Genomic DNA, 110632 nt, shown 5'->3' with positions numbered 1-110632 from the left:
ATTCCCGGATGAGTGGCCCAGCCATACTCCTGGCGGTCTTCCTGGTCGTGCTGGCGGGTGTGCTCGTCGCCGTGGAAGCCGCCATCTCCACCTTCTCCAAGGCGCGCGCCGACGAGCTGACCGAGGCCGGCGTCGGCGGCGCCAAGCGGCTCGTGAGGATCCTCGAGGACCCCGCGCCGTACCTGAACTCCGTCCTGCTGCTGCGCATCGTCGCCGAGACCACCGGCATCGTGCTGGTCGCGGCGATCGTGGCCGACGAGGTCGCCGGCTACTGGCAGAACGTGCTGATCGCGGCCGGTGTCATGTCGGTCGTGTCGTTCGTCGTGATCGGCGTCGGTCCGCGCACCCTCGGCCGTCAGCACTCCGAGAGCATCGCCGTCGCGTCCGCCGCGCCCGTCATCTGGCTGACCGTGCTGCTCGGCCCCGTGCCGCGCCTCCTGATCTTCCTGGGCAACGCCCTGACCCCCGGCCGCGGCTTCGCCGAGGGACCCTTCGCCTCCGAGGTCGAGGTCCGCGAGCTGGTCGACCTCGCCGCCGCCAGCTCGGTCATCGAGTCCGACGAGTCGAAGATGATCCAGTCGGTGTTCGAGCTCGGCGACACGATCGTGCGCGAGGTGATGGTGCCGCGCCCCGACCTGGTCTACATCGAGCGGCACAAGACCCTGCGCCAGGCGATGTCGCTGGGCCTGCGCAGCGGCTACTCCCGCATCCCGGTCATCGGCGAGAACCTGGACGACGTCATCGGCATGGCGTACCTGAAGGACATCACCAAGCGTGTCTTCGACAACCACGCGGCCGAGACCACCGAGAAGGTCGAGTCGATCTGCCGCCCCTGCGTCTACGTGCCCGACACGAAGCACGCCGACGACCTGCTGCGCGAGATGCAGGCGCAGGGCACGCACGTGGCGATCGTCATCGACGAGTTCGGCGGCACCGCCGGCATGGTGACGATCGAGGACATCCTCGAGGAGATCGTCGGCGAGATCACCGACGAGTACGACGACGAGCCCGACGAGCGCGAGCAGCTGTCCGACGGCGCCTGGCGGGTCAGCGCACGCTTCGACGTCGACGACCTCGAGGAGCTCTTCGGCATCCCCGTGGAGGACGAGGACGTCGACTCCGTGGGCGGCCTCATGGCCAAGCACCTGGGCACGGTGCCCATCCCGGGCTCGGTCGTCGAGGTCGACGGCCTGCGCCTCGAGGCCCAGGCCCCGCAGGGCCGCCGCAACCGCATCGGCCGCGTCGTCGTCTCGCGGGTCGAGCCGCTGGACGTCACGGCCGACGCCTGAGCCCGGCCGGTACATTCGTCGCATGGACCTGACCCCCGAGGACGCCAAGCTCGTGACGCTCGCCCGGACCTCTCGTGCCCGTCTCGGCGTGGCGCAGGGAGCTGCCGTGCGCGACCTCGACGGGCGCACGTACACGTCGGCCACGGTCCACCTCGACACGCTGCGCGTCTCGGCCCTCGACCTCGCCGTCGCGATGGCGGTCTCGTCCGGGGCCAAGGGCCTCGAGGCGGCCGCGCTGGTGACCGAGGGTGACGTCCCGGTCGGCCTCGACTCGGTGATCGAGTTCGGCGGCGCGGGCGTCACCGTGGTGGTCGCCGACCCGGCCGGTGCCGTCGACACGGTGCTGTCCACATGAGCACCCCCGAGGGATTCCGCTCGGGCTTCGCCTGCTTCGTCGGCCGCCCCAACGCCGGCAAGTCCACGCTGACCAACGCCCTCGTGGGCGGCAAGGTGGCCATCACCTCCTCGCGCCCCCAGACCACCCGCCACGTCATCCGCGGTCTCGTCCACCGCGACGACGCCCAGCTCGTCCTCGTGGACACGCCCGGCCTGCACAAGCCGCGCACGCTGCTGGGCCAGCGCCTGAACGACCTGGTCCGCACCACGTGGGCGGAGGTCGACACCGTCGGCATGTGCCTGCCGGCGAACGAGAAGATCGGCCCGGGCGACCGGTACCTCATCAAGGAGATCGCCGCGCTGCGCCGCAAGCCGGTCTTCGCGATCGCGACCAAGACCGACCTCGTGACCCCGGCCCGCCTGGCGGAGCACCTCATGGACATCGCCGCCGCCGGCGAGGAGGCCGGGCTGACATGGCGCGAGGTCGTGCCCGTCTCGGCCGTGGCGGGTGAGCAGGTCGACCTGCTGGCCTCGCTGCTGATCGACACCCTGCCGGCCGGACCGCCGCTGTACCCCGAGGGTCAGCTCACCGACGAGCCCGAGGAGACGCTGATCGCGGAGATCATCCGCGAGGCCGCGCTCGAGGGCGTGCACGACGAGCTGCCGCACTCGCTCGCCGTGGTGGTCGAGGAGGTCGTGCCCCGCGAGGACCGGCCCGCCGAGAAGCCGCTGCTCGACGTGCGCGCCAACGTCTACGTGGAGCGCGACAGCCAGAAGGGCATCATCATCGGCAAGAAGGGCTCGCGGCTCAAGCAGATCGGCATCGACTCGCGCGGCCAGATCGAGCGCCTGCTGGGCACGCCGGTGCACCTGGACCTGCACGTGAAGGTCGCCAAGGACTGGCAGCGCGACCCGCGCCAGCTGCGCAAGCTCGGCTTCTAGGCCACGCGGTAGCGCTCGACGTGCTCCATCGCCCGGTCGAGGTGCCGGTCGTCGAGGTGTCCGTGGGACTTCATGTTGTGGTGCCGTCGGCACAGGCAGCGCAGGTTGTCCGCCGACGTGGTGCCGCCGCGGTCGTACGCGAGCTCGTGGTCGAGGTCGGTGCTGCGCGCCGGGGTCCGGCAGCCGGCCACCCGGCAGGTGCCGTCGCGCCACCGCAACGCCTCCCTCAGTGACTGCGGTGGCCGGTACGCCAGGACCGTCGTGTCCACCACCCGTCCGACCGGATCGAGGACGAGACGCCGGAACTCCGTGTGCTCGGACTGGGCGAGCTCGCGGGCCCACTCGCTGCTCACCGGCTCGCCGTCCAGCGTGAGGCCAGGTCCGTCGGTGAGCCCGATGAGGTCGGTGGCGGCGATGCTGATCGCGATCTCGGCGTGGATCTCGGTCTCGGTGCCGGTGCAGGAGGTGAGCCAGTGCGCGAGCAGGTCGGCCTGCTTCTGGTCGCGCGTGCGACGGTCGCGCTCGCCCGTCTCACCGTCGATGGCCGGGAGAGCCCGCGCGGCGCGCGTCAGACGGTCGGCGACCGCCACGGCGACTCCGGTGGGCAGGAGCGCGTTCAGCCATGACGTGCCGTCGTCGAGATGGACGACGTTGACGCGGCGCTCCTCGGTGGCGCGAGCGGCCTCGGTCTCCACCTGCTCGGGCTCGAGCCGCGCACGGAGGCGCCGGAGCCACGACCGCAGCTCGCCGACCGTGTGGGACTCTGCGTACTCGACGGCCGCGTGGTCGACCGCCGCGACGGCCTCGGGCGTGCGGAGCTTCTCGACGAGGGCGGCGATCGTGCCGGCCTTCGCAGCATCGATGCGTCCGACGCGGAACGTGGTCCAGACGCGCGGCGTGCGATCGCGGAGGGTGCGCGCCTCGTGGAGGATGCCCCACGTGCGCTGCTCCGAGATGGCAAGCTGCTGCGCCATGTCGAGCACCACTGCGCTGCGGCCGTGCTGCTTGGACACCGGTGCCTGATCGGCGGCGTCCACCAGCTTCGTCGCCCGCTCGAAGTGGTTCAGGACGAGATTCCACGTGGCGTACTCGGCTCGTGCCTGCTCGCGACGAACGTCAGCGAACGCCTCGTCGTCGGTCCGGGCCCTGAACATGACGAAAGCGTAGTACGTGCGTTCGAACTACGGCTGAATCAGACTGATATTCCCGCATGGCGAGACGCGGTCCTCCAGAGGCGTCACGCCACGCGGAAGGTCGCGCGGTAGGCGGTCGGCGAGACCCCGACGGCGCGCTGGAAGTGGCGCCGAAGCGTGGCGGCCGAGCCCGACGCCACGGACTTCCTCGCTGCACTGGCCGCGGGAGCCGCCGACTTCGCCGTCACCGAGGAGCGTGTGTCTGCAGCGTCCCACTGAGCCGGTCGAGCAGCGGGGAGTCCAGCTTCCAGCGCTGCCAGTAGAGCGCCACCAGGGTCACCGAGCGGCCGAGCCGGACCAGCCGGGCGTCGTCGAGGGCGGCTCGGGCCTGTGTCTCGGGCAGCAGGCCCCAGCCGAGCCCGGCCTCGACGGCCGCGCGGAAGTCGTCGGACGAGGGGACCTCGTGGACGACGGCCGGATCGGTGTCGGTGTGCCGGCGCAGCTGCTCGTGCTGGAGGCGGTCCTTGGCGTTGAACACCACCATCGGCATGGCCGACCAGTCGGGACGTCCGCCGGGTCCGAGCAGTCGCGGATGAGCGACCGGGAGGTAGCGCATCGCGCCGAGCGGGGTGACCGAGCAGCCCTGGACCGGGGACGGGTCGCTGGTCACCGCGGCCACCACCTCGCCGCGACGCAGCAGGTCGTGACTGTGGCCCTCGTCCTCCACGCGCAGGCGCAGCGCGACGCCCTCCCACGTGGCCACCTCCGAAAGCACGGGCCGGAACCACGTGGCCAGCGAGTCGGCGTTCACGGCCAGGGCGAGGTCGGTGGGGCCCTCGTCCCACGCCTCGGCGAAGACCAGCTCGAGCTGGCGGCCGAGGCGGACGAGGTCCGCTCCGGCGTCGGTGGGCACGCAGGGCGTGCCGCGGCCCACCAGCACTCGTCCGACCGAGCTCTCGAGGGCACGGATCCGCTGGCTGATCGCGCTCGGCGTCACGTGGAGCCGCGCGGCGGCGGCCTCGAACGAGCCGGTGTCGGCGATCGCGACCAAGGCGGCGAGCTGGGCGGGGGAGAGGTCCATCGAGCCAGTTAAGCATTCCTTCACGTCATGCAGAAACATTCGTTGGACTTCATCTGGCGCGGAACCTACGGTCGAAGGGTGGTGAACCCCTTCCTGACCGGCATGGTGACCGGTCTGTCCCTCATCGTCGTGATCGGCGCGCAGAACGCCTTCGTCCTCCGGCAGGGGATCCGGCGCGCCCACGTGGCGGTCGTGGTCGCGATCTGCGCGGTCTCCGACCTCGTGCTGATCCTGGCGGGAGTCGCCGGCATCGGCGAGATCGTCGACCGCGCCGGCTGGGTGATCGACGTCGTCACGTGGCTCGGCGTCGCCTTCCTGGTCTGGTACGGGATCGGATCGATCCGCCGCGCGTTCCGGCCCGAACAGCTCGAGGCCACCGGACGGGCGGCCGGCACGGTCCGCACCATCGCGCTGCAGGCGCTGGCGCTCACGTGGCTCAACCCACACGTCTACCTCGACACCGTGGTGCTGCTCGGCTCGATAGCGCAGACGCACGGTCCGGTGGGTCGCTGGTGGTTCGGGGCGGGGGCCTCGGTGGGCAGCGTCGCGTGGTTCTCCGCGCTGGGCTTCGGGGCCACGCGCCTGGCGCCGTTGCTGGCCCGGCCGCGCGCGTGGCAGGTGCTCGACCTGCTGATCGGCCTGGTCATGTTCGTCATCGCCGCCTCCCTGGTCTGGTGACCCGGGCCCATCTCTTGCACGATGGGGGAGTGGACCCCGTCGAGGCGCTGCGCGAGACCGCGTTCTGGTTGGAGCGTGAGCGCGCGTCCAGCTACCGGGTCGAGGCGTTCAGGAAGGCCGCCGCCGCGCTGGCCGACCTGACCGCCGAGGACGTCGCTGAGCGCGCCGGCGCCGGCGCGCTCGCCCGGATGAAGGGGCTCGGCCCGCGCACCATCACGGTCGTGGAGCAGTCTCTCGCAGGCGAGGTCCCCGCGTACCTGGCCGACCTCCGCGAGCGCAACACCGAGCCGCTCGCCGAGGGCGGTGCCGAACTGCGGGCGCTGCTGCGCGGCGACCTGCACAGCCACACCGACTGGTCCGACGGTGGCAGCCCGATCGACGAGATGGCCCGCGCCGCCGCCTGGCGTGGCCGGGAGTACCAGGCGATCACCGACCACTCACCGCGCCTCACGGTCGCGAACGGGCTGAGTCGCGAGCGGCTGGAGGTGCAGCTCGAGGTCATCGCCGACGTGAACGTGAGCGACCCCGGCGTGACCCTGCTGACCGGCATCGAGGTCGACATCCTGGACGACGGCGGGCTCGACCAGGACGACGACCTCCTCGGACGGCTCGACGTGGTGGTCGCGAGCGTGCACTCGAAGCTGCGGATGGACTCCGCCGCGATGACGCGTCGGATGGTGGCCGCCGTATCGAACCCGCACACCGACGTCCTGGGGCACTGCACCGGCCGTCTCGTCGAGGGCTCCCGCGGCACGCGCAAGCAGTCGCAGTTCGACGCCGAGCAGGTCTTCCGCGCGTGCGCCGACCACGGCGTCGCCGTCGAAATCAACTCGCGCACCGAGCGGCAGGACCCGCCCGACGAGCTCATCGACCTGGCGAACGAGCTCGGCTGCCTGTTCTCGATCGACACCGACGCGCACGCGCCGGGTCAGCTGGACTTCCTCGACCATGGCGCCGAGCGCGCGGCGGCGCGCGGACTCGACCCCGACCGGATCGTCACGACCTGGCCGCTGGAGCGGCTGCGCGACTGGCTGAGCCGCTGAGACCGGTGGTTTCGACATGCGGCTCGTTCCTCGCCTGCTACTCAACCACCGGTCACATGAGCAGCGCCGCGAGCGTGCCGCCGAGCTCGGTGGCCGCCTCCAGGTGCGGCTCGACGTCGCCGGTGAACACCAGCGGCGGCGCGGCGAGCGACCACTGCAGGCCCGTGGTGATCGACTCCATGGCGCGCTCGGCGCCGATCGTGTCGTAGCCGCCGCGGATCCAGTACGAGAACGGCCGCTTCGCGGTGGGCTCGCGCACGTCGTTGTAGACGGTGTCGAAGAAGTGCTTGAGCGCGCCCGAGATGTAGCCCAGGTTCGCCGAGGTCCCGAGGACGTAGCCGTCCGCGGAGAGCACGTCCTCGACCGTCGCCTCCAAGGCCTGGCGGACCACGACCTCGACGCCCTCGATCGCGTCGTCGCGCGCGCCGGCAAGCACGGCGTCGCCGAGCTCGGCCAGTCGAGGGGTGGGGCAGTGCTGGACGACGAGCAGGCGGGGCATGGCGTCACGGTATCGCCGGGTCGTTCCGTTCGCGTGTCCGATATTGCTCGGTATGCCTAGGATCGGGCCATGGACTTCGCCGCGGCTGCTCAGTCCGTGCTCGACAACGTCGCCAAGGTGATCGACGGCAAGGAGCACGCGATCGAGACCGCCCTCGTGGTGATGCTCGCGGAGGGTCACCTGCTGATCGAGGACGTCCCCGGCGTCGGCAAGACCGCGCTCGCCCGGGCGCTGGCGCGATCGGTCGACGGGTCGGTGCGCCGCATCCAGTTCACGCCCGACCTGCTGCCGTCCGACGTCACCGGCGTCTCGGTGTTCAACCAGGCCAGGTCGGAGTTCGAGTTCAAGCCCGGAGCGGTGTTCGCGAACATCGTGCTCGGCGACGAGATCAACCGCGCCTCGCCGAAGACCCAGTCCGCGCTGCTCGAGGCGATGGAGGAGCGGCAGGTCTCGGTCGACGGCACCACGTACCCGCTGCCCGCACCGTTCATGGTCGTGGCCACTCAGAACCCCTTCGAGATGGAGGGGACGTACATCCTCCCGGAGGCGCAGCGCGACCGGTTCATGGCGCGCATCTCGCTGGGCTACCCCGACGTCGAGGCCGAGCTGGCGATGCTGCGCGACCGTGACGTCAGGGACCCCGCCGCGCTGCTCGAGCCGGTGATCCTCGTCGACGACCTCCAGCAGATGGTCACCCACGCACGAAGCATCCACGTGGCCGAGTCCGTCGAGCGCTACGTCGTCGCCCTCGCCCGCGCCACGCGCGAGTCCGGCGACCTGCGGCTCGGTGCGAGCCCGCGCGCCACGCTCCAGCTCGTCCGTGCGGCCAAGGCCCTCGCGGCGGTCCGCGACCGCGAGTTCGTCCTGCCCGACGACGTCGTCGAGCTCGCCCCGGTGGTGCTCAGCCACCGCCTCGTCCCCCTCCGCGGCGGTGGGAGCTCGGACGAGATCGTGGCCGACGTCCTGCGCCGGGTCCCGGTCTGACCATGTGGCTCACCGGACGCTCCGTCGCGTTGATCGCGGCCGCGGTGGTGAGCCTCCTGCTGGCCGCCATCGCCGGCATCCCCGCCCTCCTGTACGTCACGGGTCTGTGTGCCGGACTCGTGGCCGTGGCGGTCGTCCTGGCGCTCCTGGCCCGTCCCCGTCTCGACCTCACGCGCACCGTGGTGCCGGCGATCGTCGAGCCCGACGAGGTCGTGGAGGTCGAGATCCGGGTCGGCGTGCGCTCCGGGGTCCCGGTCGTGGCGGGTCACTGGCGCGACCGTCTCCCGAGCACCGTGCTGGGCGAGGCCACGGGCACGGTCCCGGTCACCGACGGCCCGTACGCCACGGTCGGGTACGAGGTGCGGGGCCGCCGTCGGGGCAGCCACGAGCTCGGTCCCTTCTCGGTCATCGTGGGCGACGCGTTCGGCCTCGTGCAGCGCTCGCTGAGCACCAGCGACCGCGACCGCTTCATCGTCCTGCCCCGCCGCAGCCCGCTCGACGTCCGCGTGGGCCCGGCAGGAGCCACCGACGGCGCCACCCGGCTGCACCCCACCTCCGGACTGGGCCAGGACGACGTGATCGCGCGCCCCTACCTGCCCGGCGACGCGCTGAAGCGCTGGCACTGGAAGGCGACCGCGCACCACGGCGAGCCGATGGTCCGGCAGGAGGAGTCCGAGCTGCGCCCCAGCGTGCTCGTCGTGCTCGACGCCGACCCGCGGGTCCACGACCAGGCGGGCTTCGAGTGGAGCATCTCGGCGGCCGCCTCGGTCGTCGCGCACTACGGCACGCGCGGCTTCGACGTCGACCTCGCGACCGGCGCACAGTCCGTGTCGCTGGAATCGGGGCACGGCCTGCAGGACGCCCTCGTGGTGCTGGCGCTGGCCGAGACCGACTCGACGCCGCTGGTCATCCCCGCGCGCGAGCGGACCACGTTCGTGATGACCGGATCGCTCGACACCACGTCCGCCGCCCGGCTCCTCGACGCCGTCCCGTCGCGCGACACGATCGCCTTCGTCGCCCGCGGGACCACCGAGGGTGGACGCGACGTCCTCGCGGCCGCTGGGTGGCACGTCGTCGCGCGGGACGCCGGCGACGGGCTCGAGCAGGCCTGGCTGGCCGCCACCGGGGTGGCGTCGTCATGAGGCGCGAGCGCATGGAGGAGCTGACCGACACGCTCGTCGTGCTGGCCGCCACGGTGATCCTGCTCGGTGGCTTCGCGCCGCTCTTCGAGGGTGTTCGGTGGGTCGTCGTCGTGCTGTCGCTGCTCGTGCCCGTCGCGGCCGTGACGGCGACGGTCCGGATGTGGGCGCCGACCTGGGCGACCCCCGCCGGCGCACTTGCGGCGGTGGTCGGGCTCGTCTGGACGTTCGCGCCCGGCACCACGATCCTCGGCCTGCCGACCCCGTCGTCGCTCGCCGAGCTGTTCGACCTCCTGGGCGAGGCCCGCACCGTGATCGTGGAGGAGGTCGCGCCCATCGTGCCGCCCGATCCGGTGGTCCTGCTCGTGGCGGTGTCCTACCTGGTGATCTTCGTGCTGGCCGACGCGGTGGCGCGGCAGGTGTGGAGGGTGCCGCTGCTCGGTCTGCTCTGGGCGACGATGCTCGTGGTGCCCAGCGTCATCGCGATGGAGATGCCGCCGTGGTGGATCTTCGCGGGCACCGCGATCGCGTGGCTGTGGCTGTGGTGGTCGGAGTCCCCACACGTGGGCGCGATCCCCAGCGGCGCCGCCGCGCTCACGGGCGCCGGGGCGCTGGCCGTGGCGCTCGCGGTCCCGGTGATGGGCCCGGACATCGAGCCCACGTCGAGCGACTTCGGGGTGGCCGAGAGCCAGGTGTTCGGCACCGGCATCAACCCGATGATCGAGCTGGGCCGCAACCTGCGCCAGCAGCAGCCGCGCCGGGTCCTGTCGTACTCGACCGAGGGCACGACTGGGGAGTACCTGAAGGTGGCCACGTTGCGGCAGTTCAACGGCCGCACCTGGAGCCCGAGTCCCGTGCAGAGCGACCTCGACGTGGAAGGCGTCGACGACCTCGACGAGGAGATCGAGACGCAGGAGAAGACGACGAGCATCCGTATCGAGAGCCTGCGGTCGAGCTTCCTGCCCGTGCCGTACCCGGCCACGCGGATCCGTGGGCTCGAGGGCGACTGGCAGTGGCTCCGCGACGGCAGCACGGTGCGCGGCCAGAACCGCACGACCACCGAGGACCAGACCTACACCGTTACCAGCCTGGAACGGCTCCCGACCGCCGACCAGATCCGTGAGGCGGGCTACGCGGGCCGCTCCCTCGACTCCTACCGCTCGCTGCCGCAGGAGGTGCCCGAGATCGTCACGCGGCTCGCGCGCCAGAAGGCGGGCGGCGCCGACAACGACTACGACCGGATGGTCGAGCTGCAGGACTGGCTCCGCACCGAGTTCTCGTACTCCGTCAGAGCCCCGGTGGAGGACGGCTACGACGGCAACGGTCTCGACGTCATGGGGGAGTTCCTGCGGCAGCAGACGGGCTACTGCGTGCACTTCGCCTCGACCCTCGCGGTGATGGGGCGCGTGCTCGACGTGCCCACGCGCGTCGCGGTCGGCTACGCACCCGGTGACAGCCTGCTCGGCCGCACCGTGGACGGCGCCACGTTCGGCGTCGACTCCGACGACCTGCACGCCTGGACCGAGGTGTACTTCCGCGACATCGGCTGGATCGCGTTCGACGCCACTCCCGGCATCGGCGAGCCGACCGAGTTCGCCGAGGAGATCGACTCGTCGGGTGGCTCGGGCGAGGACTCCGAGGTGCCCGAGCAGCAGTCGCGCGAGGACCGCGAGCTGAACGCCCAGGACGACGAGACCGCGGCGCAGGCGCAGACGAGCAGCGGCACGCCGTGGCGGCCCGCCCTGCTCGCCATCGCCACGGTCGCGGTGCTCGGCGCGGTGCCCGGCGTGGTGCGCCAGCTCCGTCGCCGGCGTCGCTGGAGTGCCGGTCAGGCGTCGAGCGAGCCGCTGTGGAGCGAGGTGTCCGACACCGCGCGCGACCTCGGCATCGGACTTGATCCCTCCGAGACTCCCCGCGTCTTCGCCGGGCGGCTCGAGACCTACGGCGTCGGCGGCACCGACCTCGTCGACCTGGTGGACCAGGTGGAGCGCGACCGCTACGCCGTGAGCGCGCCCGGGGCCTCGCGTGTGGACGAGGCGCAGCGGGTGGTCGACTCGCTCCGGGCCGCGAGCAGCCGGCGCGCCCGGTGGTGGGCCCGGCTCGCCCCGCGCTCGCTGCTCAGGTGAGGATCAGCCCCAGATCGAGGTGTCCGGCCCCTTCGGGACGATCTGCGTGGGGTTGATGTCGGTCTGCACCACGTAGTAGTGCTGCTTGATCTGCTCGAAGTCGGTGTTGCCGCCGAACGCGGGGTGCGCGTAGAGGTCGCGCGCGTACCGCCACAGGTTCGGCATCTCCGTCAGCTGGTTCCGGTTGCACTTGAAGTGACCGTGGTAGACCGTGTCGAACCGCGCCAGCGTCGTGAACAGGCGCACGTCGGCCTCGGTGATCGACTCGCCCATGAGGTAGCGGCGGTCCTTCAGGCGGTCCTCGAGCCAGTCCATCGTCGCCCACAACCGGTCGTAGGCCGCCTCGTACGCCTCCTGCGAGCCGGCGAAGCCGCAACGGTAGACGCCGTTGTTCACCTCGGTGAACACCCGCTGCATGACGTCCTCCATCTCGTCGCGCACGTCGGCGGGCCACAGGTCGGGCGCGTCGGGGGAGTGGTGGTCGCGCCACTCGAAGAACAGGTCGTGCGTGATCCAGGGGAAGTCGTTCGTCACGACCTGGCCCGAGGCGATCTCGACGATCGCGGGCACCGTGATGCCGCGCGGGTAGCCGGGGTAGCGGGCGAAGTACGCCTGCTGGAGACGCTCGATGCCCAGGACCGGGTCGACGCCCCCGGGGTCGAGGTCGAAGGTCCAGCTCCGGGAGTCGTGGGTGGGCCCGGGCAGCCCGGCACTGAGGACGTCCTGCAGGCCGAGCAGGTCGCGCACGATCAGCGCGCGCGTCGCCCACGGGCACGCCTTGGCCGCGACCAGGCGGTAGCGGCCCGGCTCGACGGGCCACGTGGGCGAGTCCTCCACCGGCGGCTTCCCGGTGCCGGCGCGGTCGTCCAGCGGCGCTCCGCCGGTGCGCGTGATGCGGTCGGGGATGTAGTTCATGTCGCGGTCGAAGGCAGCTCCGGCCTTGACGTACGAACCGGTCGTGGCGTGCGCGTCGTCGGGCATGCTCCGACCCTAGCCACCGAGCACGAGAATCGCCCCCGCCAGCCGGTGATACGCTGGTCCCATCATGCGGATCGCGAACCTCCTCCTTCGCCGCCGCGTCGAGGTCCTCTGAAGGTCGGACCCCTCGGCGCGGAGTCAGTCATGACCGGCCGCTGAATCGCTCTCCGAGCCATCCGAGGAAGACCTCCACATGAACAGCAACCCCGTCTCGCCCCAGCAGCCGTCGCCGATGCCGTTCGGCCGCTACCAGCCCTTCGCCCCGATCGACCTGCCCGACCGCAGGTGGCCGAGCCAGCAGGTCACGCAGGCCCCGCGCTGGCTCTCCACCGACCTGCGCGACGGCAACCAGGCGCTGATCGACCCGATGACCCCCGCCCGCAAGCGCCGCATGTTCGACCTGCTCGTGCGCATGGGCTACAAGGAGATCGAGGTCGGCTTCCCGTCGGCCAGCCAGACCGACTTCGACTTCGTCCGCTCCCTGATCGAGGGCGACGCGGTGCCCGAGGACGTCACGATCTCGGTGCTGACCCAGGCCCGCGAGGACCTGATCGAGCGCACCGTCGAGTCGCTGGTCGGCGCGCCGCGCGCGAATGTCCACCTGTACAACGCCGTGGCGCCGCTGTTCCGCCGCGTGGTCTTCAACGTCGACCGCGACGAGTGCCGCGCGATCGCCACCCGCGGCACCGAGATGGTGATGAAGTACGCCGAGCAGCTGCTGGGCGACACCGCGTTCGGCTACCAGTACAGCCCCGAGATCTTCACCGGCGCCGAGCTGGAGTTCAGCCTCGAGGTCTCCGAGGCGGTCATGGACGTGTGGCAGCCCGAGGGCGACCGCGAGATCATCCTGAACCTGCCCGCGACGGTCGAGATGGCCACGCCGAACACGTACGCGGACCAGATCGAGTGGTTCAGCCGCCACATCAGCCGCCGCGACGCCGTGGCGATCTCGCTGCACCCGCACAACGACCGCGGCACCGCCGTCGCCGCCACCGAGCTGGCGATGATGGCCGGCGCCGACCGCGTCGAGGGCTGCCTGTTCGGTCACGGCGAGCGCACGGGCAACGTCGACCTGGTGACGCTGGGCATGAACCTGTTCAGCCAGGGCATCGATCCGCAGATCGACTTCTCCGACATCGACGAGGTGCGCCGCACCGTCGAGTACTGCACCAACCTGCCGGTCCACCCGCGCCACCCCTACGCGGGCGACCTGGTCTACACGGCCTTCAGCGGCTCCCACCAGGACGCCATCAAGAAGGGCCTGGAGGACCTCGACCGCATCGCGGCCGAGCGGGGCGTGCCGGTGTCCGAGCTGCCGTGGGAGGCGCCCTACCTGCCGATCGACCCGCACGACGTCGGCCGCACGTACGAGGCCGTCATTCGCGTCAACAGCCAGTCCGGCAAGGGCGGCGTCGCGTACATCATGAAGACCGAGCACCAGCTCGACCTGCCGCGCCGCCTGCAGATCGAGTTCAGCCGGGCCATCCAGTCGATGAGCGAGGGCGAGGCCGGCGAGATTCAGCCCGACCAGATCTGGGGCGCGTTCACGCGCGAGTACCTGGAGCGCGACGAGCCGTACGCGCTGAACAAGTTCAGCTCGGTCACCACCGAGGACGGCCGCGACGAGCAGGTCGTCGACCTCGTCGTCCGCGGCGAGGAGCGCTCGTTCAAGGGTGAGGGCAACGGTCCGGTCGCGGCGTTCGTCGACGGCATGCGTCAGGCCGGTGCCGACATCCGCGTCCTCGACTACAGCGAGCACGCGCTCAGCTCCGGTGGCGACGCCCAGGCCGCGGCCTACGTCGAGTGCGAGATCGCCGGCGAGGTCGTGTGGGGCGTCGGCATCCACGAGAACATCGTCACCGCGTCGCTGCGGGCCGTGGTCTGCGCCGCCAACCGCGCCGAGGCCACCACCATCCCCTCGCACTGAGGCTCGACCGCCGGACGACTGGGGCCGTTGGTATACCGTTTTGGTATGCCAACGGCCCCCGCTCCGTACCGCCCGCTGCGTGACGACGTCCGCGACCGGATCCGCGACCGCATCGTCGACGGGGCCTACGCCCCGGGCAGTCGCCTCGTCGAGCGCACGATCGCCGCGGACCTCGGGGTGTCGCGGATTCCGGTCCGCGAGGCGCTCCAGGCGCTCGTCCTCGAGGGCTTCGCGGTCGACCGTGACACCCGCGGCATCGCCGTGCGCACCTACGACGCCCGCGAGATCGCCGAGCTCGCCGGGGTCGGTGCCGCCCTGGAGCGGGTCCTGGTCGGGCACGTCGTCGAGGGCGTCACCGCCGAGGGCCTGGCACCGCTGAGGGCCGTTCTCGACGAGGCGCGGATCGCGATCGACCGCGGCGACGTCGAGGCCGCCGTGGCGGCGAACAGCCGCTTCCACGACGTCCTGGCCTCGCTCGGCGAGGGAACGATGGCCCACGAGGTGCTCGCGATCGTGTCGCAGCGGCGACGCTGGCTGTTGGCGCAGCACTCCGATCCGGCGCCCATCCACGCCGAGCACGTCGAGCTGTTCGAGGCGATCGCCGGCGGTGACCGTGTCCGCGCCCAGCAGATCACCGAGGACCACGTACGGACCACGATCGAGAACGCCCTGCGGGCGGAAGGCTCCCCGTCGTGAGGGCGCGACGGGTGCCGCTGGTGGTGGCCTCCGCGTCCGTGGCGCTCCTGCTCGTCGGCTGCGAGTCGACCGACCGGTCGCAGCCCGAGCGGTCCGCAGCCGCCAGCACCGCGCCGAGCACCGCGGCGCCGAGCACCACCCCGCCCAGCACCACCCCGACCCCGACGGAGGAGAACCCCTTCATGGACCTCGACCAGGCCGAGCTCGACGCCCGGCTCATCGCCGCGGCGTGGGACAACGACGTGGCGACCGCCCGACGCCTCGTCGCCGCCGGAGCCGACGTCAACGCCAAGGACGACACCGTCCAGAGCGCGTACCTCATCGCGACGAGCGAGGGCCACCGCGCGCTGCTCGACCTGACGTTGCGTCACGGTGCCGATGTGAAGAGCCTCGACTCGTTCGAGGGCACCGGACTGATCCGCGCGAGCGAGCGGGGGCACGCGGGCATCGTCGGGCGCCTGATCCGTGAGGGCGTCGACCCCGATCACGTCAACAATCTCGGCTGGGTGGGACTCCACGAGGCGCTCGTCTTCGCCAAGTCCGAGCGCACCGGAGCGTACGCGGACACCGTGCGGGTCCTCGTCGCTGGCGGTGCTGACGTGCGGATCGCGTCGCGGAGGGACGGCCTGACGCCGGTCCAGCTCGCCGAGCGGGGCGGCCTGGAGTCGCAGGCGCGGCTCCTGCGGGCGGCGGCGCGGGCCCAGGAGGTCGGCCGCGAGGTCGCCGACCGTCGCCTCCTCGCGGCGGCTCGGGAGGGTGACGCGAACGCGGCCGCGCTCGCACTGCGCGCCGGCGCCGACCTCGAGGCGCGCAACGAGCTGAGGCAGACGCCGCTGCTGCTGGCGGCCACCCACGACCACGTGGACGTCGCCCGGCTGCTGGTGGCGCTGGGCGCCGACCCCGACGCCCTCGACCACCAGCACGACACGCCGTGGCTGGTGACGGGCGTGACGGGCAGCGTCGCGATGCTCGAGGCACTTCTGCCGGCCCGGCCCGACCTGACGATCAAGAACCGGTACGGAGGCCTGTCGCCGATCCCCGCGGGCGAGCGCGGCCATGCCGACTACATCCGCCGTGTCGTGAAGACGGACGTCGACCTGGATCACGTGAACGACCTCGGCTGGACCGCGCTCCTCGAGGCCGTGATCCTCGGCGACGGCTCGAAGCCCTACTTCGACATCGTCACGACGCTCGTCGAGGCGGGGGTCGACGTCGGCATCGAGGACAGGAACGGGCGCACCGCGCTGGACCACGCGAGGGCTCAGGGGTACACCGGCATCGTCCGCGCGCTCGAGAAGGCCTGACCCGTCACCCGACTTTTGTGACACCTTTCGGCTCGGGCCGTCGCCCCGGGCCGAACGGCGTCACAAAGTGGCGGAAGGCGTCACGAAAGTTGGCTGAGATAGCCGGTCAGGCCGACTGCAGGGCCTCGGTGACGGCCTTGAGCAGCGGCCGGTTGCGCTCGCCCGAGCGCACGGCCGCGCGGATCTCCCGCCCGAGCCGCACCCCGGCCGGGATCGCGGTGTGCAGGCCCGGCCGGTCGACGTCGATCGCCAGCTGGGGCAGCAGCGTGACCCCCTGCCCTGCCGCGACGGCGCGCGAGAGCAGCTGGAGGTCGTCGGTCTCCCAGCGCACCTGCGGCTCGAAACCGGCCTGGCGGCAGGCGTAGCGCACCGACTGACCGCACGCAGCCTCCGGTGGCGGCATCACCCACGGTGCGTCAGCGAGGTCCGAGAGGGTGGTGCCCTCCGGGAACGGCTCACGCCCGATCAGCACGAGCGGCTCGCGGTGCACGGTGGTCGCCGAGACCCGGGGCGGGATGGGCATCGGCGCGTGCTCGTAGACGTCGACCAGGGCGAGGTCCATGCGTCCCTCGTGCAGGGCGGCGAGGCTCGAGTGCGGCTCGGCCACCGTGACGATCGCGTCGATGTCGGGGTGCAGGCGCCGCAGGTGCGCGAGCGCCGGCAGCACGAGCGCCTGGGCCGCCGAGGCGATGGTCCCGATCCGGACCCGCCCGACGAGGTGGTCGTCGAACCCGTCGATGTCGCGACGGGTCGCCTCGAGCAGCCGGACGAGGCCGCGTCCGCGCTCGGCCAGGACCTCGCCCGCGGCGGTCAGTGCGACGCCGCGGGGGAGCCGCTCCAGCAGCGGGACGCCGCACTCGCGCTCCAGCGTGGTGATCTGCTGCGAGACCGCGGAGGCGGTGATGCCGTTGGCGCGCGCGGCACCGGCGATCGATCCGTGGTGGGCCACGTCCACGAGCAGGCGCAGCCGGTTCGGATCGGGCAGGTCGCGCATGGTCGACTCCTGGGAATGCTTTAGAAGAACTTACGCTGGACAGTCTGCCGCATCAGGCAGACGATGGGGTGGTGAGGATCGAGAGCGTCGCCGTGTTCGGACTCGGCAAGGTCGGAGAGCTCGTCGCGCACCTGCTGGGTCGCGCCGAGTTCAAAGTGGTGGGATTCGACTCGCGCGAGCGCGAGGTGCCGAACCTGCAGACCCGGGTGATGGACGTCGCGGACGCGAGTGCGCTGCGCGAGGCCCTGCGCGAGGTGGACGCCGTCGTGTCGTGCCTGCCGTACCACCTGAACATCGCCGTGGCCGAGGCCGCGCACGACACCGGCGTGCACTACTTCGACCTCACCGAGGACGTGCCCACCACGAACCGCGTCATCGAGCTGTCCAAGGACCGCCCCGACAGCGCCTTCGTGCCGCAGTGCGGCCTGGCGCCCGGCCTGATCGGCATCGTCGGCGCCAGCCTGGCCGCCTCGTTCGACTCGATCCGCAGCATCGAGCTGAAGGTCGGCGCGCTGCCGCAGAACCCCACGGGCCTGCTCGGCTACGCGTTCAACTGGTCGGCCGAGGGCGTCGTCAACGAGTACCTCAACGACTGCGAGGTGCTGCGCTCGGGCGAGCGCCGCTTCGTGCCCGCGATGACCGAGAAGGAGCGCGTGGTGATCGGGGGCATCGAGCTGGAGGCCGCGCTGACCTCCGGCGGTCTCGGCACGATGTGCCAGAGCTACGAGGGTCGCGTGCAGCGCCTCGACTACAAGACGATGCGCTACCCGGGGCACTTCCGTCAGATGCACTTCCTCTTCGAGGAGCTGAACCTGCGCGACGAGCGCGAGCTGGTCGGCCGGATCCTCGTCGACGCGAAGCCGCCCGTGAACGACGACGTCGTCTACCTGCACGCCGCGGTCGAGGGCATCCACACCGGGCAGCCGTTCCGCCGCAACCACGTGCGCGCCTACCGGCCGCTCGACATCGACGGCCAGACGTGGCGCGCCATCAGCTGGACGACCGCCGCCAGTGCGGTCGCCGTCGTCGAGCTCGTCGCCGCCGGCAAGCTCCCGTCCAAGGGCTTCGTCCGCCAGGAGGACATCTCCCTGGACGACCTGCTCGCCACCCGATCCGGCAGCCTCTTCGACACCCACGGAAAGATCGACGCATGACCATCGCAGCACACGTCACGAGCATCTTCGAGCGGATCGGGGCGCCCGTCGGCTTCGACGCCGAGGGCGACATCGTCTGCCGCACGCCGATCGACGGCTCCGAGCTGGGCCGCCTCCAGGCCGACACCGCCGCCTCGGTGGGCGAGAAGGTGGGCCTGGCCCACGCCGCGTTCGAGCAGTGGCGCACCGTGCCGGCTCCCGCCCGCGGCGCCTTCGTGCGCGAGCTGGGCAACCTGCTGCGCGAGCACAAGGACGACCTCGGCGCGCTCGTCACCATCGAGGCCGGGAAGATCCTGTCCGAGGGCCAGGGCGAGGTCCAGGAGATGATCGACATCTGCGACCTGGCCGTGGGCCTGTCGCGCCAGCTGCACGGCCTGACGATCGCCAGCGAGCGACCGGGCCACCGGATGATGGAGCAGTGGCACCCGCTGGGCGTCGTCGGCGTCATCAGCGCCTTCAACTTCCCGGTCGCGGTCTGGTCGTGGAACGCGGCGCTCGCCTTCGTGTGCGGCGACAGCGTCGTGTGGAAGCCGTCGGAGAAGACCGTGCTGACGGCCCTGGCCTGCCGCGCGATCGCGGACGAGGCCGCGCGTCGCGCCGGCGCCCCGGAGGGCCTGCTCCAGGTCGTCGTGGGTGCCCGCGAGGTGGGTGAGGCCCTCGTCGACGACCCGCGCGTGCCGCTCGTCTCGGCCACCGGCTCCACCCGGATGGGCAAGCAGGTCGCGCCCCGCGTGGCCGCCCGCCTCGGTCGCACCCTGCTCGAGCTCGGCGGCAACAACGCCGCGATCATCGCGCCCACCGCCGACCTCGACCTCGCGGTGCGCGGCATCGTGTTCTCCGCCGTCGGCACCGCCGGCCAGCGCTGCACCTCGCTGCGTCGCGTGATCGTGCACGAGTCGGTCAAGGACGAGCTGCTCCAGCGGCTCGTCGCGGCCTACGAGACCCTGCCGATCGGCTCGCCCCTGGACTCCGGCACGCTCGTCGGCCCGCTGGTCGACGGCTCCGCCGCGACCGGGTTCGAGAAGGCGCTCGACCAGGTCCGCTCCGACGGCGGCACCGTGCTCACCGGCGGCACGCGGGCCGAGGGCCTCGAGGGCGGCCACTACGTGCACCCCGCGATCGTCGACATGCCCGAGCAGACCGAGATCGTGCGCACCGAGACGTTCGCGCCGCTGCTGTACGTGCTGACCTACCGCGACCTCGACGAGGCCATCGCGCTGCACAACGCCGTCGACCAGGGCCTCTCGAGCGCGATCTTCACGATGGACGTCCGGGAGGCGGAGCTCTTCGTCTCGGCGACGGGCTCGGACTGCGGCATCGCGAACGTCAACATCGGCACCTCGGGCGCCGAGATCGGCGGTGCGTTCGGTGGCGAGAAGGACACCGGCGGCGGCCGCGAGTCCGGCTCGGACGCGTGGCGGAACTACATGCGCCGCACGACGAACACGATCAACTACTCCACCGAGCTGCCGCTGGCACAGGGCGTCGACTTCGGCTGAGTCCTCAGACCAGGTCGGTGCGGTAGGCGAACAGGGACGGTCCGCCGCCGGTGTGCATGAACACCGTGCGGCGGCGCAGCTCCGGATCGCTCGGGAGCGCCGCGTAGGCCTTGGCCGTGTACACGAGGTCCAGGGCGATCCCGGTGGTCGTGGCGAGGCGGCGGATCTGCCGCAGTCCGGCCTCCGACGGAATGCCGTAGCCGTCGCCGAACTGCGAGTCGTCGAGCACCCAGCGGTCGTCGTCGGGCACGGGCACGCCGAGCTCGTCGCACGTCTGCGTCAGCAGGTCGCGCAGCGCGGCCTCGGTCTGCTCGCGCGAGTGGTAGACGCACACGCCGCGCACCACGGTGTCCACCTCGGCCGCGGCCAGGCCGATCACCAGGCCCGCCATCGTGCCGCACGTGGAGGCGGCGACCACGACCTCGTGCGGGTCGAACTCCAGCTGGCCGTAGAGCTCGAGCGCGGAGTCCACGTGGCCGAGCGTGCCGATGCGGTCGGATCCGCCCGGCAGCACCACGGCGAGGTCGTCACCGTGCTCGGCCATCAGCTCGAGTGCCAGGGCGCTCGCGGCCTCGTCGTCGGGCACCACGTGGCGCGTGGCTCCGTACAGCTCGGTGAGGAAGGCGTTGCCCGACGCCGTGTAGTCGTCGTCGGTGCGCGGCACCGCCTGCACGGCGACGGCCTCGAGCCTCAGACCCAGCCGGGCGCACGCCGCGGCGGTGGCGCGCACGTGGTTCGACTGCAGGGCGCCGAACGTGACCACCCGACTCTGGCCGCGCGCGATCGCCGCGCCCAGCAGGAACTCGAGCTTGCGCACCTTGTTGCCACCGAAGCCGAAGCCGCTGAGGTCCTCCCGCTTCATCCACAGCCCGTCGACGTCGTGCAGGGGAGTGGGCCACACGCCGAGGTGGGCGCGCGGGCGATCGCTCAGGTCCATGGATCCGAGCGTGCCACACCGGCGACCGACCGCGACTGGGGCAGAATGGAGCGGTGGGCACCTATCGCGACTCCGGTGTCGTCCTGCGCACCCAGAAGCTGGGCGAGGCCGACCGCATCGTCACGATGCTCACCCGCGGTCGCGGTGTCGTGAGGGCCGTGGGTCGCGGGGTGCGCAAGACCTCCAGCCGCTTCGGTGGCCGCCTCGAGCCCTTCATGCACGTCGACGTGCAGTTCGCCGAGGGCCGCTCGCTCGACGTCATCGCCCAGGTCGTCACGATCGACCCGTTCGCCTCGCACCTCGGTGCCGACTACGCCGCCTACACCGCGGGCACGGCGATGCTGGAGACCGCCGAGCGCCTCGTCGCCGACACCGCCGAGCCCTCCGTGCCGCAGTACCACCTGCTCGTCGGGGCACTTCGCGCGTTGACCGAGCACCGCCAGCCGCCCGACGTCCTGCTCGACTCGTTCCAGCTGCGGTCGCTCGCGATCGCGGGCTACGCGCCGTCGTTCGACGGCTGCGCGCGCTGCGGCCTGGAGGGTCCGCACCGGCACTTCCACGCCGGCTCCGGCGGGATGCTGTGCGACGCGTGCCGCGTGCCCGGCTCGTCGGTGCCGTCGGCCACCACGGTCGCGCTGCTGGCCGCCCTGCTGGTGGGCGACTGGACGGCGGTCGGGCTGGCCGACGACCGCTCGCGCCGCGAGGCCGGCGGCATGGTCGCCAACTACCTGTCCTGGCACCTCGAGCGCGGACTGCGCTCCCTGGCTCACGTGGACCGCTGATGCCCCGAAACCCCACCCCGCACCCCTCGGGTGCCACCGCCCCGCGCCTCGCCCCCGGCCAGGTGCCGCAGCACGTCGCCATCGTGATGGACGGCAACGGCCGCTGGGCGCAGGAGCGCGGGCTGCCGCGCACCGAGGGCCACAAGGCCGGCGAGGCCGCGCTGTTCGACGTGGTCGAGGGCGCCATCGAGGTCGGCGTGAAGGCCGTCAGCGCCTACGCGTTCAGCACCGAGAACTGGAAGCGGTCGCCCGAGGAGGTCAAGTTCCTCATGGGCTTCAACCGCGACGTGATCCGCCGACGCCGCGACGAGATGCACGAGCTGGGCGTCCGCGTGCGCTGGGCCGGGCGTCGCCCCCGGCTGTGGCGCAGCGTCATCCGTGAGCTCGAGGATGCCGAGGAGCTGACGAAGCACAACACCGTCTGCACCCTGACGATGTGCGTCAACTACGGCGGTCGAGCGGAGATCGCCGACGCCGCGGCCGCGCTCGCCCGCGACGTGAAGGCGGGGCGCCTCAATCCGGAGAAGATCACCGAGGCCACCTTCGCGCGCTACCTCGACGAGCCGTGGATGCCCGACGTCGACCTGTTCTGGCGCACCTCCGGCGAGCAGCGGACGAGCAACTTCCTGCCGTGGCAGGCGGCCTACGCCGAGCTCGTCTTCAGCGACATCGCCTGGCCCGACGTCGACCGCCGGGCCCTGTGGGCCGCGGTCGAGGAGTACGCCACGCGCCAGCGCCGCTACGGCTCCGCCTGAGCTCAGGCGGTGGCGGGGCCGTCGAGCGACCAGGGGGTCGTGCCGGCCAACACGTCGGAGATGAATCCCTGGAACCGCGGGCACTGCGTGATGTCGTGCGAGCGGCACCGCAGGGCGTGCTCGGTCATCTCGCGCGACCGCTCCATCTCGCGCATGCGCCGGTCGAGGTCGGCGATGTGCGACTCGAGCACCTCGTGCCGTGACGGGGCCTCCTCGTCGAGCAGCACCGCGATCTGCTCGAGCGACATCCCGGCCGCCTTGCTGCGCAGGATGACGGCGATGCGTACGAGGTCGTCGTCGCCGTAGCGACGGCGGTCGGCGCTGTCGCGGGCCGGCCGCAGCAGGCCCACGTCCTCCCAGTGCCGCAGCACGTGGGTCTCGATCCCGAACCGCGCGGCGACGTCCCCGATCGACTGACTTGACTTCATGTTGACCTGAAGTCGCACGCTCGTCTCGTTATTCCATTTCGAGAGAGGAACACCATGTACGACGCACTCGTGATCGGCGGCGGCCCGGCGGGCCTGCAGGCCGCACTGTCCCTCGGCCGCATGCACCGCACGGTCGCCCTGGTCGACTCGGGCCGCTACCGCAACGGCACGGTCGAGCACGCCCACAACTTCCTGACCCACGACGGTCGCGCGCCCGAGGAGATCCGTCGCCTCGCCCGCGAGGACCTCGCCGAGTACGACACGGTCGAGCTGCGCGAGACGACCGTCCACAGCGTGCGCGAGGAGGGCGACGGCTTCGTCGCCGAGACCGACGGCGGCCCGATCGAGGCACGCACGGTCGTCCTCGCGACCGGCCTGAGGGACGACCTGGCCGACATTCCCGGCCTGGAGGAGACGTGGGGCAAGGAGGTCGCGGCCTGCCCCTTCTGCCATGGTCACGAGCTCGCCGGGCGGGTCATCGGCCTGGTCGGGGACGGCCCTCACGTCCCGATGATGACCCAGATGCTCAGCCCGATCGGCTCGGAGGTGGTGCACTTCGGTGACGGAGAGGTGACCAAGGTCGAGCGCACCGGCGACGGCGTCCTCGTCCACCGCGCCGCCGCGGACCCGGTCGCCGTGGCCGGACTGTTCCTGCACCCGAGCTTCGCCCAGTCGGCGCCGTTCGCGGAGCAGCTCGGCCTCGAGATGCTGCCGTCGGGCTGCGTGCGGATCGACGTGCTCGGCCAGACCAGCCGTCCGCGCGTGTTCGCGGCAGGGGACCTGGCGCACGTCGAGCAGCTGCCCATGCCGATGGCCTCGGTGCTGCTCGCCGCGGCCGCCGGGCTGGTGGCCGGGTCGAGCGTCGTGCGGTTCCTCGCAGCCGAGGCGGTCGAGTCCGCCGGACCGAGCGAGGCACCGTAGTCTGGAGCCCATGCGCGTGGCCCGATTCGCCGGCGACGACGACCCCCGTTACGGGGTCGTCGGTGCCGATGGCGACACCCCCATCATCGCTCCCCTCAAGGGAGACCCCCTCTACGCTCCGCTGGAGCTGACCGGCGAGAAGCTGGCGCTCGAGGACGTCCGCCTGCTGGCGCCGGTCATCCCGCGCAGCAAGGTGGTGTGCGTCGGCAAGAACTACGTCGCGCACGCCGCCGAGATGGGCGGTGACGTGCCCGAGGAGCCGCTGATCTTCCTCAAGCCGAACACCTCGGTGATCGGCCCCGGCGAGCCGATCTTCTACCCGAAGCAGTCGCAGAACGTGCACTTCGAGGGCGAGCTCGCGATCGTGATCGGGCGGATCTGCCGCAACCTGACGGCGGAGGACGCCCCGAAGGTGATCTACGGCTACACCGTTGCGAACGACGTCACGGCGCGCGACCTGCAGGCCAAGGACGGCCAGTGGGCCCGCGCGAAGGGCTTCGACACGTTCTGCCCGCTCGGGCCGTGGATCGAGACCGACTTCGACCCGTCCGACGTCCGTGTGCGCACGACGCTCAACGGCGAGACCAAGCAGGACGGCCGCACGTCGGACATGGTCTTCGACGTGACGACGATCCTGCAGTACGTGACCAGCTTCATGACCCTCCTGCCAGGCGACGTCGTCCTCACCGGCACGCCCGACGGCGTCGGCCCCATGCAGGCCGGCGACCACGTGGCCGTGACGATCGACGGCCTGGGCACCCTGACGAACCCGGTGGTGGCAGATGACTGAGACCCGTTGGACGACCGCGACCGGCAGCGACGTGGTCGCCCGGTTCTGCCCGTCCCCGACCGGCAACCCGCACGTGGGGATGGCACGCACCGCGCTGTTCAGCTGGGCCTTCGCCCGCCACCATGGCGGTCGCTTCGTGTTCCGCATCGAGGACACCGACGCCAGCCGTGACTCGCAGGAGTCCTACGACCTGCTGCTCGACGTCATGCGGTGGCTGGGCCTGGACTGGGACGAGGGCGTCGAGGTCGGCGGCCCGAACGGCCCCTACCGCCAGAGCCAGCGCATGGACGTCTACGCCGACGTCGCGCAGCGCCTGATGGACGCGGGCTTCGCGTACAGGGCCTACGACACCGCCGAGGAGCTGGAGGAGCGCCGCAACGCGGCGCGCGCCGCCGGCCGCCCGAGCGGCTACGACGGCCTGCACCGCGACCTCACGCCCGAGCAGCAGGCGGCCTACGAGGCCGAGGGCCGCCAGGCGGTCATCCGCTTCAAGATGCCCGAGCGCGACTGGACCTTCGACGACCTCGTGCGCGGGGAGATCACCTTCGGCGCCGAGAACGTGCAGGACTTCGTCATCGTCCGCGCGAACGGCCAGCCGCTGTACACGCTGACGAACCCCGTCGACGACGCGCTCATGGGGATCACCCACGTGCTGCGCGGCGAGGACATCCTGTCGTCCACCCCGCGCCAGATGGCGCTGTACGAGGCGTTCGCGGAGATCGGCGTGGGCTCAGGCTTCACCCCGCGTTTCGGCCACCTGCCGTACGTCATGGGCTCGGGCAACAAGAAGCTCTCGAAGCGCGATCCCGAGTCGAACCTGCTCGGCTACCGCGACCAGGGCTTCCTGCCCGAGGGACTGCTGAACTACCTCGCGCTGCTGGGCTGGTCGATCGCCGAGGACCGCGACATCTTCTCCCTCGAGGAGATGGTGGCCGCGTTCGAGGTGGAGCGGGTCAACCCGAACCCCGCTCGCTTCGACCTGAAGAAGTGCGAGGCGATCAACGGCGACCACGTGCGCCTGCTGTCGCCCGAGGAGTTCGTGCGGCGGCTGCTGCCGTACCTGCCCGAAGGTGTCGACGCCGACCTCGTCGCGCAGGCGGCGCCGCTCGTGCAGGAGCGCAGCAACCTGCTGACCGAGGCCGCCGAGATGCTCGCGTTCCTGTTCGCCGGCGAGGAGTTCGCCGTCGACCCCGACGACGCCGCCAAGCAGCTCAACGAGGACGGGCTCGAGGTCGCCAAGGCGGCCCGCGAGGCGCTCGCCGGGCTGGGGGAGTGGACCACCGAGTCCATCGAGGCTGCCCTGCGCCAGGCCCTGGTCGAGGAGCGCGGGCTCAAGCCGCGTCTCGCGTTCGGCCCCGTGCGCGTCGCCGTGACCGGCCGGCGCATCTCCCCGCCGCTGTTCGAGTCCATGGAACTGCTGGGACGCGAGGCTTCTCTGGCCCGTCTGGACGCGGTGCTCTGAGGACTCGGCCTCCCCGGTTTGGGCAGTCGGGGAGGTGTCCGGTAAAGTCATCTCTTGGTTCGGAGCGCTGCCGCGAGGCAGGGATCCGATACCCCCATGGGGTATGGTGTAATTGGCAACACAGCGGTTTCTGGTACCGCCATTCTAGGTTCGAGTCCTAGTACCCCAGCGAGGACGCACTGGAGTCGATCTGGTAGCGTTTCTCATCGCTGGCCCCGTTGTGTAGCGGCCTAGCACGTCGCCCTCTCAAGGCGGTAGCGCGGGTTCGAATCCCGTCGGGGCTACCAGCAAGAACGGCCCGTGATTCCAGGGTTTACCTGGAAGCACGGGCCGTTTCTCATTCCCGCGCCGAAGTGCTGGGGCCACACTGGGGCCACATCGTTCGATACGTTTCCCATGCTGGCCCGCGTTCTCTGGGCCCGACAGACAACTGAGGGGCGTGCTGTGGGTTTTCTCCGAAGGCTGGGGGGCCGGATCCGAATGACCTGCGGAGCGTTCATCTACGGGGTCGTAGTGAGTGCCATGATCCGCGATCTCTTGCAGGCTCTTGGATTCTGCCTCGCCGCTGTCAGCTGGGCCATCTACGTGCCCCTTGGGTCGTGCATGCGACTTCTCGGCCGGAGCGGTCACGTCTACTCAGTTGCCGCGTTCGTCTCGTTCTCGAACATGTTCATAGAGGCATTGCTGTCGCATACACTCTTACGTTCTTGGCTCAAGGGAAACGTTGAACCTTGGCCATGGCAACCCAGCGCGCGTCGGTGACGGCTTCGGGTACGCGGTCTGAGATCGGTTCGCGGTACTCGAAGAGTCACCTTGGGAGTTGTTCAACCCATCGGGCCAAAGACCAGGGCACCGAAGATGACGAACGGGGCGACGATGAGAGTCAGACCTGTGAGTCCGAGCGTCACCCGCTGCGTGACAAGTGCGATCACGCGCGTCGCCTCCGGCTCCCTCGGGCAGGTTCGCTCTTGGCGCCTTCGGCCGACCCAGCTAGACAGCACGAGGGCGACAGGCGTTCCGGTTGCCAACAAAACGAAACCCCAGTCGACGTTCGTCGCAGTGGCGTCCGTGACACCTGTGCTCCACAGCCAAGCCAGCGCCGCGAGAAGAGCCAACTGGGAAATAGCAACGACCACGGTCACGATGGGACTTGCGGTCGTCAAACTCAATCGGTTGTTTCGAAAACCGCTCATGGGCTGAAAGTCTGCCGTGCAGGATGAAGCCGTCTAAGCACTTGACGGCAGATGTTCCCGTGTCGCGGGTGCTCAGCGGCGATCTTCGCTGCCAGGGGAGTTTGGTTCAGAGACACCGAGCTGAGCGGCGCTGGCGAGGCGATACCTGTTCGCCTCCCGTGCGGCGTCCATGGCGTCGCTGATCTCGTCGAGCCGGTCTTCGAAGAGGTGGCCGTAGGTGTCCATGGTCATCGTGGCGGAGGCGTGGCCGAGCATCTGCTGGACAACCTTGACATCGGCGCCGGCGGCGATGGCCAGGGAAGCCGCGGTGTGGCGTAGCTCGTGAGGGTGGAGTCCGGGCACGCCAATCTCTTCTGCGGCGGTCGCCAGGGCGGTGCTGAACGTGGAGACGCGAAGGACTTCGCCACCGCGCACGCCGGTGAACACCAGTTGGTCCGACGTCTTGCCACGGACGTGAGTCTCGAGGTCGGCGAGCAGGAATCGCGGGATGGGCACTTCGCGCCGCTGGTGGGTCTTCGGCGTGCCCCAGACGAGTCCTTGACCGGCAACAGGAGTGACCGACTCGACAATCACGGCACGCCGGCGCGCAGTCTGGAGCCGTCCGACCCGCAGCGCGGCCATCTCTCCCCATCGCAGCCCGGTGTAGGCGAGGAACAGCACGATGAGCCTGTAGGTGTCCCTCTGGCGGTCGGCCAGCGGGACGTGCTTCGACACGTCGGCGGGGTGGGCGATCGCCTCGGCGAGCGCATCGACCTGGGCGTGGGTGAGGTAGCGGTGCTCGTGCTTGATCGGACGGGGCAGGTTGACGCCCTTGGCGACATTGCGAACCAAGCGCCCGTCCTTGACGGCCATGTCGAGCACGAGCGACAGGACGCGGTGCATCTTGCGCACTGATGAGGGCGAGTGGGTCTTGGACACCGCGGTGATCCACGCCTGGACGTCGGAGTGGGTGACCTTGCCGAGGGGGACGTGTCCCCAGACAGGGTCGAGGTGTTTGCGGACGATGCCCTCGTAGCGGGCGTAGGTGGTGGGTTTGACGTGTGCTTGACCGTCGAGCCACTGGTGCGCCCACTCGCGGACGGTCGCCTTCGACAGCGCCGGGTCGATGAACGCGCCGGTGAGCTTGGCCGCCTCGACGGTCGTCAGGAACCGCTCGGCGTCGATCTTGCGGGCGAAGACCTTGCTGCGCTGCACACCGGCGGGAGTGCGGTAGCGGGCGCGGTAGCTGGTCTCGCCATTGCGGATCCGCTTCTCGATGGTGGCCATGTGATCCTCCTGCCCTGACGGTGAGGTGACGTCGGTGAGGGATTCAAGGCAAGCGCGGGTGGTTGTGGATATCTCGGGCGCCGGCCTGAGCCTGTTGATGAAGCCAGGACATGACTTCGCTCTTCCAGTAGCGGACGCACCGGCCCACGCGGAACCCAGTGGGGCCTTGGCCGAGGTGGCGCCAGTAGCGCAGCGTCGCGACGGGTACCCGCACCACGGCGGCGACCTCGTCGATGCTCCACAGTTCGTCCCCGTCGTGGAGGTCGATCTCGTTGATGGTCATGGTTCTTCTCCTTCGATTCGGACCGCGGTCTCGTATGGCCAACACGGGCTGGAGAGAGTTATCGGTGCTCTGCTGCGACCAACCTCTCCCACCCGCGTTCCGTCATCCATGAGTCAGCCGTACACCCGAAATCGCGGACACCCCCTGCGAACACCCCCGAACACCCGGTCCGGGAGAGGGGCGTCCGCACGGCGTTCGCGCAGGTCAGAGGCCGTTCGCAAAAATGTTGAAGAAATCTGCCGAGCTCGCCACGCGAACACCCCCGAACACCCCCTGTTCGGGAACATCTTCGCCAGGCCCTCGTTTCGGCGTTCGTGTCGCCGTTCTGATCTGGCGATACCGCGATCGACGGAATGGCCAGAAGTTGGGCTACTATCGAGTCATGCGAACCGTACCGCTCAGTGAGGCCAAGGACCGGCTTTCCGCCTTGGTTGACGAGGCCGACAGCACCCACGAGATCATCCGGATCACCAAGCATGGGCGCGAGGCGGCCGTGCTGATGTCCGCCGACGACTTGGAGTCGTTGCACGAGACGATCCACGCGCTGTCGACGCCTGGACTGGTCGAGGACCTGAAGCAGGCTCAGCGGGACTATGAGGCCGGTCAGACCGTCGCCGGGGAGGACGTGCGCGACCGGTTCGCTCGATGACCGATGAGCCGTGGCGGGTCGAGTTCTCGGCTGCCGCGGTGCGGACTCTGGATCGACTTCCGCACAAGATCGCCGTCGCCGTGGTGGAGTTCTGCACCGGAACCCTGCCCCAAGACCCGTACCGGATGACGAAGCCGCTGCGCTACGAGCTCGAAGGCTGGTCGGTCGCCCGGCGCGGTGACTACCGCGTGACCTTGAGGATTCTCGACGACGACCACTGCCTGCTGATCGGCCGCATCGAGCACCGGTCGACCATCTACCGAGGCCCCTGACCGCCTGGGGCGTTGAGCCTCGGCGCTAGTCAGAGCCCAAGGTCGGGACCGGGCGGCCCTCCCATCCCTGCGTACCGCCGCTGCTCGAGTGTTCGCCGGACTTCACGATCGCGTGTCTGGCGGTCGTGAGGGCGTGGGTGGTCGTACTTCGCGGCCTCGGCCGCCGCCTGCTTCGCCGCGTGGGCGGGACCGAGGTCGGCCTGCTCGCGTCCGAACATCTCGACCCACTGCTGCCGGGCCTGCGCGGGATCATCGGCGATGAGGTGGGAGACGTTGATGTGCCGGCCGCGAGTCATCGCCACGTAGGCGGCCATCGCTTTCGTGGAGTCCCCGACCGAGAAGTGAGCTGACGGGACGGTCGTCCCTTGCGCGCCATGGACGGTGGTGGCGTGGGCGAGTTCGACGAACTCGCGCACGTAGGACGCGGGCAGAGTCCGGGTGCCGGCGTCGCTGACAATTCGTAGACTCCCGTCACCACCAAGCGCGGTGACGGTCCACGCGTCGCGATTCGCCACCTTGAGGTCACGGTCGTTGCGCCTGGTCGCGATCCGGCTGCCGACGAACACCATCTCACCGTGGGCGCCGACGGTGAGAAAGCGGTTGTCGCCGCCGATTCGATGGTTCGACACCAGCGCCCGGGTGATCTCCCAGTTCAACGCGGTCACGCTCTGGCGGTCGTCGGCCATGACCAGCGCCCCGCCTGCGGCCGCGTCGACCAACGCCTTGGTCCGGGACTCCTCGTCGCTGTGCAGGCGGATCTGGCCCCGTGCGCAGAGTCGGTCGAACACCGCCTCTGGATCGGATCCCGCACGCATCGCCAAGGACAGTTGGGCGTACGTCGGATCAGAGAACCGGTGGACCGTGTCCAACGTCAGCCGAGCGGTCGGATGGGCGTGGTCGATGGCCAGGTCGAGAACCCCGCCTCGACCGACCGCGGGCAACTGGTGTCGGTCACCCACGAACGCAATCCGCGCCCCTGCCTCGTCGGCCACCGCGAGCAGTGCGCGTGCGGTGTCCTGGTCGAGCATGCCGGCCTCGTCGACCAGCAACAGGTCCCCAGGCCGCAGCGCCGCGTCGGCGCGTGGGGTGGCCGCGGTACGGGTCCACTGGCCGTCCTCGTCCCACCGGTGGCCGTGCTGATGGACCAGCCACGCGACCGAGAACGCGGCCGCGCCGGTCTCCCTCGAGGCGACCTGAGCGGCCTTCAACGTCGGCGTCACCACCACCATCCGGTGGCCGCGGGATTCGACGAGCTGCCTCGCGGCTGCCAGCGTCTTGGTCTTCCCTGACCCGGCCGCGCCCTCGACCACCACCAACCGGTGGCTCCCGGCCAGACCTCGGACGGTGCGGGCTTGGGCTGGGTCGAGCCACTCGCCACCGCTGAAGTCAGTCGGTAAGCCGACCTTCAATGCGCGAGTGGCGAGGCCTGAGGTGATGGCGGCCTCGACGCGGAGCACCTCGGCCGAGGTGAGCGCGCGGACATGCTCGGGAGTGCCGGCCTCGTCGATCAGCGTCACGCACGCCGTCACCACTCGGGCGGTCAGGTCCTCGGCCAGCTCACGGCGAACCAGCCCCGGGGTGACGACCTGCTCGCGTGCGAGGAGTTGCTCGACTTCGCCGCGCACATCGGCGGCGTTCCAGCCGGACCGCTTCGCACCCAGCCGCGACAGCACCGTCTCGATGACGCCATCCCGGTCGAGCTCGCCCGGACGCCTCAGGGCGAGTGGCGCCTCGGTCCGAGGCCGATAGCCAAGCCGGCACAATTCGCTGGCCCACTCATCGACCAGCACCGCCCCGTCGGTTGCGGTCGACTTGTCCGGCCGGGCCTGGGCCCACGCACGTGCGTCCCATGACCTGATCAATCGCCGTCCCGGCTCTTCGCCGGGGTGGGCGGCACGCCAGTCGGACTCGTAGCGGGCGATGTTCTGCCCGATCTGCCGTGCCCGTGCGGAGAAGGCCCCAGCGAACGGACGCAGTTCGACCACCTCACCAGCGTCGTCCAAGGTGAAGCCGTGCTGAGCAAGTGCAGTCCGGAAACCGGGATCGCACATGACCGTCGCGTGGCCGATTCCGTTGATCGCGTCGATCGAGTCGCGCACCCCGACCGTGTGCAGGCCACGCCACTTTTCCTCGGCGAACACTCGCGCGTTGATCTGCAAGTGGAGGTGACGGTGCGGGTCGCCCGCTCGAGAGGTGTAGTGCCGGACCATCGCCGCTTCGATCCGCTCGACCGGCACCTGCACCTGACGTCCCCGCGGGCCGACGCGGGTCGTGGCGTGCTCGGCCAGCCAGCCGATGATCTCGCCCGCCGCCCGACCCAACGCTGCGTCATACGCCTCTGCGACCTCGGGCGACAGTGCCGCCGCCAACGACCATGTCTTCGGACCATTTACAGCCACCTCGACGAACCGCACGGCGTTGGCGTCGTTGCGCAACCTGCCGCGCGGTTCGCCCGTGTCCGGGTTTTGGCCGGCCACCCACGCTTCGTAGGCGTCACCATTGAGGTCACCAGCCCGAATGATGCCGCCCGGCGTGGCCACGTAGCGCTCGGCCAGCCCAGTTCCCTCCGCGAGGTAATAGTCGTCCGCGCGCGAGTGGTCCGCCTCGACGTATCGGCGCGCTGCGGCTGCCGCGCCCCGATACATCTTCACGCCACCACGCACAGTCCATCACCGCCAACCATTCGCCCTTGGAACGCACTCCGGGCCGCCCCAAAAGGGGCGACCCGTGTACGTCCTTCGTAGCATGCGTGCCGCACGAAATGGAACGCTTGAAAGTGACCAGTTTCGTCTGGAAACGGCGGGAAAACCGCGTGCGTCAAACAGTCGACGACGGTCAACGGCAGCCAGCATGAAGCGCAGGGTCGCTACTCCGTGTACGTCGGTGTGTCGAACGAGCGCCGTCGACGACCGAAGTGTGCCCGGTGCGAGCGCAGTTCGCGTGGGTCGTCCCTGGGCAAACTCGTCCCGTTGGACGTCAACGAGACCATCCCGAGGTGCTGCCGGCTCCCGACATCCGCCGCGCCAAGCGCGGCACGCTCTAAGTCCCGGACCCGACGACAATAGACCGAAGCCAGGGCTTTGCGTTCTTGGTTCTATGTCGCTCGGTCCGGTGACCGGCGATCGATGCAAATCTGGACCGCTCTTTTTCGATCTCGCACTCACAGCGGTGTCACGGGTGGCAAACTGCGGTGACCCCGACGTCGAGTCGGGGATTGATTCGAGGGAGCTGCTCGTGCTGGTTCGTCGTCTTGTGGTCTGGTTGACCACGATCGGAGTTTTCGCTGGGCTTGCCGCCGCGGTGTCGACGTCGGCTCAAGCCGAGGAGACGACAGGTGCATTGGCCGGCGGCACGTTCGTCCCGGTGACGCCTACGCGGTTGTATGAGTGGGGCGGAATTGCGGCAAAGAAAGCAACGCCCGCGGCTCCGAAGACTGTCCAGGTAACCGGCGTCGCCGGGATCCCGACAACAGGGGTTTCTGCGGTGGTGTTGGACATCTCCGCGGTGTCGACGACGGGGATCACGAACGTGTACCTGCGTCGAACTGCTAACGAGTCGACTGGTTCGGTGTTGGCGGTTGGTGATGACGCGGGTGTTGGGACGAACACGGCGATCGTGCAGCCTTCGGCGGCTGGGACGGTCACGGTCGCGACGCGCGATCAGCCGGTCGGGTTCAATTTGGATGTGCAGGGCTACTTCACGACGGAGAACGCTGAGGGACAGGCGGGTGGCTTCGTACCGATCACTCCGACGCGGCTGGTGGGGACGCACACTGGCACCGGTCTGCCGCAGGCGAAGCTGAATTCGGGGGTCACGCACACGGCTCAGATTGCCGGGCTGGCTGATATTCCGGCTGATGCGACGGCGGTGTTCGCGAACGTGCGGGTGGTCAACACCAGTGTTGATGGTGCGGCGTGGATCCAGGCGGCGGGGTCGACGATGTCGGGCGGGGTGACCACGGTGAGCTACGAGGCGGGGGAATCCAACGACACCGGCATGACCATCAAGCTCGGCACTGGCGAGACGAACGCAGGCAAGATTGGGATCAAGCTCCGTGACGGGGTTGGGGACGTGATCATCGATGTGCAGGGCTACTTCACCGGTGCTGGTGAGTCCGGGGGCGGGTTCACTCCGGTCGTGCAGACTCACATCTACGACTCGCGGCCGTCCTATGGCGGGGATGGGATCATCGAGCCCGGCGAGGAACGGGAGGTCCAGATCGCGGGCCTCGGGGGAGTCCCCGAAGACGGTACCGCCGGCTCGGTCGCCTTGACCGTGACCGCGTTGGATTGGACCGCTCAGGGATCACTGTCGGTCTACAACGCCGACCTCGAGAACTCCAACGGCACGTCGAACGTTTCTTGGTACGGCACCTTTACCGGAGAGCCGGAGTACTCCACCAGCATCGTCGAACTCTCTATCGATGGCACCGTGATGCTGAGAAACAACACCACCGGCAACGTCCACGTCATCCTCACTGCCCAAGGCTGGTTCTTGGCTCCAGACCTCTACGAGCCGACCGACTCAGATGACGAGATCGAGCCGTCGGCAGCTGTCCCTCTCGTTGTTCCGCCCTCGGACTCGCAAGAAGACTACGTGATAACGACGACGGACGAGCTTGGCAACGAGGTCACCTTCGAGCCCCAGTTGGAGGATGACTTCACAGGCTTTGCTACGCCACAGTCTGTGGGAGGTGGATTCTGGGATGCGGTTTGCGGATCTGACTCGAGCACAGCGAATAAGTACAAGATTGTCCGAAAATACAAGCGATCCAACGCTCACTCGCGTATGCAAGGGAAGTACGCGAAGATGTACTGCGGTAAACGGACCTCGACTCCGGATGAAAGCAAATTTGGGATCCGGCACATTCGAGATAAGCACAAGTACGAGTTCGACCAATGGGCGGAGATGGAGCTCGATGGCCGCAATTGGGGTAACTGGATGCACTGGGCCATTGGATGGACGCTAAAGGCTCCGGACGTCCGGACAGTGCAAAGTAGTAAGCGGTACTGCTATCAGCATCGATTCTCCTTCAAGGCTCCGAACGGTACCGTCACTAAGCAGGATATCGTCGTCATTCTTGGACAGACCGGGGTCAGGATCATGACATCTTTCCCGCCAAAGGATCGTGACTATTGTGTCGGGCGCGGTGAGGAGTTCTGAGTAAGGGAGCATCGATGGACCGCAGGCCTACTATCCGATTCTTTTGGGATTTCAGCGTTCGTGTACCGCTGTGGATGGACGACGGCCTGGTCGGTCAAGAACCTGCGTGGCTACGCAACCATCTGGGACTGAGTGACGAGCTCATAGCCGATCTCTCTGATTGGGGTTCAGTCATGTGCGACGCCGATGAAAACGAGGATAATGACCTCCCGCCTGACATGGAGGCTCGAGCAGATCGGCTCGTGTCTCGGCTGCGGTCAGAGATCGGTGACCGATATCTGATTGTCCGCCTCGAGGATTAGCGAACCGTCCGCCACCGGCGATGTTGATCCCGTCCGGTTCGGCATTGTCGACTGACGCATTCGTTGCACCTGGGAGGCGTGTGTCACGCGTGTGCGCGCGAGTTTCCGGACGTGGACTGAGTCTTGGTGACGAGAATGCTGGCGCTAGGAGCTCGATCCGGGGCGTCTAGTTCGGAGTCCTCGCTCCTTCAGCAATGCGCGCACAGCCCAATCAGAGATGCCGAAATCGGCGGCCACGGTCTTCATGCCCATGCCGGACAGGTAGGGATGGACGATGAGGTCGAGCGTGACGGGATCGAATCGGTGGACGAGGCGCTGCGATCGGCGTCTCGGTCGCAGCGCCTCGACTCGGGTCTGCTTGCTGGCTTCGACGGCGCTGAGCCCACGTCGCGGTGAGGTGAGCCTGTTTCGAGTAAGTTCTCAGTACGCGCACCAGAACGAGAAAGCCCCTGACCTGCAGAAGTCCGCAGAGCAGGGGCTTTGTCGTGTCCGGGCGCGCTGTCAGTCCGGCCGTCCACCGCCTCCAATCTGTGCCGTTCGGGACTGCCCAGAGTCTGGTTGATATCTGACTTGTGAGGATTTCGATCCTTGCTGGAAGGATGTTCACGTGCCGAAAGCGTTTCCCATCGAGTTCCGCAATGACGTGGTCGCGGTCGCCCCCAAGGGTGAGGCGTCAATCGCTCAAGTCGCGAAGGACTTCGGTGTCTCCGAGTCGTGTCTTCAACGCTGGCTGAAGCTGGCCGATATCGAGGACGGCAAACGTCCTGGTGTCACTGCCTCTGAGGGCGTCGAGCTGCGCGAGGCCCGCAAACGGATCCGTCTGCTCGAGCAGGAGAACGAGGTCCTGCGCCGTGCGGCTGCATATCTGTCTCAGGCCAATCCGCCGGGAAAATAGTCTTCCCACTCGTTCGCGAGATGGCCGCGAACGGTGCCCCGATCAGGGTGCCGGTCGCGGTGGCGTGTGGGGTCCTCAAACTGTCTCGGCAGGGCTATTACCAGTGGCTCGCTGAGCCGTTCTGTCAGCGGGACTGGGACGACGCGCACCTGATCAACGCCGCGTTCGACGCCCATGCCGAGGATCCGGGGTTCGGGTATCGCTTCATCGCCGACGAGCTCGCCGACCAGGGCTTCATCGCGTGTGAGAACCGTGTGTGGCGGTTGTGCTCGATCCAGGGGATTTTCTCGAACCATTCCAAGAAGCGTGGCCCGAACCGCAAAGCAGGACCGCCGGTTCATGACGATCTGCTCGCAACGATCGACCATCACGGCCGGCCGAGGCGGGACTTCTCCGCGAGCAGGCCGAACGAGAAGTGGCTGACCGACATCACCGAGCACCACACGGGCGAGTGCAAGCTCTACTTGTGTGGGATCAAGGGCTGCTACTCCGGTCGGATCGTCGGCTACTCGATCGACTCTCGGATGAAGGCGTCGGTGGCGGTCTCAGCGCTGCGCAACGCGATCACTCTGCGAGACCCGTCCGGCACGATCGTTCACTCCGACAGAGGCAGCCAGGGCGGATTCAATCGGTCGTCGCAACACCTCGTCGTGGAGGTGTTCGAGCATGGCGACAGCGGACTGGAGCAAAAAGACCAGCGACGCGCCAGAGGAGCTTCGCCGGCAGTGGCGTGCGGACCGGGCGCTGCGGCCAGCGATGCGCTCGCCCGGGCGTCCTGACCCATCCCGAGCGGTGCAACGGCAATTCTGGCGGCTGATCGCCACGGGCATCACGTCGGCAGAAGCGGCACTGGCGGTCGGTGTGTCAGTGCCGGTCGGGACCCGCTGGTTTCGCCACGCTGGCGGCATGCCGCCCATTTCGCTGGCCGAGCCCACCGGCCGCTATCTGAGCTTCGAGGAACGTGAGGAGATCGCCATCCTGCACGCCCAGGACAAGGGCGTTCGCGAGATCGCCCGCGCGATCGGGCGTGATCCCGGAACGGTCTCACGCGAGCTGCGGCGCAACGCTGCGACTCGTGGGGGGAAGCAGGAGTACCGGGCCACCGTGGCGCAGTGGAAGGCACAGCAGGCGGCCAAGCGCCCCAAGACCGCGAAGCTGCTCGAGAACCCGCAACTGCGGGAGTATGTCCAAGATCGGCTCGCCGGCAACGTTCGCCGGCCCGACGGCACGATCGTCACTGGCCCCACACCGGCCCCCTGGAAGGGGCTGAACAAGCCGCACCGTGCCGACCGGCGTTGGTCGCTGGCCTGGAGCCCGGAGCAAATCGCACAGCGGTTGAAGGTCGACTTCCCCGATGATGAGTCCATGCGCATCAGCCACGAGGCGATCTACCAGTCGCTGTTCATTGAGGGCCGTGGTGCGCTCAAGCGCGAGCTGGTCACGTGTCTGCGCACCGGACGTGCGCTACGTCAGCCGAGGGCCCGATCGCAGAACAAGCCCGGTGGGCATGTCACGGCCGATGTGGTTCTCAGCGAACGCCCCGCTGAAGCCGAAGACCGCGCCGTCCCAGGTCACTGGGAGGGTGACCTGATCATCGGCACTGGCCGGTCGGCGATCGGGACGATCGTTGAGCGCAGCAGCCGCTCAACGGTCCTGGTCCACCTGCCACGCATGGAGGGCTGGGGCGAGAAGCCCTACGTGAAGAACGGTCCATCGCTCGGCGGCTACGGGGCCGTAGCGATGAACGCGGCGCTGAGTGCGTCGATCACCAAGCTGCCCGAGCAGCTGCGCAAGACCCTGACCTGGGATCGCGGCAAGGAGCTCTCGGGTCACGCGCAGTTCGCGTTGGAGACCGGCACGAAGGTGTTCTTCGCCGACCCCCACTCGCCGTGGCAGCGGCCGAGCAACGAGAACACCAACGGCCTGCTGCGCCAATACTTCCCCAAAGGCACGGACCTGTCGCGTTGGTCCGCCGAGGACCTCGAGGCCGTCGCTCACGCGCTCAACAACCGGCCCCGCAAGATCCTTGGGTGGAAGACACCTGCCGAGGTGTTCGATGAGCAACTACGCTCGCTTCAACAACCCGGTGTTGCATCGACTGGTTGAACCCAAGCAGTTCAGGTCGAAGAAGTTCGTCCGCGTCCTGAGGTCCCACGATCTGGTCGGGTCGATGGGCCGAGTCGGGGCCTGCGGCGACAACGCCGCGATGGAGAGGTTCTTTTCGCTGCTGCAGAAGAACGTGCTGAACACTCAGCGGTGGCAGACCCGCGAAGAGCTGCGCCTCGCGATGGTGACCTGGATCGAGACCAAATACCACCGCAAGCGACGTCAACGCCGGCTGGGCAAGCTCACACCGATCGAGTTTGAGACCATCTACCTGGCCGCTGACGCGGCCTGAAAACTGTCAACCATTGGTGTCAACCGAAGGCCGGACAGTCCCGATCTCAGTCCGTCTCTCGCTGATGCGCCGGTGGTGGTCGGTATGGTTCTCCGTTGGAGAGGCACACCAGTGATATCGACTTTCTTAGAGTTCTTGGGCGAATGGGTGCTCGGGAAACTCACGCGGCACCCCGACGCAAAGGCGGCCCGATCGGCGTACAAGCGCGCCTTGGGCCAGCCTCAGGAGTTTCGAATTGCTTCGTTCCGCGCCGCGCTGGCGGCTGAGGGCGTCACGCTGGACCGCGACATCGAAGGCCAGTTGCACCACTCGCTTTCCGCGAGTGTTCCGACCCGTCGTGCCTGCGCGTTGTTCGAGTAAGGGGTACTCATGACATCTGGGTTCGTCTTGATTGGGGTGGGGTTGGTCATTTTGGCCGTGGGAAGGCTTCGAGATGCGAGACCCGGGTTTAGAAACGTCGGTATCGCCGCACTCGCTGCGGGCGCCGTCGTGCTCGTTCTCGAGTTGGCTGCCGGCTAGATCCCTGCTGACCATTTCGTGACGAGGCGCGTGTCCGCGGATCGCTAAGCGGCGATGTTGCACTTCTGATCGCGACGGGCGCGGCTTTGACCCTAAGGAGGACCAGATGCCGCCGGTGAATCGCGATGAGGCCGTCATCGCCAAGGCGCTTGATGACGGTTGGATCTGTGTGTTCACGGACTTTGAGCCCGCGCAGGGCTACCTGGAGGCGACCGATGTGGTCGACGGGTTGTGGGGCACGTTCTATCGGTTGGACGGGGAGATGATTCGCCCTGAGGTGAATGAGTACGGATGGATCGTGCGCCTCATGCCGACGGGTAGCTACGACTTGGCTGGCTTGAAGGCGGAGCTTGGCCACCTACGCTGCCGACCAGGGCTTCGATTCAGATGGCTCTGATCCTTCGGCGTTCGTCAATGAGTACTGGCAAGGCGAGTGGGCAGCGCGCTGGCCCCGATGGCCGAAGTGGCTCGACAGATGAATGCACGGGACCGGGCCGGCACGCTTGTGAGTGGCACAGACCTCGGGTCCGGCGGAAGGGGGGGCAGACCGAGTTGTACCCGCGCCGGTGAGGCATCCCAAGCGGGTGTGACGACGATCTAGGAGGGTCATGATGTTTGGGTTCGGTCGAAGCCGCCAACCACGAGAGTTCGTTGTGCCACCCGACCTTGCAGTGTTCGATGGTGGGCTCGCCGTCCTTTCGCGCGACGGCGAGTTCGCCGGCCACGTTGCGAGCGAGGTCTGGTCCTTCGTCACGCCATTCGCGCCCAGGACCAAGCAACCATGGGTGTGGTTCGTGATCGTGTGGCAATCTGGCGAGAAGGAGACAAAAATCGAGGAGTATCCGCCGTGGACGTATGTGGCGGAGATGCTGGATGGCTTCATCGAGCTCGATGGCGATCGGTATGGCATCGACTGGGTAGCCGCGGAGCTCGTCCCCTCTGAGAGGGAGCGGATTGGCATTCGCCCGGAGGACTTCTGAGCATGCGATCCGAAGCAGCACAGTGCAACGCGCTGGGGCCACACTGGGGCCACACGGGGCCACGAAATCACTCGATTCCGTCAATGACCTCCGATCTTCGAAAGTGCCTCTGACCTGCGCAAACGTCACTTTTCAACGTCGTTCCTACACTCCTTGAACGAACTCTCAAGGCGGTAGCGCGGGTTCGAATCCCGTCGGGGCTACCAGCGAAAAGGCCCCCGATCCTCGGATCGGGGGCCTTTTTCATGTCCGGCCAGGAGCCCGGTGCCACACACTCAAGCCCGGATACGGATGCTCACGTCTCGATATCCGCATCCTGCTGCGCTGAGCATGCGGGTGCTGGAAGGTTTGCGCTACCGGATCTCAGCTGTGAGGGAGGCCCTGCGATGAACCATGCGATTCGCTTGCGTCGGAGTCCGGTTGTTGGCACGTTCATCGCCACGCTTGGCATGACATTCCTCCTGTCCGCGTGCTCAGCGGAGACCAACGGCGTGGTGGCTGTCTCTCGGATCGGTTCGGGCATGGAGCTGCTGATCGTGCCCTGTGAAGGTGGGCGAGCCGAGCGAGTCACCTTGCACGACGTGTCAGAGATCGACAGCGGGAAGGTCGACACCCTCGGGCGACTGGTTCGGACTCACGCGCCTGACGGAGTGGTCGAGCTCAGCCCGTCGAACCCCGGCGCGGAGTGGTCCGGGTCCTGGGTCGACAAGATCTCGGAGCTCCAGCCAGGCGTTCCCTACGACGTCGGGGCCTATGGCGACCAGCTCAACACCGAGGACACCACCTTCACCCGTGCCGATCTCGAAGGACTGGCCGAGGGGACGTGGCTGTACCCCGATCCCGAAACGCTGGGCCTGCTGACCGCATCCACCGCGCAGGAAGTGGCCGACGAAGCGTGCGAGTACTACGAGAGCCTCTGAACATGGGCGGAGGCTCCCACCTCGTCACGCTGGTCAGGCAGTCCCGTCTCAGGCCTTCTCGCTCTCCGAGTCGGACTCGGCCTCCTTCGCCGCGGCCTTGATGTCGCGGGCCGCCACGTCGTCGACCGCGGACTCGACGATGGCGTCGGCCAGCGCGAGCGCCTTGCGGATCTCGACGGCGCCGGGGTCCGAGACGAGGGCCACGATGCCTGAATGTCCCGGCTCGATGGCGGCCTCCAGCTCGTCGGACAGCTCGCTGCGGTTGCGGAGCTGACGGGCCTTGCCCACCGCCGCGCCCATGGCGCCCACGGCGGCAGCACTGCCGAGGATCGACGGCGGGAAGACCAGGCCCAGGGCCACGCCGCCGACGAGTCCCCACGTGAGGCCGCGGCGCGTGCTGTGGTCGGTGGCCTTCTGGATCTCGAGCTTTCCGTCGGCCTCCCGCTTCACGACGATGACTCCCTCGAGCTCCACGGAACGACCGTCCTCGGCGGCCTTGAGCGACTCGTAGGCCTGCCAGGCGGTGCTGGTGTCGGCGAAGTCCGCGATGAAGAGCGTGTACGCGCCATCGGTGACGGCCGCGGCGACGACCTCGGTCTCGCTCGTGGTCTCGGCGTCGGCGTTCTGGTTCTCTGACATGGGTTCTCCTCGGGTGGATGGAGCGCGGAGTCACGACGCTAGTCCACGACCCGGGTCGGATTCCTCACCCACAAAGGCCGTTGTCGACGGTCGAGGAGCCCGCTACGTTGACCGCGGAAGCCAGGAGGCCCGCCATGCCACGAGTCGCGAGACGACGAGACGCCCACTTGCTCCGAGCGCCCGCGGCACTCGCGGCGGCCGCGCTGATGCTCGCCCTGGCGGGCTGTGGCGAGGGGGAGGCCGACGATCCGGTGAAGGCCGCAGAGGCTCACGTCCAGGCCAAGGAGAAGGCCCTCGACGACGCCAAGGCCGACTTCGAGGAGAAGTCGGAGGAGTTCTGCGGGGCGAGCGAGGACTACGTCACCTCGCTCGACCGCTACGGCGACGTGCTCACCGAGACCACCACCACCGTCGGCGACGTCCGGGACGCCGGCGTGGAGCTCGAGAAGCCGCGCGACGAGGCGATGGAGGCGGCGGAGACGGCCGTCGAGGCCCAGCTGGCCGTCGCGGATGCGAGGCAGGAGCTGGCCGAGGCCGAGGTGGCCCTGGCGCTCGCGAAGGACCCGTCCGCCGAGACCACGGCCCCGGCGCCGAGCAGCCCCGAGCCGTTGGCGCCCGCGGCGACGGTCGACCGCGTCGAGCAGGCCGAGAAGCAGTTCGCCACCGCGCAGGAGGGCATCACCGACGCGACCCCGCTGTCGCAGGCCTCGCAGCAGTTCAACGCCGCCGCCGTGGCTCTCGAGATGTCGTGGCTGCGGCTCTTCGCCGATGCCGGCTGCCTCGGCGACGAGCAGGCGGTGCAGGCCGAGTCCGCGGTCCGCGAGTACGCCGTGGCGTTGCAGCAGTCGTTGTCCGACGCGGGCTACTTCGACGGCGAGGTCGACGGCGTCTACGGTCCGTCGACGGTCGACGCCGTCAAGGCCCTGCAGCAGGCCAGCGAGCTACCGGTCACCGGAGTCGTCGACAAGGCGACGGCCGCTGCGCTCCAGGCCGACCTCGCCGCGCAGGGCGGGGCGAGCGCCCAGGAGGACACCGCGTCCACGGCCGCGCTCCAGCAGACCCTCAGGCTCGCCGGCTTCTGGGACGGGCCGGTCGACGGTGAGTGGACACCCGAGCTGACCGACGCCCTCGAGGACTTCCAGGACGAGCTGGGCGTCGAGTCGACCGGCACCGTCGACGCGGCCACGGTCGCGGCGCTGGAGAAGGCGATCGCCGAGGCGCAGGAGGAAGACGAGGAGTCGCCGAGCCGCACTTCCGTCACCGCGAGTCCGTCGGCCAGTCCTCCGTCCGACTAGCGCTCGGGCGACCGGGCCTTCAGGGAGTGAGGGCGGCGCCGAGCGACGCGAGGGTCTCGTCGACGACCCGGTAGAAGGCCCAGCGGCCACGCTGCTCGCGCGTCACGAGGCCGGCGTCGACGAGCTGCTTCATGTGGTGCGACACCGTGGGCTGGGAGAGACCGACCGGCTCCGTCAGGTCGCAGATGCACGCCTCGCGGTCCGCTCCGGCCGCGATGATCGACAGCAGCCGGACGCGGGTGGGGTCGCCGAGCGCCTTGAACATCCGCGCCAGCCGCTGGGCCTCCTCGACATCGAGCACGCCGCCCGTGACGGGGGAGCAGCAGGCAGTCTCGTCGGCCAGGGGAAGCGTCGTGCGGGTGGTCATGGACTCATTCTGCCAGACGTATTGACAAACGTCGATACATCGATGAATCTCGATACATCGACATCCGCCTATATGATCGTGGATGCACTGAGCCAGAGGAGCCGTCATGACCACCACGCAGAAGTCCCCGCAGGACGTCCAGGAGGAGGTGCGCGCCCGGTACGCCAAGGCCACTCTGAAGGTCGAGGGAGACGCCTGTGGTGGCTCGTCGTGCTGCGGCGGAGCCGCGGACGTCGACGAGTCCTTCGGCGCGGTGCTCTACGACAGCGACCAGCAGCAGGAGCTGCCGGCGGAGGCGGTCGCGGCCAGCCTCGGCTGCGGCAACCCCACGGCCGTCGCCGCCCTCGCGGAGGGGGAGCGCGTGCTCGACCTGGGCTCCGGTGGCGGCATCGACGTGCTGCTCTCGGCCCGCCGCGTGGGGGAGTCCGGATTCGCCTACGGCGTGGACATGACCGACGAGATGCTCGACCTGGCCCGCGAGAACGCCACCAAGGCCGGCGCGACCAACGTGGAGTTCCTCAAGGGCACCATCGAGGACGTGCCGCTGCCCGACGCGTCGGTCGACGTGGTGATCTCGAACTGTGTCATCAACCTGTCGGTCGACAAGCCGAAGGTGATCGCCGAGATGTACCGCGTGCTGGTGCCCGGCGGCCGGATCGGGATCTCCGACGTCGTCGCCGAGGACCACCTCGACGCCGCCGCGCGGGCCGATCGCGGCTCGTACGTCGGCTGCATCGCGGGCGCGCTGTCGCGCTCGGAGTACCTCGAGGGGCTCGCCGCGGCCGGATTCGTCGACGCCGAGGTGGAGTTCACCCACGAGGCCGTGCCCGGCATGCACGGCGCCATCGTCCGCGCCACGAAGCCGACCGCATGACGGTGGACGCACCCGTCGGGCAGCGGCTCTCGACGCTCGATCGCTTCCTGCCGGTGTGGATCGGCCTGGCGATGCTCGCGGGGCTGGTCCTCGGCCGGGCCGTCCCCGGCGTGGCGACCGCGCTCGACGCGGTGACGGTCGGCTCGGTCTCGCTGCCGATCGCCGTGGGCCTGCTGGTGATGATGTACCCCGTGCTGGCCAAGGTCCGGTACGACGAGGTCGGCGCGGTCGCCCGCGACACCCGCACGATGGTGCTGTCGCTGGTCCTCAACTGGCTGATCGGGCCGGCGCTGATGTTCGCGCTCGCGTGGCTCCTGCTGCCCGACCTGCCGGAGTACCGCACCGGACTGATCATCGTGGGGCTCGCCCGCTGCATCGCGATGGTGATCATCTGGAACGACCTCGCATGCGGCGACCGGGAGGCGGCGGCGGTCCTCGTGGCGGTCAACTCGGTGTTCCAGGTGTTCGCCTTCGCGCTGCTGGGCTGGTTCTACCTCGACCTGCTTCCGGGCTGGCTGGGCCTGTCCTCCACGGGCCTGGACGTCTCGCCGTGGCAGATCGCCGGGAGTGTGCTGGTGTTCCTGGGCATCCCGCTGGCGGCCGGGTACCTGACCCGCGTCGTGGGCGAGCGCCGCCGCGGGCGCGAGTGGTACGAGGAGCGCTTCCTGCCGAGGCTGGGGCCGTGGGCGCTGTACGGCCTGCTGTTCACGATCGTCCTGCTGTTCGCGCTCCAGGGCGACCAGATCACCCGGCAGCCGCTCGACGTCGCCCGGATCGCGGTCCCGCTCGTGCTGTACTTCGCGATCATGTGGGCGGGCTCGCTGTGGCTCGCGCGCCTCGCGGGGCTGGGCTACGCCCGCTCGACCACGATTGCGTTCACGGCCGCCGGCAACAACTTCGAGCTCGCCATCGCCGTGGCCATCGCGGTCTACGGCGCCACGAGCGGCCAGGCGCTGGCCGGCGTGGTCGGTCCGCTGATCGAGGTTCCCGTCCTCGTCGGACTCGTCTACGTCAGCCTCTGGGCGCGCCGCTTCTTTCCCGACACCCGAGCAGGAGTCACCCCATGAACGCACCCCATCAGCCCCAGGTCGTCTTCGCCTGCGTCCGCAACGGCGGCCGCTCGGTGGCGGCGCGCCTGCTGACCGAGCACTACGCGCGAGGGCGCGTCATCGCCCTGTCGGCGGGCACGCAGCCGGGCGAGCACGTGCACCCCGAGGTCGCCGCCGCGCTTGAGCAGCTCGGCCTCGACACCTCGCGCGAGCACCCCAAGCACCTGACGCGGGACATGATCGCCGCGAGCGATCTGGCGATCACGCTCGGCTGCGGCGAGGAGTGCCCGTACGTCCCCGGGGTCACGTACCGCGACTGGCCGGTCGAGGACCCGGGCGGCCAGAACGAGGCGACCGTGCTCCGGATCATCGCCGACCTCGACACGCGGGTCCGCGACCTCCTCGGCGAGATCGCGCCGGATCTCGAGTTGGCTCCGTCGGTCACAAGCGCGCGCTGACGCGTCCGCCTAGACGCTGAGGGTGTCGGGGTCGCGCGCCGGACGCATGCACACCGTCGTGCTCGCTGCCACGAGGCTCGAGACGGTGACGGCGAGCCACGCCCCGCTGAAGTCGTCGACCAGCACGCTCGCGCCCGTGATCGCGACCAGGATCGAGACGCCCAGGGCAGAGCCGACCTGACGTGCGGTGTTGATGATCCCCGTCCCCGCGGCGAATTCCGAGGACTCCAAGCGGCTCGTCCCGGCCGCGAGGAAGCCGACCTGTCCGGAGCCTGCGCCAAGCCCGGAGACGACCATGCCCGCGAAGAAGACTGGAAGGGAGGTCGTCTGCGAGTCGAGGAGGAAGAGCCACAGGAGGCCGGACAGCGCGAGCAGCAGGCCGCCCACGGCGGCCAACAGCCGCGGGGACATGTCCGTGCGGCCCATCGCCACGGCGGTGACCCCCGCCGTGAGTGGCCCGAGCGAGAAGATCAGGCCGGCGGTCAGGGGATCCAGGGCCCAGACGCGGGTCAGCATGAGGCTGCCCCCGAGCAGCAGGATCGCGAAGCCGACGAAGTAGGTCGCGATGCCGAACGTCGCCCAGGCGAACGTCGAATCCTTGAACACGCTGAGGTCCAGGGCCGGCACGGGCTGCGTCAGGCACCGGCGCGTGAACCAGGCCAGCGCGATGGCGGAGACCGCGAACAACGCCAGGAGACCGGGGTCGGTCAGGCCGCGGTCCCTGACGTACGACAGGCCCGCGACCAGTGTGCCGACACTCAGGGCGAGGAGCGCCGAGCCCGCCAGGTCGGGCACCCGCGTCTCCTTCCTCGGGGTCTCCGTCAGGGTGACGGACGTGGCCAGCGCGACGAGGATGACCGGAATGCTGATGAGGAAGATCCACCGCCAGTCCACCTGCGTCAGCGCGCCACCCAGGATGGGACCTCCCGCGGCGGCCACCGACCCCACGGCGGTCCACACCCCCAGCATCGCCGTGTGACGCGAGACGGGGGACGAGGCCAGCAGCAGGGCCAGTCCCGTCGGGACGAAGAGGGCTGCCCCCATGCCCTGCAGCCCGCGTGCCGCGATGAGCACGAACACGTCGCCCGAGAGCGCGGCGCCGAGGGCCCCGACGGCGAAGACGGTGAGCCCCAGCCGGAAGAGCTTCCGCCGCCCGTACTTGTCGGCCAAGCGGCCGGCCGGAACGAGGAGTGCGGCGAAGACCACCGCATACGCATTGATCACCCACGACATCGTCTGGGGAGCCGCTTCCGGGAAGTCCGAGCTGATGGCCTCGAAGGCGAGGTTGATGACGAACAGGTCCATCGCGATGAGCACGGCCGCGCAGCTGACGGCGACGGCGGGCAGGAAGGTGCCGCCGGAGCGGGGGCTGGCGCGCAGGGAGTCGGTCACGGTGGCAGCCTAGAAGGGTGACTTGCTTGAAGCAAGTGAGTAGCATCGTCGGCGAAGGAAGGTGAGGGCTCGTGGCGCTGCGCTCGGACTGGTCAGGCAAGGCGTGCCCGATGGCACGGGGGATCCACGTCCTCGGCGACCCCTGGGTTCTGCTCGTCCTGCGCGAGCTGTTCGCGGGGGCCACCCGCTTCGACGAGCTGCGCGACCGCACCGGGGCCGCCGACAACGTGCTCACCAAGCGCCTCGCCGACATGGTCGAGGCCGGTCTCATCGTGCGCGAGGCCTACCGTGAGGGTCCGAGGCCGAGGTACGACTACCGACTCACCGAGGCCGGCGCGGACGCACTGCCGGTGCTCCACGCCTATGCCCTCTGGGCCGAGAAGCACGATCCGCCTGCCGAGGCGTCGGGCCGCCTGCGCGTCATCTGCCGCAGCTGCGGGCAGGAGAGCACGCAGGGCGAGTCGTGCAGCTCCTGCGGCGCAGCGCTCACCACTGACAACGCGGCCTGGGTCAGGCCGGGCTCCACCAGCGCGACGCCGCGGCCGCTCTCCGGGCCCGTCGGGTCATGACCGTTTCCCGGTGCCTGCCGGGACTCACCCCTGCCGGACGAGTCCGCGGGCTCGTCGTGGTGCGAGAGTTCCACGGACGACAGATGGAGGAGTGCAGATGAGCGACTACCGAGCCCCCAAGCCCACCGAGCGGGAGGCCGCGATCTCGTCCGGCGTGATCGGCTTCGCGGGCGCGATGCTGGCGACGGTCGGCGTGTTCCAGGTCCTGGCCGCGATCTCGGCCCTGGCGAAGGACGACCTGTTCGTGGCCGGGCAGGAGTACGTCTACCAGCTGAGCGTCACGGGGTGGGGCTGGATCCACCTCGTCATCGGCGGCCTCGCGATCGCCGTCGGCGTGTGTCTCCTGCTGGGCAAGCCGTGGGCCGTCCTGACCGGCGCGGGGCTCGCGGCGATCGGCGCGATCGTGTCCTTCGCGTGGATGCCCTACTACCCGTGGTGGTCGGTCGTCATCATCGTCTTCAACGTCGTCGTCCTGTGGGCCACGGTGACGCAGATGAACGCGCGCGACCGCCGCTGACGCTCGCGGGTCAGGCGACCCCCGACGCACGGATCTTGTACCGGTTCAGCCCGGATATGGGCTGAACCGGTACAAGATCGGTGCCGCGTGGACCTCAGGCGCGCGCGCTGACCCGGCGGGAGCCGTGGTGCACGAGGAGGTCGAACAGGTCCTGGGCCGCCTTCGTCGGCCGCACGCCCCGTCGCCTCAGGATCGCCATCCGGATCACGGTGCCCTCGTCGTCGATGGGCCGGAACTCGATGGCGCCACGCGTCTCGAGCGGGTCGTCGAGCAGCGTGAAGTCGGGCATGAGCGAGACGCCGATGCCGGACGAGACCATCTGCTTGCAGACATCGGCGCTGTCGGCGGTGTGCCACTTCAGGGGCGGTGAGTCGCCGAAGACGCGGTGTGCGACGCGGTGCATGAGGTACCCGGCCCGCGCGCCCACGAAGACCTCCTGTCGCAGGTCGTCGACGGTGACCGTCGGCCGCTCCGCGAGCGGGTGGTCGCCCGGCAGCACCGCCATCGGCCGGCCGTGGAAGAGCTCGGTGGCGACGAGGTCGGGGTGCACGTCGTCGCCGGGGAGCAGCGTGACCAGCCCGATGTCGAGCGACCCGTCGCGCAGGCCGTCGCGGACCTCGCCGTGGCGCAGCTGGCGCAGGTCGACGGAGGTGTGCTCGTCCTCGAGCTCGCGGCTGCGCATCGCGGGCAGCACGATCGACGTGACGCCGAAGTAGACGCTGCCGACCCGGGTCGGGCGGTGGAACTGCGACTCGCCCCGCGCGGCAGCGCGCAGGCGGTCGGCGGCGTCGAGGACCTCGAGGATGCGGGGGAGGAGCTCCTGGCCGGTGCCGTTGATCCGCGTGCCCGAGCGGTGCCGGTCGACCAGGGTGACGCCCAGCTCGCGCTCGAGCTTCGTGACCGCCTCGCTGAGCGCCGGGAGCGAGACGTGCAGGTGCTCCCCGGCGCGCCGCAACGAGCCCTGCTCGCTGACCGCCCTGACGTATTCGAGCTGCTCCAGTCGCATGCTCACCTCCCCGTTGACCGGTGAGGCTACGTGAACGGCAGCGCCTGTCGGGTGATCTCCCGCGTCGTGAGACGAGGCGGTCGGCGGTGCCCGGATTCGTAGCGTCGTCGTCACGCAACAGCGCCCCTCACGAGAAGAAGGCACCCGCATGAATCACGTCCGAACCCCACGCTTCACCCGCACCCTGGTCGTCACCGTGGCCGCTTCACTCGCCGCGATGGGCCTCGGCGCCTGTGGCAGCGCCGGCGCGGACTCGGGGCAGGAGGAGACCACGATCCGGTACCAGAGCTACGCCGGAGCCGTGGACGCCTTCCTGCTCGCGGACGCCCTCGGCGAGTTCGAGGGACTCACGCTCAAAAGGGTCGGTGACATCACCGGCGGCCCGCAGGCCCTCCAGGCACTCGTGTCCGACCAGACCGACGTGGGCGGCTCCGCCTTCTACGGCGCGATCGCCCAGCTCGTCGCCACGGGGGCGCCCATCAAGGCCGTCATCCCGTTCTACGGATCGAACGAGGCGACGAACTCGGCCGTCTCCGTCCTGGAGAAGTCGGACATTCGGACCGCCCGTGACCTCGTCGGCAGGAAGATCGCCGTCAACACGCTCGGCGCGAACCAGGAGGCGGTGCTCGACACCTGGTTCGAGCAGGAGGGCCTCAGCCAGGCCGAGCAGGACAAGATCACGCTCGTCCCGCTGCCGCCGCTCAACACGCCCGAGGCGCTCGGCAGCGGCAAGGTCGACGCGGCCGTCCTGAGCTTCACCGCCAAGAAGCAGACCGAGGCGCAGTACCCCCTCCGCACGCTCGTGCGCGACATCGACGTCGTCGGCGAGCCGTACGCGGGCGGCGGCATCACCCTGCGCGAGGAGTTCATCGAGAAGAACCCGAAGACCTCGCGCCAGATCGTCGAGGGCGTCGCCGCGGCGATCGAGTTCCTCGAGACCCACGACAAGCAGGAGGTCTTCGACGTCTACTTCCCGTACCTGGAGGAGGAGGGCTACGGCGACTACATCGAGCCGATCAGGGCCAACTTCCCCGGCACGCTCGGCATCGACGCCAAGCCCGTCATCACGGACGAGGACATCCAGCGCTGGGTCGACTGGCTCGACAGCCGTGGCGACATCGACGCCGAGGACATCGACGTCAAGGACGTCTACACCAACGAGCTCAACCCGAACGCCTGAGGAGGCAGCCATGAGTTCACGCATCGAACTGAGGAACGTCGGCCAGACCTTCTGGGTCCGTGGCGACGAGGACAAGAAGCTGCGCGAGTTCGTCGCGCTCGACGGGCTCGACCTGGACATCCGAGCGGGGGAGTTCCTGACCCTCGTCGGGCCGTCGGGCTGCGGCAAGTCCACCGTGCTCGACCTGATCTCGGGGCTCTCCGCGCCGACCTCGGGCTCCATCACGGTCGACGGGACCCCCATCACGGGCCCCGGCCTGGACCGCAGCGTCGTCTTCCAGCAGTACACCCTGCTGCCGTGGCGCAGTGCCCAGGCGAACATCGAGTTCGCGCTCGAGGCCAAGGGCGGACTGTCGAAGGCGCAGCGTGCCGCGACCGCTCGCGAGTACCTCGACCTCGTCGGACTGAGCGAGTTCGCGGGCCGCTACCCGCACGAGCTGTCCGGCGGGATGAAGCAGCGGGTGGCCATCGCGCGCAGCCTGTCCTACCAGCCGCAGGTGCTGCTGATGGACGAGCCGTTCGGCGCGCTCGACGCCCAGACCCGCGAGCGGCTCCAGGAGGAGCTGGTCCGGATCTGGCAGCACACGGGCACCACGGTCGTGTTCATCACGCACGACATCGAGGAGGCGGTCTTCCTCGGCCAGCGGGTCGCCGTCATGAGCGGGCGCCCGGGGCGGATCAAGGAGATCGTCACGGTCGACCTCGACCGGTCGCTCGCCCAGGACGAGGACGTCCGGGCGACGCCCGAGTTCGCCGCGCACCGGCACCACATCTGGTCGCTCCTGCGCGAGCGGTCCACCGCGAAGGAGCTCGCCCATGTCTGACCTGCTCACCGAGAAGACGCAGGCCCGGCCGAACCCGCGTCAGGAGGAGGCCGCCCGCGCGAAGGGCGCATCGCTGCGCCGTACGCGCACGGTCGCCGTCACGCGCGGCGCCGCCGGACTCGTGGCGCTCGCCCTGGTCTGGGAGTTCGCTCCGCGATGGGGCCTGGTGGATCCGTACTCGATCCCGCCGCTGCACGTCGTGCTGCAGGAGTGGTGGTCGATGGTCCTCGACGGCGAGCTGTGGAGGCACGTCTCGGCCAGCCTCAAGCGGTCCGTCGTCGGGTTCTCGCTGGCGATCGTCCTGGCCATTCCGCTGGGTGCGGCCATCGCCTGGTACCGGCCGGTCCGCGAGTTCTTCACCCCGTCCCTGGAGCTGTTCCGCAACACCGCGGCGCTGGCGATCCTGCCCGTGTTCATCCTCCTGCTGGGCCTGGGGGAGACGTCGAAGATCGCGATCGTGCTCTACGCGTGCTTCTTCCCGATCCTGCTGTCAACGATCGCGGGGGTGGCCAGCGTGGACGCCCAGCTGCTGCGCTCGGCACGCGTGCTCGGCCTCTCGCCGGTCGCGACGTTCCGCAAGGTGGCGTTCCCCGCCGCCGTGCCCACGATCTTCACCGGCATCCGGATCTCGGGTGCCGCGGCGATCCTGGTCCTCATCGCCGCCGAGATGATCGGCGCGAACGCGGGCCTGGGCTTCCTCATCAACTACGCGCAGTACAACTTCCTGATCCCGAAGATGTACGCCGCCATCCTCACCACCTCCCTCCTCGGCGTGGCCGTCAACTACGGACTCGTCGCCCTCGAGCGCCGCTTCTCCCAGTGGCGCGCCGCCTGACCTTCGAAAGAGAGACACCATGACCCGCCAGCTCAGCCTCAACGCCTTCCTCCACGACACCGGCCACCACGAGGCCTCGTGGCGCCACCCCGACTCGGCCATCGACCGGATCCACGACATCGACTTCGACACCCGCAACGCCCAGATCGCCGAGGAGGCGAAGCTCGACGCGATCTTCTTCGCCGACGCCCCGGGCCTGTGGGGCGCCACGCCCTTCCGCCCGGCAGGGCACCTCGAGCCGATCACGCGGCTCGCCGCCATCGCCGCGCGGACGGAGCGGATCGGCCTGATCGCCACCGCGTCGACCACCTTCTACGACCCGTACAACCTGGCCCGGTTGTTCTCCTCGCTCGACACGATCTCGAAGGGCCGTGCCGGCTGGAACATCGTCACCACCCAGTCCGAGGCGGTGGCGCGGAACTTCAGCCTGTCGGAGCTGCCCAGCGCCTCCGAGCGCTACGTCCGCGCCCAGGAGTTCATCGACGTCGTCACCAAGCTCTGGGACAGCTGGGAGGACGACGCGATCCTCGCCGACCGTGAGTCGGGCCGGTTCTTCGACCGGGAGAAGGTCCACGCGATCCACCACGTGGGCAACCACTTCCAGATCGAGGGACCCCTGTCGCAGCCGCGCTCGCCGCAGGGTCGCCCGGTCTACGTCCAGGCCGGCTCGTCGAACGACGGACGCGCCTTCGCGGGCCGCAACGCCGAGGCGATCTTCACGGCCCACCAGACCATCGAGGACGCGCAGGCCTTCTACGCCGACATCAAGTCGCGCGCCGTCGCGTTCGGCCGCTCGCCCGAGGACGTCAAGATCCTGCCCGGCATCAGCCCGTTCGTCGCCGACACGCGCGCCGAGGCCGAGGAGCTCCACCGGTACGTCAACTCGCTGACCGTCCCGGCCTACGGCATCGCGCAGCTCGAGGGGCTGGCCGGCGTCTCGCTGGCCCACCTCGAGCTCGACGAGCCCGTTCCGGTGGAGGTCTTCGGGCAGGCCGGGGACGTGCTCGACAACAACCGCAGTCGCCTCCAGGTGATCGCCAACATCGTCGAGCGCGACCGTCCGACGCTGCGCGGGCTGCTGCACCGGCTCGCGGGGGCTCGGGGCCACAACGTCGTCGCCGGCACCCCGACCGAGGTCGCGGACATCATCACCGAGTGGTTCCAGAACGGTGCCGCGGACGGCTTCAACGTGATGCCGCCGCTGTACCCGCAGCTGCTCCAGGAGTTCACGCAGAAGGTCGTCCCGATCCTGCAGGACCGCGGCCTCTTCCGCACCGAGTACACCGGCTCCACCCTGCGCGACCACTTCGGTCTCGCCCGCCCGGAGTCGCTGTACGGTGCTGACGCGAACGAGGAGGCCCACGTTGTCTGAACTCGAAGGAGTGTCGTCCGTCAGCACCGCGGTCGTGGTCGGCAACCCGAAGCCGGCGTCGCGCACCCTGGCCGCCGCGACCTACGTGGCCCGCGAGCTGTCCGGGGCCGACCCGGACCTCGTGGTCGACCTGGCCACGCTCGGCCCAGCCGTCCTCGACTGGAGTTCGACCGAGGTCGCCGAGCTGGTCGGCCAGGTCGGTCGGGCCGACCTCGTCGTCGTGGCGTCGCCGACCTACAAGGGCACCTACACCGGGCTGCTCAAGGTGTTCCTCGACCGGTTCGCCGGTGGCACCGGACTGCGTGGGCTGGCCGTGCCGTTGCTGCTCGGCGCCGGGCCGGCCCACGCGCTGGCGCCCGAGCTCACGCTGCGGCCCGTCCTGACCGAGCTGGGGGCCACGGTCCCCGGGCGGGGCCTGTTCGTGCTCGACTCGCAGTACGGCGACGCGGCCGCCTACGACCCGTGGCTGGACGCGACGCGGCCTTGGGTGCGCTCGGTGCTGCAGGCGGCGGCATGACCGCGTTCTTCCCCACGAACCAGGACCTCGATCCGGGACGGCTGCGCTCGGCCTTCGGGAACTTCCCGACGGGCGTGGTGGTGGTGGCGGCCGAGGTCGACGGTGCCCCCGTCGGCCTGGCCGCCAGCAGCTTCACCAGCGTCAGCCTCGATCCGCCGCTCGTGTCGATCAACCTGGCCGCGACGTCGAAGACGTGGCCCGACCTGAGTCGCGCGGACCGGTTGGGGGTGACGGTGCTCGCGAGCCACCACGGACCGCTGTGCCGCCAGCTCGCCGGGCCGGTGGAGCACCGCTTCGAGGGGATCGACTACAGCGTCAGTCCAGAGGGAGCGATCTTCATCGACGACGGGATGGCCACGTTCGACACCACGATCCATCGCGAGGTGCCGGCCGGCGACCACATCCTGGTGCTGCTGGAGCTGCACGCCGTGGATCACCGCGTCGACGGTGGGCCGCTGCTCTTCCACCGCAGCGTGTTCGGCCAGCTGGCCGTGGCCGAGTAACGGTCAGACCGCCACGGGTTGCTCGTCCTCGGGGCGCAGCGCGACCACGGCGCACAGGATGAGCGCGGCTCCGACCAGGCCTGCGGCGCCGAGTCGCTCGTCGAGCAGCACCGCGGCCAGGGCGGCGGCGGAGATCGGCTCCACGAGGGTGGCCACGGTCGCCGCCGAGCCCGACGTCGTGCGGAGCCCGGCGTAGAGGAGTCCGTACGACAGGGCCATCGTGGCGATGCCCAGGTAGAGCAGCAGCGCCATCGACGTGGGGGAGGTGCCCGCGACGGGCTCGCCCGAGGCGGCCGCGACCACGAGGAACGGTGCCAGCAGGACGGCGCCCGCCCCCGTCGCGCAGGTGGTGAGCGCGACCGGCTCGAGCCGTGGGGCGAGCACGTGGCCCAGGACGGTGGTCGCGGCGTACGTGGCGCCCGCCGCCACCGCCAGGACCAGGCCCAGCGCCGGGCGGTCGGCAGGCGCGGGGGTGCCGTGCCCGGCGGTGACGCTGATCAGGACGAGCCCGGTGAGCGCGGCTGCGAGGACCGCGACGTCGCGGAGGGTGGGCCGGGTCCCGGCGCGCAGGTGCTCCCACGTGGCGGCCAGGACGGGCGCGAGTCCGAGCGAGACCACGGTGGCGACGCTCACCCCGACCATCAGGACCGAGACGAAGTACAGCCCCTGGTAGATCGCCGTGCCGCAGCCGATGACGATCGCGGTCACCGGGTGCGAGCGCATCGTGTCGCGGACCGCGAGGGCGCGGCCCGTCAGCAGGACGAACGCGACGAGAGCCACCGCGGCGATGAGCATCCGCCAGGCGCTGACGGTCATGGCGCCGACGCCGTCGCGCTCGTGCAGCACCGTCACGACCAGGCCGCCGGTGCCCCACAGCACGCCCGCCGCGCACACCTGCAGCAGCCCGACGCGCGCGTTCACCCGCTCAGGTTAGGGGCAGCGGCGTGATGGTCTCGATACACCCTCTCGTTCCTCGAGGGCACTCGACCACCGGGCTGGCACACCCGGTGATCGAGTGGCGGGCGCCCCCGGTGATCGAGTAGCACGCGAGCGCAGCGAGCGGCGTATCGAGATCAGGCAGCGCGAGACGCCTAGGCCCGGTCGCGCTCCGCACCGATCGTGGTGTCGGGACCGTGGCCCGTGTGCACCACCGTCTCCGGCGGCAGCGTGAACAGCCGCTCGGCGATCGAGGAGCGGATCACGTCGGCGTCGCTGTAGGAGCGGCCGGTCGCGCCGGGTCCGCCGTTGAACAGGGTGTCGCCGGTGAAGACGCAGCCCAGCTCCTGGGAGACCAGGCACGTCGCGCCCGGCGCGTGCCCGGGCGTGTGGATCGCCGTGAGCGTGGTGCCGCCCACGGTGAGCTCGGTGCCGTCGACGAGGTCGCGGTCCCACGACTCACCGGGGTGCGTCAGCTCCCACAGCGGTCGGTCCTCGGGGTTCAGCCAGATCGGCGCGCCGGTGCGCTCGCGCAGCTCCGGCGCGATGCGGCAGTGGTCGTCGTGCGCGTGCGTCAGCACGATCGCGAGGACCTTCCGCCGCCCGATGAGGTGCAGGATCGCCTCGACGTCGTGCGGGGCGTCGATCACGAGGCACTCGGTGTCGTCGCCGACGATCCACACGTTGTTGTCGACGTCGTGGGTCTCGCCGTCGAGGCTGAACGTGCCGGAGACGACTCCGTAGTCGATGCGCGCGGCCATCAGAGGACCACCACCGAGCGCAGCACGTCGCCCTGGTGCATCTTCTCGAACGCCGCCTCCACGTCCTCGATGCCGATCTCCTCGGTGACGAACGCGTCGAGGTCGAGGCGACCCTGGCGGTAGAGGTCGATCAGCATGGGGAAGTCGCGGCTGGGCAGGCAGTCGCCGTACCAGCTCGACTTGAGCGCGCCGCCGCGTCCGAAGACGTCGATGAGGGGCAGCTCGGGCACCTTCATGTCCGGCGTCGGGACGCCGACGAGGACCACGGTGCCCGCGAGGTCGCGGGCGTAGAACGCCTGCTTCCACGTCTCGGGGCGTCCCACGGCCTCGATCACCACGTCGGCGCCCTCGGCGCCCTCGGAGGTCTCGGCGCAGATGCGCTTGATCTCCTCGACCGGATCGGTCTGCGACGAGTCGACCGTGTGGGTCGCGCCCATCTTCCGCGCCGCCTCGAGCTTCGCGGGATCGATGTCGACGGCGATGATCGGGCTGGCTCCGGCCAGTGCGGCACCCGCCACCGCGGCGACGCCCACGCCGCCGCAGCCGATGACGGCGGCGGACCGGCCGCGCGTCAGGGCTCCGGTGTTGATCGCCGCACCGATGCCGGCCATCACGCCGCAGCCCAGCAGGCCGGCCGCCGCGGGACGTGCGTCGGGATCGACCTTGGTGCACTGCCCCGCCGCGACGAGCGTCTTCTCGATGAACGCGCCGATGCCCAGGGCGGGGGAGAGTTCGGTGCCGTCCTCGAGCGTCATCTTCTGCTTGGCGTTGTGGGTGGCGAAGCAGTACTGCAGGTCGCCGCGCTTGCAGGCGCGACACTCGCCGCACACGGCGCGCCAGTTGAGGACGACGAAGTCGCCCGGCGCGACCTCGGTGACGCCGTCGCCGACGGCCTCGACGATGCCCGCCGCCTCGTGGCCGAGCAGGAACGGGAACTCGTCGTTGATGCCGCCCTGGCGGTAGTGCAGGTCGGTGTGGCAGACGCCGCAGGCCTGGATCGTCACCACCGCCTCGCCCGGGCCGGGATCGGGAACGTTGATGGTGACCAGTTCGACCGGTGCGTCCTTCGCTCGAGCGATGACGCCCTTGACCTGCTGCACGGCTGTCTCCTTGCTTCGGGGGTTCTCCTGCGAGCCTGCCAGAGTGCTCACGGGGGCGCGAGAGGTCGGTCTGCCTGCGTGGGCCATAAGCCTCGTCGTCAACCTGAAATGACGGTGGAAAACCGAAGAAGATCGAACGGATGTGCGGTACGATTCAGGCATGTCTTCGGGGGATGACGGCGTCAGCGCGGCCATGGGCCACTGCGGGTCCGTCCTGCGGTCGGTGACCTCGTCGGTCCACGACGAGGCACGAGCGCTGGCGGCACTGCGCGACGCGGCCGAGGCCGCCCTGGCCGAGCGGCTCGAGGAGATCGAGCGGACGAAGGCGTACGTCGCGGAGGACGCGTCCAGCGCGGCCACTTGGGCACGGCGCGAGCTGCGCCAGGACGCGCGGCGCACACGCCAGCTGATCCGCGCGGCCGCCACCATGCGTGAGCTGCCGCTCGTCGGTGAGTCGGCTCGTGCGGGTCGCATCTCGGCCGACCACGTGGCGCGCTTCTCGTTCGCCCTCGCCCACGTCGACGAGGTGGAGGTCCGCCGGATCGAGGCCCATCTCGTGGCCGTGTCCGAGGTGCATCCGCCGTCCCGGGTGAAGTCGCTCGTCGACCGGCTCCGGTCGATCGTCCACGCCGAGGAGCTCGACGACGCCTGGATCGCCGGTGCCGACAAGGCACACCTCAGCCTCAATGCGCTCCCCGACGGGTGGCACGTCACCGGCTTCCTGCCGATCGACGTCGGCGCGAAGCTGAAGGCGGTCCTCGACGGCGTCTCGACCCCGCGCGAGGGAGGCGACCGCCGGTCGGCGTCCGAGCGTCGCATCGACGGGCTCGACCACCTGCTCACCCGGGTCCTCGCCGAGGGTCTGCCCACCGACGGCACGGTCCGGCCGCAGATCCACGTGCTCGTCGATGCAGGCAGCCTGCAGCGGGCGCTCGCGCCCGGGACGCGCGGCGCCTTCGAGCCCGACCAGCCGGCGGTCCTGGAGGGCTTCGGCCACATCGGCGCCAACCTGCTGGCCCACCTGACGTGCGGTGCCGACCTCATTCCGGTCCTCGTCGATCGGATCGGGCCGAACCGGTCGGTCCTCGACGTCGGTCGTCGCCACCGCGACGCCACGCCGAAGCAGCGTCACGCGGTCTGGATCCAGCAGGACGGGCGCTGTGCCACCGAGCACTGCCGGAACACCGTCGACCACGTGCACCACCGACAGCGATGGTCGGACGGAGGCCCCACTGACCTCGCGAACCTCGTCGGACTCTGCTCCGCGTGCCACCGCCACGAACATCGCCACGACGTCGCCCTCGCCCGAGCCGGGTGAGAGGGCTGACGGTCGTGTCCGATTTCCGCGAGAACTGGTCAGGTGCGTAGGTCAGGATGGAGTCATGGACCCGAACGACTGCTACCGCGCCGTGAGTGCGCGCGACGCGCGGTTCGACGGCGTCTTCTACACGGCGGTGCGCACCACGGGGATCTACTGCCGGCCCTCGTGCCCGGCGATGACCCCGCGTCAGGCGAACGTCACCTTCTACCCCTCGGCCGCGGCGGCGGAGCGGTCCGGCTACCGCGCCTGCCGCCGCTGCCGGCCCGACAGCACGCCCGGCTCGCCCGAGTGGAACGCCCGGGCCGACGTGGTCGCCCGCGCCGTACGCCTGATCGGCGACGGGGTGGTCGAGCGTGAGGGAGTGAGTGGACTCGCCGGCCGGCTCGGCTACAGCGAGCGGCAGGTGAACCGGCTCGTCACCACCGAGCTCGGTGCCGGGCCCCAGGCGATCGCGCGCAGCAACCGGGCACGCACGGCACGCATCCTGCTCGAGACCACCACGATGCGGGCGGCCGACGTCGCCTTCGCGGCGGGCTACGGGTCGGTGCGCCAGTTCAACGACTCCATCCGCGAGTCGTTCGACCTCACCCCGCGCGAGGTGAGGTCGCGCTCGCGCCGGGCCGCGCACCCCGGAGCCGGACGGCTCCGGCTCGAGCTCGCCCTGCGGCCGCCGTTCCACGCCGACGCGCTGCTCGACTGGTTCACCCCGCGGGCGATCGAGGGCGTCGAAGCCGTCGACGGTCGCACCTACGCGCGCGTGCTGAACCTGCCCCACGGCGTCGGCGCGGTCGAGCTGACGCTCGGCGACGACAGCGTCTCGGCCGAGCTCGAGCTCACCGACCTGCGCGACCTGGCGCCGGCGGTGCAGCGGTGCCGCCGGCTGCTCGACCTCGACGCCGACCCCGTCGCGATCGACGAGGCCCTCGCGGCCGATCCGCTGCTCGCCGGCCTCGTCCGCGAGGCGCCCGGCATGCGCCTGCCCGGCCAGGTCGACGGCTTCGAGATGGTGATGCGCGCGATCGTGGGTCAGCAGGTGTCCGTGGCTGGAGCCCGCACGATCCTGGGCCGGGTCGCGCGGTCGCGCGGCACTGAGGTCGACCTCGAGCTCGCGCGACGCCACGGCCTCACCCACGCGTTCGCCACGGCCGAGTCGGTGGCCGAGGCCGCTCCCGAGGAGTTCGCGATGCCGCGCGGCCGGGCCGGCGCCATCCTCGCCGTCGCGCACGCCGTGGCCTCCGGCGAGCTCGACCTGCACCCGGGCGCCGACCGCGAGGCCGCCCGAGCCCGCCTGCTCGCGATCCGGGGCATCGGTCCCTGGACCGCCGACTACGTCAGGATGCGGGCCCTCGGGGACCCCGACGTCCTGCTCGAGACCGACCTCGTGCTGCGCCGCGTCCTCGCGCGCGAGGGTCTGGAACGGACGCGAACCGAACGGTGGCGACCCTGGCGGTCGTACGCCTCACTGCATCTTTGGAGAGTGGCATGAAGACACGCTGGATGGACACGCCCATCGGGGGCCTGCGACTGCACGTCGACGCCGGGTTGCTCACGGCGATCGACTTCGGGGCCGAGGTCCGGGGGGAGCGCGTCGAGGACCCGCTGCTCGACGAGGTCGAGCGCCAGCTGGGCGAGTACTTCGCCGGCGAGCGCCACGAGTTCGACCTGCCCGTGGCCGCCGACGGCACGGAGTTCCAGAAAAAGGTGTGGGCGTACCTGCGCACCATCCCCTACGGCGAGACGGTCACGTACGGGCAGATCGCGACCGACCTCGGATACGAGCTCGGCATCTCCCGTGCCGTGGGCGCGGCCAACGGCGCCAACCCGATCCCCATCGTGGTCCCGTGCCACCGCGTCATCGGGTCGAACGGGAAGCTCACGGGCTACGCCGGCGGTCTCGACCGCAAGACGACCCTGCTCGAGCTGGAGCGCCCCGGGCTGTTCTGAGGCGTCAGCGGCGCAGGTTCTGCGAGAGCCGCTCGGCGGCGGCCACGACGGCCGGCGCGTGCATGCGGCCGGGCTGGCGGGTGAGCCGCTCGAGGGGCCCCGACACGGACACGGCGGCGACGACCTTGCCGCTGGGGGAGCGGACCGGGGCCGAGACCGAGCCCACGCCCGGCTCGCGCTCGCCGACGCTCTGGGCCCAGCCGCGCTTGCGCACGGCCGACAGCTCGGCGGCGGAGAAGGTGGCCTTCATCAGGCCCTTGTTCATCCGCTCGGGGTCCTCCCATGCGAGCAGCACCTGGGCGGCGGAGCCTCCGGACATCGTCAGCTGGCTGCCCACGGGGATCGAGTCGCGCAGGCCTGTGGGCCGATCCGCGGCCGAGACGCACACGCGGTGGTCGCCCTGGCGGCGGAAGAGCTGGGCGGACTCGCCCGTGATGTCGCGCAGGCGGGCCAGCACGGGGCCGGCGGCCGCGAGCAGGCGGTCCTCGCCCGCAGCGGCGGCCAGCTCGGACAGGCGCGGGCCTAGGATGAAGCGACCCTGCATGTCGCGCGCGACGAGGCGGTGGTGCTCCAGGGCGACCGCGAGGCGGTGGGCCGTGGGCCGCGCCAGGCCGGTGGCGGTCACCAGGCCGGCCAGCGTCGCCGGCCCCGGCTCCAGCGCCGCCAGCACGAGGGCCGCTTTGTCGAGAACGCCGACTCCGCTAGAGTTGTCCATGTCTTGATACTGCCGTATCGCATTGTGAGACGCAACCCCCGAAGTTGGAGAGAATCATGGGCAAGACGCTCGCCGAGAAGATCTGGGACGACCACGTCGTTCGTTCCGCGCCGGGTGAACCGGACCTGCTGTTCATCGACCTGCACCTCCTCCACGAGGTCACCAGTCCGCAGGCGTTCGACGGACTGCGCCTCTCCGGCCGCCAGGTGCGTCGTGCTGACCTCACCCTCGCCACCGAGGACCACAACATCCCGACCACGGATCTCGACAAGCCGATCGCCGACCCGGTGTCGCGCACGCAGGTCGAGACGCTGCGTCGCAACGCCAAGGAGTTCGGCGTCCGGCTGCACCCCATGGGCGACATCGAGCAGGGCATCGTCCACGTCGTCGGCCCGCAGCTGGGCCTGACCCAGCCGGGCATGACGATCGTGTGCGGCGACTCGCACACCTCCACGCACGGCGCCTTCGGCTCGATCGCCTTCGGCATCGGCACCAGCGAGGTCGAGCACGTCCTGGCCACCCAGTCGCTGTCGCAGGCCAAGCCCAAGATGATGGCCGTCGACGTCGTCGGCGAGCTGCCCCCGGGCTCCACCGCCAAGGACCTGATCCTCGCGCTCATCACGCAGGAGTCCACCGGCGGCGGCCAGGGCTACATCGTGGAGTACCGGGGCGAGGCGATCCGCGCGCTCTCGATGGAGGAGCGCATGACGATCTGCAACATGAGTATCGAGTGGGGCGCGAAGGCCGGCCTCATCGCTCCGGACCAGACCACGTTCGACTACATCGAGGGTCGCCCCCACGCCCCGCAGGGTGCCGACTGGGACGCCGCCGTCGCGTACTGGACCAGCCTGGTCACCGACGACGACGCGCACTTCGACAAGGTCGTCACGATCGACGCCTCGAAGGTCACCCCGTGGGTCACGTGGGGCACCAACCCCGGCCAGGGCGTGGCGCTGTCCGGCCTGGTCCCGACCCCGTCCGACTTCGAGGATGCCGACGAGCGCGAGGCCGCCGAGAACGCCCTGCGCTACATGGGCCTCGAGGCCGGCACGCCGATGCGCGACATCACCGTGGACACGGTCTTCGTCGGCTCCTGCACCAACGGCCGCATCAGCGACCTGCGTCGTGCCGCCGAGCTGATCAAGGGCAGGAAGGTTGCCGACGGCACCCGCATGCTCGTCGTCCCCGGCTCGGTGCGCGTGCGCCTGCAGGCCGAGGAGGAGGGCCTCGACGTCGTCTTCAAGGAGGCCGGCGCCGAGTGGCGCGGCGCAGGCTGCTCGATGTGCCTGGGCATGAACCCCGACCAGCTCACGCCGGGCGAGCGCAGCGCCTCCACCTCCAACCGCAACTTCGAGGGCCGTCAGGGCAAGGGTGGCCGCACGCACCTGGTCTCGCCCGACGTCGCCGTCGCCACCGCAGTCACCGGCCACCTGGCCTCGCCCGCCGAGCTCTGAGGACGATCACCATGGACAAGTTCATCTCCCACACCGGAGTCGGCGCGCCGCTGCGCCGCAGCAACGTCGACACCGACCAGATCATCCCCGCGGTCTACCTCAAGCGCGTCACCCGCACGGGCTTCGAGGACGGCCTGTTCGCCGCGTGGCGCAGCGACCCGGAGTTCGTCCTGAACCAGCCGGCGTACGAGAACGCCACCGTGCTCGTGGCCGGCCCGGACTTCGGCACCGGCTCGTCGCGTGAGCACGCCGTCTGGGCGCTGCAGAACTACGGCTTCAAGGTCATCATCAGCCCGCGCTTCGGCGACATCTTCCGGGGCAACTCGGGCAAGGCGGGGCTGCTCGCGGCCCAGGTCGACGAGAAGGTCGTCGCCGCCCTGTGGGCGTACCTCGAGGCCAACCCGGGCGCCGAGATCTCGGTCGACCTGGAGTCCCGCACGGTCTCGGCCGGCGAGGGCGTCGACCGCATCGAGGACTCGTTCACGATCGACGACTACACCCGCTGGCGCCTGCTCGAGGGCCTCGACGACATCGGCATCACGCTGGGTCACGCCGATGACATCTCGGCCTACGAGTCCCGCCGCCCGAGCTTCAAGCCCGCGACCCTCTGACGCCTGCCCGGCGCGGCCTCCCTGGCGTACTAGGGTCATCCCATGTCCCGCACCCGCCCGTTGCCCACCGTGCTCCGGGTCGTCGTGTGGGTGCTTCGCCCGCTGTTCATGGTGGTCACGAAGCGCGACTGGCGCGGTGACGAGCACCTGCCCACCTCGGGCGGGTTCGTGCTGGCACCCAACCACCTGTCGTACCTCGACCCGTTCCTCTTCGGGCACTGGCTCGTAGACCACGACATCCCGCCGCGCTTCCTGGTCAAGGACCCGCTGTTCGCCGTGCCGGTGATCGGCCGGCTGCTGCGCAAGGCCGAGCAGATCCCGGTCTACCGGGGCACCGGCGCGGCCGCCGACTCGCTGCGCGCTGCGATCGACGCGGTGGAGTCCGGCTCGATCATCGCCATCTACCCCGAGGGCACGATGACTCGCGATCCCGCCGCGTGGCCGATGTCGGGTCGCGACGGTGCCGTCCGCACCGCGCACGCCGCCGGTGTGCCGTTGGTACCCGTGGCGCAATGGGGCCCGCAGGACATCATGTGGCCCTACCGCCGCGAGTTCCGGCCCTTCCCGCGCAAGACGATCCACGTGCGGGTGGGTGCCCCGATCGACCTCTCCGACCTGGGCGAGAGTCCCACGCAGGACCAGATCCACGCGGCCACCGAGCGCCTCATGGACGCGATCACCGCGCTGCAGGCGCAGATCCGCGGCGAGTCGCCCACGACTCCGCGGATCGACGTGCGCACGCTCAAGAAGCCCAAGACCCGATACGAGGAGAGCTGATGGTCACTGCAGCAGTCATGGGAGCCGGGTCCTGGGGCACCGCCTTCTCGATCGTGCTGGCCGACGCCGGCCACGACGTCCACCTGTGGGGTCGTCGCGACGAGACGTGCGCCAACATCAACGAACGCCACGAGAACACCGAGTACCTCCCGGGCCAGGAGCTGCCGGGAACGATCCGCGCCACCACCGACCCTGCCGAGGCGCTGGCCGACGCGGCCATCGTGGTGCTGGCCGTGCCGTCCCAGACGCTGCGCGCGAACCTCGAGTCGTGGGGCCACCTGATCGAGCCGTCGGCCGTGATGGTGAGCCTCATGAAGGGCGTGGAGCTGGGCTCGCACATGCGGATGAGCGAGGTCATCGCCGAGGCCACCGGTGCGGGGCCCGAGCGGATCGCCGTCATCACCGGCCCGAACCTCGCCAAGGAGATCGCGCGCCGCGAGCCGGCCGCTGCGGTGGTCGCGTGCGAGGACGAGTCCGTCGCGCTCCAGCTGCAGAAGTACCTGCACACGCCGGCGTTCCGCCCCTACACGAACACCGACCTCGTGGGCTGCGAGCTCGGCGGCACGGTCAAGAACATCATCGGCCTCGCGGTCGGCGTCTGCGACGGGCTGGGCTTCGGCGACAACACCAAGGCGTCCGTCATCACGCGCGGGCTGGCCGAGACCGCTCGCCTCGGCATGGCGATGGGTGCCGACCCGATGACCTTCATGGGCCTGGCCGGCCTCGGTGACCTCGTGGCCACGTGCTCGTCGCCGCTGTCGCGCAACCGCACCTTCGGCGAGAAGCTCGGCCGCGGCATGACCGTGGAGGAGATCACGTCGCAGACGCGCCAGGTCGCCGAGGGCGTGAAGTCCTGCGTCTCCGTGGCCGAGCTGTCGGCGATGCACGGGGTCGAGATGCCGATCGTCGAGCACGTCCGCGCGCTCGTCGACGGCAACATGACGCCCACCGAGCTCGTCAACGCCCTCATCAGCCGCTCGGCCAAGCCCGAGACCCGCTGACCCTCCGCCCGGGCTCAGCCCAGGGCGGCCTCGATGTCGGACCAGAGGTCCTCGACGGCCTCGATGCCGACGCTCAGGCGGATGAGCCCGGCGGGGATGGTCTCGGGCTCGGCCGGGAAGCGGCGGCGCCGCTCCCACGTGGACTCCACGCCGCCCAGGCTCGTGGCGTGGCTGATGATCCGGCTGGACTCCGTGGCGCGCTGGGCGTGCTCGGCGTCGTCGACGACGAAGCACACCATCGAGCCGAAGCCGGGGTAGCGGACCTCCGCCACCGCCGGGTGCGCCTTCAGCCGGTCGGCGATCAGGGCGGCACTCGACTCCGCGCGATCCAGTCGCACGGCCAGCGTGCGGATGCCGCGCGCCGCCAGGAAGCACTCGAGGGCTCCCGGGATCGCGCCGTGCAGCGAGCGGTGCGTGAGCAGCCGCTCGAACAGGGCGTCGTCGCGCGTGGCCAGGACGCCCAGCACGAGGTCGCTGTGACCGCCGAGCAGCTTGGAGGCGGAGTGGCACACGATGTCGGCGCCGTACGAGAGCGGCTGGTCGCGCAGGGGAGTGCGGAAGGTGTTGTCGACCGCGACGAGGGCGCCGGCCTCCTTCGCGGCGGCCACCAGGGTGGGGAGGTCGCCCACCTCCATCGCGGGGTTGGTCGGCGACTCCAGCCACACGAGGTCGGCCCCGGCGAAGGCCTCGATGCTGCCCTCGGTGTCGGACGGGTCGATGAGGCGCACCTCGTAGGGCCCGCTCTCGACGAGGCTCGTGGTGCCGTTGTAGCCGTGCCGCGGCAGCACCACCACGGCACCGGGCTCGAGGAGCCCGAGCGTGGCGGCGGACGTCGCGATGCCCGAGGCGAAGGCCAGGGCCCGTCCGCCCTCGAGCTCGCCGAGCACCGCCTCGAACGCCTCGTAGGCCGGATTGCCGTGCCGGCCGTACTCGGACGAGCCGCCGGGCACGAAGGCGCTCGCGAGGGTGATGGGGGCGTTGAGCGGCGCGCCGGGCTGCTTGGCCGGGCGACCTGCGATGACGGTCACGGTGTCGGGCTGCATGGTTCCAGTGTCACAGGCGGGTAGAGTCGAGCCGGTGCGCACCACGATCGCCGTCGTCTTCGGAGGCCAGTCCAGCGAGCACGGCGTCTCGTGCCTGACCGCGCGCGAGGTCCTCGCCGTGATCGACCGCGACCGCTATGACGTCGTTCCCGTCGGGATCACCCCCGACGGCCGCTGGGTCGAGGAGACCGCGGTCTGGGACGACCTCGAGCCGGGTGCCCTTCCCTCCGTCCGCGACGGATTCCCGCCGTTCTCCTGGGACCGCGTCCGCGAGGTCGACGTCGTGTTCCCCCTCCTGCACGGCCCGTGGGGCGAGGACGGCACGATCCAGGGCCTCTTCGAGCTGGCCGGCGTCCGCTACGTCGGCGCCGGCGTCATGGCCAGCGCCGTGGGCATGGACAAGCCGTTCACCAAGACCGTCTTCTCGGCCGCCGGACTCCCGCAGCTGCCCTACGTGACGATCCAGCCGTGGGAGTGGGACGCCAAGCGCGACCGCGCCGAGGCGCGCATCCACGCGCTGGGGCTGCCGGTCTTCGTCAAGCCCGCGCGGGCCGGCTCCAGCTCGGGCGTGACGCCCGTGCACGACTGGGCCCAGCTCGAGGACGCCGTCCTGGCCGCGCGGAAGTTCGACCCGAAGGTCATCGTCGAGGCCGCCGCGCACGACAAGCGCGAGGTGGAGTGCGCCGTCATCCAGGACGAGCGCGGCATGCCCCTCGCCAGCGAGGTCGGCGAGATCGTCGTGGCCGCCGACACCGATCACGAGTACTACGACTTCGAGGCCAAGTACCTCGACGGCACCAGCACGAACGTCGTCCCGGCCGACCTCCCCGAGACGGTGCGCCAGCGCATCCGCGAGTACGCGCTGCAGGCGTTCGACGCCATCGGCTGCGAGGGCCTGGCCCGCGTGGACTTCTTCCTGACCAGCAGCGTCGGCGGCGGCCTCGTGATCAACGAGATCAACACGATGCCGGGCTTCACGCCCTTCTCGATGTTCCCCAAGCTCTGGCAGGCCTCGGGTGTGGACTACCCCGAGCTGGTGGAACGCCTCATCCAGCTGGCCCTCCAGCGCCCCCTCGGGCTGCGCTGAGCCCTGCCCCTCCCGGGGCCACAGCGGCGGTCAGGCCTTCGGGACCTGGACCCAGCGGTAGCCCGTGGGGGTGACGAGGAGTCCACGGCCGGGCGGGACCGAGGCGCCGACCGAGCGGGGCAGGCGGGCGTTGAGGACGTCGCCGTCGTTCGAGGCTCGCGGCGACAGGATCAGGCCGGTGCGGCCGCGCTTGAGGTCGGACGGCAGGCCGCGGTAGACCGAACCGAGCTCGTCGATGCCACCGGCGATGATCATGGCGTTGGCGGTGTCGCGCATCGCGCCGTAGGTCTCGCCGAGCAGCTGGCCCACCGGCGAGTCGGCGCCCAGGACCTCGAAGTCGTCGACGACGATCAGGTGCTGGGTGCGCAGGCGCGAGATCCCCTCGCGGATCTCCTCGATCGGCTCGGAGCCCGTGAACAGCTGCAGGCGTCGGTCGTCGAGGTCGCGCAGCGGTGAGCGGCGGGGCGCGATGACGAGGACGTCCCGACGGTGCGCGAGGTGCTGGCTGATCGGCACGACGAGGGTCGAGCTGCGCCCCGAGCGCGGGGGACCGGCCACCAGGAAGCCCGGGCCGGTGGACAGCGGGTCGAAGCCCTCGAGGGCGAGGGTGTCGCCACCGACGCCCACGGGGATGAAGCTCGGGCTCAGCGCGGCCTCGGACGGCTCCATCGTCAGCGCCTCGTCGAGGCCGATGGCCACGGGCAGCTCGTCGATGCGGTGCGGACGCAGGCCGCGCGGGAGGTCGCCGTAGCGCTCGGCGACGGCGCGTCCGAGCTCGTGGATCGCCCGCACCTGGGCGGTGCCCTCGCCGGAGGCGTCGATCATCGCGAACTGGACCTCCTGCGGCCGCTCGCCGGCCCGGAAGCCGCGGCCCGGCGGGATGTGGGAGGGCACCTGCTTGGTCGGCAGGCCCACGACGGAGTAGTCCGACGGGTCGCTCATCGACAGCACGATCCGGTCGTCGACGAGCAGCGAGTAGCGCCCGAGGATGCCCGAGCGGTCGGCGCCGATGACGACCCGGATGCCCGCGCCGACGCCCTCCTGGAGCAGGCCCACGAGCCGCTCCAGCAGCACGCCGCCGTCGACGGACTCGAAGGCCGTGGTGAAGCCCTCGAGGCGGTCGAGCAGGACGACGAGGTAGGGCATCCGCTCGGCGCCGTCGACCGCGGCACGCTGCTCGGCGATGTCGGCGAATCCCTGCTCGGCCAGCACCTGCTGGCGCCGGGTCAGCTCACGCCCGAGGTGGTCGAACAGCCGGAAGATGCGGTCGGTCTGGGTGCGGGTGACGACGGCGCCCACGTGAGGCAGCGAGACCAGGGGGAGCAGCGCGTTGTTGCCGGCGTCGATGCCGAAGACGTGCACGTCGGTGGGAGCGGTCTGGCGGGCGATCGCCGCGGCGATGGCACGCAGCGACCACGAGCGACCCGAGCGGGACTGGCCCGCGATCACGAGGTGCCCCGCGCGCTGGAGGTCCCAGCTCGCGACCTCCTGCTGCTGCAGGTGGGGCAGGTCGCCGCGCCCGAACACGATCGGCGGGATGTCGGGGAGGGCGCCGATGTCGGGGGCGGGCTCGACCGGGAGGTCGTCGAGGGTCAGCGTCTCGGGCAGCGGCGGCAGCCACGGCTTGCGCATCGGCTCGAGGCCGATCAGGTCGTTCGCCTCGCGCACCGCGCCCACGAGGGTCGCGAGGTCGGTGGGGATCGACACGTCCTCCTCGTCGGAGCCGGCCGCCTTCGGGGGCGCCACCAGCTCCTCGACGCCGAACCCGCGGGTGCGCAGCTCGGCACGCTCGGTGCCGACCGGCCGGCCTCCGACGCGCGAGCTCTGGAACGGCGTCAGGGACGAGTGCCCCAGTCGCGCGTACGCCCGGCCGGGGAAGGACTTGGGGATCTCCGCGGCGACCTTAGACTCGATCACGTCGTCCGAGTCGTTCGCGTCGGTGACGCGCAGGGCGATGCGCAGGTTGGTGTTCGACTTGATCTCGGCGTTGACCACGCCGGCGGGGCGCTGGGTGGCCAGGATCAGGTGCACGCCGAGCGAGCGGCCGCGTCGGGCGACGTCGACCAGGCCGGTGACGAAGTCGGGCAGCTCGGCCACGAGGGCCGCGAACTCGTCGATGATGATGAGCAGCCGTGGCATCGGCTCGTCGCCGGGCTGGCGCGCCGCGAGGTAGTCCTCGATGTCCTTCGCGGCCGCGTCGGCCAGCTGGTGCTCGCGATGCCGCAGCTCGGCACCGAGCGACTCGAGCGCCCGGGTGGTCAGGTGGCCGTCGAGGTCGGTGACCATGCCGACGGTGTGGGGCAGGTGCTGGCAGTCCATGAACGCCGCGCCGCCCTTGTAGTCGATCAGGACGAAGTTGAACTCGTCGGGACGGTTGCCCACGGCCAGCGACGCGATGATGGTCTGCAGCAGCTCGGACTTGCCCGAGCCGGTGGTGCCGGCGATGAGGCCGTGCGGGCCGTCGGCGCGCACGTCGATCCGGAACGGTCCGTCGAGCCCCTCGCCGATCACGGCCTTGGTGGTGCGGCCGCCGCCGGACCAGACGCGGACGAGGTCCTTGCCGGAGGGAGCGTCCAGGCCGAGGACGTCGAGCAGCCGGCTGGCGGCCGGCAGGCTCGAGCTGAGGTCCTCGGTGCTGACGTCGCGGATGGGCGCGAGCGCGCGACCGAGCCGCTCGAGCCAGACGCCGTCCACCACGTCGCGGCGGACGCCGTCGATGTGACGCTCGGCCGTGGTCTCGAGGTCGAGCAGGTCGCCGTGCAGCTCCACCACGGCGCGGCACTCCTCGGGCAGCTCACGCGGGGTGCGGTCGAGGCAGATGAAGTAGACGTGGACGAACGCTCCCGACTTCAGCAGCGACGTCATGCCGGGAGCCATGCGCAGCTCGCGCGCTCCGTCGAGGACGACCACCACCGAGGGCAGGGCCTCGCGCTCGTCGGTGTCGAGCTCCTTGCGCCGGTCAACCAGCCCCGTGAGCTCGGAGATCATCGACGCCCGGTCCTCCTCGTCGAGGGCCAGGCGTGCGGCCCGCGGGTGGTCCTCGCTGGTGCGGGCGTGCGGGAGCCACTTCGTCCACTCCCAGGCCGTCGCGTTCGTGCGGTCGGTGAAGATCCAGACCGAGGCGTCGGTGGGGGAGTGCAGGGCGGCGACCTGGGCGATGAGCCACGAGGTCGTCGAGAGGCACTGGTCGGACGGGCCGCACACGCCCAGCACCGCGGTGGGCGCCAGCGGCACGATGACGGGGACGTCCGGCGCGGTCCAGCGCAGCGGTCCCTCGTGCTGCTCGCGGGTGGAGTCCTTCACGACGACGTCGGACGGCAGGTCGCTCGTGCCGAGCCGCAGCTCCAGGAAGTCGGGGTCCCAGCGACGGCGCTCCCACAGGCGCGCCCGCGGGCCGGTGGCGAACAGCAGCACCGAGGCCGGGTCGGGGTAGATGGAGCGACGCTGCCCGCGCTCGTCGGCCAGCGAGGTGACGGCGGCCTTCTCCACGTCGGCACGCCGGCGGTGGAACTCCGCGAGCTGCTCCTGGTAGCGCGCCTTCTGCTGGCGGCGCGTGCCGGACGCGTTCAGCAGCATCATGAGCGGCATCAGGATCATGAACATCAGCGAGTAGATGGAGCCGGTGCGCCAGTACATGAAGCCACTCATCAGCAGCGGCGACAGCATCATCACCATCGGGATGGGCGCCTTCTCGGGCTTCTTCGGCTCGGTGGGCAGCGAGAACTCGCGCGTGCGCGCCGGCGGGTGCAGCCGCGGCGGGCGGTTGTAGTCCAGCTCCGGGCCGGTGGCCGACGGGGAGAGGGAGGCATCCGGCGCGCTGACCGAGCCAAGCTCGAAGAGCACGTCGGCGACGCCGAGGACGGCGCCCTCCTTCCAGACGACCGACGCCGTGACCGGCTCGCGGTCGAGGCGGACGAGCGGCAGGGGAGCGGTGGGGTCGACCTGGCGGCCCTGCTCCAGGGCGCTCAGGCCGGGCTTGCGCCGACGGAAGCGACGCTGCTGGCGGGTGGCCACGCTGGCCTGCAGCACGATCGGCTCGGTGGGCGGCTCGCGGCGCTCGGGGATGGCCACCGTGAGGTCGCGGGCGGACTCGTCGGCCGTGACCACGACGCGACCCTGCGCGTCGACCTCGAGCCGGGCCGCCACGTCGGGGGCGTCCTGGACCCGGATCGCGCAGTGGCTGGCCGAGCCGATCGTCCACGTGCCGATGCCGAGGCGGTGGACCCGCCCGGCGCCCCGGCCGGAGCTGACGCGAACCTCCACCAGGCCCTGCGGCTCGCGCTCGCGATGGCGGCTGGGTCCGCCGAGGCCGACGATCACCCCGTGGCGGATCCCGGCGGTGGCCAGGGTGGCGTCGGGATCGAGGCGGCGCGACCCGAGGAAGACCCCCGGTCCGCTGCGCTCGACGCCCCGACGGCTGTCGAGGTCGATGACGTCGGCGACGTCGGCGTGGGGGCGGCGCATCCCGAAGAGCTGCTGCAGCACGGACTCGAGGTCACCGACCGTGCTGGCGGCCGAATAGGCCACGATGGCATCGCGGACCTCCCCCGACGATGCCGCCTCGGCCGTGACGAGCAAGCGCATGGGGCTCAGCGTAGAGGGTCCCGCGCCACGGGCCGGGCGGAGCGCGCGAAGCGCCCGCGCGTGCCGTGCGTCACCTGGCAGGACGAGATGGTCACGTGGGGCTAGACTGTGGTGGTTCCTGCGGGGGGCTGCGCGAGGGAGCACGTCTCGGCCCATCCCAGGACGCACCTACGTCTGCAAGGGGGAGCCGTTCCATGGCGATGCGCACCAGTACCGATTCGGTCGGAGATGCGGTCCAGGACCGTCAGCGTGCCCGCACCGCGCGCGGTGTCGGAGGACGGGCCGCGCCCGCGGGCTCGCGCCCCACGCCTCCGCGTCGCCGTCGCCCCGCCGTCGCCCTCCTCGGCGTCCTGCTGATCCTCGGCGGTGCCGCGCTCGCCGGCCTGCTGGCGCTGCGGATGGACTCGCGCGAGCCGGTCCTCGTGGTGAAGTCCGACATCCCGGCCGGCACCGAGCTCACCCGCGACATGCTCGGCGAGACCAATGTCGCCACCGAGTCGGACCTCATCGTCCCGGCCGGCGCCGAGTCGACCGTGCTCGGCACCTACACCCGCGTGCCGCTCAACGAGGGCCAGCTCCTCGACACGTCGATGCTCGTGCGCACCAACCCGCTCAGCGGTGGTCAGCGCGCCGAGGTCGGCGTGCCCCTGGTCGAGGGCCGCGTGCCCGACGACCTCGACTCCGGCGACCTCGTCCGCGTCGTCCGCATCGGTGAGGGCGATCGTCCGAGCCAGCCCCTCGCACTCGCCCTCGTGATCCGGCCCCCGGTCTCCTCCAGTGGTGGCGGCGTCCTCGGCGGCGGCAGCGACTCGGAGGGCTCCGCGGCCACGCTGCTCGTCCCGCTCGAGGTCGCCGACGCGATCGTCGACGCGGCCGGCAACAACCGCATCGGCATGTCCCTGGTCGACCGCGGGGTGGCGGTGACCGACACCGATCGGCTCCGCAGCCTGGCGGGTGCCACGCGATGAGCGAGCGCCAGCGAGTGAACGATTCCACGCTTCACATCGCGTCATCGGCCTACCGTGCCCTTTCCGTGGCGGTGGCGCGATGACCGTCATCAGCTTCATCTCGGCGAAGGGGTCGCCGGGCGTCAGCACGGCGGTCATGGGGCTGGCCGCGCGCTGGCCCAACCCCGTCGTGGTCGCCGACCTCGACCCGGTCGGCGGCGACGTCGCCATCCGCGAGCGCGACGTCGACGACAACGCGCTCGACGAGCAGCGCGGCCTGGTCTCGCTCGGCGCCGCGGTGCGTGCGGGCGACGAGGTCGACCTGGTCGACCACCTCCAGGAGACCAAGCACGGCATCGAGGTGCTCGTGGGCGCCTCCGGACCCCGCCAGGCCCAGAGCCTCGGCCCGGCCTGGCCCCACCTGCAGCGCACGCTGCGAGCGCACCGGGGCGGCGACGTCCTGGCCGACGCAGGTCGCTTCATCGCGGGTTCGCCGGCTGGCCCCGTCGTGGAGGGCTCCGACGCCGTGGTGTTCGTCGTCCGCTCCGAGATCGCCGCCGTCGCTCACCTGCGCGACCGCCTCGCCACCGTGCGCGAGCCGTGGGCGCTGGGCCGTCCCGGCTCCACCCCGGTCGGCGTCGCCGTGGTCGGTGACCCCCGCGACAAGCGCGCGGTCGACGACATCGGCCGCCTGCTGGCCGCCTCCGAGCTCGACGTCACGATGCTCGGCACGATCGCCTTCGACCCCAAGGTCGTCGCGCGGGGCGCCGCCTCGCCGTCGCGCGCCGTGCTGCGCTCCCTGTTCTCGCGGTCCCTCGTCGACCTGGTGCCCCGGGTCCGAGCGCTGGCCACCCCGTCCGCCGTCGCGCAGGAGATCTGATGGACCAGCAGCTGTTGCGCACCCTGCGCGAGGAAGTCGCCGACGCGCTCGCCCGCCAGCGTCGTGAGGACGCGGCCGCCGGCCTGCCCCAGATGTCGTCCGAGGACGAGCGCCAGTTCGCGCGCGCCATCATCGCGCGCGTCCTGGAGTCCTACGCCCGTCAGGAGATCGCCGCCGGTCGCGCGCCGCTCTCGGGTGCCGAGGAGGCCGAGCTGGCCGACGGCATCCACGCCGCGCTGTACGGCGTCGGTCGGCTCCAGCCGCTGCTGGACGATCCCGAGGTCGAGAACATCGACATCAACGGGTACGACAACGTCTTCGTCGGGTACGCCAACGGCGAGGAGCGACGCATGCCTCCCGTCGCCGAGAGCGACGACGAGCTCGTCGAGCTCGTGCAGGTCCTCGGTGCCTACTCCGGCCTGACCAGCCGTCCGTTCGACACGGCCAACCCGCAGCTCGACCTGCGCCTGCCCGACGGCAGCCGCCTGTCGGCGGTCATGGGCGTCACGCCGCGACCGTCGCTGTCGATCCGTCGCGCGCGACTGGCCCGGGTGTCGCTGGACATGCTCGTCGAGAGCGGCACGATGACGCCCGAGCTCGCGTCGTTCCTGTCCGCCGCGATCGCCGCGCGCAAGAACATCATGATCGCGGGCGCGACGAACGCCGGAAAGACCACGCTGCTGCGGGCGCTCGCCAACGAGATCCAGCCGCAGGAGCGCCTCATCACCGTCGAGCGCGCGCTCGAGCTCGGCCTGGGGGAGTTCCCCGACCTGCACCCGAACGTCGTCGCGTTCGAGGAGCGGCTGCCGAACTCCGAGGGCCAGGGCGCGATCCACATGTCCGAGCTGGTGCGCCGCTCGCTGCGCATGAACCCCAGCCGCGTCATCGTCGGCGAGGTCCTGGGCGACGAGATCGTCACGATGCTCAACGCGATGAGCCAGGGCAACGACGGGTCGCTGTCTACGATCCACGCGAACTCCTCGCTCGAGGTGTTCAACCGCATCTGCACCTACGCGATCCAGTCCGCGGAGCGCCTGCCCGCCGACGCCACGATGATGCTGATCGCCGGCGCGATCGACTTCGTCATCTTCGTCGAGCGCCGCAACGAGTTCCAGAGCGGTGGCGGCCTGCGCCGTGTCATCACGTCGGTGCGTGAGGTCAACGGCGTCGACGGTCGCGTGCTCTCCAGCGAGGTCTTCGCCGAGGGTCCCGACGGCGTGGCCCACGCGGCCGCGGCGGTCAGCTGCATCGAGGATCTGCAGATGCACGGCTACCGGCCCAACGCCTACGAGGGTCAGGCGTTCTGATGATCTCCCTCGCGCTGATGGTGACGCTCCTCGGCGCCGTGATCGGCGCCGGGATCCTGCTCGTCGTGGTCGGCATGTCCGAGTACGACGAGCCGGCGCCCCGTCGCCCCGGCGTCTCCCTGCGCGACCGCGTGCAGGGCAGCGCCCGCCGTGCGCTGCTCGGCGGTGCCGCCGGCCTCGTCATCCTGCTGCTCACCGGGTGGCCTGTCCTGGCCATCTCGGTCGGCGCCCTGGTGTGGTTCGCGCCGATGCTCTTCGGTGGCCTGGCCAGTGAGAAGCGCGCGATGGCCAAGCTCGAGGGCCTCGCGGCCTGGACCGAGTCCCTGCGCGACACGATCGCCGGTGCGGTCGGCCTCGAGCAGGCCATCCCCGCCACCGCCTACGCGGCGTCGCCCGCGATCAAGCCCGCCCTGATCCGGCTCACCGACCGGCTGCGCGTGCGCACGTCGCTCTCGACGGCGCTGCAGGGCTTCGCCGACGACATCGACGACCCCAGCGCCGACCTCATCGTGGCCACCCTGATCCTCAACGCGCGGTTGCGCGGCCCGGGCCTGCGCGAGGTCCTGACCTCGCTGGCGAAGTCGGCCCGCGCCGACCTCGACATGCGTCGCCGCATCGCGGCCAGCCGCTCCAGCACGCGACGCAGCGTCCAGATCGTCATGGGCATCACGGTCGCGTTCGTGCTGTTCCTGTCGATCTTCAACCGCAGCTACGTCGAGCCGTACTCCACGCCGATCGGCCAGATCGTGCTGCTCGTCGTGATCGGCCTGTTCGCCGCCGGCTTCATCTGGATGCGCCGCCTGTCGGAGTTCGAGACGCCCGAGCGCTTCCTGCTGTCGAAGGAGGCGTCGTGATCCTCATCCTCATCGCCGGGGCCCTCGCCGGTGCCGGTGTCTGGCTGCTCTTCAGCCGCTCGCCCTCCTTCAGCGCCACCGCCGCGTCCGAGCTGGCACGGCTCGACGTCCAGCGCCGGCGCGGCGGCGTGCGCCCCTCGCAGGCCTCGCTCGACGAGGACGAGTCGCGCACCCTGCGATTCGGCACGGCCGCCACGGCCTTCCTGAACGATCGCGGCATCGAGCTGCCGGCGAGCATCCGGTCCGACCTGGCCGTCGTCGACCGCTCGGTCGAGAGCCACCTGGGCTCGACCCTCGTGGCGGCGATCGTCGGCGCCTTCGCGCCCGCCCTCATGCTGTCGCCGTTCATGGTGGCCGGCTGGGTGAGCCCCGTGCTGCCGTTGTGGCTGGCGATCCTGGGCGCGCTCGGCGGCGCCGTGCTCGCCCAGCTGCAGCTGCACTCCGAGGCCACCGACCGTCGTCGCGACTTCCGCCATGTCGTCAGCGCGTTCCTCGACCTCGTGTCGATGAACCTCGCCGGTGGCCGCGGCGTTCCCGAGGCACTCTCGGCCGCCGCGGGCGTCAGCCAGGGCTGGGGCATGGTCCGCCTGCGCGAGACCATCGAGAACGCCCGGCTCCAGGGCATCACGCCGTGGGCCGCGCTCGGTCGCCTCGGCGACGACATGAAGGTCGAGGAGCTCCGCGACCTCGCCGCCGCCCTCGCCCTCGTCGCGGAGGACGGCGCCAAGGTGCGCGACTCGCTCACCGCCCGCGCCTCGTCCATGCGCCAGCGCGAGCTGGCCGACTCCGAGGGTCGCGCCCAGGAGCGCTCCCAGTCCATGCTGGTCGCACAGCTGCTGCTGGCCGCCGGCTTCCTCGTCTTCCTGATCTACCCGGCGCTGTCTGGCATCGCCGGGCTCTGAAACCACCGCACCGAAGGAGAAGCACATGTTGAACCCCGCACTCGGTTACCTCGTCACGATGCTCGGTGGCCGCCTGGACAAGGCGCGTCGCGAAGAGGGCGCGTCCGCCGTCGAATGGGTCGTCATCGCCGCCGTGCTCGTCACGGTCTGCGGCATCATCGGCGTCATCCTCACCCAGGCGCTCCAGGGCGAGGCCAACGAAATCGGCAACAACATCCAGAACCCCTGATCTGATGCGTTCTCGGGCACGGGACGAGCGGGGGGCCAGCGCGATCGAGCTGGTCCTCTACACGCCCCTGCTCATGATCGCGATGATCATCACGATCCAGTTCGCGCTGACCTACCTGGCGAAGCAGTCGGCGAGCGCGTCGGCCCGCGAGGCCTCCCGCGTCGCCCGCGTCACCGGCGACGCCGACCAGGGTCGCGCGAAGGGGATCTCCTCGGCCCAGACCCTGGGGCGCGGTGTCCTGCGCGGTCCGCAGGTCACGGTGGTCCGGGACGGCGACTTCATGCGCGCCACCGTCTCGGGCCGGGCCAACCAGCTGCTGCCCTTCATCGGCTCGCCGCGCGTGGAGGAAGTCGCGCGGGGCCGGATCGAGGAGTTCGAGGAGGACGTGCCGTGATCGGCCGGCTACGAGAGCGCGAGCGCGGCTCGATGTCCGTCGAGGTCGTGCTGATGGTGCCGATCCTCGTGATGTTCCTCATGCTGGTGCTGGCCGGCGGCCGCTACGTGGCCGTCCGCGCCGACATCGAGTCGGCGGCGCGCGACGCCGCCCGGGCCGCTTCGTTCGAGCGCAGCCAGTCCGAGGCGTTCTCGGCGGCCTACGCCGCGGCCAACGCCAGCGACGTGGACGACCGGTTCTCCGAGTGCGTGGTGTCCGACATCACCGGCTCGTTCGAGGCCGGCGGCGTCGTCGAGGTGTCGGTGCGGTGCCGTGTCTCGAACAACGGACTGGGATTCATCGGGCTGAACGGCAGCGATGACTTCGAGGCCAGCAGCAGCGCCCCCATCGACCGCTACCGGAGGTTCGGATGAGCAGGAGAGAGCAGGGCGGAGCCACCATCTTCGTGCTGAGCATGTCGCTCGTGCTGATGCTGTGCGCCGGTCTGGTGGTCGACGGCGGCATGGGCATCAACGCCCGGATGCGCGTCGCGGACGACGCCGAGCAGGCGGCCCGTGCCGGCGCCAACGCGGTGAACGTCGACCAGCTGCGCGGCGGTGGATCGCTCGCGGTCGACCCGGGCCTCGCCCGGCTGTACGCGCAGGACTTCCTCAGCGCGCGCGGCTACCCCGCCGCCCAGTTCTCCATCACGGTCAACGCCAACACGGTCGCGATCGAGGTGCGGGACACGAGCGAGACCACGTTCCTGAAGCTCATCGGCATCAACGAATACCCGGTCACGGCGCGAGCCACCGCGACGGCCGCCACCTCATGACCTCGACGAGGAGCCACCCATGACTGAACCCACGACCACACCGGACGCGAGCCGGTTCGAGTCGCTCGCGCCCGCCCCGGTGGAGGAGTCCTCCTCCGCTGCCGCGCGGGCCGGCTCGGCGCTCGCCCTCGTGGCGCTGCTCGTCGGCCTCCCCGTCGCGCTGCTGCTGCTCGGCGGCGCGCCGCCGATCCCCACCGAGCTGCCGAGCCTGCGCGACCTCGCCCGCCAGCTGAGTCCCGAGGACCTCGTGTCGGTGCTCGTCGGCATCGTGTGGCTGATCTGGCTCGTCTTCGTCATCTGTGTCGTGCTCGAGGTCATCGCCACCCGCCGCGGTGGACTGGCCCGCACGGTGCCGTTCGCCGGGCCGCTGCAGCACCTCGCGCGTGCCCTCATCGGCGGCCTGCTGGTGACCGGCCTGGTGGCCGGCCCGGCGGCGAACGCCTCGGGCCCGTCCGAGTCCGACATCGCGCCCCAGACCGGCGCGGTGGCCACCGCCGTCGTGGAGGCCGTGACGCCGGCGCCGGAGGAGAAGCCCACCGTCGCCGACAAGATCGAGAACCGCCTCGAGGGCGAGCTCGTCTACACCGTGAAGGCGCCCAAGGACGGCTACCACGACAACCTCTGGGACATCGCCGAGCGCCACCTGGGCGATGGCTTCCGCTACAAGGAGATCTACGAGCTCAACAAGGACAAGGTCCAGCTCGACGGCCGCAAGCTCGAGCTCGCCCGCCTGATCCAGCCCGGCTGGCAGCTGGCCATGCCCGGCGACGCCGTCGGCGTCGACCGCATGCCGGTCGAGCAGGCTCCCGTCACCCCGGCCCCTGCGGGCTCGCAGGGCGGCGGTGGCAGCAGCAGTGCCTCCGGTGCCGGGGGAGTGGAGTCCGACTCCACCGCCCAGGCTCCCGAGTCCACCGCGTGGTGGATGGGCGCCGGCCTGCTGGCCAGCGGCCTGCTCGCCGCGCTCGCCGTGGCGCGTCGTCGCCGGCCCGGTGGCGAGCCCGACGAGGCCGCGCGCGAGACCGAGGCCGACCTGCGCCTGGCCGCCGACCACGAGCGCGCCGCGTCGCTGCAGACCGCGCTGCGCCACCTCACCCACGCCTGCGCGCACGCGGGCGTCGACGTCCCGTCGGCCTACGCCGCGGTCGTCGGACACGACGAGGTCGTGCTGCACCTCGCGCCCGCCGTTCCCGAGGCGGTCGAGGGTTGGGAGGCGCTCGAGGACGGTGCCGTCTGGCGCCTCGCCGAGGACCTCGCCACGCTCGAGGCCCCCGAGGACGTCGAGCCCGCCTACCCGTCGCTGGTCAGCCTGGGCGTCGACACCGAGGGCCGCGACGTCCTCGTCGACCTCGCGTCGTCCGGCGGCCTCATCACGGTGGGCGGCGACCTGCACGTCAGCGCCGAGGTCATCACGTCCCTGGTCCTGCAGGCCGCGGTCAGCCCGTGGTCGCGCTCGGTCCGGGTCCTGGCCACGGGCCTGCCTGCCGCCGTCGCCTCGGTCGCCGAGCGGGTCACGCTCGTCCCCGACGTCGAGACCGCGGCGTCCGAGCTCGAGGCCTCCCGCGCCGACGACGTCCTCACCGGACGCCGTCGCGAGGACGCGCTCACCCTGCTGGCCGTCGGCACCTCCTCGCCGGGCTTCGCGCTGGAGCGCCTCGCCGGCGTCGCGGGTGCGAACCCCGGCACGGCCGCGATCGCGGTCGGCGACCACGACGCCGCGCGCTGGCGCCTGCACGTCGACGAGCACGGCACGCTGCACGTCCCGCAGCTCGGCCTGGCCGTCACCGCCAACCGCATCGGCTCGCACCACGCCGAGTCCGTGGCCGCGCTGTTCGCGTCGGCCGGCCTCACCACGCGCCCGGGTGACGACAGCGACCGCGTCGCGATCAGCCTGCCGCGCCGCGACGCCGACGACGCGGCGTGGCTCACCGCCACCAGCCGGGTCGGCATCCTCGGCTCCGTGATCGTCGACGGCCCGGGCGAGCAGGCCGAGCGTCGCGCCACCGTGCTCACCGAGATCATCGCCTTCCTGGCGCTGCACCCCGAGGGCGTCCACCCGACCGTGCTGGCCGGCGCCGTGTGGCCGCTCGGCGTCACGCCCGAGGTGCGCGACGCCAACATCGAGCGCGCTCGCGTGTGGCTCGGCTCCGACCGCGAGGGGCACCACCGCGTGCGCGAGAGCCTTGACGGCCGCCTGTCCCTGGGCCCCGACGTCGTGTGCGACTGGGACGCGTTCCGCCACCTGGTGATCGCGAGCCGCCGGGCCGAGTTCCCGCGCGACGAGATCGACCTGCTGCGCCGGGCGCTCAAGCTCGTGCGTGGTCCGGCCTTCGAGGACGCCCCGCGCGGACGCTACGCCTGGTCGGCCACGCTCGGCCTGTCGCGCACCGTCGGCGAGCTCGTGATCGACGCGGCGCTGCGCCTGGCGACCCTGCTGCAGGACGGCCGCGACCCGGCCGGCTCGGCGGCTGCGGCCGGCGCGATCCTGCGGATCTACCCGACGCACGAGGAGGCCTGGCGGATCATCCTGCGCGCCCGTCACGAGACCGGCGGCACCGCCGGCGTCGCCGCCGCGGTCGAGCAGCTCCTGGTCGCGCTCGACGGGGAGCCGATGGATCACACGACCGCCACGCTCGTCGACGAGCTGCTGCCCCAGGGCGGGTCGCAGGTCTCCTGACGCCGAAGCTCGGTGATCGAGTAGCTCGTGAGCGCAGCGAGCGGCGTATCGAGATCAGTCGCGTGACGGCGTGGTCTCGATACGGCCGGCTCGTTCCTCGCCGTGCCACTCGGACCACCGGCCGGTGATCGAGTAGCTCGCGAGCGCAGCGAGCGGCGTATCGAGATCACGCAGGCCCCGACCCCGACGGCCCGGGGCGGCTCTCGTGCGGCCCCATTACGCTGGAGACGATGACCCCGACCCCCGATCGCGTCTACCTCGACCACGCGGCCACCACCACGATGTGGCCCGAGGCCGTTGAGGTGATGCACGACGAGCTGCAGCGCACCGGCAACCCGTCGAGCCTGCACGAGGCCGGCCGCCGTGCCCGCCGCGTCGTGGAGGAGTCGCGCGAGTCGATCGCCGAGCGCCTGGGCGCCCGCCCCAGCGAGGTCGTGTTCTGCTCGGGCGGCACCGAGGCCAACAACCTCGCGATCAAGGGGCTCTACTGGTCGCGCCGCTCGGCCGATCCGCGCCGCGACCGCGTCGTCTTCAGCTCGATCGAGCACCACGCCCTGCTCGACCCGGTCACGTGGCTCGCCGCGCACGAGGGCGCCCGCATCGACGTCACGCCCGTCGACCGCCAGGGCCGCGTGCGCATCGACGCGCTGCGCGAGTCCATCGAGTCGAGTCCCGAGGACGTCACGGCGATCACCACCATGTGGGCCAACAACGAGATGGGCACGATCCAGCCCGTCGCCGAGGTCGTCGAGATCGCGCGCCAGTACGGCATCCCGGTGCACTCCGACGCCGTCCAGGCCGCGGGCTACCTGCCGCTCGACTTCGCCGCCACCGACCTCGACGCGATGACCGTCACCGCGCACAAGCTCGGCGGCCCCGTCGGCGTCGGCGCGCTGGTGATCCGGCGCGAGGTTGAGGCGACGCCGCTGCTGCACGGCGGTGGCCAGGAGCGCGACCTGCGCTCGGGCACGGTGGGCGTGGCGCTCATCGCCGGCTTCGCCACCGCGCTCGAGCTCACGGTGCAGCGCCAGGCCGAGAACGCGACCCGCATCGAGGCACTGCGCACGCGGCTGGTCGAGGGCATCGCCCGCGTCGTCCCCGAGGCCGTCGTCAACGGCGACCCGCTGCCCGGGCCCGCCCACCGGCTGCCGAACATCGCCCACGTGACGTTCCCCGGCTGCGAGGGCGACGCCCTCCTGATGCTGCTCGACGCGCAGGGCATCGAGGTCTCCACCGGCTCGGCGTGCCAGGCCGGCGTGCCGCAGCCCAGCCACGTGCTGCTCGCCATGGGCTTCGACGACGCCGCCGCCCGCGGCTCGCTGCGCTTCAGCCTGGGGCACACGTCCACCGAGGCCGACGTCGATCGCCTGATCGAGGTGCTGCCGGCCGTGCACGAGCGGGCCCGCACCGCCGGACTCGTCCGGAGCCGCACCCGATGAGGCTCATCGCCGCGATGTCCGGCGGCGTCGACTCGGCCGTGGCGGCCGCACGCGCCGTCGACGCGGGCCACGACGTCACGGGCGTGCATCTCGCACTCAGCCGCAACCCGAAGTCCTACCGCACCGGTGCCCGCGGCTGCTGCTCGATCGAGGACGCCGGCGACGCCCGCCGGGCCGCCGACGCGATCGGGATCCCGTTCTTCGTGTGGGACATGAGCGACGAGTTCGCCGACGAGGTCGTGGACGACTTCATCGCCGAGTACACCGCCGGCCGCACGCCCAACCCGTGCCTGCGCTGCAACGAGAAGATCAAGTTCGCCGCCGTGCTCGAGCGCGCCGTCGCGCTGGGCTTCGACGGCGTGGTCACCGGCCACTACGCGCGCCTCGTGACGTCCGAGGGCACCGCCGGCGAGGTCGTGGAGCTGCACCGCGCGGTCGACCACGGCAAGGACCAGTCCTACGTGCTCGGCGTCCTCACGCAGGACCAGCTCGCCCGCTCGGTCTTCCCGCTCGGCGACGACCCGAAGTCCCTCGTGCGCGAGGAGGCGGCGCGCCGCGGGCTGCAGGTGGCGAACAAGCCCGACAGCCACGACATCTGCTTCATCTCCGACGGCGACAACGCCGGCTGGCTCGCCGACAAGCTCGGTCCGCGGCCCGGCCCGATCGTGGACGAGACGGGTGCCGAGGTCGGCGCGCACGACGGTGCCTACGCGTTCACGATCGGCCAGCGCAAGGGCCTGCGGCTCGGTGTCCCGGCAGCCGACGGCAAGCCGCGCTTCGTGCTCGACATCGAGCCCGTGTCCGGCACCGTCACGGTCGGCCCGCGCGAGCACCTCGCCATCGACGCGATCGAGGGGATCAAGCCGCTGTGGTGCGACGAGCCGCCCGTCGGCCCGCTGGCGTGCACCGTGCAGCTGCGCGCCCACGGCGACGAGCACCGGGCCACGGTCACGGTGGACGGCGACGTCGTCCGGGTCGAGCTGGCCGACCCCGCCACGGGCATCGCCCCGGGCCAGGCCTGCGTGATCTACGAGGGCACGCGCGTCGTCGGCTCGGCCACGATCGCGCGCACCAGCCGTACCGTCGCCGCCTGAGGGAATCCGCGCGGTCCCGGCGACGTTGACCCGAGCGTGTGGGACAGCATCGTCATCGGAGCCGGTCAGGCCGGGCTGTCGACCTCGTTCCACCTCCACCGCCTCGGCGTGAGCCACCTCGTCCTCGACGCGAACGCGCGACCGGGCGGCGCGTGGCAGCACCGCTGGGACGCACTGACGATGTCCGACGTGCACGGCGTCGCCGACCTGCCCGACGCGCCGCTTCCGGCGACCCACGGGCCCGAGGCCGCCAACACCTTCGTGCCGGCCTACTTCACCGACTACGAGACGCGCAACGACCTGCCCGTCGTCCGGCCCGTGGTGGTCCGGGCGGTGCACGACGAGGGCGAGGCGCTGCGGATCGAGGCCGAGGACGGCCGGACGTGGCACGCCCGCACGATCGTCAACGCGACCGGCACGTGGCGGCGCCCGTTCGTCCCGTACTACCCGGGGCGCGAGGACTTCGCGGGTGAGCAGCTGCACACGGTGGAGTTCGGCGACGTCGAGCGCTTCCGGGGGCGCCGGGTCCTCGTCGTCGGTGGCGGGGCGTCGGCGGTGCAGTTCCTCGGCATGCTGCGACCCCTCACCGAGACGCTGTGGGTCACCCGCCGCGAGCCGGTGTGGCGCACCGACGAGTTCGACCAGGACGCCGGCCGCGAGGCCGTGGCGCTGGTCGAGGAGCGGGTGCGGCAGGGCCTGCCGCCGCGCAGCGTCGTCAGCGTCACCGGCCTGATGCTGCGCCCGCAGGAGCAGGAGGCGGCCCGCCTGGGTGCCTACGAGCGACGACCGATGTTCAGCCGGATCGAGCGTGACGGCGTGCGCTGGGCCGACGGGACGTTCGAGCCCGTGGACGTGATCCTGTGGGCCACCGGATTCCGCCCCGACGTCGAGCACCTCGCCCCGCTCGGGCTCCGCTCTCCGCTCGGCGGGATCCAGCTCGGCGACACCACCTCGACCTCGACCACCGCTGTGGCGGATCCGCGCGTGCAGCTCGTCGGGTACGGCCCGTCGGCGTCCACGATCGGCGCCAACCGGGCCGGCCGCGTGGCCGCGCGTGCGGTGGCGCGCCGTCTGGACCAGGCCGGGGCTCAGGCCAGCTGACGCTCGAGGACCAGGTCGTCCTCGGTGTGCCCGCCCACGACGAAGCGCCGCTCGCCGACCACCTCGAAGCCGTGCTTGGCGTAGAACCGCTGGGCGCGGGCGTTGCGGCCGTTCACCCCGAGCCACACGCTCGCTGCTCCGGCCTCGCGGGCGGCCTCCACGACCGCCTCCATGAGCCGGGTCGCGACGCCCGTGCCGTGGGCGGCCGGGTCGGCGTAGCACTTGCTGAGCTCCACGGTCGGGCGCTGCCGCACGACGGCCGCGAGGTGCTCGTCGTAGGGCTCGCGCGCGAAGGTCAGGGTGTAGCCCGTGAGGGTGCCCACGTCGTCATGTGCCACCAGGACCTCGGCCTCGTCGGCGGCGAGATACTGCTCGAACCGCTCGGGCGAGAGGTGCTCGGCGATGAACGCCGCCATGCTCTCCTCGGGCATGCCGGGCGGGCAGGCGAGGGGGAAGGTGCGGGCGGCGAGGTCCGCGAGGGCGGGGACGTCGTGGTTCGTGGCGGGTCGAACGGTCACCGGATGATTCTCACACCGGGGCGTGGGGGATGATCGTGGGCATGCGCGCCACGGGGATCGGATCGATGCCGGGCGACGAGTTCACCCCGGTCGCCAGGTACGTCGTCGAGACGTTCGGCGCCGACGGGATCGTCTTCGTCCCCGAGCTGCCCGGCCGCGGGGCACCCTCGGCGATGCTCGGTCGCACGCTCGGCATCCTGCCCCTGCCGATCGACCTGCAGCCGGCGGGCTGGCGGCTCGCGCCGGGCGAGGGGATGGACCAGCGCCGGGCCCGTTCGGCCCTGCGTCAGGACCTGGACGTCCTGGAGGAGCTCCTCGCCGGACAGTCGGTGACGCTCAAGCAGCAGCTGACCGGTCCGCTCACGCTCGCTGCGACCGTGGAGCGACCCCGAGGGGACAAGGTCGTCTCCGACCACGGCGCGCGGCGCGAGCTCGCCGAGGCGCTGGGTGCGGCGGTGGGTGACCACCTCGCCGAGCTGCGCCGTCGCTTCACCGGCGACCTCGTCGTGCAGGTGGACGAACCCGCCATCACCGCCGTGCTGGCCGGCAGCATTCCCACGGCCAGCGGGTTCGGGCGGCACCGCTCCATCGACGCGCCCGTGGCCGACGCGCTACTGCGGCCCGTCGTCGGGGCCATCCGCGAGGCGGGGGCGCGTCCCGTCGTGCACACCTGCGCGCCCGACGTGCCGGTGTCGCTGCTGGCCGGCGCGGGGTTCGAGGCGATCGCGTTCGACCTCTCGCTCGCCGAGCCCTCCGACGTGTGGGCGCAGGTCTTCGAAGCCGGCACCGACCTGTGGTTCGGCGGCGAGGGCGCTGCCCCGATCGAGGAGTTCATGGGTCGCCTCGGCTTCGCGCCCGAGTCGTTCGCCGGCCGCGGCGTCGTGACCCCCGCGTGCGGCCTCGCCGGGCGATCGCCGGCCGACGCCCGCCAGGCCCTCGAGCTGGCCGCCACGGCCGCCCGCTCCTTCGGGTGATCCCGACACGCGGGCTCTTCGCGTTCGGCGTGATCTCGATACGCGGGCTCGTTCCTCGCCCTGCTACTCGATCACCGGCAGCCCGGTGATCGAGTGCCGGCGAGCGCAGCGAGACGGTGTATCGAGATCAGGCTGTCAGTCCGCGTCGCGCAACAGCCGCAGGGTCTCGCGCTCGATCGCGTTGCGGCGCTCGAGCGCGTCGATCTCGCCCTCGAACGACTGTCGCGGGATGACCGTGCCCGACTCGTAGAGGCTGATGAGCCGCGGGTCGACGTACGAGCTGCGCACCACGGTGGGCGTGTTGCCCAGGGCCAGTGAGACCTCGGTCAACGCGGCGCGCACCGCCCGCGCCCGCGAGGCCTTGGTGTCGCCGGGCTCGTCGGACAGCGCCAGCACCTCGGCCGCGAGCACCGTGGCGGCCCACGTCCGCAGGTCCTTCGCGCTGATCTCCAGGCCCGTCTGCTCGCGCAGGTAGGTGTTGACGTCGGAGGAGTCCAGCGGGAAGCGCGACCGGTTCGCCAGATACTCCAGCAGGCGCGGCCCGCCGCCGCGTCGCCGCCGCATGCGGTTTACCGCGTCCACGACCGGCTCGTCGTCCAGGACCACGTGGTGCTCCACCCCGGACTTGCCCACGAAGGTGAACACCAGCGTGTTGCCCTTCGCGCGCACGTGACGCCGTTCGAGGGTGGTCAGGCCGAAGCTGCCCTGCTTGGCGTAGACGTCGTTGCCGACGCGGAACGAGCCGGAGTCGAGCATGCGAACCGCGACCGCGGCCGCGTGCTCGCGCGAGCCGTCGCGCGCGGTGATGTGGTCGGCGACCAGCTTGCGGAGCCGCGGCAGCTCATGGGCGATCTGGCTGATCCGGTCGAACTTCTCGAGGTTCCTCTGCCGCACCCAGTCGGGGTGGTAGAGGTACTGGGTCCGCCCGGCCTCGTCGATGCCGGTGGCCTGCAGGTGGCCGTTGGCCCAAGGGCTGATCCAGACGTCCTTCCACGCCGGAGGGATCACGAGGGCCTCGATGCGCTCGCGCTCCTCGCCGGTGATGGTGCCGCCGAGCTCGTCCAGGTAGGTCCACCCGCGCCCCGCACGACGCCGGGTCCAGCCCCGGGTGCGGGTCGTCACGCGGCGAAGTCTCATGCTCCGCACCCTAAAACGGTGAGCGCGCACGGCAACTCGACGTCGCGCGCGGCACCTGCCTGGCACTGTCCGAGGGTCGCACTAGGCTCGTCGCCATGGCGGAGACACCCGGAACAGCGCCCGGAACTGCAGTGCCCGACGACGATCCCGGGCCCGAGGCCGCCCGCGCCGAGGCGGCCGAGCTCGTCGAGCAGATCGAGCGCGCGCGCGACGCCTACTACGGCCAGGACACGTCGCTGGTCGACGACGCCACGTACGACGGCTGGATGCACCGGCTGGAGGAGCTCGAGCGGCTCCACCCCGAGCTCCAGGGCCAGGACTCGCCCACGCTGGTCGTCGGTGCGGCCACCGGTGCCACGGCGCTGCCGCCCATCCAGCACGCCGAGCGGATGCTGAGCCTCGACAATGTCTTCTCGCCCGAGGAGCTGCGCGAGTGGTGCGCCAAGACCCAGCGCGCCGCCGGGCGCCCGGTCCGGTGGCTCACCGAGGCCAAGATCGACGGGCTCGCGCTCAACCTGCGCTACGAGGACGGCGTGCTCGTCTCGGCCGCCACGCGCGGAGACGGACGCGTCGGCGAGGACGTCACGGTCAACGCGCTCAAGGTCGCCGGGATCCCCGAGCGGCTCGCGGGCGACGGTCACCCGCCTCTCGTCGAGGTCCGTGGCGAGGTGTTCATCGGCATCGAGGAGTTCGAGCGGCTCAACGCCTTCCAGGCCGAGCTGCGCGACCGGGCCGTGGCCGAGTCGCTCGCCCGCGGCGTGCCCGAGGAGCGCGCCACCGCCAGCGCGGCCCGCCGGTTCCCGGCCTTCGCCAACCCGCGCAACGCCGCCAGCGGCGGCCTGCGCCAGCAGCTCGACAAGAAGTCCGGGCTCGAGCTGGAGGCCGGCAACGAGCGGATCGCCGTGCTGAACCTCTACGTCCACGGCATCGGCGCGTGGGAGCGCCCGCCGGTCTCGGCCCAGAGCGAGGTCTACGACCTGCTCCAGGGGTGGGGCCTGCCCACCAGTCCCAACACGCGCGTGCTCGACGACGTCGACGACGTGCTCGAGCGCGTGGCCGAGCTGGGCGGCCAGCGGCACTCCCTCCAGCACGAGATCGACGGCCTCGTGGTGAAGGTCGACGAGCTGGCGCTGCACCCCGAGCTCGGCGAGACCAGCCGCGCGCCGCGGTGGGCCATCGCCTACAAGTACCCGCCCGAGGAGGTCCAGACCACGCTGCTCGACATCGTCGTGTCGGTCGGCCGCACGGGCCGCGCCACCCCGTACGCCCAGATGGAGCCCGTCCGCGTGGCCGGCAGCGTCGTGCGCCAGGCCACCCTGCACAACCAGGACGTCGTCAAGGCCAAGGGCGTCCTCATCGGCGACACCGTCGTGCTGCGCAAGGCCGGTGACGTCATCCCCGAGGTCCTCGGTCCCGTGGTCGAGCGCCGCGACGGCAGCGAGCGCGCGTTCGTCATGCCCGAGGGCTGCCCTGAGTGCGGCACGCCGCTGCGCGCGATGAAGGAGGGCGACAAGGACCTGCGCTGCCCGAACGCGCGCACGTGTCCGGCCCAGGTGCGCGGCCGGGTCGAGCACGTCGGCTCGCGCGGCGCCCTCGACATCGAGGCGCTGGGCGAGGTCACCGCCGCCGCGCTCACCCAGGGCACCGGCGCTCCGCTCGACTCCGAGGCCGGCCTGTTCTCCCTCACGCTCGAGCAGCTCGTGCCGATCGAGGTCACCGTGCGCGACGCCGAGACCGGCGAGGCCAAGCTCGACGAGAAGACCGGCCAGCCGGTCGTCCGCACCCCGTTCCGGGTGAAGACGGGCGACGCGTCCAAGCAGGCCCAGGTCCTTCTCGACGAGCTGGAGAAGGCAAAGACGAAGGACCTGTGGCGCCAGCTCGTCTCCCTCAACATCCGTCACGTGGGTCCGGTGGCCGCGCGGGCCCTGGCGCAGTACTTCGGCTCGATCGAGGCCATCCGCGCCGCCTCCCGCGAGGAGCTGGCGGCGGTCGAGGGCGTCGGCGGGATCATCGCCGACTCGCTCATCGAGTGGTTCGAGGTCGACTGGCACCGCGAGATCGTCGAGCAGTGGCAGGCGGCCGGCGTACGGTTCGCCATCCCCGACCACCCCGGCCCGGGCGCGGCCTCGACGGCCGGGGGAGTGCTCGACGGGCTCACCGTGGTGGTGACGGGCGGGCTCGAGGACTTCACCCGCGACTCGGTCAAGGAGGCGATCATCGCCGCCGGCGGCAAGGCCTCCGGCTCGGTCAGCAAGAAGACCGACTACGTCGTCGTGGGCGAGAACGCCGGCTCGAAGGCCGCCAAGGCCGAGGAGCTCGGGCTGAGGATCCTCAACGAGGAGCAGTTCAAGCAGCTGCTGGAGGGCGGCCCCGACGCGCTGGCCTGAGGTGAGCGCTGGCAGTGACGTGTGCGGGGTCGACACGCCGGTGGAGGCCCCTCGAACGTCACTGCCAGCGGGTCCGTTCGGCCGGCGTCATTCGGTCAGAACGGAGGCGGCGGCGTCCGCGATCGCCTGCGCCACGTCCGGATCCTCGTAGGCGTGCCGGTGAATCGTGTCGTCGGGCGAGCTGCCGGCGGCGCACACGGCATCGCCGGTGATGCACGCCTCCACGGTCCGCTCGCTCAGCTCGCCGAGGTCCGGCCCCGGCCCTAGGCGGCCGCCGCTCCTAGGGACGCCACCGGTCAGCTCCACGTGCTCGAACGGCGAGGAGGGATCGCGCAGCGGACTGCCCACCAGCACGAGCACGTCGACGTGCCGGGCGAGGCGAGGGTCCGCCGCCAGCTCCTCCCGGGCGACCTGCGATCCCTGGCTGAAGCCGACCACGGCGATCTTCGCCTCAGGGCAGTCGGCGGCGACCGACCGCAGGTGGGTGCGGAGCCGCTCACGACCGTCGCCGACGTCCTCGACGTACTCGTCCCAGCTGCCGACGCGGCTCGCGTGCCGGATGGCCGTCGTTCGCACCGCGCCGAGGCCGGGGTCGTCGGCGAGCGCGGCGGAGATCCGCGAGACCTCCGTGCCGAGCCCGTCGTTGGCCTCCAGGGACTGGCCCTGTCCTCGGATGCCCACGATGTCGACGGCCAGGCACCCCGACGGCTTGGCCTCCGAGGGGGTCCCGGAAGACGCCGCGTCACAGCCGGCGAGCACGAAGCAGGCCAGCGCGAGCACCACCGTCCTGCCGAGCATGGCCGCCATCCTCGTCCATCGTGACCGGCGCGGGGCGCGAATGGCCGCCCGACTAGGATGAAATCCATGTCGTCACCCGAGATCTCCCGCGACGATGTCGCCCATCTGGCGAGCCTCGCGCGGATCGAACTGTCCGGCTCCGAACTCGATCGACTGGGTGCCGAGCTGCCCGCGATCCTCGACTACGTCCAGGTGGTCCAGCAGGCCGCCGGCGACGACGTGCCCGCGATGAGCCACCCCGTCCCGGTGACCAACGTCTTCCGTCCCGACGAGGTCCAGCCGAGCCTGACGCCCGACGCTGCCCTCGCCGGAGCCCCCGCCAGCGAGGAGCAGCGCTTCCTCGTCCCCAAGATCCTCGGAGAAGCATGAGCGACCTGACCCGTTCGACCGCGGCCGACCTCGCCGCCGCGCTCGCCGCCGGCACGGTGACCTCCGTCGAGGTCACGCAGCAGCACCTCGACCGCATCGCCGCGGTCGACGGTGAGATCCACGCCTACCTCCACGTCGACGCCGAGGGCGCCCTCGCCACGGCCGCCGAGGTCGACCGCCGCCGTGACGCGGGCGAGTCCGTGCACGACCTCGCCGGCGTGCCGATCGCGGTCAAGGACGTCCTGACCACCACCGGGCTGCCCACCACGTGCGGCTCGAAGATGCTCGAGGGCTGGGTCCCGCCGTACGACGCCACGGTCGTGTCGCGCCTGAAGGCCGCGGGTCTGCCGATCCTGGGCAAGACCAACATGGACGAGTTCGCGATGGGCTCCTCCACCGAGCACTCGGCGTACGGCCCCACCCGCAATCCGTGGGACACCAACCGGATCCCCGGCGGCTCCGGCGGCGGCTCCGCGGCCGCGGTCGCCGCGTTCGAGGCCCCGCTCGCGGTGGGCACCGACACCGGCGGCTCGATCCGCCAGCCAGGCGCCGTCACCGGCACCGTGGGCGTCAAGCCCACCTACGGCGGTGTCTCCCGCTACGGACTGGTCGCGATGGCCAGCAGCCTCGACCAGGCCGGCCCGGTCACCCGCACCGTGCTCGACGCCGCGCTCCTGCACGAGGTCATGGCCGGCCACGACCCGCGCGACTCCACCAGCCTCGACCTCCCGGTCCCGCCGGTCGTGGAGGCCGCGCGTCGCGCCGACGTCTCGGGCCTGCGCGTGGGTGTCATCCGCGAGCTCGCCGGCGAGGGCTTCCAGCCCGGCGTGCGCCAGCGCTTCGAGGAGTCGATCGAGCTGCTGGCGAAGGCCGGCGCCGAGATCGTCGAGGTCTCGTGCCCGAGCTTCGCGCACGGCCTCGCCGCGTACTACCTCGTGATGCCGAGCGAGGTCAGCAGCAACCTCGCCAAGTTCGACGCGATGCGGTACGGCCTGCGGGTCTCGCCGCAGGGCGTGGACGGCCCCAGCGCTGAGCAGGTCATGGCCGCGTCGCGCGACGCCGGCTTCGGCGACGAGGTCAAGCGCCGCATCATCCTGGGCACCTACGCCCTCTCCAGCGGCTACTACGACGCGTACTACGGCTCGGCCCAGAAGGTCCGTACGCTCATCGCGCGCGACTTCGAGGCCGCGTTCGAGCAGGTCGACGTTCTCGCCTCGCCCACCTCGCCGGCCGTCGCGTGGCCGCTGGGGGAGAAGCTCGACGACCCGCTGGCCATGTACGCGCAGGACATCGCGACGATCCCGGCCAACCTCGCGGGCGTGCCCGGAATCTCGCTGCCGATCGGACTGTCCGAAGGCCTCCCGGTGGGCCTGCAGTTCCTCGCACCCGCGATGGCCGACGACCGCCTGTACAACGCCGGTGCCGCGCTGGAGCGGTTCGTCGCCGAGCGCGACGGCAGCCCCTTCGCCGCACTCGCCCCCGAGTTGGAGGTCGCCCGATGAGCACCACCGCCACGAAGCTCGTCCCGTTCGACGAGGCGCTCAGCCGCTACCAGCCGGTGATGGGCCTGGAGGTCCACGTCGAGCTGAACACCGCCTCGAAGATGTTCTGCGGCTGCTCCACCGAGTTCGGCGCCGAGCCCAACACGCAGATCTGCCCCGTGTGCCTGGGCCTGCCCGGCGCGCTGCCGGTGGTGAACGCCAAGGCCGTGGAGTCGGCCATCCGGATCGGCCTCGCGCTGAACTGCGAGATCGCCGAGTGGTGCCGCTTCGCGCGGAAGAACTACTTCTACCCGGACATGCCGAAGAACTTCCAGACGTCGCAGTACGACGAGCCGATTGCGTTCGAGGGCTACGTCGACCTGGACGTCGACGGCGAGACGTACCGCATCGAGATCGAGCGCGCGCACATGGAGGAGGACACGGGCAAGTCGCTGCACGTCGGCGGCAGCACCGGCCGGATCCACGGCGCCGAGTACTCCCTGCTGGACTACAACCGTGCTGGCATCCCGTTGATCGAGGTCGTCACCAAGACGATCGAGGTCCCCGGCGACAAGGCACCGGCCGTGGCCCGCGCCTACGTCAACTACCTGCGTGATCTGATGGTCGCGCTCGACGTCTCCGACGCCCGTATGGACCAGGGCTCGCTGCGCGCCGACGTCAACCTCTCGCTCAAGCCGCTCGACAGCGACACGCTGGGCACCCGCTCGGAGACCAAGAACGTCAACTCGTTCCGGTCGGTCGAGCGCGCCGTGCGCTACGAGATCGGCCGCCACGCCGGCATCCTCGACGCCGGGGGATCGGTCGTGCAGGAGACGCGTCACTTCCACGAGTCCGACGGCTCCACGTCGGCCGGTCGTGAGAAGTCCGACGCCGACGATTACCGCTACTTCCCCGAGCCGGACCTCGCTCCGGTCGCCCCCGACCGCGCCTGGGTCGACCAGCTGCGCGGCACCCTGCCCGAGCCGCCCGCCGAGCGCCGCAAGCGCCTGCAGGCCGAGTGGGGCTTCAGCGACCTCGACATGCGCGACACGGTCGGCGCCGGCGCGCTCGACCTCGTCGCCGAGACCATCGCGGCCGGCGCCACGCCGCAGGCGGCCCGGAAGTGGTGGCTGGGCGAGCTGGCCCGCACCGCCAACGAGCGTGGCACCGACGTCACGGCGCTGTCGATCACGCCGGCCCAGGTCGCGCAGATCCAGGGCCTCATCGACGCCAAGCGGATCAACGACAAGCTGGCCCGTCAGGTCTTCGAGGGGGTGCTGGCCGGCGAGGGTGAGCCCGAGGAGGTCGTCGCCGCCCGCGGCCTCGAGGTCGTCTCCGACGACGGCGCGCTCGGCGACGCCGTGGACCGCGCCATCGCCAACGACCCGGACGCGGCACAGAAGATCCGCGACGGCAAGCAGGCCGCCGCCGGTGCGCTGATCGGGTTCGTGATGAAGGAGATGCGCGGCCAGGCCGACGCCGGCCGCGTCCGCGAGCTGATCCTGGAGAAGCTGTCCTGACGTGAGCTGCTCGACCACCGTTCCGGTGGTCGAGCAGCTCACGTGCCGGTGGTCGAGTAGCACGCGAGCGCAGCGAGCGGCATATCGAGACCACGCCGTTCTGAGTCTTCCCTCACCACAGGGGCATCGTCGTACCGTCGAAGCAGGACCACCGATGGAGGCGACCATGACCGTCCAGGAACTGCCACCCGTCCACGACTGCGCCGTCGAAGGCTGCTCGTACAACGCCGATCACGAGTGCCACGCCGGGGCGATCAACATCACCGGGGCCGAGGCCGGCTGCGGCACGTTCATCGACATCAGCGTCTCCGGTGGCCTGCCCACCGCGACAGCGATGGTCGGCGCGTGCCACCGGACCGACTGCACCCACAACGACGCGCTGGAGTGTCACGCGGACTCGATCCGGGTGGGCCCGGGCGCCGACGTGGCGGACTGCCTGACCTACCAGGTCGCCTGAGCGAACGCGTTCTCCTCGGGAGGCGCCTACCCGGTCCCGGTGCAAGGGTCGAAGCATGACCACTCATGACGACCAGACCCAGACCGTCACGGCGATCATGCGCGACACCCGGATCGCCGTGCTGACCTACGTCTCGCAGGAGGGCGCCCTCGTGTCCACCCCGATGGGCACGCAGGACTTCGAGCACCCCGGCACCACGTGGTTCCTCACCGAGCGCAGCAGCGAGAAGGTGCGAGCGCTCGAGGCGGACCCGCGCGTGAACGTGGCCTACGCGAGCGACTCGGGCTGGGTCTCGCTCAGCGGCACCGCACACGTGGAGCAGAACCGCGGCAAGGTCGAGGACCTCTGGGACGCCTCCGCCGGCGCCTTCATGTCCGGAGGGCCTGATGACGCCGACAACATCGCGCTGCGCATCGACGCCTCGACGGCCGAGTACTGGGAGTCCCCGGGCAAGGTCGCCGCGGCCGTCCAGTTCGTGAAGGGCCTCGTCACCGACTCCCAGCCCGACCTGGGCGACAACGACACCGTCCGGCTCTGACGGGTCCTCCGTCGGACGGACGTCCGAGCGACGGCCGGTCAGTCTGCTTCGTGCGGCTCGTTCGAGTCGGTCAGCGGTGCACCCGGTAGCGCAGGTGGAGCACGCGCTCGCCCTGGATCACCACGTCCGGGTCCTCCAACAGGTGCTGCGCGTCGACCGACCCGAAGTAGCGCTTGCCGGACCCGAACACGACGGGCACGACGTCCATCCGCACCTCGTCGACCAATCCCGCGGCGAGCACCTGGCCGCCGACGTCGCCCGATGCCACCTCGACCCAGCGGTCACCCGCGAGCTCCTGCGCCTTGGCCACCGCTGCCTCGATGCCGTCGACGAAGTGGAACGGCGCGTTGGAGTCCCAGCCCTCGGGCGGCGGCCGGTGCGTCACGACGACCACGTGCTCGATGCCGCTCGGGGGCGTCCCGTCCCAGCCGTCGGTCAGGTCGAAGACGTGGCGGCCGGCGATCGTCACGCCGATCTGGTCCCAGTACGGGCGGACGTAGTCATGGGACGCCTGCGACACCTTGAGGAATCCGCTGTCGTCCAGCGGGACGTCACCGCTGGTCAACCAGTCGAACAGCGGCCCGGGCTCGTCGTTCTCGTCCGCGATGAAGCCGTCCACCGACACCGAGCTGTACATCACGACCTGGCCCATGGCGCTCTCCTCTGGTTGGTGTCCAACCCAACTCGTGCGGCGGTCGTGCGTCAACCAGCGGCGGGAGGGAAGGCGTCGCCTGCCTCTCGCGACTCGCGTCGCCGGCGGAACCAGCCGATCGTCGCGAAGGTCGCCACCGCAAGGAGGGCGGGTGGCGTGGCCTCCTGTGGGTCACGGATGAGATGGACGATTCCTGCGGTGACGACGAACAACCAGCACGCCGCGATGGCGAGTCCAAGTACGAGCGACACCGCCCTCATCACGAACGTGATCGTCCAAGTCACTCCTCATGGTCGCCCAGGAGGGCTCGGAAGTTCACCGAATCGGGACGAGCAGTTCGAGGGCTCCGGACTCGCTCGCTTCTCGGTGTGGTTCGCGTCCCGGTACCTCGACCATATCCGCCGTACGCCGCCGCCATCCTTGTCCCGCGCGCGGTCCAGGCTGGGCCACGCGGTGTTCCCGTGAGGCCCAGCCCGGATGCGACGGGTCCTAGGAGACCCGGGGCTGGAGGCCCGCCGCTTCCTCCGCCGGCGTCTCCTCCCACGTGTGGTCCAGCTCCGGCAGCAGCCGGTCCAGCCACCCCGGCAGCCACCAGTTGGCGTCGCCGAGCAGCTTCATCGTGGCCGGGACGAGCACGAGGCGGACGACGGTCGCGTCGAGGAAGATCGCCGTGGCCAGTCCGACTCCCATCATCTTCACCACCGGGTCGCTGCCCAGGACGAAGCCCGAGAAGACCGCCACCATGATCAGCGCGGCCGCGGTGATGGTGCGCCCGGTCCCGGCGATCCCGGCGATGACCGCGCGGGTGTTGTCGCCGTGGCGCCGGTACTCCTCGCGCACCCGCGACAGCAGGAACACCTCGTAGTCCATCGAGAGCCCGAACAGGATCGCGAACATGAACAGCGGGATGAACGACACGATCGGCACCGTCGACTCCACGCCGATCAGGCTGGCCGCCCAGCCCCACTGGAAGACCATGACGAGCACGCCGTACGCCGCGCCGACGCTCAGCAGGTTCAGCAGGACCGCCTTCAGCGGCACCAGAACCGACCGGAACAGCAGGGTGAGCAGGAGGAACGACAGCACCAGCACGGCAGCCACGAAGCGCGGCATGCGCTCCTGCACCCGCTCGCCGAGGTCGGCGAAGGTGGCGGTCTGACCGCCGACGTGGGCGGCGGCCTCGGTGCCGTCGAGCACCGTCGGGATGACCTCGCTGCGGAGCCTCGCGACGGTCTCCTGGGTGGCCTCGTCCTGGGGCGACGTGGTCGGCTGCGCCACGAGGGTCGCCACGCCCGCGGTGGGATCGATGATCGGCTCGCCGACCGAGGCGATGCCGGGATCGGCCGCCATCGCAGCGGCCAGCGGTGCCACGACGGACACGTCGCGGGAGGTGTCGACCGCGATCACCAGCGGTCCGTTGGCGCCGGGGCCGAACCCGTCGGCGATGAGGTCGTAGGCCCGGCGCTCGGTCCTCGACTCGGGCTTGGTCCCGTCGTCGGGGAAGCCCAGGTTGAGCGCGAGGACGGGCGTGGCCAGGGCGACCATGAGGACCGCTCCGCCGGCGAGGTACGCCTTCGCGTTGCGGGTCACGTGAGCACCCCAGCGGTACCAGCCGGTGCTCGGCTGGTGCGGCCTGCGCCGGCGGCCGTTGATCCGGTGCCCCACCAGTCCGAGCAGTGCCGGCAGCAGGGTGACCGACGCGAGCACCATCACGAGCACCATCGCGGAGATGGCGATTCCACCGCCGGTCACGAACGGGATGCCCGCGACGAGCAGCCCGAGGATCGCCACGACGACCGTGCCGCCGGCGAAGATCACGGCCTGTCCCGCGGTGGCCAGCGCCCGGCCGACCGCCTCGGCGACCGGCATCCCCAGGGCCAGGTTCTCGCGGTGCCGGGTGACCATGAACAGCGCGTAGTCGATGCCGACGCCGAGCCCCACCATGGCCGCGAGCTGCGGGGCCCACGCCGGGATGTCGACCAGGTACGTCACCAGCTTCATCGAGGTGGCGCCGATGACCAGGCCGAACAGCGCCATCCCGATCGGCAGTCCCATCGCCACGAAGGAGCCGAAGGCGATCAGCAGGACGACCATCGCGACCACGATCCCCGCCACCTCGCCGAGCCCGGTCGGCGCCTCCTCGAACGCGAAGAACAGGTCGCCTCCGGTCTCCAGCGTCACCGACGAGTCGTCACGCAGGTCGGCAACGGCGTCCTTGAGGTTCTCCAGGTCGGAGGCGTCGAGGTGCTCGATCCCTGGGTACTGCACGCGCACGAGGGCGATGGTGCCGTCCGGCGAGACGTCGCTGCTGGTCCCGACCACACGGGGGAGTGTCTCGAGAGCGGCCTCGACCGGCGGCAGCTGCGCCGCGGCGTCCTGGGACTCGAGCACGACGTGGGCGGTGACTCCGCCCTCGTCGGCCTGAGCCTTGGCGAGCAGCTCGGCGGCCTGGTGGGAGTCGAGGCCGGGTGCCTCGAAGCTCTCCTCGAGATCGCGCCCGAAGGCGACCGAGGAGGTGACGACGACGACTGCGAGAACGACCCAGGCGCCGATGGCGATCCAGGGTCGAGTGGCAGCGGACCGGCCGAGCCGGTAGAGGAGATTCGACATGCCTCCACGCTGGCCCGGCGGCGAGCGACGCACATCGGGCGCAGGAACGGGGGAGTCCTCGGCCGAAAGGACGAGGAGCGGCTCCTGCTCGAGACCGGTACGAGGAGGGTCGCCGATCCCTAGGCTGAGGAGGTGCTCCCCGCCTTCATCCGCTCGATACTTGCCGAGCCTCGTGCTCCGGACCCGCCGGCGCGGGTCTGGTGGGACTGGGTCCTGGTCGGCGCCCTGCTGGTCACGGCCGCAGGTGAGGCGATCTTTCGCTCCGACGTACCGGTGCGGCCGTTGTCCACGGTGGTCGCGTTCTTGGTGATCCCCGTCCTGCTCTGGCGGCGCACCCATCCACTCCTGGCCACCACGGTCGGCTTCGGCGGCGCGATGGTGCTGCACCTGCCGATGATCCTCGACGGCATCCCCGATGCGGGGCTCTACTCCATGATCGCCGTCCTGCTGTTCCCGTACTCCCTCTACCGCTGGGCTTCCGGCCGCGAGGCCCTGATCGGCACGGCGATCGTCGCCGTGCCGGTCGTCTTCGGTCTCGCGGCCAGCCAGACCCTCGGGGACCTGATCGGTGGCACCACCGTGGTGGTCGCGTCCTTCGCCCTCGGGGCCGCGATGCGCTACCGCGCGGTGGCGCGCCAGCGCGAGGTGCAGCAGGTCCGGACCCTGGAGCGCGGTGAGCTCGCCCGCGAGCTGCACGACACCGTCGCGCACCACGTGTCGGCCATCGCGATCCAGGCCCAGGCAGGACGGGCGGTGGCTGCCACCGACCCGACCCTGGCGGTCGAGGCGCTGGCCGTGATCGAGGCGGAGGCGTCGCGCACCCTGCACGAGATGCGCACGATGGTCCGCGTGCTGCGTGACGGCGCGGGCGCCGACGCGGAGCCGGCCGACTTCGCACCGCAGCGGGGCATCGGCGACCTGGACGAGCTGACCCGGATGAGCCCACTGGTGCAGGTGCACGGCGGAGGCGACCTCGCGGGCCTGCCGCTCCCGGTGGAGGTGGCGGTCTACCGGATCTGTCAGGAGTCGGTCACCAACGCGATCCGGCATGCGCTGAACCCCACGGCGGTCACGGTGGAGGTCACCGGCTACGCCGGCGTCGTACGGTTGCGTGTGCACGATGACGGAGAGTCGGCCCGCCCCGCGAACACCGGGGGCTACGGCCTGCTCGGCATGGCCGAGCGAGCGAAGCTGCTCGGTGGCACGTGTGAGGCCGGCCCGGACCCGGCCGGCGGCTGGACGGTCGAGGCGACCCTGCCGCGTGAGGTGCCCCAGTGACCGGTTCTGCGAGCATCCGCGTGGTGGTCGCCGACGACCAGCTCCTCGTCCGCACCGGGCTCACCATGATCCTCAACGCGCAGCCCGGGATCGAGGTGATCGGCGAGGCGACGGACGGTTACGAGGCGGTGGCCGTGGCACGCGAGCTGCGTCCCGACGTCTGCCTCTTCGACATCCGCATGCCCGGCATCGACGGCGTCGAGGCCACCCGTCAGCTCGCCGGGCCCGGCGTCGAGGACCCCATGGCCATCGTGATCATCACGACCTTCGACCTCGACGAGTACATCCACGGCGCCCTCAAGGCCGGCGCTCGCGGCTTCCTCCTCAAGGACGCCGGCCCCGAACTGCTCGTCCAGGCGATCCACGCGGCCGCGAACGGCGACGCGCTCATCTCACCCGACATCACCCGTCGCCTGCTCACCACGCTGGCCGCGCTGGAGCGGACCTCCGAGCCGGCCCAGCCGATCGAGCCGCTTACCGAACGCGAGGAGGAGGTGCTGCTCACCGTCGCCCGCGGCCGCACCAACGCCGAGATCGCCGATGAGCTGCACATCAGCCTGAGCACGGTGAAGACCCACGTCGGCGCGCTGATGAACAAGCTCGGCGCCCGCAACCGCGTCGAGGTCGCGATGTGGGCCTACGAGACGAAGCGCGTCAAGGGGTAGAGCCGACGACCGTCGCGGTCGGCGAAGTTCGCGCGACCACTGGCGGCGGATTCGGATGGCTCACTGTCCGGAGCGGACGTGCATGCGTTCGCCCTGGGGGCCGAACAGGCCGATCACTTCGGCGGGGATGTCGCCACGGTTGGCGACGACGTGGGGCGTGCGGGTGTCGAACTCCACGACCTCGCCGGGACCGAGGTCGATCTCGCGTCGATCCAGGACAAGGTGTAGTCGACCTGAGAGTACGTAGATCCACTCGTACCCGTCGTGGACCTGAGGTCGGTACGGCTCAGGCGGGTCGTGCGGGGGGATGACGATCTTGAAGGCTTGCACTCCGCCGGGCCGACGCGTCAGGGGAATGAAGGTCCGCCCGTGGCGGACGATCGGCTTCGCGCGCACCCGGGGATCGCCGGTCTCGGGCGCATCGACGAGCTCGTCGAGCGGCACCTGGTGTACCCGAGACAGCGCCAGCAGGAGCTCGAGGGTCGGCTTTCGCTGCCCGGACTCGAGTCGCGAGAGCGTGCTCGTCGAGATGCCCGTGTCGGCGGAGAGATCAGCGAGCGTCGCCCCGCGTGCGGTGCGCAGAGCCCGCAGCCGCGGGCCCACGCCGTCGAGGACGCGACTCGTGTCGTCCGAGAGGTCGGTCATGGGACCACTTTGCCACAACGGCAAGGAATCTTGCCGTGCTTCCGAAGCGGCACCATGCTGGGACCATGACCGACTCACACGACCACGATGACCACCAGCAGGACGCCCCGGACTACTTCGAGCAGCCCGGTTGGGACAAGCGGTACGCCGGGTCCGAGAAGGTCTGGAGCGGCCAGCCCAACCCCCAGCTCGTCGCGGAGGTGAGCGCACTGGCCCCCGGCACTGCGCTGGATCTGGGATGCGGTGAGGGTGGCGACGTCATCTGGCTGGCGCAGCAGGGATGGACCGTCACCGGCGCCGACTTCTCAGCTCAGGGACTTGACCGTGCCGCCCGGCACGCGGAGGAGGCGGGCGTGGCAGACCGAACCAGTTGGTGGCAGGTCGACGCTCGCACGTTCGACGCCGGGAGTCGCCGGTTCGATCTCGTGACCACCCACTTCCTGCACCCCGGAGGCTCGATGGTCGACGTCGTGCGCCGCCTCGCCATGGCGGTCGCGCCCGGTGGACACCTGCTCGTCGTCGGGCACGCCCCGTCGGAGACCTTCGCTCAGCTCAGCGCCGAACAGTTCCGCGCCATGTGGCACGCCGAGGACCTGTTGCCTGCCCTCGACGGCAGCTTTGAGCCGGTGGTGGTCGAGGAACGTCCGCGCGTTGTCGAGCGCGACGGGAAGACCGTCGAGATCGGCGACGCGACACTACTGGTGCGGCGGGTCGGCCTCAACGGCTGACGGCGACGGAGCGCTGGGGCGTCAGCCAGGGTGGTGATGCTCGCGGTACGGCTTGTACAGGCGGTGCAGGAACGCCTCCAGCTCCGCCCTGAGTTCGCCCTCCAGCGACGTGAAGGAGAAGGTCGCCTTGCCGGTGCGCAAGGACCTGAACTCGTCGGAGGAACCCTCGAGCGTCTCCGGCCACGTGTCCACAGCGACGGCGTAGAGGCTCACCTTGCGCGCGCTCCGCTTCACGGCGGCGAAGTAGTCGTGACCGCCAGAGCCGGGCCAGCGCAGTGAGGGCATCCCGTAGATCGTCGCGTCCTCGAGCTCAGCCCGGTAGGGGGCGAGCAACGTCCAGATCCCGTCTTCGACAGCGTCCAGGTCCACCATCGACGCAGTCTATGACCGGATTGCTTGCCGGCGCTCTACTGCTCGAGCGTCATGCGCCGGACGTGAGGTCCCTCGAACTCATAGACGTGAGTCACCTCGGAGCGCTCCAGGACGTTCCCTGCAGGGTCGCGCACGACGAGACGAACGCGTGCTTCGACGGTTCCGTCGGAGCGGTCGCGGATGTGTCGCACGATGGTCATCGGGCGGATCTCCCTCCACTGCCGCTCCCAGTAGTCCCGCACCTCGTCGCGTCCCGACAGCCGGCCGCCCTCCCAGCCGTTCGGCCAGTCGACGTCCGGCGCCATCGCCGCGAGGACGGCGTCGAGATCACGGTCGTTGAACGCCTGGTACAGGGCTCGCAGGCTGTCGGCGTGTCCGGTGGTCATGGGGTTGATGATGGCGTCCCTCACCGTCGAGTGCGAGGCGTATTCGTCCGTCGGGTGGCCGGCGCGCTGCGGGGATCGTCGGGCCAGGAGTGCTTGGGGTAGCGCCCGCGCAGGTCGGCACGGACCCCCGGATAGCCGTTGTCCCAGAAGGACTCCAGGTCTGCCGTGACGGCGGCCGGGCGCCGGGCGGGGGAGAGGAGGTGCAGCAGGATCGGGACCCTGCCGTCCGCGAGACGCGGCACGTCTTTCCAGCCGAAGACCTCCTGCAACCGGACGGCGAGCACCGGCTGCTCCTGGGAGTAGTCGATCCGCACGATCGATCCGCTTGGCACCTCCACCCGCTCGGGAGCCAGCTCGTCGAGTCGGCCCGCTTGCGGCCAGGGCAGCAACGCCCGCAGCGCGCCGACGACGTCGATGCGGCGAAGGTGCTGGGCCGAGCGTACCCGCGCGAGCTGCGGCCCCAGCCACGCCTGGAGGTTCTGCGTCAGCGCCTCGTCGCTCACGTCGGGCCAGGGGTCACCGAGGGCCCGGTGCAGGAAGTCGAGGCGAGCGCGCAGCGCCGTGGCCGCCTCCGACCAGGTGAGAAGGCCGATGCCCTCGCCCTCCAGCGCCTCCCGGATGGCCTCGGTCACGGCCTCCACCGGTGGATCGCTGAGGGGGACGGAGCCGAGCTCGATTGCGCCGAGCAGTGTGCGCCGGCGAGCCAGCACACGCCCGCCGGACCAGCCGACCTCGTCCACCTCGGTCCACAGCGAGCCTGCCGCCTCCAGCGCGAGGTCCTCGGTGAGCGGGGCCGCCGACCGCATGCGGGCCTCCCGCTGCCCGGACCGACGATCCGCATCGGCGACCGCGAGCCACTCCAGGCCGGCCAGGGGGCTCGGATCTCGCTGGTCGAACGCCGCGCCGGTCCCCGACGTCATCAGGTAGCTCGACCCGCCGGAGCGCTTGCGCGCGATCCGGTCCGGGTGGGCGAGGGCGACGACGAGCCCCACCGCCACGTCATCGGTCAGGGCTGGGGCGTGCCCGCCGGCACCCTGATCCTTCGCACCCTGTTCCTTCGCGACGGTCTTCAACCGCTTGACCTGGGTGCGCCACGAGCCTGACCGCTGGCCACCGCGCAGCGCACGGAGCGCCGCCACCAGGTCTCCACCGGGAGCACGAACGTCCTCGCTTAGCATCGCGACGACCTCGGCGGCCCGCTTGGTGCCGACGAGCCCAGCCCCGTCGATCAGCGCCCGTGCGAGCCTGGGGTCGACCGGCACGCCGGCGATGACCCGGCCACGCGGGGTGGCGGTCCCGTCCTCGGTGATCGCGCCCAGGTCCACGAGCACCTGCCGGGCGGCCGACAGAGCGTGCGGCGGCGGCTGGTCGAGGAGCGCCAGCTCGCGGACGTCGTGACTTCCCCAGCACGCCACCTCGAGGGTGAAGGCGGTCAGGTCGGCGGTGGCGATCTCGGGCTCGGGGTGAGGGGCCAGGTGCGCGTGCTCTGCCTTCGACCAGCACCGCAGCACCGCGCCCGGTCCCAGCCGGCCGGCGCGTCCCGCTCGCTGGTCGGCAGCGGCTCGGCTGACGGCGACGGTGACCAGCGAGGCGAGTCCGCGCCGGTGGTCGGTGCGCGGCTCTCGCGAGAATCCGGCATCCACCACGACCCGCACGCCGGGCACCGTCAGCGATGACTCGGCGACCGCGGTCGAGACGATCACGCGGCGACGCGGACCCTCGGTGAGCGCGCGGTCCTGCTCGGCGCTGGACAGGCGACCGTGCAGTGCGTGCACGTCGGCATCCACTCCGGACAGGCGACGGATGGTCGCGTCGACCTCCGCGACACCCGGCACGAAGACGAGGACGTCTCCCTCGTGCTCGGCGAGCGCACGCCGGACGGTCGCGGCGACGTGGTCGTGGAAGGCGGGAGTGATGCCGCGGTCGTCGGTGCGGCGCGACCCCGGCGGCAGCGGGCACCAGACCGTGTCCACCGGGTGCAGTGCACCCGGGACGGTGATCACGGGTGCGGGCCCGTTGCCGCCGAGCAGCGCGGCCGTGCGCTCGGCCTCGATGGTGGCGGACATCGCCACCAGGGCCAGGTCCTCACGGAGGTTCGCCCGGATGTCGATCAGCAGCGCCAGGGTCAGGTCGGCATCGAGGTGGCGCTCGTGCACCTCGTCGAGGACGACGGCGCCAACGCCCGCGAGCTCGGGATCGTGCTGGATCCGCCGGAGCAGCAGTCCGGTGGTGACCACCTCGACCCGCGTGCGTCGACTGGTGCGCCGGTCCCCGCGCACGGAGTACCCGACCGTCTCGCCGACCGGTTCACCCAGCAGGCTCGCCAGCCGCCGGGCAGCGGCGCGCGCCGCGATGCGACTGGGCTGCGTGACGACGACCCGTCCGGACACGACGCCGGCGACCGCGGGCGGGACCAAGGTCGTCTTGCCGGTGCCGGGCGGCGCATGGACCACCGCGACGCCACGGCTGCGGAGCGCCTCGTCGAGTGCGGCCAGGCCCGCCGTGACCGGGAGGTCGGGCGGTGCGGCGAGCAGGCTGCGCAGCGGGTCGGACACTCCTGCAGTCTGCCCGACGTGCCGCTTCCCACCCCGTCGCGGACGCATCTTCACGGAGGCAGCGGGTACAGAGACCACGTGACTGACACCAACCACGGCTGTCTCGAGACGATCGGCGCGCATGCGCCGGAAGCAGCCGACGGACAGGCGACGCTGACCATGGACGTCGATGACCGGCATCTCAACGCCGCCGGCACCGTTCACGGCGGATTGCTCGCCACCCTGGTCGACACGACGATGGGCGCAGCGATCCTCAGCCTCGTGGAGGACGAGACGCCTGCCACGAGTCAGCTCACGGTCACTTATCTCCGCCCCGGCAAGCCGGGCCGGCTCACGGTCACCTCGAAGGTTCGCAAGCGCGGTGACAGGCTCACCATCTGCGAGTCCGAGGTGGAGCAGGATGGGAAGTCGCTGGTGCACGCGCTGGCGACCTTCGCGCTGACGGAGAGCTGACCCGTCGGCAAGCAGCGAGATGCTGCAAGCTCACATCGTTCGGCCGCCTCGATAGAGGTCGCGCTCGTGAACAGCCCAGGCGGTTCCTTCGGCGGAGACGATGTAGTGCGTCGTCGCTGAGAGGAAGCGGTGTGCCTGCCGCTGGGAGATGGGCAGACCGGTCAGCGTCCTGACCTCGGCAAGAAGTGAGTCCCGTGCAGACCGGGTTTCGCGGCTCTCTCGCCAGATCTTGATGGACGCGACGAGCGCCCCGATCGCCGCCACGGCGAGAGCGACGAGCGTGACGATCTGCCCCCGCGAAGACCAACTGTTGTCGGCGACGACGGACGTCGCGAGAAGCACCAGAGCTCCGACGCCGAAGCAGAGAACGCTTGCGCACCACCACGCCCACAGCTCGGGCGAAGCGATGGGCGGCATGGCCGGGACGGTCATACCCGTCGGGGCGAGGTCGAAAGTCCTTTCGTCGCTCCGAACGCGGAGCGTTCTATCAGTTCCGACTTCAAAGAACGTTCCCCGCTCGAAGTCGAAGTCGATTCCTCCGGCGAAGCCCGCGTGCCAACTCGGACCGGACAACATGACGCAAGTGTCCACGGTCGAGGAGTGTCTCGTCTGAGCATCTGCGGAACGAGGCCGAAATGCGATCTGATCGAGGCCGTGTCAGTCGCCGCGGCTCGGACTATTCATCAGCCGATCTTCGGTGGTGCCTCAGCCCGCAAGTTCACGCAAGCGCCGGCCACAAACTTCGCAGTCATTGGCCTTCGAACCGAAGAACGGACTGCGATAGACGTCAATCTCGCTCCCGGGGAGCCCACAGAGAGTCCCCTCTCCGTGCACACCATGTCGGATCTCCGAGTATCCGGTGCCCGTGCGTACGAAGCAGGCGGCGGTCCACGGGCCGTCCTCGTCGATGATGATGCCGTTCTTCCTGACGATCACCCTCGGACTGTACTTCTCATCCAGCAAGTTCAAAGCGCCCTGAGCAGTACTTCGGAGCGGACTTTGAGTGCGTTAGGTCTGCGCTTCACGAGACTGCGAGTGCCGAGTTGCTTGACCCGCTCGTCGGGATTGAGGTGGTCCGTCTACCAGCGTGAGCCGGGATGGGGGAGCGGACTGCAGCACTCACGACGCCACCTGGCCGAGAGTGAGCCGTGCCGTCACGGGTACACGATCACCATGAGCCTCTCCATCGGATGCACCCTCATGTGCGAGCAGTCCCCGCCCACGAAGCTGGTGAAGTACGCCCAGAAGGCCGAGGAGGTGGGGTTCCCGTTCGCCGTCATGAGCGACCACTTCAACCCGTGGCTCGACGAGCAGGGTCACAGCCCGAACGCGTGGGTGACCCTTGGCGCCGTCGCCAACGCGACGCAGACGCTGGAGCTGATGACCTACGTGACGTGCCCGATCGGGCGCTATCACCCGACGGTCGTGGCGCAGCAGGCCGCGACGCTCGGCGTCCTGAGTGGGGGCCGCTTCTCACTCGGTCTCGGCGCGGGGGAGAACCTCAACGAGCACGTCGTCGGCGAGGGCTGGGATCCGGTCAACGTTCGTCACGAGCGGTTCGCCGAGGCGCTCCAGATCATCAGCGAGCTCCTCGAGGGCGGCTACGTCAACTTCGTCGGCGACCACTACCGGGTCGACTCCGCGAAGCTCTGGGACCTGCCGGGGACGCGCGTGCCCATCGGCGTCGCGGTCAGTGGCCCCCAGTCGATCGAGATCGCCGCTCCCTGGGCCGACTTCATGATCGCGGTCGAGCCCGACGGCGATGCGGTCAAGAACTTCGACGAGGCGACCGCCGCGAAGAAGCCGGCACGCAAGGTTGGTCAGCTGCCGATCTCGTGGGACTCCGACCAGGACAAGGCGCTGACCCGAGCCCACGAGCAGTTCCGCTGGTTCGCCGGCGGGTGGAAGGTCAACGCCGAGCTGCCCGGCCCCTCGGCGTTCGACGCGGCGAGCCAGTTCGTGCGCCCCGAGGACGTCGCTGAGCAGATGGCTTGCGGCAACGACATCGATGCCGTGATCGAGGCCGTCCGGCCGTTCGCCGACGCTGGGTTCACCGACCTCGCGCTGTTGCAGATTGGCGATGAGGGTCAGGACCAGTTCTTCGAGGCTGCGCCCGACATCCTGGCTGCGATGAAAGCGGAGTTCGGCGACTGATCGGCTCGGCTAGTCGGGCCGATGCACGTTGTTCTGACGCGATCGCGATTCATGGAAGCGACGCGTGCAGCGGCATTTGCGGCGGAATGACGCACTCATCACGGCAACTCCGGACGTGCGGCTTTGAAGGCCTTCCAAGGGGAAATGTGCTTCAGAGGAAGCTGAGCTGTCCAACTTCAGCCCGTCTAACCGTCAGGGTCGAATCCTGCAAGGTGAAGTCGAGGAGTAGTCCGCTGTCTAGAACGGCAGCGACCCCAGCGTGGTCGCGCGCGGACACGACTCCGAAGACGCTGCCGTTGTCCGCTCGCACTTGGAGCTCGCCAGAATCCGCCGTTGGCACAACGGTCACGGAAACCGCTGTCGCTTCAGCGGTGCCGGCGAGTTGGACCTGTGCCGTGGTCGTTCCTGTGGACATCATCTCGCCCAGTTTGTGCCGATCGTCGCCTTGAACGAACTGAAGGAGGTCGAGCACGTCGGTCGGTGTCGCACCGAGCTCGGCCCGCCAGCCTTGGATGTGCATTTCGCTCAGGTACTCACGTAGGCCCGCCTCGTCGAGGCCAGTGTCCTCTGCAATGCGTCCGAGGTCTCTGGCCAGGGACCGGCTCTTGACGTCTCGGATGAGCAGCTCGACGGCCAACTGTGTGTCCACCCCATAGCGAAGGTGCGAGGCCAGAGTCGGCAGAAGTTCGCCGGTACTGAAACGCGACGTCAGGATCTCGTTTGCTTGGGCTACCACTAGGCCGACCGTCCATGACAGGAAGTGCTGGACTCCTTCGCTGATACCGTCGACCGTTTGCTCGAGCCTGAACGCAGGATCGGGCACCATCGACAGGTGATCGTTGGCGAGGGCTGTGAGGTCGTGGCCGGCGATCCAGTCGCGGACGATGGCCTCGGGAGGCAGGCTGATGGTTCGTCCGCGGGGACTCAGCCGGAACTGCCACGACCGGCCGACTTCAGGCAGGGCAAGAAATTGCGCGTAGACGTTCTGCTCGGCCAACAGGTCGAGCGTGTCGTCGAGACCGAGCGTGTGGGCGACGCCACGCGCTTGGACTTGATCGGCCAGCGCGGTCGCGACCGCTTCGATTGCCGCTGCCGAGCCGAGGCTTGTGCCAGCCTGGGCCCACCGTCGGCGGGACTCGACCGGAGTCTGTGCGTAACGAGTTGCGACAAGCTCCGCAAGATTCAGCCACCGCTGCTTCAGGTCGTCAGACAACTGCGTGAACGCGAAAAGCCGACCGATGAGCTCGTGCCAGGTGTGAGTGGCGTTCAGGCTTGGCACCAGCTCAAGCGTGTGCAGGATGAACCACACGTAGTTGACAAAACCGCCGGCGGCTCGGTCGGGTGGGAGCCGGAGGATCGCGTCCTGGGTCTGAGCGACCAAGACCTCTGCTTCTGCCAGCGCGGCGAGCCCGAAGTCGGTGGCAAGGGTCGAGTGGACTTCTAGATCGTCCGGCTCGGGGGTCAGTTTGGCGAAGTCTGACGGTTCGAGGTTCTTCTGGAGGGCCAAGACAATCCAGCCTTCGGATTCCTTCCCAGCTCTGCCGGCCCTCCCGACCGCGTTGAGCAGTTGGGCGGGGGTCATCCGCTGCCCAGGGTCCTGCCCTTCGTACTCGGTCGTTGCGATCATCACGGTGCGAACCGGAAGGTTTACCCCGTCGGTCAGCGTAGAGGTCGCAACGACCGCTTTCAGGGTTTCGTTGCGGATCCCGTCCTCGACTGCCTCCTGGACCTCGACCGGCAAGCCAGCATGGTGGTACGCGACGCCCTTTCGGACGGTGCCGATCAGAGGATGGTCGTTCCCCAGGCGTGCTGCCAGCGCGTCGGCCAGGCCTTGCGCTCGCGGCTCGTCTTCGAGTTCGGCTGCCATCACCTTTGCTGCATCGCGCGCAGTGGCTCGCTGCGTTACCACCATCAGAAGGCTGCCCGCCTGAAGAAGCAGGGTCGCCGTTCTCGCGCTGGTCGCATATGAGGGTGAGGTCTTGTTCTTGCCGGTGACGCGCGTGTGGTCGGCTCGAATGAACAGTTGGCCGATCGGCGTGGATTTTGCGGTCACCAGGTGCTGCTCGGTCGCGCTGGTCGGGCGGACCGCCAACCGGGCGCGCAGGTCGTAGCGAGTCTGGTCGGAGCCGCCACGGATGGGGAAGACCTTGCGGCTGCTTTCGATCTTGTCTGTCGTCGCTAGGACGTGAAGGCGGCGCGGAGCACGCCAATCATCGGTAAACAGAACCTCGGCGGTGTCCGAGGCTGCCCACGCAGCTAGCGACGCGGCGTTGCCCATAACGCCCGAGAGCAGAATGAGTCGGGCTCCGCTCGCGTCGAGCATCGACAGTAGGCCTTCAAGGAGGAGGCCTCGCCCGCCGGAGGCAGCGATCAGGTGAACCTCGTCGATGATGAACAGACTGAACCGACTCAACACGTCGTTCGGTGACTGCCGCAGCGCGTTCATGAGGCGTTCGGGGGTCATCACCTCGACTCTGGGGAGCGTGCCGCCGCCCTCGGACATGTGCGACTCCGGGGCGAGACCGAACCCGTCGGGAAGGTCGGCGCCGAGGTTGCGGTCCAGGTACCGGAGCCGGGACCTCAGGGCTTGCCGAATCTCGCGGCCCAGACTGCGCAGCGGAGTCACGTAGCAAACGTCGCCGGCGCTTTGAGCCGTGTGGGCGCAGATGATGAGTTGAGCCAGAAGTGTCTTCCCGGCGCTTGTCGGCACCGATACCAGCAGCCGGCTCGTGCTCTGGGCCAAGGGGCTCATCGTTGGGTGGGCGACCAGGCTTCGTTGCGGCGGCCACAGCGTCAGTACCGGCTGCTTGTCAAGCGTGAACGCTTGCTTGACCGCGTCCGGAACATCTGGAGGTAGGGCGGCCCAGATGCTGCTGACCCTCAGATCGTCTGCCAGCGTAAGGAGGTGCGCGGCAACCCACCGCGTGTCGAGGTCGGTGAGTCCGACTGCCATGTCGACGACAAGCCGGAGGTGCTGACGGGCCGAGCCGAGCGCCTCGAGGTCTCCTTCACGCAAGTAACGGGCGAGGTCTGCAACTCCTCGCAGGATCCGCTGGGTGGAGCCGAATACGGTTCCGTCCAGGTCGGCGAGCTCGGCGCCGCGTGTGACCGTGGAGGCCTCCTCAGCCCAGGCTCGGAGGCTCTGGTTGAGCACGGCCATGTCGAGTCCGAGGAATAGGATGCCCGCGTGCAGCGCAACTTCGGCGCTTTCGGTGAATCCGGGCGTCTGCTGCAGGTCGCGGTCGAGCCTTCTCCGAATCGCGCCTGCGTTGGGGCTCTCGTCCGCGCGGTGGTACCCGACCTGGGCTGCGAACGCAGTAGTGAGCCGATCGCGGTCGGTTGAGGTCGGGTCTTCGAGGAGCAGGTCGAGGACGTGGGCGCTCACTGCGAACGCGCGTCGGCGCTGCTCGAGCGCGTACCGCGCCGACGCTGCTGTCGAGGCGATTCCGTGCAGGTACCAAGCTGACCTCCTCACCGGCTGAAGGTCCGTCCTGAAACCGTCAGTGGTCACGCCGATGACAAGTTCGATCTCGAGCGCGGCGATGAGGTCGGTCAGCTCTCCAACGGTGGGTAGTTGGCTCAGGCCGGCGTCACCGAAGGCGCCTGCGAGGTGTTCTTCGGCTAGAGCGCGGTCCACGCGTACCTCCGGACTGTTTCGGCCAGCTCTTCGTAGCAGTCGATGCTTGTCGCCAGACCACGAAGCTGGCCGGGCTTGTCGAGCAGCGGGAACTTGCCTGCCATCTTCTTGAACGGCTTGCTTGGCAGGGGTTGATGCGTTGCCAGGGTTACGCCGACGCCCGCTATGGCGCCCCCTTCTGTCCAGGCGTCGGGAATCTCGGCGATGAAACCGTTCAGTTCCTCGGCGCCATCGCC

Annotated in this window: 107 protein-coding genes, 2 tRNA genes and 2 pseudogenes (2 of these 111 cut by a window edge); 76 read left to right on the top strand and 35 right to left on the bottom strand. The window is 70.5% G+C overall.

The genetic code is table 11. The annotated features are described in order from the left end of the window. The 4 genes in view from ybeY to era are tightly spaced (at most 22 nt apart) and all read left to right on the top strand, a layout consistent with a single transcriptional unit that may run on beyond the window. Position 1, top strand: partial view of an rRNA maturation RNase YbeY gene (gene ybeY / locus ACY1JX_RS04995; protein ID WP_181755297.1) — a 1-nt sliver only. The gene continues 464 nt to the left of window position 1, outside the view; only 1 of the gene's 465 nt is visible here; its start codon lies beyond the left edge, outside the window; only part of the stop codon is in view: it crosses the left edge, with 1 base visible at position 1. 7 nt (positions 2 to 8) lie between these two features. Further along, complete coding sequence (locus tag ACY1JX_RS04990; RefSeq protein WP_462565402.1) at positions 9 to 1289, top strand: hemolysin family protein; 1281 nt, start codon at positions 9 to 11, stop codon at positions 1287 to 1289. Positions 1290 to 1311: 22 nt separating this feature from the next. Next, positions 1312 to 1644 carry a cytidine/deoxycytidylate deaminase family protein gene (locus ACY1JX_RS04985; protein WP_078698607.1) on the top strand — a complete coding sequence of 111 codons (333 nt, stop codon included), beginning with the start codon at positions 1312 to 1314 and terminating at the stop codon, positions 1642 to 1644. Continuing rightward, the gene (gene era, locus ACY1JX_RS04980) at positions 1641 to 2567 is read left to right on the top strand and encodes a GTPase Era (RefSeq protein WP_078698606.1); all 927 of its coding nucleotides are present in this window, start codon (positions 1641 to 1643) and stop codon (positions 2565 to 2567) included. The genes ACY1JX_RS04985 and era overlap by 4 nt, the downstream gene beginning before the upstream one ends. On the opposite strand, the gene ACY1JX_RS04975 is transcribed toward era, so the two are convergent. The 3 genes from ACY1JX_RS04975 to ACY1JX_RS04965 all read right to left on the bottom strand — a co-directional run bounded on the left by ACY1JX_RS04975 (position 2564) and on the right by ACY1JX_RS04965 (position 4781). Then, a complete protein-coding gene (locus tag ACY1JX_RS04975) occupies positions 2564 to 3721 on the bottom strand; it encodes an HNH endonuclease signature motif containing protein (RefSeq protein WP_462565401.1) in 1158 nt (385 codons plus the stop codon). The two genes, era and ACY1JX_RS04975, sit on opposite strands and share 4 nt — an antisense overlap. A gap of 83 nt (positions 3722 to 3804) precedes the next feature. After that, a complete protein-coding gene (locus ACY1JX_RS04970; protein ID WP_462565400.1) occupies positions 3805 to 3948 on the bottom strand; it encodes a hypothetical protein in 144 nt (47 codons plus the stop codon). Further along, on the bottom strand, positions 3945 to 4781 hold the full coding sequence (locus ACY1JX_RS04965; RefSeq protein ID WP_462565399.1) for a LysR family transcriptional regulator ArgP: 837 nt from the start codon (positions 4779 to 4781) through the stop codon (positions 3945 to 3947). Before ACY1JX_RS04965 ends, ACY1JX_RS04970 begins: the two co-directional genes overlap by 4 nt. 78 nt (positions 4782 to 4859) lie before the next feature. Between ACY1JX_RS04965 and ACY1JX_RS04960 the strand changes: the two genes are divergently transcribed. Together ACY1JX_RS04960 and ACY1JX_RS04955 are read left to right on the top strand one after the other, a co-directional pair. Next, positions 4860 to 5459 (top strand): LysE/ArgO family amino acid transporter, encoded by a 600-nt coding sequence (locus tag ACY1JX_RS04960; protein WP_462565398.1) that lies wholly within the window; start codon positions 4860 to 4862, stop codon positions 5457 to 5459. A gap of 29 nt (positions 5460 to 5488) precedes the next feature. Continuing rightward, positions 5489 to 6502 (top strand): PHP domain-containing protein, encoded by a 1014-nt coding sequence (locus ACY1JX_RS04955; protein ID WP_462565397.1) that lies wholly within the window; start codon positions 5489 to 5491, stop codon positions 6500 to 6502. Between the two features lie 52 nt (positions 6503 to 6554). Here the strand turns inward: ACY1JX_RS04955 and ACY1JX_RS04950 are convergent, their stop codons facing one another. Beyond that, positions 6555 to 7001: a flavodoxin family protein gene (locus ACY1JX_RS04950; RefSeq protein ID WP_462565396.1), complete on the bottom strand. Its 447-nt coding sequence runs from the start codon at positions 6999 to 7001 to the stop codon at positions 6555 to 6557. Between the two features lie 69 nt (positions 7002 to 7070). Between ACY1JX_RS04950 and ACY1JX_RS04945 the strand changes: the two genes are divergently transcribed. From ACY1JX_RS04945 to ACY1JX_RS04935, 3 genes are read left to right on the top strand one after another with little or no spacing between them, the layout of a single operon-like run. Beyond that, complete coding sequence (locus ACY1JX_RS04945; RefSeq protein ID WP_181755305.1) at positions 7071 to 7985, top strand: AAA family ATPase; 915 nt, start codon at positions 7071 to 7073, stop codon at positions 7983 to 7985. Between the two features lie 2 nt (positions 7986 to 7987). Next, positions 7988 to 9127 carry a DUF58 domain-containing protein gene (locus tag ACY1JX_RS04940; protein ID WP_462565395.1) on the top strand — a complete coding sequence of 380 codons (1140 nt, stop codon included), beginning with the start codon at positions 7988 to 7990 and terminating at the stop codon, positions 9125 to 9127. Continuing rightward, complete coding sequence (locus ACY1JX_RS04935; protein WP_462565394.1) at positions 9124 to 11250, top strand: transglutaminase TgpA family protein; 2127 nt, start codon at positions 9124 to 9126, stop codon at positions 11248 to 11250. The genes ACY1JX_RS04940 and ACY1JX_RS04935 overlap by 4 nt, the downstream gene beginning before the upstream one ends. A gap of 3 nt (positions 11251 to 11253) precedes the next feature. Here the strand turns inward: ACY1JX_RS04935 and ACY1JX_RS04930 are convergent, their stop codons facing one another. Then, positions 11254 to 12231 carry a glutathione S-transferase C-terminal domain-containing protein gene (locus ACY1JX_RS04930; protein WP_462565393.1) on the bottom strand — a complete coding sequence of 326 codons (978 nt, stop codon included), beginning with the start codon at positions 12229 to 12231 and terminating at the stop codon, positions 11254 to 11256. Positions 12232 to 12421: 190 nt separating this feature from the next. Here ACY1JX_RS04930 and leuA point away from each other — a divergent pair, with 190 nt between their 5' ends. The 3 genes from leuA to ACY1JX_RS04915 are packed head-to-tail and all read left to right on the top strand — an operon-like array spanning position 12422 to position 16155. Continuing rightward, positions 12422 to 14155: a 2-isopropylmalate synthase gene (gene leuA, locus ACY1JX_RS04925; RefSeq protein WP_462565392.1), complete on the top strand. Its 1734-nt coding sequence runs from the start codon at positions 12422 to 12424 to the stop codon at positions 14153 to 14155. Between the two features lie 45 nt (positions 14156 to 14200). After that, entirely contained in the window at positions 14201 to 14851 is a 651-nt protein-coding gene (locus ACY1JX_RS04920; protein WP_462565391.1) for a GntR family transcriptional regulator, read from the top strand. After that, the gene (locus ACY1JX_RS04915; RefSeq protein ID WP_462565390.1) at positions 14848 to 16155 is read left to right on the top strand and encodes an ankyrin repeat domain-containing protein; all 1308 of its coding nucleotides are present in this window, start codon (positions 14848 to 14850) and stop codon (positions 16153 to 16155) included. Before ACY1JX_RS04920 ends, ACY1JX_RS04915 begins: the two co-directional genes overlap by 4 nt. 106 nt (positions 16156 to 16261) lie before the next feature. Here ACY1JX_RS04915 and ACY1JX_RS04910 read toward each other — a convergent pair whose 3' ends face one another. Next, positions 16262 to 17149 carry a LysR family transcriptional regulator gene (locus ACY1JX_RS04910; protein WP_462565389.1) on the bottom strand — a complete coding sequence of 296 codons (888 nt, stop codon included), beginning with the start codon at positions 17147 to 17149 and terminating at the stop codon, positions 16262 to 16264. A 71-nt stretch (positions 17150 to 17220) separates the two neighbouring features. Between ACY1JX_RS04910 and ACY1JX_RS04905 the strand changes: the two genes are divergently transcribed. Further along, entirely contained in the window at positions 17221 to 18303 is a 1083-nt protein-coding gene (locus ACY1JX_RS04905) for a saccharopine dehydrogenase family protein (protein ID WP_286929649.1), read from the top strand. Further along, positions 18300 to 19802, top strand: coding sequence for an L-piperidine-6-carboxylate dehydrogenase (gene amaB / locus ACY1JX_RS04900; RefSeq protein WP_462565388.1), 1503 nt, complete (start codon positions 18300 to 18302; stop codon positions 19800 to 19802). Before ACY1JX_RS04905 ends, amaB begins: the two co-directional genes overlap by 4 nt. Before the next feature lie 4 nt (positions 19803 to 19806). Here amaB and ACY1JX_RS04895 read toward each other — a convergent pair whose 3' ends face one another. Then, positions 19807 to 20739 (bottom strand): pyridoxal-phosphate dependent enzyme, encoded by a 933-nt coding sequence (locus ACY1JX_RS04895; protein ID WP_462565387.1) that lies wholly within the window; start codon positions 20737 to 20739, stop codon positions 19807 to 19809. 53 nt (positions 20740 to 20792) lie between these two features. Between ACY1JX_RS04895 and recO the strand changes: the two genes are divergently transcribed. After that, positions 20793 to 21521, top strand: coding sequence for a DNA repair protein RecO (gene recO / locus ACY1JX_RS04890; RefSeq protein ID WP_181755315.1), 729 nt, complete (start codon positions 20793 to 20795; stop codon positions 21519 to 21521). Beyond that, positions 21521 to 22276 carry an isoprenyl transferase gene (locus ACY1JX_RS04885; protein ID WP_462565386.1) on the top strand — a complete coding sequence of 252 codons (756 nt, stop codon included), beginning with the start codon at positions 21521 to 21523 and terminating at the stop codon, positions 22274 to 22276. Before recO ends, ACY1JX_RS04885 begins: the two co-directional genes overlap by 1 nt. A gap of 2 nt (positions 22277 to 22278) precedes the next feature. On the opposite strand, the gene ACY1JX_RS04880 is transcribed toward ACY1JX_RS04885, so the two are convergent. Beyond that, entirely contained in the window at positions 22279 to 22704 is a 426-nt protein-coding gene (locus ACY1JX_RS04880) for a MerR family transcriptional regulator (protein ID WP_462565385.1), read from the bottom strand. Positions 22705 to 22758: 54 nt separating this feature from the next. On the opposite strand from ACY1JX_RS04880, the gene ACY1JX_RS04875 reads away from it, so the two are divergent. The 5 genes from ACY1JX_RS04875 to ACY1JX_RS04855 all read left to right on the top strand — a co-directional run bounded on the left by ACY1JX_RS04875 (position 22759) and on the right by ACY1JX_RS04855 (position 26164). Then, a complete protein-coding gene (locus tag ACY1JX_RS04875; RefSeq protein ID WP_462565384.1) occupies positions 22759 to 23625 on the top strand; it encodes an NAD(P)/FAD-dependent oxidoreductase in 867 nt (288 codons plus the stop codon). A 10-nt stretch (positions 23626 to 23635) separates the two neighbouring features. After that, positions 23636 to 24415, top strand: a complete 780-nt coding sequence (locus ACY1JX_RS04870; protein WP_181755320.1) for a fumarylacetoacetate hydrolase family protein — start codon at positions 23636 to 23638, stop codon at positions 24413 to 24415. Beyond that, a complete protein-coding gene (gene gltX, locus ACY1JX_RS04865; RefSeq protein WP_462565383.1) occupies positions 24408 to 25877 on the top strand; it encodes a glutamate--tRNA ligase in 1470 nt (489 codons plus the stop codon). Before ACY1JX_RS04870 ends, gltX begins: the two co-directional genes overlap by 8 nt. Positions 25878 to 25974: 97 nt before the next feature. After that, positions 25975 to 26046, top strand: a tRNA-Gln gene (locus ACY1JX_RS04860). 42 nt (positions 26047 to 26088) lie between these two features. Continuing rightward, a tRNA-Glu gene (locus ACY1JX_RS04855) sits at positions 26089 to 26164 on the top strand. A gap of 537 nt (positions 26165 to 26701) precedes the next feature. On the opposite strand, the gene ACY1JX_RS04850 is transcribed toward ACY1JX_RS04855, so the two are convergent. From ACY1JX_RS04850 to ACY1JX_RS04840, 3 genes are all read right to left on the bottom strand, one after another. Further along, positions 26702 to 27019: a hypothetical protein gene (locus ACY1JX_RS04850; protein WP_181755322.1), complete on the bottom strand. Its 318-nt coding sequence runs from the start codon at positions 27017 to 27019 to the stop codon at positions 26702 to 26704. 123 nt (positions 27020 to 27142) lie between these two features. Next, positions 27143 to 28336, bottom strand: a complete 1194-nt coding sequence (locus tag ACY1JX_RS04845) for a tyrosine-type recombinase/integrase (protein ID WP_462565382.1) — start codon at positions 28334 to 28336, stop codon at positions 27143 to 27145. 43 nt (positions 28337 to 28379) lie between these two features. Next, positions 28380 to 28619: a helix-turn-helix transcriptional regulator gene (locus ACY1JX_RS04840; protein WP_181755324.1), complete on the bottom strand. Its 240-nt coding sequence runs from the start codon at positions 28617 to 28619 to the stop codon at positions 28380 to 28382. Between the two features lie 382 nt (positions 28620 to 29001). Between ACY1JX_RS04840 and ACY1JX_RS04835 the strand changes: the two genes are divergently transcribed. Together ACY1JX_RS04835 and ACY1JX_RS04830 are read left to right on the top strand one after the other, a co-directional pair. Beyond that, the gene (locus ACY1JX_RS04835; protein ID WP_462565381.1) at positions 29002 to 29268 is read left to right on the top strand and encodes a type II toxin-antitoxin system Phd/YefM family antitoxin; all 267 of its coding nucleotides are present in this window, start codon (positions 29002 to 29004) and stop codon (positions 29266 to 29268) included. Beyond that, positions 29265 to 29540 carry a type II toxin-antitoxin system RelE family toxin gene (locus ACY1JX_RS04830; RefSeq protein ID WP_181755326.1) on the top strand — a complete coding sequence of 92 codons (276 nt, stop codon included), beginning with the start codon at positions 29265 to 29267 and terminating at the stop codon, positions 29538 to 29540. The genes ACY1JX_RS04835 and ACY1JX_RS04830 overlap by 4 nt, the downstream gene beginning before the upstream one ends. Before the next feature lie 29 nt (positions 29541 to 29569). On the opposite strand, the gene mobF is transcribed toward ACY1JX_RS04830, so the two are convergent. Then, a complete protein-coding gene (gene mobF / locus ACY1JX_RS04825) occupies positions 29570 to 32185 on the bottom strand; it encodes a MobF family relaxase (RefSeq protein ID WP_462565874.1) in 2616 nt (871 codons plus the stop codon). Positions 32186 to 32774: 589 nt separating this feature from the next. Here mobF and ACY1JX_RS04820 point away from each other — a divergent pair. The 8 genes and pseudogenes from ACY1JX_RS04820 (at position 32775) to ACY1JX_RS04785 (ending at position 40717) form a co-directional block, all read left to right on the top strand. Next, positions 32775 to 34703 carry a hypothetical protein gene (locus ACY1JX_RS04820; protein WP_462565380.1) on the top strand — a complete coding sequence of 643 codons (1929 nt, stop codon included), beginning with the start codon at positions 32775 to 32777 and terminating at the stop codon, positions 34701 to 34703. Positions 34704 to 35272: 569 nt separating this feature from the next. Continuing rightward, a complete protein-coding gene (locus ACY1JX_RS04815; RefSeq protein WP_462565378.1) occupies positions 35273 to 35401 on the top strand; it encodes a hypothetical protein in 129 nt (42 codons plus the stop codon). Positions 35402 to 35612: 211 nt separating this feature from the next. Beyond that, positions 35613 to 36580: pseudogene (locus ACY1JX_RS04810) on the top strand (IS3 family transposase); the annotation flags it as partial. Next, positions 36567 to 38006 carry an IS30 family transposase gene (locus ACY1JX_RS04805; RefSeq protein WP_462564362.1) on the top strand — a complete coding sequence of 480 codons (1440 nt, stop codon included), beginning with the start codon at positions 36567 to 36569 and terminating at the stop codon, positions 38004 to 38006. The pseudogene ACY1JX_RS04810 and the gene ACY1JX_RS04805, both read left to right, overlap by 14 nt. A 7-nt stretch (positions 38007 to 38013) precedes the next feature. Beyond that, a pseudogene (locus tag ACY1JX_RS04800) lies at positions 38014 to 38298 on the top strand (IS3 family transposase); the annotation flags it as partial. 625 nt (positions 38299 to 38923) lie between these two features. Continuing rightward, positions 38924 to 39214 carry a hypothetical protein gene (locus ACY1JX_RS04795; RefSeq protein ID WP_181755329.1) on the top strand — a complete coding sequence of 97 codons (291 nt, stop codon included), beginning with the start codon at positions 38924 to 38926 and terminating at the stop codon, positions 39212 to 39214. 211 nt (positions 39215 to 39425) lie between these two features. Continuing rightward, positions 39426 to 39797 carry a hypothetical protein gene (locus ACY1JX_RS04790; protein ID WP_286929662.1) on the top strand — a complete coding sequence of 124 codons (372 nt, stop codon included), beginning with the start codon at positions 39426 to 39428 and terminating at the stop codon, positions 39795 to 39797. A gap of 386 nt (positions 39798 to 40183) precedes the next feature. Continuing rightward, positions 40184 to 40717 carry a hypothetical protein gene (locus tag ACY1JX_RS04785; RefSeq protein ID WP_462565377.1) on the top strand — a complete coding sequence of 178 codons (534 nt, stop codon included), beginning with the start codon at positions 40184 to 40186 and terminating at the stop codon, positions 40715 to 40717. Between the two features lie 48 nt (positions 40718 to 40765). On the opposite strand, the gene ACY1JX_RS04780 is transcribed toward ACY1JX_RS04785, so the two are convergent. After that, positions 40766 to 41356 (bottom strand): DUF1269 domain-containing protein, encoded by a 591-nt coding sequence (locus tag ACY1JX_RS04780; RefSeq protein ID WP_286929664.1) that lies wholly within the window; start codon positions 41354 to 41356, stop codon positions 40766 to 40768. Between the two features lie 167 nt (positions 41357 to 41523). Between ACY1JX_RS04780 and ACY1JX_RS04775 the strand changes: the two genes are divergently transcribed. Next, positions 41524 to 42651: a peptidoglycan-binding domain-containing protein gene (locus ACY1JX_RS04775; protein ID WP_462565376.1), complete on the top strand. Its 1128-nt coding sequence runs from the start codon at positions 41524 to 41526 to the stop codon at positions 42649 to 42651. Between the two features lie 19 nt (positions 42652 to 42670). Here the strand turns inward: ACY1JX_RS04775 and ACY1JX_RS04770 are convergent, their stop codons facing one another. Further along, positions 42671 to 43018 (bottom strand): ArsR/SmtB family transcription factor, encoded by a 348-nt coding sequence (locus ACY1JX_RS04770; protein ID WP_181755333.1) that lies wholly within the window; start codon positions 43016 to 43018, stop codon positions 42671 to 42673. A 106-nt stretch (positions 43019 to 43124) separates the two neighbouring features. On the opposite strand from ACY1JX_RS04770, the gene arsM reads away from it, so the two are divergent. The 3 genes from arsM to ACY1JX_RS04755 are packed head-to-tail and all read left to right on the top strand — an operon-like array spanning position 43125 to position 45399. Next, entirely contained in the window at positions 43125 to 43892 is a 768-nt protein-coding gene (gene arsM / locus ACY1JX_RS04765) for an arsenite methyltransferase (protein ID WP_462565375.1), read from the top strand. Further along, positions 43889 to 44959 (top strand): ACR3 family arsenite efflux transporter, encoded by a 1071-nt coding sequence (gene arsB, locus ACY1JX_RS04760; RefSeq protein ID WP_462565374.1) that lies wholly within the window; start codon positions 43889 to 43891, stop codon positions 44957 to 44959. The genes arsM and arsB overlap by 4 nt, the downstream gene beginning before the upstream one ends. Then, positions 44956 to 45399 (top strand): arsenate-mycothiol transferase ArsC, encoded by a 444-nt coding sequence (locus ACY1JX_RS04755; RefSeq protein WP_462565373.1) that lies wholly within the window; start codon positions 44956 to 44958, stop codon positions 45397 to 45399. Before arsB ends, ACY1JX_RS04755 begins: the two co-directional genes overlap by 4 nt. Positions 45400 to 45408: 9 nt before the next feature. Here ACY1JX_RS04755 and ACY1JX_RS04750 read toward each other — a convergent pair whose 3' ends face one another. Then, positions 45409 to 46791 (bottom strand): MFS transporter, encoded by a 1383-nt coding sequence (locus ACY1JX_RS04750; RefSeq protein WP_462565372.1) that lies wholly within the window; start codon positions 46789 to 46791, stop codon positions 45409 to 45411. Positions 46792 to 46862: 71 nt separating this feature from the next. Here ACY1JX_RS04750 and ACY1JX_RS04745 point away from each other — a divergent pair, with 71 nt between their 5' ends. Both ACY1JX_RS04745 and ACY1JX_RS04740 read left to right on the top strand, forming a co-directional pair. Beyond that, the gene (locus ACY1JX_RS04745; protein ID WP_462565371.1) at positions 46863 to 47360 is read left to right on the top strand and encodes a winged helix-turn-helix transcriptional regulator; all 498 of its coding nucleotides are present in this window, start codon (positions 46863 to 46865) and stop codon (positions 47358 to 47360) included. Positions 47361 to 47457: 97 nt separating this feature from the next. Continuing rightward, on the top strand, positions 47458 to 47877 hold the full coding sequence (locus tag ACY1JX_RS04740; protein WP_286929671.1) for a DUF7144 family membrane protein: 420 nt from the start codon (positions 47458 to 47460) through the stop codon (positions 47875 to 47877). 94 nt (positions 47878 to 47971) lie between these two features. On the opposite strand, the gene ACY1JX_RS04735 is transcribed toward ACY1JX_RS04740, so the two are convergent. Further along, positions 47972 to 48883, bottom strand: coding sequence for a LysR family transcriptional regulator (locus ACY1JX_RS04735; protein ID WP_462565370.1), 912 nt, complete (start codon positions 48881 to 48883; stop codon positions 47972 to 47974). A gap of 148 nt (positions 48884 to 49031) precedes the next feature. Here ACY1JX_RS04735 and ACY1JX_RS04730 point away from each other — a divergent pair, with 148 nt between their 5' ends. The 6 genes from ACY1JX_RS04730 to ACY1JX_RS04705 are packed head-to-tail and all read left to right on the top strand — an operon-like array spanning position 49032 to position 54113. Beyond that, entirely contained in the window at positions 49032 to 50063 is a 1032-nt protein-coding gene (locus tag ACY1JX_RS04730) for an ABC transporter substrate-binding protein (protein WP_462565369.1), read from the top strand. Positions 50064 to 50073: 10 nt separating this feature from the next. Continuing rightward, complete coding sequence (locus ACY1JX_RS04725) at positions 50074 to 50886, top strand: ABC transporter ATP-binding protein (protein WP_462565368.1); 813 nt, start codon at positions 50074 to 50076, stop codon at positions 50884 to 50886. Next, a complete protein-coding gene (locus tag ACY1JX_RS04720) occupies positions 50879 to 51721 on the top strand; it encodes an ABC transporter permease (protein WP_286929674.1) in 843 nt (280 codons plus the stop codon). The genes ACY1JX_RS04725 and ACY1JX_RS04720 overlap by 8 nt, the downstream gene beginning before the upstream one ends. 19 nt (positions 51722 to 51740) lie before the next feature. Then, positions 51741 to 53093: an LLM class flavin-dependent oxidoreductase gene (locus ACY1JX_RS04715; RefSeq protein WP_462565367.1), complete on the top strand. Its 1353-nt coding sequence runs from the start codon at positions 51741 to 51743 to the stop codon at positions 53091 to 53093. Then, positions 53086 to 53610, top strand: coding sequence for an NADPH-dependent FMN reductase (locus ACY1JX_RS04710; protein WP_462565366.1), 525 nt, complete (start codon positions 53086 to 53088; stop codon positions 53608 to 53610). Before ACY1JX_RS04715 ends, ACY1JX_RS04710 begins: the two co-directional genes overlap by 8 nt. Then, positions 53556 to 54113 (top strand): flavin reductase family protein, encoded by a 558-nt coding sequence (locus ACY1JX_RS04705; RefSeq protein ID WP_462565365.1) that lies wholly within the window; start codon positions 53556 to 53558, stop codon positions 54111 to 54113. Before ACY1JX_RS04710 ends, ACY1JX_RS04705 begins: the two co-directional genes overlap by 55 nt. 3 nt (positions 54114 to 54116) lie before the next feature. On the opposite strand, the gene ACY1JX_RS04700 is transcribed toward ACY1JX_RS04705, so the two are convergent. The 3 genes from ACY1JX_RS04700 to ACY1JX_RS04690 all read right to left on the bottom strand — a co-directional run bounded on the left by ACY1JX_RS04700 (position 54117) and on the right by ACY1JX_RS04690 (position 56910). Then, positions 54117 to 55034, bottom strand: coding sequence for a DMT family transporter (locus ACY1JX_RS04700; protein WP_462565364.1), 918 nt, complete (start codon positions 55032 to 55034; stop codon positions 54117 to 54119). A gap of 170 nt (positions 55035 to 55204) precedes the next feature. After that, a complete protein-coding gene (locus ACY1JX_RS04695) occupies positions 55205 to 55810 on the bottom strand; it encodes an MBL fold metallo-hydrolase (protein ID WP_286929678.1) in 606 nt (201 codons plus the stop codon). Continuing rightward, complete coding sequence (locus ACY1JX_RS04690) at positions 55810 to 56910, bottom strand: S-(hydroxymethyl)mycothiol dehydrogenase (protein WP_462565873.1); 1101 nt, start codon at positions 56908 to 56910, stop codon at positions 55810 to 55812. The genes ACY1JX_RS04695 and ACY1JX_RS04690 overlap by 1 nt, the downstream gene beginning before the upstream one ends. Before the next feature lie 160 nt (positions 56911 to 57070). Here ACY1JX_RS04690 and ACY1JX_RS04685 point away from each other — a divergent pair, with 160 nt between their 5' ends. From ACY1JX_RS04685 to ACY1JX_RS04675, 3 genes are all read left to right on the top strand, one after another. Continuing rightward, entirely contained in the window at positions 57071 to 58228 is a 1158-nt protein-coding gene (locus tag ACY1JX_RS04685) for an HNH endonuclease (RefSeq protein ID WP_462565363.1), read from the top strand. A 64-nt stretch (positions 58229 to 58292) separates the two neighbouring features. Then, positions 58293 to 59717 carry an AlkA N-terminal domain-containing protein gene (locus ACY1JX_RS04680; protein WP_286929680.1) on the top strand — a complete coding sequence of 475 codons (1425 nt, stop codon included), beginning with the start codon at positions 58293 to 58295 and terminating at the stop codon, positions 59715 to 59717. Further along, positions 59714 to 60175 carry a methylated-DNA--[protein]-cysteine S-methyltransferase gene (locus ACY1JX_RS04675; RefSeq protein WP_462565362.1) on the top strand — a complete coding sequence of 154 codons (462 nt, stop codon included), beginning with the start codon at positions 59714 to 59716 and terminating at the stop codon, positions 60173 to 60175. Before ACY1JX_RS04680 ends, ACY1JX_RS04675 begins: the two co-directional genes overlap by 4 nt. Before the next feature lie 4 nt (positions 60176 to 60179). On the opposite strand, the gene ACY1JX_RS04670 is transcribed toward ACY1JX_RS04675, so the two are convergent. Continuing rightward, on the bottom strand, positions 60180 to 60890 hold the full coding sequence (locus ACY1JX_RS04670; protein ID WP_078698542.1) for an IclR family transcriptional regulator: 711 nt from the start codon (positions 60888 to 60890) through the stop codon (positions 60180 to 60182). Positions 60891 to 60946: 56 nt separating this feature from the next. On the opposite strand from ACY1JX_RS04670, the gene leuC reads away from it, so the two are divergent. The 4 genes from leuC to ACY1JX_RS04650 are packed head-to-tail and all read left to right on the top strand — an operon-like array spanning position 60947 to position 64733. Then, positions 60947 to 62344, top strand: a complete 1398-nt coding sequence (leuC, locus tag ACY1JX_RS04665; protein WP_462565361.1) for a 3-isopropylmalate dehydratase large subunit — start codon at positions 60947 to 60949, stop codon at positions 62342 to 62344. 11 nt (positions 62345 to 62355) lie between these two features. Next, positions 62356 to 62955, top strand: a complete 600-nt coding sequence (gene leuD / locus ACY1JX_RS04660) for a 3-isopropylmalate dehydratase small subunit (RefSeq protein ID WP_181755356.1) — start codon at positions 62356 to 62358, stop codon at positions 62953 to 62955. A 42-nt stretch (positions 62956 to 62997) separates the two neighbouring features. After that, complete coding sequence (locus ACY1JX_RS04655; RefSeq protein ID WP_462565360.1) at positions 62998 to 63732, top strand: lysophospholipid acyltransferase family protein; 735 nt, start codon at positions 62998 to 63000, stop codon at positions 63730 to 63732. Then, positions 63732 to 64733: an NAD(P)H-dependent glycerol-3-phosphate dehydrogenase gene (locus ACY1JX_RS04650; protein ID WP_181755358.1), complete on the top strand. Its 1002-nt coding sequence runs from the start codon at positions 63732 to 63734 to the stop codon at positions 64731 to 64733. The genes ACY1JX_RS04655 and ACY1JX_RS04650 overlap by 1 nt, the downstream gene beginning before the upstream one ends. Positions 64734 to 64747: 14 nt before the next feature. On the opposite strand, the gene ACY1JX_RS04645 is transcribed toward ACY1JX_RS04650, so the two are convergent. Next, the gene (locus tag ACY1JX_RS04645; RefSeq protein ID WP_462565359.1) at positions 64748 to 65776 is read right to left on the bottom strand and encodes a trans-sulfuration enzyme family protein; all 1029 of its coding nucleotides are present in this window, start codon (positions 65774 to 65776) and stop codon (positions 64748 to 64750) included. On the opposite strand from ACY1JX_RS04645, the gene ACY1JX_RS04640 reads away from it, so the two are divergent. Then, positions 65775 to 66863, top strand: a complete 1089-nt coding sequence (locus tag ACY1JX_RS04640; RefSeq protein WP_286929686.1) for a D-alanine--D-alanine ligase family protein — start codon at positions 65775 to 65777, stop codon at positions 66861 to 66863. The two genes, ACY1JX_RS04645 and ACY1JX_RS04640, sit on opposite strands and share 2 nt — an antisense overlap. A 30-nt stretch (positions 66864 to 66893) precedes the next feature. Here ACY1JX_RS04640 and ACY1JX_RS04635 read toward each other — a convergent pair whose 3' ends face one another. Then, on the bottom strand, positions 66894 to 71447 hold the full coding sequence (locus ACY1JX_RS04635) for an FtsK/SpoIIIE domain-containing protein (protein ID WP_286929687.1): 4554 nt from the start codon (positions 71445 to 71447) through the stop codon (positions 66894 to 66896). Between the two features lie 194 nt (positions 71448 to 71641). Here ACY1JX_RS04635 and ACY1JX_RS04630 point away from each other — a divergent pair, with 194 nt between their 5' ends. From ACY1JX_RS04630 to ACY1JX_RS04570, 13 genes are all read left to right on the top strand, one after another. Then, on the top strand, positions 71642 to 72415 hold the full coding sequence (locus ACY1JX_RS04630) for an SAF domain-containing protein (protein WP_462565358.1): 774 nt from the start codon (positions 71642 to 71644) through the stop codon (positions 72413 to 72415). A gap of 79 nt (positions 72416 to 72494) precedes the next feature. After that, entirely contained in the window at positions 72495 to 73274 is a 780-nt protein-coding gene (locus ACY1JX_RS04625) for a P-loop NTPase family protein (RefSeq protein ID WP_286929689.1), read from the top strand. Continuing rightward, positions 73274 to 74581 carry a CpaF family protein gene (locus ACY1JX_RS04620; RefSeq protein ID WP_462565357.1) on the top strand — a complete coding sequence of 436 codons (1308 nt, stop codon included), beginning with the start codon at positions 73274 to 73276 and terminating at the stop codon, positions 74579 to 74581. Before ACY1JX_RS04625 ends, ACY1JX_RS04620 begins: the two co-directional genes overlap by 1 nt. Further along, positions 74581 to 75435 (top strand): type II secretion system F family protein, encoded by an 855-nt coding sequence (locus tag ACY1JX_RS04615; protein ID WP_181755365.1) that lies wholly within the window; start codon positions 74581 to 74583, stop codon positions 75433 to 75435. Before ACY1JX_RS04620 ends, ACY1JX_RS04615 begins: the two co-directional genes overlap by 1 nt. Then, positions 75432 to 76337 (top strand): type II secretion system F family protein, encoded by a 906-nt coding sequence (locus ACY1JX_RS04610; protein WP_462565356.1) that lies wholly within the window; start codon positions 75432 to 75434, stop codon positions 76335 to 76337. The genes ACY1JX_RS04615 and ACY1JX_RS04610 overlap by 4 nt, the downstream gene beginning before the upstream one ends. Before the next feature lie 25 nt (positions 76338 to 76362). Continuing rightward, positions 76363 to 76566: a Flp family type IVb pilin gene (locus ACY1JX_RS04605; RefSeq protein WP_078698530.1), complete on the top strand. Its 204-nt coding sequence runs from the start codon at positions 76363 to 76365 to the stop codon at positions 76564 to 76566. 4 nt (positions 76567 to 76570) lie between these two features. Then, positions 76571 to 76960, top strand: a complete 390-nt coding sequence (locus ACY1JX_RS04600; protein ID WP_181755367.1) for a TadE/TadG family type IV pilus assembly protein — start codon at positions 76571 to 76573, stop codon at positions 76958 to 76960. Beyond that, on the top strand, positions 76957 to 77373 hold the full coding sequence (locus ACY1JX_RS04595; RefSeq protein WP_286929692.1) for a TadE/TadG family type IV pilus assembly protein: 417 nt from the start codon (positions 76957 to 76959) through the stop codon (positions 77371 to 77373). The genes ACY1JX_RS04600 and ACY1JX_RS04595 overlap by 4 nt, the downstream gene beginning before the upstream one ends. Further along, positions 77370 to 77774 carry a Tad domain-containing protein gene (locus tag ACY1JX_RS04590; RefSeq protein WP_181755368.1) on the top strand — a complete coding sequence of 135 codons (405 nt, stop codon included), beginning with the start codon at positions 77370 to 77372 and terminating at the stop codon, positions 77772 to 77774. Before ACY1JX_RS04595 ends, ACY1JX_RS04590 begins: the two co-directional genes overlap by 4 nt. Positions 77775 to 77793: 19 nt before the next feature. Continuing rightward, positions 77794 to 80448 (top strand): BTAD domain-containing putative transcriptional regulator, encoded by a 2655-nt coding sequence (locus ACY1JX_RS04585; protein ID WP_462565355.1) that lies wholly within the window; start codon positions 77794 to 77796, stop codon positions 80446 to 80448. Between the two features lie 230 nt (positions 80449 to 80678). Further along, positions 80679 to 81887, top strand: coding sequence for a cysteine desulfurase family protein (locus ACY1JX_RS04580; RefSeq protein ID WP_462565354.1), 1209 nt, complete (start codon positions 80679 to 80681; stop codon positions 81885 to 81887). Next, the gene (gene mnmA, locus ACY1JX_RS04575) at positions 81884 to 82981 is read left to right on the top strand and encodes a tRNA 2-thiouridine(34) synthase MnmA (RefSeq protein WP_462565353.1); all 1098 of its coding nucleotides are present in this window, start codon (positions 81884 to 81886) and stop codon (positions 82979 to 82981) included. The genes ACY1JX_RS04580 and mnmA overlap by 4 nt, the downstream gene beginning before the upstream one ends. Before the next feature lie 36 nt (positions 82982 to 83017). Then, the gene (locus ACY1JX_RS04570) at positions 83018 to 84082 is read left to right on the top strand and encodes an NAD(P)-binding domain-containing protein (RefSeq protein WP_462565352.1); all 1065 of its coding nucleotides are present in this window, start codon (positions 83018 to 83020) and stop codon (positions 84080 to 84082) included. Here the strand turns inward: ACY1JX_RS04570 and ACY1JX_RS04565 are convergent. Continuing rightward, positions 84070 to 84600 carry an N-acetyltransferase family protein gene (locus ACY1JX_RS04565; protein WP_462565351.1) on the bottom strand — a complete coding sequence of 177 codons (531 nt, stop codon included), beginning with the start codon at positions 84598 to 84600 and terminating at the stop codon, positions 84070 to 84072. The two genes, ACY1JX_RS04570 and ACY1JX_RS04565, sit on opposite strands and share 13 nt — an antisense overlap. Positions 84601 to 84641: 41 nt before the next feature. Here ACY1JX_RS04565 and ACY1JX_RS04560 point away from each other — a divergent pair, with 41 nt between their 5' ends. Further along, complete coding sequence (locus ACY1JX_RS04560) at positions 84642 to 85574, top strand: uroporphyrinogen decarboxylase/cobalamine-independent methonine synthase family protein (RefSeq protein WP_462565350.1); 933 nt, start codon at positions 84642 to 84644, stop codon at positions 85572 to 85574. A 135-nt stretch (positions 85575 to 85709) separates the two neighbouring features. Here the strand turns inward: ACY1JX_RS04560 and ACY1JX_RS04555 are convergent, their stop codons facing one another. Then, a complete protein-coding gene (locus ACY1JX_RS04555; protein ID WP_462565349.1) occupies positions 85710 to 86711 on the bottom strand; it encodes a DNA topoisomerase IB in 1002 nt (333 codons plus the stop codon). A gap of 95 nt (positions 86712 to 86806) precedes the next feature. Here ACY1JX_RS04555 and ligA point away from each other — a divergent pair, with 95 nt between their 5' ends. Further along, complete coding sequence (gene ligA / locus ACY1JX_RS04550) at positions 86807 to 89098, top strand: NAD-dependent DNA ligase LigA (RefSeq protein WP_462565348.1); 2292 nt, start codon at positions 86807 to 86809, stop codon at positions 89096 to 89098. Between the two features lie 87 nt (positions 89099 to 89185). Here ligA and ACY1JX_RS04545 read toward each other — a convergent pair whose 3' ends face one another. Continuing rightward, positions 89186 to 89896 (bottom strand): cutinase family protein, encoded by a 711-nt coding sequence (locus ACY1JX_RS04545; protein WP_462565347.1) that lies wholly within the window; start codon positions 89894 to 89896, stop codon positions 89186 to 89188. Between the two features lie 66 nt (positions 89897 to 89962). On the opposite strand from ACY1JX_RS04545, the gene gatC reads away from it, so the two are divergent. From gatC to ACY1JX_RS04520, 5 genes are all read left to right on the top strand, one after another. Next, positions 89963 to 90265, top strand: a complete 303-nt coding sequence (gene gatC, locus ACY1JX_RS04540) for an Asp-tRNA(Asn)/Glu-tRNA(Gln) amidotransferase subunit GatC (protein WP_181755377.1) — start codon at positions 89963 to 89965, stop codon at positions 90263 to 90265. Next, the gene (gene gatA, locus ACY1JX_RS04535) at positions 90262 to 91767 is read left to right on the top strand and encodes an Asp-tRNA(Asn)/Glu-tRNA(Gln) amidotransferase subunit GatA (protein WP_462565346.1); all 1506 of its coding nucleotides are present in this window, start codon (positions 90262 to 90264) and stop codon (positions 91765 to 91767) included. Before gatC ends, gatA begins: the two co-directional genes overlap by 4 nt. Then, entirely contained in the window at positions 91764 to 93266 is a 1503-nt protein-coding gene (gene gatB / locus ACY1JX_RS04530; RefSeq protein ID WP_462565345.1) for an Asp-tRNA(Asn)/Glu-tRNA(Gln) amidotransferase subunit GatB, read from the top strand. Before gatA ends, gatB begins: the two co-directional genes overlap by 4 nt. A 166-nt stretch (positions 93267 to 93432) precedes the next feature. After that, positions 93433 to 93723, top strand: coding sequence for a DUF1540 domain-containing protein (locus ACY1JX_RS04525; RefSeq protein ID WP_078698516.1), 291 nt, complete (start codon positions 93433 to 93435; stop codon positions 93721 to 93723). Positions 93724 to 93778: 55 nt separating this feature from the next. After that, positions 93779 to 94261: a pyridoxamine 5'-phosphate oxidase family protein gene (locus ACY1JX_RS04520; protein WP_462565344.1), complete on the top strand. Its 483-nt coding sequence runs from the start codon at positions 93779 to 93781 to the stop codon at positions 94259 to 94261. Positions 94262 to 94331: 70 nt separating this feature from the next. Here ACY1JX_RS04520 and ACY1JX_RS04515 read toward each other — a convergent pair whose 3' ends face one another. Together ACY1JX_RS04515 and ACY1JX_RS04510 are read right to left on the bottom strand one after the other, a co-directional pair. Beyond that, positions 94332 to 94913, bottom strand: coding sequence for a dihydrofolate reductase family protein (locus ACY1JX_RS04515; protein WP_462565343.1), 582 nt, complete (start codon positions 94911 to 94913; stop codon positions 94332 to 94334). A 489-nt stretch (positions 94914 to 95402) separates the two neighbouring features. After that, positions 95403 to 97523 carry an MMPL family transporter gene (locus ACY1JX_RS04510; protein ID WP_462565342.1) on the bottom strand — a complete coding sequence of 707 codons (2121 nt, stop codon included), beginning with the start codon at positions 97521 to 97523 and terminating at the stop codon, positions 95403 to 95405. A gap of 132 nt (positions 97524 to 97655) precedes the next feature. Here ACY1JX_RS04510 and ACY1JX_RS04505 point away from each other — a divergent pair, with 132 nt between their 5' ends. Together ACY1JX_RS04505 and ACY1JX_RS04500 are read left to right on the top strand one after the other, a co-directional pair. Continuing rightward, a complete protein-coding gene (locus ACY1JX_RS04505) occupies positions 97656 to 98801 on the top strand; it encodes a sensor histidine kinase (protein WP_462565341.1) in 1146 nt (381 codons plus the stop codon). Between the two features lie 65 nt (positions 98802 to 98866). Continuing rightward, positions 98867 to 99466, top strand: a complete 600-nt coding sequence (locus ACY1JX_RS04500) for a response regulator (RefSeq protein WP_462565872.1) — start codon at positions 98867 to 98869, stop codon at positions 99464 to 99466. A 60-nt stretch (positions 99467 to 99526) separates the two neighbouring features. Here ACY1JX_RS04500 and ACY1JX_RS04495 read toward each other — a convergent pair whose 3' ends face one another. Continuing rightward, complete coding sequence (locus ACY1JX_RS04495; protein ID WP_462565340.1) at positions 99527 to 100111, bottom strand: helix-turn-helix domain-containing protein; 585 nt, start codon at positions 100109 to 100111, stop codon at positions 99527 to 99529. Positions 100112 to 100176: 65 nt separating this feature from the next. On the opposite strand from ACY1JX_RS04495, the gene ACY1JX_RS04490 reads away from it, so the two are divergent. Next, entirely contained in the window at positions 100177 to 100839 is a 663-nt protein-coding gene (locus ACY1JX_RS04490) for a class I SAM-dependent methyltransferase (RefSeq protein WP_462565339.1), read from the top strand. A gap of 21 nt (positions 100840 to 100860) precedes the next feature. On the opposite strand, the gene ACY1JX_RS04485 is transcribed toward ACY1JX_RS04490, so the two are convergent. From ACY1JX_RS04485 to hrpB, 3 genes are read right to left on the bottom strand one after another with little or no spacing between them, the layout of a single operon-like run. Next, positions 100861 to 101211, bottom strand: coding sequence for a hypothetical protein (locus tag ACY1JX_RS04485; protein ID WP_286929713.1), 351 nt, complete (start codon positions 101209 to 101211; stop codon positions 100861 to 100863). A 35-nt stretch (positions 101212 to 101246) separates the two neighbouring features. Further along, a complete protein-coding gene (locus ACY1JX_RS04480) occupies positions 101247 to 101597 on the bottom strand; it encodes a nuclear transport factor 2 family protein (protein ID WP_462565338.1) in 351 nt (116 codons plus the stop codon). A gap of 20 nt (positions 101598 to 101617) precedes the next feature. Further along, a complete protein-coding gene (hrpB, locus tag ACY1JX_RS04475) occupies positions 101618 to 104200 on the bottom strand; it encodes an ATP-dependent helicase HrpB (RefSeq protein WP_462565871.1) in 2583 nt (860 codons plus the stop codon). Between the two features lie 30 nt (positions 104201 to 104230). On the opposite strand from hrpB, the gene ACY1JX_RS04470 reads away from it, so the two are divergent. Further along, a complete protein-coding gene (locus ACY1JX_RS04470) occupies positions 104231 to 104605 on the top strand; it encodes a PaaI family thioesterase (protein WP_462565337.1) in 375 nt (124 codons plus the stop codon). A gap of 30 nt (positions 104606 to 104635) precedes the next feature. Here ACY1JX_RS04470 and ACY1JX_RS04465 read toward each other — a convergent pair whose 3' ends face one another. After that, complete coding sequence (locus ACY1JX_RS04465; RefSeq protein ID WP_462565336.1) at positions 104636 to 105181, bottom strand: hypothetical protein; 546 nt, start codon at positions 105179 to 105181, stop codon at positions 104636 to 104638. Positions 105182 to 105310: 129 nt separating this feature from the next. After that, positions 105311 to 105541, bottom strand: coding sequence for a hypothetical protein (locus tag ACY1JX_RS04460; RefSeq protein ID WP_462565335.1), 231 nt, complete (start codon positions 105539 to 105541; stop codon positions 105311 to 105313). Positions 105542 to 105778: 237 nt separating this feature from the next. Between ACY1JX_RS04460 and ACY1JX_RS04455 the strand changes: the two genes are divergently transcribed. Further along, positions 105779 to 106759, top strand: coding sequence for a TIGR03557 family F420-dependent LLM class oxidoreductase (locus tag ACY1JX_RS04455; RefSeq protein WP_462565334.1), 981 nt, complete (start codon positions 105779 to 105781; stop codon positions 106757 to 106759). 151 nt (positions 106760 to 106910) lie between these two features. Here the strand turns inward: ACY1JX_RS04455 and ACY1JX_RS04450 are convergent, their stop codons facing one another. Together ACY1JX_RS04450 and ACY1JX_RS04445 are read right to left on the bottom strand one after the other, a co-directional pair. After that, a complete protein-coding gene (locus ACY1JX_RS04450; protein WP_462565333.1) occupies positions 106911 to 110396 on the bottom strand; it encodes a DEAD/DEAH box helicase in 3486 nt (1161 codons plus the stop codon). Beyond that, positions 110381 to 110632: the end of a hypothetical protein gene (locus ACY1JX_RS04445; protein ID WP_462565332.1), read on the bottom strand. The gene runs 672 nt beyond the window's last position; the window shows 252 of its 924 coding nt (coding positions 673-924); the start codon falls outside the window, past its right edge; its stop codon occupies positions 110381 to 110383. Before ACY1JX_RS04445 ends, ACY1JX_RS04450 begins: the two co-directional genes overlap by 16 nt.

This window comes from Aeromicrobium sp. JP4, assembly GCF_054957925.1.
This window is presented reverse-complemented; position numbering and strand designations above follow the sequence as displayed.

Excerpts from the sequence above, each read along its gene's own strand:
- ACY1JX_RS04830 (WP_181755326.1), top strand. The coding sequence starts at position 29,265 with ATGACCGATGAGCCGTGGCGGGTCGAGTTCTCGGCTGCCGCGGTGCGG.
- ACY1JX_RS04835 (WP_462565381.1), top strand. The coding sequence starts at position 29,002 with ATGCGAACCGTACCGCTCAGTGAGGCCAAGGACCGGCTTTCCGCCTTG.
- gatA (WP_462565346.1), top strand. The coding sequence starts at position 90,262 with ATGAGCGACCTGACCCGTTCGACCGCGGCCGACCTCGCCGCCGCGCTC.
- ACY1JX_RS04910 (WP_462565389.1), bottom strand. The coding sequence starts at position 17,149 with ATGCGCGACCTGCCCGATCCGAACCGGCTGCGCCTGCTCGTGGACGTG.
- ACY1JX_RS04480 (WP_462565338.1), bottom strand. The coding sequence starts at position 101,597 with ATGACCACCGGACACGCCGACAGCCTGCGAGCCCTGTACCAGGCGTTC.
- ACY1JX_RS04785 (WP_462565377.1), top strand. The coding sequence starts at position 40,184 with ATGAACCATGCGATTCGCTTGCGTCGGAGTCCGGTTGTTGGCACGTTC.
- ACY1JX_RS04495 (WP_462565340.1), bottom strand. The coding sequence starts at position 100,111 with ATGACCGACCTCTCGGACGACACGAGTCGCGTCCTCGACGGCGTGGGC.
- ACY1JX_RS04580 (WP_462565354.1), top strand. The coding sequence starts at position 80,679 with ATGACCCCGACCCCCGATCGCGTCTACCTCGACCACGCGGCCACCACC.
- ACY1JX_RS04585 (WP_462565355.1), top strand. The coding sequence starts at position 77,794 with ATGACTGAACCCACGACCACACCGGACGCGAGCCGGTTCGAGTCGCTC.
- ACY1JX_RS04715 (WP_462565367.1), top strand. The coding sequence starts at position 51,741 with ATGACCCGCCAGCTCAGCCTCAACGCCTTCCTCCACGACACCGGCCAC.
- era (WP_078698606.1), top strand. The coding sequence starts at position 1,641 with ATGAGCACCCCCGAGGGATTCCGCTCGGGCTTCGCCTGCTTCGTCGGC.
- ACY1JX_RS04780 (WP_286929664.1), bottom strand. The coding sequence starts at position 41,356 with ATGTCAGAGAACCAGAACGCCGACGCCGAGACCACGAGCGAGACCGAG.
- ligA (WP_462565348.1), top strand. The coding sequence starts at position 86,807 with ATGGCGGAGACACCCGGAACAGCGCCCGGAACTGCAGTGCCCGACGAC.
- ACY1JX_RS04870 (WP_181755320.1), top strand. The coding sequence starts at position 23,636 with ATGCGCGTGGCCCGATTCGCCGGCGACGACGACCCCCGTTACGGGGTC.
- ACY1JX_RS04875 (WP_462565384.1), top strand. The coding sequence starts at position 22,759 with ATGTACGACGCACTCGTGATCGGCGGCGGCCCGGCGGGCCTGCAGGCC.
- ACY1JX_RS04950 (WP_462565396.1), bottom strand. The coding sequence starts at position 7,001 with ATGCCCCGCCTGCTCGTCGTCCAGCACTGCCCCACCCCTCGACTGGCC.
- ACY1JX_RS04605 (WP_078698530.1), top strand. The coding sequence starts at position 76,363 with ATGTTGAACCCCGCACTCGGTTACCTCGTCACGATGCTCGGTGGCCGC.
- ACY1JX_RS04640 (WP_286929686.1), top strand. The coding sequence starts at position 65,775 with ATGGTTCCAGTGTCACAGGCGGGTAGAGTCGAGCCGGTGCGCACCACG.
- ACY1JX_RS04635 (WP_286929687.1), bottom strand. The coding sequence starts at position 71,447 with ATGCGCTTGCTCGTCACGGCCGAGGCGGCATCGTCGGGGGAGGTCCGC.
- ACY1JX_RS04975 (WP_462565401.1), bottom strand. The coding sequence starts at position 3,721 with ATGTTCAGGGCCCGGACCGACGACGAGGCGTTCGCTGACGTTCGTCGC.
- ACY1JX_RS04770 (WP_181755333.1), bottom strand. The coding sequence starts at position 43,018 with ATGACCACCCGCACGACGCTTCCCCTGGCCGACGAGACTGCCTGCTGC.
- ACY1JX_RS04630 (WP_462565358.1), top strand. The coding sequence starts at position 71,642 with ATGGCGATGCGCACCAGTACCGATTCGGTCGGAGATGCGGTCCAGGAC.
- ACY1JX_RS04650 (WP_181755358.1), top strand. The coding sequence starts at position 63,732 with ATGGTCACTGCAGCAGTCATGGGAGCCGGGTCCTGGGGCACCGCCTTC.
- ACY1JX_RS04730 (WP_462565369.1), top strand. The coding sequence starts at position 49,032 with ATGAATCACGTCCGAACCCCACGCTTCACCCGCACCCTGGTCGTCACC.
- ACY1JX_RS04615 (WP_181755365.1), top strand. The coding sequence starts at position 74,581 with ATGATCTCCCTCGCGCTGATGGTGACGCTCCTCGGCGCCGTGATCGGC.
- ACY1JX_RS04935 (WP_462565394.1), top strand. The coding sequence starts at position 9,124 with ATGAGGCGCGAGCGCATGGAGGAGCTGACCGACACGCTCGTCGTGCTG.
- amaB (WP_462565388.1), top strand. The coding sequence starts at position 18,300 with ATGACCATCGCAGCACACGTCACGAGCATCTTCGAGCGGATCGGGGCG.
- ACY1JX_RS04695 (WP_286929678.1), bottom strand. The coding sequence starts at position 55,810 with ATGGCCGCGCGCATCGACTACGGAGTCGTCTCCGGCACGTTCAGCCTC.
- mnmA (WP_462565353.1), top strand. The coding sequence starts at position 81,884 with ATGAGGCTCATCGCCGCGATGTCCGGCGGCGTCGACTCGGCCGTGGCG.
- ACY1JX_RS04655 (WP_462565360.1), top strand. The coding sequence starts at position 62,998 with ATGTCCCGCACCCGCCCGTTGCCCACCGTGCTCCGGGTCGTCGTGTGG.
- ACY1JX_RS04680 (WP_286929680.1), top strand. The coding sequence starts at position 58,293 with ATGGACCCGAACGACTGCTACCGCGCCGTGAGTGCGCGCGACGCGCGG.
- ACY1JX_RS04520 (WP_462565344.1), top strand. The coding sequence starts at position 93,779 with ATGACCACTCATGACGACCAGACCCAGACCGTCACGGCGATCATGCGC.
- mobF (WP_462565874.1), bottom strand. The coding sequence starts at position 32,185 with ATGTATCGGGGCGCGGCAGCCGCAGCGCGCCGATACGTCGAGGCGGAC.
- ACY1JX_RS04805 (WP_462564362.1), top strand. The coding sequence starts at position 36,567 with ATGGCGACAGCGGACTGGAGCAAAAAGACCAGCGACGCGCCAGAGGAG.
- ACY1JX_RS04725 (WP_462565368.1), top strand. The coding sequence starts at position 50,074 with ATGAGTTCACGCATCGAACTGAGGAACGTCGGCCAGACCTTCTGGGTC.
- ACY1JX_RS04965 (WP_462565399.1), bottom strand. The coding sequence starts at position 4,781 with ATGGACCTCTCCCCCGCCCAGCTCGCCGCCTTGGTCGCGATCGCCGAC.
- ACY1JX_RS04845 (WP_462565382.1), bottom strand. The coding sequence starts at position 28,336 with ATGGCCACCATCGAGAAGCGGATCCGCAATGGCGAGACCAGCTACCGC.
- ACY1JX_RS04645 (WP_462565359.1), bottom strand. The coding sequence starts at position 65,776 with ATGCAGCCCGACACCGTGACCGTCATCGCAGGTCGCCCGGCCAAGCAG.
- ACY1JX_RS04990 (WP_462565402.1), top strand. The coding sequence starts at position 9 with ATGAGTGGCCCAGCCATACTCCTGGCGGTCTTCCTGGTCGTGCTGGCG.
- ACY1JX_RS04740 (WP_286929671.1), top strand. The coding sequence starts at position 47,458 with ATGAGCGACTACCGAGCCCCCAAGCCCACCGAGCGGGAGGCCGCGATC.
- ACY1JX_RS04755 (WP_462565373.1), top strand. The coding sequence starts at position 44,956 with ATGAACGCACCCCATCAGCCCCAGGTCGTCTTCGCCTGCGTCCGCAAC.
- ACY1JX_RS04600 (WP_181755367.1), top strand. The coding sequence starts at position 76,571 with ATGCGTTCTCGGGCACGGGACGAGCGGGGGGCCAGCGCGATCGAGCTG.
- gltX (WP_462565383.1), top strand. The coding sequence starts at position 24,408 with ATGACTGAGACCCGTTGGACGACCGCGACCGGCAGCGACGTGGTCGCC.
- hrpB (WP_462565871.1), bottom strand. The coding sequence starts at position 104,200 with ATGCGTCCGCGACGGGGTGGGAAGCGGCACGTCGGGCAGACTGCAGGA.
- ACY1JX_RS04555 (WP_462565349.1), bottom strand. The coding sequence starts at position 86,711 with ATGAGACTTCGCCGCGTGACGACCCGCACCCGGGGCTGGACCCGGCGT.
- ACY1JX_RS04790 (WP_286929662.1), top strand. The coding sequence starts at position 39,426 with ATGATGTTTGGGTTCGGTCGAAGCCGCCAACCACGAGAGTTCGTTGTG.
- leuC (WP_462565361.1), top strand. The coding sequence starts at position 60,947 with ATGGGCAAGACGCTCGCCGAGAAGATCTGGGACGACCACGTCGTTCGT.
- ACY1JX_RS04840 (WP_181755324.1), bottom strand. The coding sequence starts at position 28,619 with ATGACCATCAACGAGATCGACCTCCACGACGGGGACGAACTGTGGAGC.
- ACY1JX_RS04985 (WP_078698607.1), top strand. The coding sequence starts at position 1,312 with ATGGACCTGACCCCCGAGGACGCCAAGCTCGTGACGCTCGCCCGGACC.
- ACY1JX_RS04670 (WP_078698542.1), bottom strand. The coding sequence starts at position 60,890 with ATGGACAACTCTAGCGGAGTCGGCGTTCTCGACAAAGCGGCCCTCGTG.
- ACY1JX_RS04490 (WP_462565339.1), top strand. The coding sequence starts at position 100,177 with ATGACCGACTCACACGACCACGATGACCACCAGCAGGACGCCCCGGAC.
- ACY1JX_RS04455 (WP_462565334.1), top strand. The coding sequence starts at position 105,779 with ATGAGCCTCTCCATCGGATGCACCCTCATGTGCGAGCAGTCCCCGCCC.
- arsM (WP_462565375.1), top strand. The coding sequence starts at position 43,125 with ATGACCACCACGCAGAAGTCCCCGCAGGACGTCCAGGAGGAGGTGCGC.
- ACY1JX_RS04545 (WP_462565347.1), bottom strand. The coding sequence starts at position 89,896 with ATGCTCGGCAGGACGGTGGTGCTCGCGCTGGCCTGCTTCGTGCTCGCC.
- ACY1JX_RS04735 (WP_462565370.1), bottom strand. The coding sequence starts at position 48,883 with ATGCGACTGGAGCAGCTCGAATACGTCAGGGCGGTCAGCGAGCAGGGC.
- ACY1JX_RS04625 (WP_286929689.1), top strand. The coding sequence starts at position 72,495 with ATGACCGTCATCAGCTTCATCTCGGCGAAGGGGTCGCCGGGCGTCAGC.
- ACY1JX_RS04510 (WP_462565342.1), bottom strand. The coding sequence starts at position 97,523 with ATGTCGAATCTCCTCTACCGGCTCGGCCGGTCCGCTGCCACTCGACCC.
- ACY1JX_RS04485 (WP_286929713.1), bottom strand. The coding sequence starts at position 101,211 with ATGGTGGACCTGGACGCTGTCGAAGACGGGATCTGGACGTTGCTCGCC.
- ACY1JX_RS04880 (WP_462565385.1), bottom strand. The coding sequence starts at position 22,704 with ATGAAGTCAAGTCAGTCGATCGGGGACGTCGCCGCGCGGTTCGGGATC.
- ACY1JX_RS04795 (WP_181755329.1), top strand. The coding sequence starts at position 38,924 with ATGCCGCCGGTGAATCGCGATGAGGCCGTCATCGCCAAGGCGCTTGAT.
- ACY1JX_RS04940 (WP_462565395.1), top strand. The coding sequence starts at position 7,988 with ATGTGGCTCACCGGACGCTCCGTCGCGTTGATCGCGGCCGCGGTGGTG.
- ACY1JX_RS04920 (WP_462565391.1), top strand. The coding sequence starts at position 14,201 with ATGCCAACGGCCCCCGCTCCGTACCGCCCGCTGCGTGACGACGTCCGC.
- ACY1JX_RS04465 (WP_462565336.1), bottom strand. The coding sequence starts at position 105,181 with ATGTTGTCCGGTCCGAGTTGGCACGCGGGCTTCGCCGGAGGAATCGAC.
- ACY1JX_RS04620 (WP_462565357.1), top strand. The coding sequence starts at position 73,274 with ATGGACCAGCAGCTGTTGCGCACCCTGCGCGAGGAAGTCGCCGACGCG.
- ACY1JX_RS04885 (WP_462565386.1), top strand. The coding sequence starts at position 21,521 with ATGCCCCGAAACCCCACCCCGCACCCCTCGGGTGCCACCGCCCCGCGC.
- ACY1JX_RS04590 (WP_181755368.1), top strand. The coding sequence starts at position 77,370 with ATGAGCAGGAGAGAGCAGGGCGGAGCCACCATCTTCGTGCTGAGCATG.
- leuD (WP_181755356.1), top strand. The coding sequence starts at position 62,356 with ATGGACAAGTTCATCTCCCACACCGGAGTCGGCGCGCCGCTGCGCCGC.
- ACY1JX_RS04685 (WP_462565363.1), top strand. The coding sequence starts at position 57,071 with ATGTCTTCGGGGGATGACGGCGTCAGCGCGGCCATGGGCCACTGCGGG.
- leuA (WP_462565392.1), top strand. The coding sequence starts at position 12,422 with ATGAACAGCAACCCCGTCTCGCCCCAGCAGCCGTCGCCGATGCCGTTC.
- ACY1JX_RS04720 (WP_286929674.1), top strand. The coding sequence starts at position 50,879 with ATGTCTGACCTGCTCACCGAGAAGACGCAGGCCCGGCCGAACCCGCGT.
- ACY1JX_RS04815 (WP_462565378.1), top strand. The coding sequence starts at position 35,273 with ATGGACGATGAGGTCGAGCGTGACGGGATCGAATCGGTGGACGAGGCG.
- ACY1JX_RS04560 (WP_462565350.1), top strand. The coding sequence starts at position 84,642 with ATGCGCGCCACGGGGATCGGATCGATGCCGGGCGACGAGTTCACCCCG.
- ACY1JX_RS04675 (WP_462565362.1), top strand. The coding sequence starts at position 59,714 with ATGAAGACACGCTGGATGGACACGCCCATCGGGGGCCTGCGACTGCAC.
- arsB (WP_462565374.1), top strand. The coding sequence starts at position 43,889 with ATGACGGTGGACGCACCCGTCGGGCAGCGGCTCTCGACGCTCGATCGC.
- ACY1JX_RS04945 (WP_181755305.1), top strand. The coding sequence starts at position 7,071 with ATGGACTTCGCCGCGGCTGCTCAGTCCGTGCTCGACAACGTCGCCAAG.
- ACY1JX_RS04930 (WP_462565393.1), bottom strand. The coding sequence starts at position 12,231 with ATGCCCGACGACGCGCACGCCACGACCGGTTCGTACGTCAAGGCCGGA.
- ACY1JX_RS04525 (WP_078698516.1), top strand. The coding sequence starts at position 93,433 with ATGACCGTCCAGGAACTGCCACCCGTCCACGACTGCGCCGTCGAAGGC.
- ACY1JX_RS04895 (WP_462565387.1), bottom strand. The coding sequence starts at position 20,739 with ATGGACCTGAGCGATCGCCCGCGCGCCCACCTCGGCGTGTGGCCCACT.
- gatC (WP_181755377.1), top strand. The coding sequence starts at position 89,963 with ATGTCGTCACCCGAGATCTCCCGCGACGATGTCGCCCATCTGGCGAGC.
- gatB (WP_462565345.1), top strand. The coding sequence starts at position 91,764 with ATGAGCACCACCGCCACGAAGCTCGTCCCGTTCGACGAGGCGCTCAGC.
- ACY1JX_RS04500 (WP_462565872.1), top strand. The coding sequence starts at position 98,867 with ATGATCCTCAACGCGCAGCCCGGGATCGAGGTGATCGGCGAGGCGACG.
- ACY1JX_RS04515 (WP_462565343.1), bottom strand. The coding sequence starts at position 94,913 with ATGGGCCAGGTCGTGATGTACAGCTCGGTGTCGGTGGACGGCTTCATC.